The sequence below is a fragment of the Polaribacter sejongensis genome (genome assembly GCF_038024065.1).
Taxonomy (GTDB): Bacteria; Bacteroidota; Bacteroidia; order Flavobacteriales; family Flavobacteriaceae; genus Polaribacter; species Polaribacter sejongensis.
The window spans coordinates 4,383,400-4,498,742 of the sequence record NZ_CP150667.1 but is presented as its reverse complement, the minus strand read 5'-3'; the positions used below and the strand labels follow the sequence as shown (position 1 = coordinate 4,498,742).

Sequence of the window (115,343 nt, the reverse complement as noted above, 5' to 3'; positions counted from 1 at the left end):
CGTATTTTTTTTAATAGTGAATTATCAACGATATATCCAAAAACAGAAATTGATTCTTTCTTTTTTCTATTGATAGAAGCAAAACTGAACCTACAAAGAATTGATACCGTTTTAAAACCAGACTTTTTAATTGATGAAAGTATTTTATCAGAATTAAAAAGTATTGTAAAAAGACTTCAAAAAGAAGAACCTATTCAGTATATTTTGGGTGAAACAGAGTTTTTTAGCCTTCCTTTTTTGGTTGATGAGCATACGTTAATCCCAAGACCAGAAACAGAAGAATTGGTAGAATGGGTAATCAATGAGGTTCAAGAATTGAGAAATAAGAATCAAGATAAAAAACTAACTATTTTAGATATTGGAACAGGTACAGGATGTATTCCTATTTCTTTGGCCAAGAATTTAAATAACGTTTCTATTTCTGCTATTGATGTTTCTTCAGAAGCTTTAAAAAAAGCAAAACAAAATGCTTTATTAAATAAAGTTGACATTACTTTCTTTGAAATAGATATTTTAAAAGCTAAAGAATTACCTAAAAATTATGACTTCATAATTTCTAACCCTCCTTATGTTAGAGAATTAGAAAAAGTAGAAATTAATAATAATATATTACAAAACGAACCACACCTTGCTTTGTTTGTTGATGACGAAAACCCTTTAATTTTCTATAAAAAAATTGCAGATTTAGCTAAAAATCATCTTACTGAAAACGGATTGTTGTTTTTTGAAATCAACCAATATCTTGGAAAAGAGACTGTAGAAATGCTTCAAGAAAAAGGCTTTAAAAACATAGAGTTAAAGAAAGATTTTTCTGGAAATGACAGAATGATAAAAGCTACATATTAAAATCGGTTATCGCCGTCTAATAAATCTCCTATTCCACCTAAAACACTTCCTTCTCCTCGTTTTCCACTTCCTGTTCTTGGTGCCATTGCCAAAACTCGTCCTGCTAATCGACTAAATGGCAAAGATTGAACATACACAGTTCCTGGCCCTTTTAAAGAAGCAAAAAACAATCCTTCACCACCAAAAACGGTATTTTTAATACCACCAACAAACTCAATGTCATAATCTACATCCTGGGTAAAACCAACAATACAACCTGTATCTACTTTTAAAACTTCACCTGGTTGTAGTACTTTTTTTGCCATAGTTCCTCCTGCATGAATAAAACTTAAACCATCTCCTTCTAATTTTTGCATGATAAAACCTTCGCCGCCAAACAAACCTCTCCCTAATTTTTTTGAAAATTCTATTCCGATAGAAACGCCTTTTGCAGCACAAAGAAATGCATCTTTCTGACAGATAAATTTTCCGCCAAACTCTGTTAAATCAATCGGAACAATTTTACCTGGATACGGAGATGCAAATGAAATTTGTTTTTTACCAAATCCATCATTGGTAAAAACAGTCATAAACAGACTTTCACCTGTTAAAATTCTTTTTCCTGCTGAAAAGATCTTTCCTAATAAACCTGTTTCTTGATTAGAACCATCACCTAAAATAGTATTCATTTTAATATTGTCGTCCATCATCATAAAAGTACCTGCTTCAGCAACGACTCCTTCTTGCGGATCTAACTCTATTTCTACAAACTGCATTTCTTCTCCAAAGATTTTGTAATCTATTTCGTGAGCATTTCTATTGTTTGGGTTTTGTGGAATTTTATCTTGAAACATAATTCAATTTTTAAGGTTTATACATTAATTAGAAGCTTTTAAAGGATATTTGTTACACCAAAAAACTATTTTTTAAATTTAGTAAATTTTACTACAATCTAAATAAGTATACTTTTTTAACAAATCACTTCTTATGAAAGGTTTATGTAAAGAACCTTTTAAATTTTTGTTAATAAAGACAAAACAGCCGTTTTCAAATTATTTATGAATAGAAAAAGCCATATTTTTGCAGTGATAAAAAGAAAAACTATATTTAATACACGAATTAAAAAATAAAAAAATTATGAAATATTTATCTCCAGAAATAGAAGCTTTATCTAAAAAGTTTGAAGTAACAAAATCTTTAGCGCGTACAAATGTATCTTGTGGTATTTTTCAAGAATGTGATTATAACGAAGAAAGACCAGAACTATATAAAGGTAAAGAGTAAACTATTTCTTTACCCTTAAACTCCAATGGAATTGAAATCTAGAAACTACTACTCCATCTTTATTTTTTCCTTCGGATATTAAAACAATAACCTGACCTTCTCCTGTTTTAATAGATTCTTGAATTGCTTCTCGAATTTCATTCCCTCCTTTACATGAAAAAAGAATTCTTCCTGTTGCTTTTTTAAAAAACTCAGCTTCTTGCTTAGTTACTAACATCGATACTTTAACTTTAGAATCGTCTATTGCCTTCATTACCAAAACACCTGTTGGCATTTCTGCCGCCATACCTTGTGCTGCCCAAAACATACTTCTAAACGGATTTTGATTCATCCATCTGTATTTTATAGAAACCACCACTTCTGTATCTGTAATAGTGCGCACTCTTACGCCTCCTAAATATGCTAAAGGCAATTTTACCAGGTTAAAAAGGTTGACTTTTCTTGGAGTAAATTTCATTTTATATATTTAATTAATTTTAAAAACTACTATTAAAGTTGACAAGATAGTTAAAATAAATGAAACAAAAACTCAATAATAACAACGGGTACAAGACTTTTTAAGTGCTTTTTATAGTAAAACCTAAAATGTTAAGGAAATGTTAAGGAAATGTTAATTATAGTACTATGCATTGCATAATACCTTTTTAAAGATATATATTTGCATAAGAAAGTATTATATAGTTTACAAAACATGAAACAAAATAACGAAAACACCAATGCCTTTTTAATACATATTTCTGCTTTCGCAGGATTTATATTTCCGTTTGGTAATATAATTACACCATTAATTGCATGGCAAACGCTAAAAGACAGAAGTACCTTTTTAGATGAACATGGCAAAGAGGCAATCAATTTTAATATCAGTTATTCTCTGTATATATTTATTTTGACTTTATCTTTTATTCCGGTTTTTATTGGATCCATTTTTAGAAACTTCGATAATTTTGACAACTTTAATCATATTAATATCAATTTTGAGGCTTCTAATTTATTTGGAGTTTTTGGTATTACATCTCTTGCAGGAATTGTAGGCATTATTAAAATTGCATTGATAATTATAGCTGCATTAAAAGCTAAAGAAGGAGAAAATTATAAATATCCTTTCACTATAAAATTTATTAAATAATCATTTAAAACCACAATAAATGAAAATAGAAAACACAAAAGCACAAATGCGAAAAGGTGTTTTAGAGTATTGCATTTTATCCATTTTAAAAAATGGAGATGCCTATACTTCTGAAATTCTTTCGACATTAAAAAGTGCAGAAATGATTGTGGTTGAAGGCACCATATATCCGTTATTAACACGCTTAAAAAACGCAGGTTTATTAACGTATAGATGGGAAGAATCAACCTCTGGACCACCAAGAAAATATTATGTTTTAACAGAAAACGGCGGCATGTTTATAAAAGAATTAGATAAAACATGGAGTAATTTAGTAAACGCAGTAAACCAAGTAATCAGCAAAAAACCAACTACCAATGAATAAAACTATCAACATAAATTTAGGCGGATTTTTCTTCCACATAGATGAAGTTGCCTATCAGAAATTAAAACGATATCTAGAATCTATTTCTAGATCGTTGAGCGATGATCCGCAAGGAAAAAATGAAATCATTGCAGATATCGAAGCACGTATTAGCGAATTGTTATCAGAAAAAATAACAGATGCAAGACAGGTGATTAATGAAGGTGATATAGAAGATATCATTAAAATTATGGGACAACCAGAAGATTACGCTAGTGCTGAAGAAGAATATAGTGATGCAAACTATTCATATACTAGAAATAACACTACCGGAAAAAAATTATTTAGAGATGGTGACGATAAATTTTTAGGTGGAGTTGCTTCTGGTATTGCCCATTATTTTAATGTAGATACCATCTGGATTCGTCTTGGTTTATTAGCCCTTTTCTTTGGTGCTGGTTTTGGAGTTATCTTATACATTATCCTTTGGATTTTATTGCCAGAAGCTAAAACTACGGCAGAGAAACTACAAATGGAAGGAGAACCGGTTAACATCGATAATATCGAAAAAAAGATTCGTGAAGAGTTTAATAATGTTTCAGAAAATGTAACAGAATTTGCGAACAAAGCATCAGAAAAATTTAAAGATGGAGCAAATGAGTTTTCAGAAAAAATGAATCAGACTTTTTCGGGAAAGCCTCAAAAAAATAATGGATTACAAGATTTCATCAACACCATAGGCAAGATTATTCTTGTATTCTTTAAAGTGGTTGGTAAACTTATTGGAATTCTACTAGTATTTATTGCTGGTGCAGTTATTTTATCACTAATCATTGGTGGGTTTTCAGTAGGAAGTTTAGAGATTTTAAATGTGAATGGAGAATTTTTACAATATCCTCCATTTTTCTATGACGCAATTTTACCTAAGTGGGTATTAACAATTGCAGCATTTTTACTAATTGGTATTCCGTTTTTAATTTTATTTGTTTTAGGCCTACGCATATTATCGAGTAGTGTAAAAAAAATTAGCAAACCCACCTCATTAATACTTTTGGGCGTTTGGGTAATTGCTTTATTAATGATGATTTTTACAGGAATAGAATACGGAACTACTCATGTTAATGACGGTAAGTTTGTAAAGAAAACGGCTTTAAATATTATGGAAAATGATACCATCAATTTAAAAATGATCAATGATGATGAAATCTATTACAGACATAATTTAAGAAGAAGTTATCGCAAGCAGCAAATTGAAATAGATGGAATAAACAAATTATATTCTAATAACATTAGCGTTGATGTTAAAAAAAGTAATTCTAATGAAGCATACATCATTCTTCAAAAAGAATCTTCTGGAAAAACTAGATACAATGCAAACTGGAATGCTGAAAGAATTGAATATAAATATGAAGTTATCAATAATACGATTGTTTTAGATGCTTATTATTTATCAAACTTTAAAAATATATGGAAAGATGAAGAAGTTAATATCACTTTGTATATTCCAGAAAGAAACACCGTTTATTTTGATCATTCAATAAAAAACTTTTTAGACGATGTAAAAAATGAAACTGATATCTATGACAAAGACATGGTTAATCATCATTTTAAAATGACCGATAAAACCTTACAATGTACCGATTGTGAAGTAGAATTAGAAGATACTGAAATTATTGAAGAGGAAGTTAATTAATACAATTCAACCATAAAAAACAACAATTGAGCAACCGTCCTTTGATTTGAAGCGTCTATTAAAAGACATTTACAATATAATTAAAACCAAACTCATGAAAAATTCAGTATCAAAAATTATTGCAATTCTATTTATAACAACTCTTTTTACATCTTGTAATGTAGACATGATGAATAGAATTAACGGAGATAAAAATATAATTACAAAAACTAGAAAAATTGCAGATCAATTTACGGGAATAAAAGTAAGTACAGGTTTAGATGTCTACATAACCCAAGGTTCTAAAAATAAAGTGACCGTAGAAGCTGATGAAAATTTACACGATATTATTATTACGGAAGTTGAAGATGGCATATTAAAAATATATGCTGATAAAGGAATCTGGAGAGCAGCAGCCAAAAAAGTACATGTTACCATTAAAGATTTAACGCTTTTAACAGCCACTAGCGGAAGTGATGTGTACGGAAAAGATGTTATAAATACCGATGAAATTTCTATTTCGGCTACAAGTGGTGCAGACATTAATATTAAAATAAACGCAACAAGTGTAGAAACCAATTCTACAAGTGGTTCTGACATTCATATTTCTGGAAATACAACCAATCATGCTTCTAACGCTACAAGCGGAAGTTCTATAGAAGCTTATGAATTAGAAAGTGAAAACACCATAGCAAAAGTAACTAGTGGAGCTGATATTAATATTTATGCATCAAAAAAATTAGAAGCAAGAGCAACAAGTGGTGGTGATATTGATTTTAAAGGAAACCCAAAATCAATCGATAAAAAAACTACTTCTGGCGGAAGTATTTCTAAGAAATAATCAACTTTAACAAATTAAGCGACCAAACTATGGACTCTTTTTTAGAACCTTTTAGAAAATCAATTTTAATAAAAGTACTTTTATTTTTGGCGATGTTGTTTTACAACTTTGTTTTAAATGCTCAGGTTGATACAAATTCAGCCTTGTTTAAAACATTAAAATCTAAAGACAGTATTATATTTAAAAGAGCGTTTAACAATTGTGAAGTTGAAAAAATAAGCCCAATTATCGCTGATAATTTTGAGTTTTATCATGATGTTGGAGGAATTCAAAACAAGGCAGAATTTATTGATACTATAAAAAAGAACCTATGTACCAACCCAGGAAACAACACCAGACAATTGGTTGCTAATTCTTTAGAAGTATATCAATTAAACAATAATGGCGTTATTTATGGCGCTATTCAAAAAGGAAAACACACGTTTCAACAAAAACAAAAAGGTGTATTAAAACTGTTGGAATTGCAGATTTTACACACCTTTGGATTTTTGAAAATAAGATTTGGAAATTAAAAAGGGTGTTGAGTTACAATCATCAACCTTATTCTGAATAAAAACATATTAGAAAGCTAACTTCTAATATTTATACTAATACTTGGTTTTATTAGTTTACTTGGTAAGCCGTCGTTTTGAAAAAAAACGACGCTTACTTTTTTTTGTAATTTATTTCACTGGTTTTTCGTAAAATGAATCTGCTAACTTTCCTTGGCTAATTAAAGGCATTGTAAAATCTACTATTTTGTTAGTTGGCTCAAGTTTACCATCCTTATCTTTCGAGTACCATGTAATTTGTTTTGGTAAAATAAAACCATTTACATTTTCCCAAGAATTATATTTAATCATCTTATAAGTATCAACTGGAGCTTTAGATCTAAAGGTTACCGTGTAAGCAAGCCATTCCATTTTATATCTTTTAGGATTGTAATACACTATATAATTATCGTCTGGCGAAGTACCTACATTTGCTTTGTAAGAAATTTTATACCCTGGATAATTGGTTCCTTCAAACACCAAATCAGCTACTTTTTCATAGATAATTCCGTCATCTGCCAATACAAAAGGCATTGCATAAAAGTAAAAATACAAGTTGTAATAAAAAGCAGGATCTCTTTTTAAACTGCCTTCTACTTCTTCTAAAGACCAAATATCTCTACCATCAAAACCTAAAGAGTATTCTGGTGTATTCACAACAATCTTACGAGAATGTAAATCTGTAATATGTACTTCTTCTCCTTTATTAAAAGACAATACTTGTCCTTTTCTCCAAGCATCGATTCCTCCATGAGCATCAAAAACTTTGCCTAATTCTGTTGGGAATTTTTCTATTTTAGCTTCAGAAATGGTTTCTTTTTTGACATCTTTTTTAGCTTCGTTTTTACAAGAAGCCGCAATTACTAACAGTAATATTAAAAGTACTTTTTTCATAACTTGATTTCAAGGTTTATTAAACCAATTAATTTCAAATATACTTACTTAACTGGCTTTGCAAAAAATGAATCTGTTAAATTATTTTTACTGATTGATGCATCTGAAAATACCGCAGCAGGTCTTGCTGGTTCAGTTGGCACACCATTTTCATCTTTTTTATACCAAGTAATTTCTGATGGTAAAATCAATCCGTTTACATTATTCCATTTACCATATTTAATGATATTGAATTTATCACTTGGTTTTTTAGACATAAATGTCGCTGTGTACGCTAACCATTCCATTTGATGCGTTTCTGCGTTAAAATATAACTTGTAATTATCATCAGGAGAACTACCAACATTAGATTTAAAAGACATTTTATAACCAGGATAATCTACACCATCAAAAGTTAAAGGTGCAATTTTCTCATACATAATTCCTTCATCCGCTAACACAAAAGGCATTGCATAGAAATAGAAGAATAAATTGTGATAAAAAGCAGGACTCCCTTTAAAAGTTCCTTCTTCTGCTTCGTCTAACCAAACATTTTTTCCGTCGAAACCAACAGCATAATTGGGTGCATTAATTACATTTATACGAGATTGTAAATTGATAGTATGCACTTCTTCTCCTTTTTTAAAGGATAAAACTTCCGCATTTCTCCAAGTGTCAATTCCTCCATGAGCTTTAAAAACTTTTCCTAACTCTTCTGGGAAAGTTTCTTTTTTAACTTCAACTTGTTTTACAGATTCTTTAACATCTTTTTTAGGTTCATTCTTACAAGAAATTGCAATGACTACAATTAACAATAAAAGTACTTTTTTCATAATTCGATTATATATTTAAATTCGATAGTTTAAAAAGTCGTTTTTATTGTATTTCTTTACAAAAGGAGTGAAATTTAAATGTTAAATTAAAAGTTAGACATTATGTACATAAATTATAGTCTATTAGATTTAAGAAAAATGTCTGGTTGAGCGCAGTCGAAACCTATTAGTTCTCGACTGAGCTCGAACAGACAATATAATTTTTATCTACTGCGCCTATATTTTAGATTGATACGTATACAAATCATAATACCTTCCTTGTTTCGCAATCAACTCATCATGCGTGCCTCTTTCTGCAATACTCCCCGCTTCTACCACTAAAATCTGATCTGCTTTTTTAATAGTACTCAACCTGTGAGCAATCACAATCGTTGTTCTATCTTTTACCAATTTAGACAAACTTTTCTGAATTAAAGCTTCACTTTCTGTATCTAAACTAGACGTTGCTTCATCTAAAATAATAATTTTTGGATCTGCTAAAATAGCCCTTGCAATTGCCAATCTTTGACGTTGCCCACCAGAAAGCTTCACGCCTCTTTCTCCAATTAAAGTATCTAAACCATCATCAAAACGATCTGTAAATTCGTTAACATACGCAGCTTTAACAGCATTTTGTAATTCTGCTTCTGTAGCATTTGGTCTTGGAAATAGTATGTTTTGTCTAATCGTTCCTTCAAACAGAAATTCGTCTTGTAAAACAACGCCTAAATATTTACGATAACTAGATAGTTTTACTTTAGACATATCTTGATTATCAATCGTAATTGTACCTGATTTAGGGTTCAAAAACGTTGCTGACAAACCTGCGATAGTAGATTTACCAGAACCAGAACTACCAACCAAAGCCGTTACAGAACCTGCAGGAACTTTAAAGTTGATATTATTAATCACCTTCTTCCCTTCTTCATAAGAGAAAGAAACATCCTCAAAATTAATTTCTCCTTGTAAATCTTCTAAAACAACCGTTCTTTCTTCATCATCTTCTTCCGCAGCCATATTCATTAATTCTTCGGTTCTGTCTAAACCTGCCAACGCTTCGGTTAACTGACTACCAATATTACTCATCTGTACAATTGGTGCCACCATAAATGCTAACAAAAAAGTAAACTGAATAAAATCACCAAAAGTCATAGTACCTTGTATCATATAATAACCTCCAATTCCCATCACTCCAGTAGTTGCCAAACCAATTAAAAGGGTTGATGAACTTGTCATGATAGCAGTTGCCGTCATACTTTTCTTTACATTCTGATAAATATTATCAACACCTTCTTCAAATATTTTACTTTCTTGTTCTTCTGCATTAAAAGCTTTTATCACTCTAATTCCGCCTAAAGTTTCTGTTAAACGTCCCTTTACTTCGGCATTAATTTTTCCTCTTGCTCTAAAAATCGGACGAATGTATTTAAAAGATTTTAAGGCAATAATTCCGAAGATAGATAAAGGCACAAAGGTAAAAACCGTCATCCAAACATTCATTCTTAACAGAATAACCAAGGTTAAAATTGCGGTAAATGATCCACCAATTAATTGTACCAAACCTGTACCAATTAAGTTTCTTACCCCTTCTACATCGCTCATAATTCTAGAAACCAATGCACCTGATTTTGTATTATCGAAAAAACTGATTGGTAAAGACAAAACTTTCTTTTGTACTTGTGATCTTAATTCTGATATCAAATATTGCGCCTGAATACTCAAAACTTTTGTCAATAAAAAAGAAGTTACTGCTTGTACTAAAATAGCCCCAATTACAATAAAAATTAAGTTGTATAACTGACTGTAATCTTTAGTCGGAATTACCTCATCCATCAAAACTTTACTTTGCATGGGTAGTACAAAACCCGATAAACTTCTAATAATTATTAATATCAAACCTAAAAAGACCAAGTTTCTTCTTGGCCAAATAATGGTTTTAAAAGCTTGTTTTAAGGTTACTTTGGGTTTTGATTTATCTTTTTTTGATTCTTTATAATGTTGCATTGTTTATTTTAAAATGTAAGTACAAATGTATTGTCAATTTATATGCCATAGAAAAGAAGTCTGACATATTTGCAAAGTTACAATAAACAAAAAGACCCTTCAGGTTTTAAAAACCTGAAGGGTCTTGAAATTATGATAAATCTTTTTATTTTTTCTCTTTTGTAGTTATTTCAATAACACCGTTTTTACCTTTTTCTCCATATTTTTCGATGGATTTTTCATTTTTTAAAACAGAAACAGATTCTATATCATCTGGAGATAATACTTTTAACTCTTTTTTAGAGGCCACTTTACCATCTATTAAGCAAAGTGGCTCTTTTCTTTCTTTTCTTGCATATTCAATAACGTTAACATCAGAACCTGCATCTTCAATAGCATTAACATCAGAAAAAGACTTGCCAATATTACTAAATTTTTTATTTTCATGTGCTTCTTTACTTGTTATCAAAATAACTCCATTTTTTCCTTTTTCTCCATAAACTACTGTAGCTTTCTCGTCTTTTAAAACCGACATAGAATTTATGTCATCTGAATTTAAATCTTTAATAACTTCTGGGGTAACTTCCTTTCCATCCAAGATATACAATGCACTATTTAATTGATCTTCCGGAATTAAATTTTTCACTTTTTTAGATTCATTATATTCATTAGCTGCTTTTTGAGAAGAGAACCCAGAAACCATTTCTTTATCCGTTTTAGAAAGGTTTCCTATTTTAATACTATTATTTTCTTTATCAAGTAATATCTGTATCACTTTTATCGGCAAAGCAGAAGAGGTCTTAAAACTAGCTTTTGTAGTTTCATTTTTGATGTTTATTGTAATAGCTCTAATTAAACCTCCTTTTGTACGCTTTAAATTACTTATTTTAAGAGTATATCCTTTTTGGGCTAAAAGTTCTTTTAAAACATTAAACTGTTCATCTGGTGTATTATCAGTAATAACAAATTCTTCAACTTTATTAGTTTTTTCTTTTTCCACAAAATGTGTACCTGCGCTTCCATCTTTATTGTAATAAATTATAAATGGTTTAATACCTAATTCATCAAAATGTTTTGCAGTTACAGCTCCATTTCTATCTTCTAGTTTAACTTCAATAGATGTAAGTTTATAATTAGAATCTCTTTTAAGATTCGTGTAAGAAAAATCAACAGCAAACTTTTTTGTAAATGCTTCTTTAGCATTATTTAAATCCTCATCAGAAGTATTTTTGTCAATTATTACCTCTATCCTATCCTTTGTTTCCTTTATACCAGAATCGGAATAATTGACTGATTCTTGAGAAACTTTTTTAACAAACACCTCTTTCTTGTTAAAATTCATTAAAAACAATGCTAGTAATGGGATTACAACAGCAAATTTAAAAAGGTTTATTTTTTTTGATTTCGATTTATTTAACATAATGATTCTATTTTTTATTAATGAGTTATAAAAATTATTGCTTAAAGTCAAATGATTAACGCCAACACTCGCTTTTAATAATGTAGTTTGGTAACTCTTTTTACAATCGATTTTTTCTTGTGTTTTTTTATCAGCAATAAATTCTAAATTTTGCTGAACATCTTTACGATACAACCACATAAACGGATTAAACCAAAGTACAATACAAGAAATTTGATTTAGCAAAACATCTATAGAATGCAATTGACTTGCATGTACTTTTTCATGAATCATAACCTGTTCTAATTCCGATTTTGTAAAATTATTCGGGTTGATAATAATCCAACAAAAAAAAGAAAAAGGCGAACTATTTTTAATCGTATTAATAAATGTAAAACGGCCAACTTTCTCTTTTTTATTTTTAAAAATCACAAAACTTAAAGACATTAACTGAATTAGAAACTTCACCAAAAAAAACAAAACTCCCAAACCATATAGTATAGGCAAATAGTCTAAAATGTTAAATGGTTTGTCAATAATTTCATTCAGAACTACCACATCACTAGAAATATATTCTGAAGTTACAACCGGTGTATACTCAATATAAACAGGAATCACCAACAACGGAATAATAAAAGCAGTTACCAATCCCATCAACAAAAACCATCTATTTTCATTAAAAAAAGTATTTCGTTGTAAAAGCAATTTGTAGCTCAAATAGAAAATAGCAACCACCGCACTCACTTTTAGTAAATAGTCCATAACTAGTTATTTTTTTCAATCAGATCGATAATTTCTTTCAATTCTTTTACGCTAATCTTTTCTTCTTTCGCAAAAAAGGACACCATATTTTTATACGAATTGTTAAAATAATTATCAATTGCCGTATTCATAAACCCACTTCTATATGCCTCTTTCGTTACAATCGGATAATATTGATGCGTTTTTCCGTAGGCATTATACCCCACATATCCTTTGTTTTCTAATTTTCTAATAATCGTAGACAACGTGTTGTAATGCGGTTTATCTTCTTTAATTTCGGCAAGTACATCTTTTACAAAAGCCTTTTCTAACTTCCATAAAACATGCATGATTCCCTCTTCTTTGTTGGTTAATTTTTCCATTATAGACTATTATTTATTAGGGCGTTTCCCAAAAGGGTCGGGCTATTCGTTATACCTGTCTTGAGCGTAGTCGAAAGGCTGCTACCTCTAACGCATTCCAAATATAAACTATAATTTTAGTTATATAACTACAAAAATAGTTGTTTAACTAAAAATTAAGTTTTCAGATAGGTTTTTACTGAATTTCATCAATAATAAGAAGATATTAAAATACACTTTACAACATTGAAAATCGTAAATAACAATCAATACTTTTTCAACAATAACTATATTAAATTAGCAACATTTACATAAACACCTTAAAAAGAAACCTTTAAAAAACATATATTTACAATCATTAAATCATAAAAAAGGATGAAACATGCTTATCAAGTAAAAGTGAACGATACTTTCGATTTTAAAATTGACGAACAAGCTGTAAAAAAACTAGATACTTTACAAGTTTCAGATTCCGAATTTCATGTACTACATAATCATCTATCGTACAAAACTGAAATTACAAACGCCAATTTTAATGAGAAATCGTATTCTGTAAAAGTGAATAACACGGTTTATCATATTAACATTCATCATGAATTAGATATTCTTATCAAAGAAATGGGATTCGAAATTGGCATCACAAAAGAAGTCAACGAAATTAAAGCGCCTATGCCTGGTTTAATATTAGAAATTAATGTTCAAATTGGTTCGGAAGTAAAAGAAGATGACACCCTTTTAATATTAGAAGCCATGAAAATGGAGAACGCTTTAACGTCTCCAAGAGCAGGAATTATAAAAACAATTTCTGTTACAAAAGGAGAAACTGTAGATAAAAATCAACTTTTAATAGAATTTGAATAAGTAAGAAATTTCTTCATGAAAGGTTTTTAAAACCTTGTAGGTATTGACATATCCGTTTACCATCTTTCATAAAACCAATAAATTTTATATGAAAAAACTTTTAATAGCAAACAGAGGAGAAATTGCCATTCGTGTTATGCGAACCGCAAAAAAAATGGGTATAAAAACCGTTGCCGTGTATTCTACTATAGACAGAAATGCACCTCATGTTCGGTTTGCAGACGAAGCTGTTTTAATTGGAGAAGCACCTTCCAATCAATCTTATTTATTAGGTAATAAAATTATTGAAGTTGCTAAAAACCTAAACGCAGATGCCATTCATCCTGGTTATGGATTTCTATCTGAAAATGCCGATTTTGCAGAAGCCTGCGAAAAGAATAACATCATTTTTATTGGTCCGAAATCTAAGGCTATTAAAATAATGGGAAGCAAATTGGCGGCAAAAGAAGCTGTAAAAGCATACAATATTCCAATGGTTCCTGGTACTGAAGAAGCCATTACAGACATTCCAAAAGCAAAAATAATAGCCAAAGAAATAGGGTTTCCTATCCTTATTAAAGCATCCGCAGGTGGCGGAGGAAAAGGAATGCGTATAGTAGAAAACGAAATGGAATTCGAATCGCAAATGCAAAGAGCCATCAGCGAAGCGTTAAATGCTTTTGGTGATGGGTCCGTTTTTATAGAAAAATATGTTACCTCACCAAGACATATCGAAATTCAGATTATGGCAGATGCACACGGAAATGTGGTGCATCTTTTTGAACGTGAATGTAGCATTCAACGTCGTCATCAAAAAGTAATTGAAGAAGCTCCTTCTGCTGTTTTAACTCCAGAATTACGCGCAAAAATGGGAAAAGCCGCCATTAAAGTCGCAAGGTCTTGTGATTACGTTGGTGCTGGTACGGTTGAGTTTTTGTTAGATAATCATCATAATTTCTATTTTCTAGAAATGAATACCCGCTTGCAAGTAGAGCATCCGGTAACGGAACTCATTACAAATACAGATTTAGTAGAATTACAAATTTGTGTGGCTCGTGGTGAAGTATTACCAATCACACAAGAAAACTTAAAAATAAACGGACACGCATTAGAATTACGTGTCTATGCAGAAGATCCTTTAAATGACTTTTTACCAAGTGTGGGGAATTTAGAAGTGTATAAATTACCAATTGGCAACAACATTCGTGTAGATAATGGTTTCGAACAAGGTATGGACATTCCTATTTATTATGACCCAATGTTATCGAAACTCATCACCTACGGAAAAACAAGAGAAGAAGCCATCGAATTAATGCTTACTGCAATTCAGAATTATCAAATTGAAGGAATTGAAACCACGTTACCATTCGGAACTTTTGTGTGTGAACACGATGCTTTTCGTTCTGGAAATTTCAATACACATTTTGTAAAAAAATATTATTCGCCCGAAGCTTTAAAAAAGAAGCAAAAAGAAGAAGCAGAAATTGCCGCACTAATTGCAGTAAAAAAGTATTTAGAAGACAAAAAGTTATTGAGAATACCTGTTTCTAGTAGGCAGTAGTAGTAGTAGTAGTAGTAGTAGTAGTAGTAGTAGTAGTAGTAGTAGTAGTAGTAATAGTAGTAGTAGTAGTAGTAGTAGTAGTAGTAGTAGTAGTAGTAGTAGTAGTAGTAGTAGTAGTAGTAGTAGTATTCAGTCGCAGTCGCAGTATTCAAAAAAATAAAAATTAGACGTGTAAACTATTATTTCACAAAAAAGAAATTCAAAAAAAGTCAACAAACGCACAAAAAAATAACACAAAACTTTGCGTCTTTGAGCCTTAGCGAGAAAACAAACACACAACACAACTAGCCAAACTTTGCGCCTTAGCAACTTTGCGAGAAAACAAACACAATAATGGAATCAAAAATAAAAATCCTTAACGACAAACTTGCTCAAGCCTATTTAGGTGGTGGTCAAGATAAAATTGATAAGCAACATCAAAAGAAAAAATTAACCGCAAGAGAGCGTGTTTTGTATTTATTAGATGAAGGTTCTTTTGAAGAAATTGGCGCTTTAGTTACACACAGAACAAAAGAATTTGGTATGGAATATCAAGTTTATTATGGTGATGGCGTTGTAACTGGTTATGGAACCGTAAACGGAAGGTTAACATACGTTTTTGCTCAAGATTTCACTGTTTTTGGAGGATCATTATCGGAAACTCATGCAGAGAAAATATGTAAGATTATGGACTTGGCACTAAAAGTTGGTGCTCCTTTAATTGGACTAAACGATTCTGGTGGTGCAAGAATTCAAGAAGGTGTGCGTTCTCTTGGCGGTTATGCCGATATTTTTTACAAAAATGTACAATCCTCGGGTATCATTCCGCAGTTATCTGCCATTATGGGACCTTGTGCTGGTGGTGCAGTCTATTCTCCCGCAATGACCGATTTCACCATTATGGTAGAACATACAAGTTATATGTTTGTCACAGGACCGAGTGTAGTAAAAACGGTTACTAATGAAGAAGTAACAAGTGAAGAACTAGGTGGCGCAAGTACACATGCTACAAAATCTGGAGTAGCGCATAAAACCTCATCTAATGACGTAACTTGTTTAGAAGACATTAAAAAACTTTTAAGTTATCTACCTCAAAATAATAAAGAAACTCCTCCCCTTTTACCTTTTAAATTACAAGATGAAATTAGAGAAGAACTTTCTAGCATTGTTCCTTTAGATGCCAACAAACCGTATGATATGCACAAAGTCATATCCGGAATTATAGATGAAGATTCTTTTTATGAAATTCATAAAGATTATGCTGAAAATATTATTGTTGGTTTTGCTAGATTAGGCGGAAGAAGTGTTGGAATTGTAGCCAATCAACCACAGTTTTTAGCAGGTGTTTTAGATGTAAATAGTTCTAAAAAAGGTGCACGTTTTGTGCGTTTTTGCGATGCTTTTAACATTCCACTGTTAGTGCTTGAAGATGTTCCAGGTTTTTTACCAGGAACGGACCAAGAATGGAATGGTATTATTGTACACGGAGCAAAATTATTATATGCTTTTAGCGAAGCTACAGTGCCTAGAGTTACCGTAATTACACGTAAAGCGTATGGTGGCGCGTACGATGTTATGAACTCTAAACATATTGGAGCAGACATGAATTTTGCATGGCCAAGTGCAGAAATTGCAGTTATGGGAGCTAAAGGAGCTGTAGAGATTATTTTTAAAAGAGAAATTAAATCGTCTGAAAAACCAGCAGAAAAATTAAAAGAAAAAGAAGCAGAATATGCAGCACTTTTCACCAATCCATACAGCGCTGCACAACGTGGTTTTATAGATGAAGTAATTATTCCAAAAGATACCCGAAGAAAGTTAATAAAGGCTTTTTCTATGTTAGAAAATAAGGAAATAGTGAGACCAGATCGTAAGCACGGAAACATCCCATTATAACTACAGTCATTTAGCCATATTAAGAGATAACTTTTTTAAAACAAGTCGTTTATTGTAAATTAGAATCATGAACACTATTGCAAAACGTATTTCAGATTTTTTAAAGGACTTCCCTCCTTTTAACATGTTGCCCAAAGATGAATTATTGGCAATCTGTAAGGCTGTGGACATCCTTTATTTAGAAAAAGATACGGATTTATTTATCACAGGAACCCCCATAAAAAATCAATTTTACGTAGTAAAAGATGGTGCAATTGGTTTGTTTGAAGAAGAAACAAATACCTTAGTTGATGAATGTGATGAAGGTGATATTTTTGGTTTGCGAGCTCTTATGCGCAAAGACAGTTACAAATTAACAGCAAAAGCCTTAGAGGAAAGCATTGTCTATAGTTTGTCTGCTGAATTGTTTGAGAATTATATCACCACAAACTCAGAAGCGAGTGCTTTTTTAATGACGAGCTTTGTTTCTAACACACGCTATTCAGAACCAAAACCTCAAAATCAATCTACAGAAAAGACACAAGATTTTTTTGAAGAACAATCAATCGATTTTTCTAAGAACCCAATTAACTGTTCACCAGAAACGAGCATAAAAGCAGCGGCAATTATTATGACGCACAAACGGGTGGGGTCTATCATAATTACAGAAAACAACAAACCTTTAGGTATTATTACCGATAAAGATTTACGGATTAAGATTGCTACAGGAATTATTTCTACTGAAGAACCTGTTACTAAAATAATGTCATCTCCTGTAATTACCTATCCAGAAAATATTACCGTTGCAGAAGCACAGATTGCCATGTTAAAATACAAAATTACGCATTTGTGTATTACCAAAGATGGCACACCAAATTCTGATTTAGCAGGTGTTCTATCCGAACATGATATTATTGTGGTTAGAGAAAATAATGCGTATGCATTGGTAAAAGAAGTAAAACGAACCTCAACTCCCGAACAATTACAACAGGTTAGAAAACGAGCAGAACACCTTTTAAAACGCTATATCAAACAGCAAATTCCTATTGCATTTGCCACTAAAATACTTTCTGCCATTAACGAAAGTATTACGCAAAAAATTATTGATCAAGCTATAAAAGAAATGCCAACTCCACCTCCAACTAATTTTGCTTGGTTAGCCATTGGAAGTCAAGGTAGAGAAGAACAATTGTTACTTACAGACCAAGACAATGCATTTGTTTTTAATAATGTTGATGAAAATGAGTACGAGAAAACACAAGAATATTTTTTAACACTTTCTAAAAAAATCAATCAAAAATTAGAAATTGTTGGTTTTGAATTGTGTCCTGCAGATATGATGGCAAGCAATCCTGCCTGGTGTTTATCGGTTTCTCAATGGGAACAGCAATTTAAAAAATGGATTACAACTCCAGATAAAGACAACTTAATGTTGTGTACTATTTTCTTTGATTTTGAATTTGTTTATGGTGATAAAAGTTTAGTCAGCTCTTTAGCAGAAAGTATTTTTGAGTCTATAGAATCTCGTGATATTTTTTTAACGTATTTAGGTTTAAATGCTTTAAAAAATCCACCTCCGTTAAGTTTCTTTAGACAATTTCTAGTAGAACGAGATGGAGAGCATAAAGATCAGTTTGATATTAAAGCACGTGCAATGATGCCTTTGGTAGATGCTGCTCGTTTATTAATCTTATCAAAAAACATAAAAACACACAACAATACCATTGTTAGATATGAAAAATTAGCTGAATTAGAACCACAAAATAAAGAGGTCTTTTTGGCTTGTTTAGAGGCGTTTAAAAACCTTCTTTACTTTAGAACTCAACAAGGTTTACTACATAATGATTCGGGTAGATTTATAGATTTACAAACATTAAGCAAAGCCAATCGTTTGGAATTAAAAAGCTGTTTTAAAGCAGTAAAAGAGGTGCAAGATTTAATTCAGACTCGATTTAAACTCTCACAATTTTTATAGTATGAGTTGGTTCAGAAAAAAAGTATATCCACCTTTTTGGAAATCCTATAAAGAATGTTTCAGAGGGAAACAAAACTCTGAATTTAAAAACATTCGATTTATAGTTTTTGATACTGAAACAACAGGTTTAGATATCAAAAAAGACAGAATATTATCCATTGGAACCATCGCTGTTATTGATAAAACAATAAAAGTTTCTGACAATTTAGAGTGCTATCTTACACAAGATTTATTCAACACAGAAACTGTAAAGATTCATGGTATTCTAAAGCAAGGAACTATACATAAAGTAACTGAACAAGAAGGAATCATTCAATTTTTGGAGCATATTAAAAATGCTGTTTTAGTAGCACATCATGCCGCTTTTGATGTTGCCATGATAAACCAAGCTTTAAAGCGTTTAAACTTACCCAAACTAAAAAATAAAGTATTAGACACTGGGCATTTATTTGTAAAATCAAAATTAGATACTTCAAAAAAACATTTTAGTTTAGATCAATTATCTCACAGGTTTAACATTCCTCAACACGATAGGCACACCGCTTCTGGAGATGCTTTTATTACTGCAATCTTATTTGTAAAACTACTTTGTATTCTAAAGAAAAAGAACACCGTTATTTCCATAGCTTATTTGCAAAGAAGCAATGAAAGAATTGGACTTTAATAGCGAAAAAAAAACTTTAGTTTTAGTGTAAAATTGAAACAAAAAAGGCAGCTCTAAATCTAATTCAGAGCCACCTACAAAAAAACTAACTTAACAATTCTTAAATTAAATCATATTCCTTTTTCAATTTCTTATAATCATTAAAATGCTCTATAAATAGATTTCTATTTTTTTTATGCTCTTTGTAAAAAAATAAATCACACGCTAAATCAATACACTCCGTTGGATTGTCTAAGACATTTTTATATTCCAAAAGTGTTTGATGTATCATCTTATTATTTTCAAGAATAGCAGTAATTTCCTTACTTAAATGATCTCCTTCAAGACCATTCATTTCAATATCATTACATTCTTGTGAAATTTCATTCAGTTCTAACATCCATCTTTTTACTTCCTTTAGACTTCGTTTTTGAATTATTTGATTTTCAGTTTGCTCATTATCTATTTGCATAATAATTATTTATTTTGTTATACTTTCTGGCTGCATTACTTCTAAAACTTTTAATTCTTTTAGTCCTCCAGGAAAATCCCATAAAATTAAATCGCCTTTGGCATACCCTAAAACCGCGGTACCCATTGGTAATAATAATGATATTCTATTTTGTAAAACGTTTCCTTTAGAAGGCACAACCAACTCAAAAGTTTTCTCCCATAAACCATCTAAAGAACGCACTGTAACTAATGAATTAAGCCTTACAACATCTGCAGGCATTTCTTTTTCCGTTACAACTTTAGTTACATTTCTTAATTCTTCTTGTAGTTTAAAAATATGACTCTTTACCGTTTTTGACTCGACTACCTTATTTAAATTTAAGAGTTTTTCAATTATTAAAAACTCATTTTCTTCTATAATTAACTGACCATACTTCATTTTTTCAAAATTTAATTCTATGGAAAAAACCACATTTTACATACATTCTTTCTAATCCATCTATTGACAAAGCATAAAGCTATCTGCCTACTTTCTGCAAGATTTAATTCCTTAATAAATACTTCTCCCTTTTTATTGTAAAGGCACTAAAAATAACAATCTATAATACCTCCAGAATAATATAAAATACCTGGAGTTATAGCAATACTATTTTTTCTACATCTTTATTGCCCATTCTTAAAGGAAAATGAATTACCTATTAATTATTGGCTACATTAAATATTTCTTAATTAAGCTTTGAATTTACAAACTAATTAGCACTGTCAAACTGCTTAATATATTTTCGATCTAACTTTGTTTAACCAGCTTATTTTTTTACTTCTCTACTAACAATTTTATAATTAAATGATTTCAATTTCTTAGAAATTAAAATCTGATATTGCATTTGTTTCTAATAAATCTTTTTTTTCATATTCACTACAAGCCCAAATAGCATTTTTATTTGATGTTAAACTACAGTCTGTTTTATGAATACAAGTACTACATAAACTATTGTTATTGAAAACCATAATTATCTTTTTAATTACAACTATCTAATAGCAAGTCATATGCCACTTATATCCAAAAAAACAACAATAACAAACAAACAACACTGAATCAACCACTTAACCTAAATCCGGTATTTATTACAAAAAAAAACAGTTGAGGAAATATTCCCCAACTGCTACTTTTTTACTCGTTTTTAAAATGTATTTATTTTAATTTTTCCCGGAGTGTTTTTCTATCAATTTTAAGAATCTCTGCCGCCTTGGTTTTATTATTATTTGTAGCTACTAAAACCTTTAAAATATAGTTTTTTTCAAATTCTTTTAAAGACAACAACTTATCTGTTTTAGAAAAATCGATTTGATATTTTATATGCTCTGGCAAGTGTTCTACATCTACATTTCTATCAGACATAATAATAGCTCTTTGTATTACATTTTCTAATTCCCGAATATTACCTGGCCAATAATAGTTTTTTAGAACCTCTAAAGCTTCAGGTGTAATCTTTAAAAAACGGTCTTTGTATTCTATTCCGTATTTGAATAAAAACTTTTCTACCAATAGCGGAATATCAGAACTCCTTTCTGTTAAAGTTGGTACCTTAATTTCTACAACTGTTAATCGGTAATACAAATCTTCTCTGAAACGCTTTTTTTCAATTAAATCTTTTAGATTGATATTTGTTGCAGCAATTACTCTTACATCCACTTTCTCTGCTTTTTGAGAACCAACTCGTACCACTTCTTTTTCTTGTAAAACGCGCAATAATCTTAATTGAGTTGCTAAAGAAGCGTTGCCAATTTCATCTAAAAAAATAGTTCCATTATTGGCTGCCTGAAAAAAGCCTTTTCTATCTTTTTCCGCACCCGTGAATGCTCCTTTTACATAACCAAATAACTCTGATTCCAATAAATTCTCTGGAATTGCTCCGCAGTTTACGGCAACAAAAGGTGCTGAGGAATATTTACCCATATAGTGAATAGAACGTGCCACCAACTCTTTTCCGGTTCCACTTTCACCATAAATAAAAACTGTTGCTTTGTTATTTTTTAACCGATCTATTACGTCAGTTACTTTTCTCATTGCAGGCGATGCTCCTATCAATTCGCCATACGGTTTATGAGTTTCAGCTACTTTTATCTTAGTAACTCTATCTTCTTTAGACTTTGTTTCTAAAGATTTTAAAACTGCCTTTTTAAGTTCTTCTTTTGTAAAAGGTTTCGTAATATAATCTACTGCTCCAGATTTCATTACTTCTAAAGCTCCTTCGATTGAAGGAAAACCTGTAACTACTAATTTTGGAATTTTAGGATAATGCTCAGACGTATATTTAATTAATTCTAAACCATCCACATCTGGCATTTGCAGGTCTGTAATTAATAAATCTATAGAAGTATCTTTTAAAATTTCTAATGCTTCCTTAACAGATATCGCTTTATAAGTATGATAATTTAAAGATTGTAAATGCCTTTGTATGAGTTCTAAAATAAGAAGGTCATCATCTACAATTAATATATTTTCTTTGTTTAGCATCTTTTAACTTTTGGGAAAACTAACAACAAAAATAGCACCTTTTGGCGAATTTGGTTGATGAATTATAGTCCCTTTATGACTTTTAATAATTCCGTGTACAACACTTAAACCTAAACCAGAACCATCTCCGGTGGGTTTGGTTGTAAAAAAAGGATTAAAAATATTTTCGGAATTAGCTGGTTCTATTCCTGTGCCTTCATCAGAAATTCTAATTTGTACATTTTTAGTTTTTTCAATAACATTAATATCTATCTTTCCTCTTTCTGGTGAAAAGTAAATAGCATTAATTACCAAATTAAAAATGACTTGGGTTAACTGAATTTTATCAACTTTTAAATAAATTTCATCACTTGAAAAAGTAATATTACAACGTATGTGTTTCTTGTTAAAACTAGGCTTTAACAAACTAATTGCCTCATTAATAATAATATTGATATCTACAGACACCATTTGCTGAGGCATTTCACAAGAAAAAAACATTAATTTTTTAACTACTTCCCTAGAATAGATGGCACTATTTATTATTTTTTTCAAGTCTTCACGCCCAACTTTATCTCCTTTATATTGTTCTTTTAATAATTCTGAAAAACCTAAAATGTTCGCTAAAGGTGTGTTTAATTCATGCGCAATTCCCGCAGTAATTTCTCCTAAAATAGTGAGTCTACCAACTCTTTCAATTTGTCTTTTGGCAATCTCTTCTTTTTCATTGATTTCTTTTCGTTCTAAAAAATCGCCAATTTCTGAAGCAATCTGGTGTAACAATAGCTTTTCTTCTTCTAAAAAAGAGTTTTCAGAAAATTTTTGCTTCGAATAACCTATGGTTACAGATCCTTTAATTTTTCCAAAAGATTTTATAGCAGAAATAATAAAAATAGCATCTTCCCTTTTTTGTCCTTCAACAAAAACAAAATTATCTACTTTAATTTCTACAAATGCTTCTTCAGGAAATCTAACTGCTTCTTTTAGACTTAGGGCTATTTCTTTTAATAATTCTTTTAAATCATTAAAACCGCTATCTTTAATTAAAGAACTAACTCTATACAAACAAGTTAGTTCTTTAATTCTTTCTTTTAATTTATCTTCTAACGTAATCTGATTTTCCATTTACAAATAAAAAATATATCTAATTACTTTCTATTATCAATAATACTTTGCACTATTTCTGGATTTAACAGCGTACTTGTATCTCCTAAATTATCCATTTCGTTACAAGCTATTTTACGTAAAATACGTCTCATAATTTTTCCAGAACGTGTTTTTGGCAATCCTTCTGTAAACTGAATTTTATCTAATTTAGCAATAGGACCAATTCTATCTGTAATTAATTGATTGATTTCTTTTTCTAAATTATCATGATTTCTATATTCTCCAGCATTTTTTAAGGTAATATATCCATACAATGCACTTCCTTTAATATCATGTGGAAAACCAACAATGGCAGATTCTGCAATTGCAGGATGTTCGTTAATAGCATCTTCTATTGGTGCAGTTCCTAAATTGTGTCCAGAAACAATAATTACATCATCTACTCTACCTGTAATTCTATAATACCCAACCTCATCTCTCAGCGCTCCATCACCAGTAAAATACATGTCTTTATAGGCTGAAAAATAAGTCTCTTTATATCGTTGATGATCTCCCCAAATAGTACGTGCAATACTTGGCCAAGGAAACTTGATACACAATCTTCCTTCTACTTGATTTCCTTTTAATTCTCCTCCATTTTCATCCATTATTGCAGGCTGAATTCCTATAAATGGTAAGGTTGCATATGTTGGTTTTGTTGGGGTTACATAAGGAATTGGCGTAATCATAATTCCACCAGTTTCTGTTTGCCACCAAGAATCTATAACAGGACTTTTTCCCTTACCTACATTATCATTGTACCAGTGCCATGCTTCTTCATTAATTGGCTCACCAACAGACCCTAGAACCTTTAAAGATGATAAATCATACTTATCTAATAATTCTGTTCCGTGTTTTGCCAAAGCTCTAATTGCGGTTGGGGCTGTATAAAATTGATTGATTTTATGTTTTTCTATAATATCCCAAAAACGACCAAAATCTGGATAACTTGGTACTCCTTCAAAAAGTACGGTTGTTGCTCCGTTTGCTAAAGGTCCATAAACAATATACGAGTGTCCCGTAATCCAACCAATATCTGCCGTACACCAATAGACATCGTTTTCTCTGTATTGAAATGCATTTTTAAAAGTATATGCCGTGTACACCATATAACCTGCTGTTGTATGCACCATTCCTTTTGGCTTTCCTGTAGAACCAGAAGTGTATAAAATAAACAAAGGATCTTCTGCATCCATTATTTCTGGGCTACATTCTTTAGAAGCGTTGTCTAATAATGGTTGTAACCATTTATCTCTTCCTTCTTTCATATTGATATCTGCCTTGGTTCTTTTTGCAACCAATACATTTTCTACTCCAGGACAATTTTCTAAAGCTTCGTCTACGATTCCTTTTAAGTCGATTGATTTTTTCCCTCTAAAAGAACCATCTGCAGTAATAACAATTTTACAATCAGAATCGTTAATTCTAGTTGCCAAAGCTGTTGATGAAAAACCAGCAAAAACAACAGAATGTATCGCTCCTATTCTTGCACACGCTAACAAAGAAATTGCTAATTCCGGAATCATAGGAACATAAATACAAACCCTATCTCCTTTTTTAATTCCATGCTCTTTTAAAACATTGGCAAATTGATTGACTCTTTCTGATAATTGTTTATAGGTAATATGTTCTGCAGGTTCATTCGGATCATTAGGTTCAAATAAAATTGCAGTTTTGTCTGCTTTTGTAGACAGATGCCTATCAACACAATTTTCTGTGATGTTTAATTTTGCTCCTTCAAACCATTTAATCTCTGGTTTAGAAAAGTCCCAATCTAACACATTGTCCCATTTTTTTCTCCATAAAAAATGCTCTTCTGCTATTTCTTCCCAAAAAACTTCTGGTTCTCTTATAGATTTTCTATAGACTTTAAAATATTCTTCTAAATGTTTTATGTGGTAATTACTCATACTTATATTGGTTTTATTTTTTAAGGCATTTTTATTACGAATGCCAATTTAACAAGTTAGTTTTATATTTTGTTTATTTAATTATTTATAAATTCCTATGTGATTTTTCTGATAAACGCTTTTTATTTCGGCTATAATCGAGATATCATCAATTGTAGACGGAATATTATACTGCAAGTCATCCGCAATATTGCGTAACAATTTACGAAGAATTTTCCCACTTCTCGTTTTTGGCAATCTATTTATAATTAATACATCTCTAAAAGACGCAACAGCACCAATTCCATGACGCACATCTTGTATAATTTCCTTTTGAATTTGTATTTGATTATATCCATCTCCCTTTTTTAAAACGACTAATCCCAAAGGTTTTTGTCCTTTAATTTCACAATGCACGCCAAAAACAGCACATTCTGCAACCGCTTTATGAGATGCTAAAACTTCTTCCATTTCTGCGGTAGACAATCGGTGTCCGGCAACGTTTATAATATCATCTACTCTTCCGGTAATAAAAACATATCCATCTTCGTCTTTGTAGCCGCCATCTCCTGAAAAATAATATCCAGGAAATCGATGTAAGTATCCCATTTGAAAGCGTTCTGGATTGCCCCAAAGATTCATTAAAGTGCCTGGAGGCAAAGGCAGTTTTACTGCAACAAATCCTTCTAAACTAGAAGCGACTTCTTCTCCTTCTTCATTTAATATCTGAATATCATACCCACAAACAGGAAAACTTGCAGATCCTGGTTTTACTTCTTGCAATGCTACACCAACCATATTCGCTACCATTGGCCAACCACTTTCGGTTTGCCACCAATGATCTATAACCGGAACTTTTAAATGTTCTTTTGTCCAAGTTAAGGTAGCTACATCACAACGTTCTCCTGCTAAAAACTGATATTTCAAACTCGATAAATCGTATTTTTTAATCATCCTTCCATTAGGATCTTCTTTTTTGATTGCTCTAATAGCCGTTGGAGCCGTAAACATCACTTTTACTTTATGCTCACTAATTACGCGCCAAAAAGTAGATGCATCTGGCGTTCTAATTGGTTTTCCTTCAAAAAGCACCGTTGTGTTTCGGTTTAATAATGGGGCATATACAATATAACTGTGTCCTACCACCCAACCAACATCACTTGCAGCCCAAAAAACATCTCCTTTATCTACTCCATAAATATATTTCATAGAAAATTTTAAAGCAGTTGCATAACCTCCAGTATCTCTAATAATTCCTTTTGGAGTTCCTGTGGTTCCTGATGTATATAAAATATATGAAGGATGTATAGACGCTACTGAAATAGGTTCTATGGAAGCAGACTTTTCAACTAAATCCGTATAATCTACATCGTAACTTTTCACTGATACTTCTACCCCTAATTTTCTATCGAAAACAATTACTTTTTCTGGCTTATTTACTGATTTCTCAATAGCGGCATCTACATAAGGTTTATACGGAATTATCTTCTCTATTTCTACTCCACTAGAAGCAGTAATAATTGCTTTTGGCTTACAATCATCTATTCTGATAGCCAACTCATGCGGAGCAAAACCTCCAAATACAACCGAATGAATAACGCCAATTCTAACACATGCCAACATTGCATAGATTGCCTGCGGAATCATAGGCATATAAATAATACAAGTATCTCCTTTTTTTAATCCTAATTGTTGTAACCCACCTGCAAGTTTAGATACTTCGTGATGCAATTGATGAAAGGTAATATGCAGTTTTGTATTGGTTACTGGTGAGTCATAAATAATGGCGTTTTGATCTCCAAAACCATCTTTAATATGTTTATCAATACACAAGTAACTTAAATTAAGTTCTCCATCTTCAAACCATTGATAATAGTTCTGTTTGTCTTTTGATAAAATAGTAGTCGGTGTTTTATACCAATCTAATTTATCTGCTTGTTTGCCCCAGAAATCTTCTGGATGAAGAATACTTTTTTGATAAAATTTTCGGTATTTCATGATCTCGCTTTTTTAGAATTAAGCAAGCCAAACCAATTAGGTTTTAATATTTTAAGTTTAATAAGCGCCCAAATAATGGTCACAAAAGAAAGTCCTAAAACTACCGAAAGTATAGGATCTATGTTTCCGTTATCTTCAAACTTAAACCTAAAATACAATGTACTTACTGCATAGATACTGATAAAAATATCTGATGCAAGCGGATTTAGTTGAAATTTCATGTCTTTAAATTTTAATTAAACATTGTTTGTTTGCACACAAAATCAATATTTAATAGCGTTAAAGACTCTCTTTAATGTAAAAGTTCCAATATTTCTGAAACTAGTTTTTTTACTGAAAAAGGTTTTGTTAAATACTTATCTGCTCCAAGTTTTAAACCTTTTTCAACGTCTGAAGCTTTATTTTTTGCCGTTAAAAAGACCACTTTAGTATCTTTTAAACTAACCGTATTTTTTATATGTTGTAAAGTTTGATATCCATCTACGTTTGGCATCATAATATCTAACAAAACAATGTTAGGCGTTTGATGTTTTAATATCTCTAAAGCTTCACTTCCATCTCTTGCAATATACACTTCAAAATCTTGTTTTTTAAAAGCGTATTCTAATGACATTACAATATTTGGCTCGTCATCAACAATTAAAATTTTCTTCTTCATACTTTACGTGAACAATTTACTTAAAAGGGATGGTAAAAACAAATATTGCTCCGTTTTTAACACCTTTTTTTGCCCAAATTTTACCATTATGTTTATCAACAATTTGCTTGGTAATTGCCAACCCCAATCCGCTACCTTGTGGTTTTCTAGTATTTTGATGTTTAGATTGATAAAATTTATCAAAAATAAACTCATGGTCTTCCTCTGGAATTCCTTTACCATTATCAGATACAGAGATTTCTACAACAGCATTTCCTAATTTATAATCTATTTCAATTTTACCGGTTTCTGGTTGACAAAACTTAATGGAATTAGAGATTAAATTGGTTAATACTTGTAAAATCCTATCTTCATCATAATTCACTTTAAAAGAATGTACATTCTTCACCACTATTTTCACTCCCTTTTTTGTGGCAATTTGAGTAGTACTTCCAATTGCTTTGGTAATTGTTTTTTGAATGTCTAGATATTCTAAATCTAAATTTAATCTTCCTGTTTCTAGTTTCTCAAAATCTAGAATATTATGAATTAAACGTCCTAACCTTTCAGAATCCTGTAAAATATTTTTTAAGAATTGTGCTTTCACTTCTTTCGGCATATCATCCTCTTCATCCATCAACAATTCTGTAGCTGCACGAATCCCTGTAATTGGTGTTTTCAATTCATGCGCAACGGTGTCTAAAAATTCGTCTTTTTGCTTGTCTTTACTGATCAACTCTTCATTCGCGTCTTTTAATTGAATTGATAATTGAGATAATTCATTTGACTTTTCTAGTAAAACCTTATTATTTACAATATGTTCTTTAGATTCTTCTAAAATTTTTAACACCTCTACCAAACTAATTTGTTCTTCTTTTACGACACTTGCAATCAATATTTTTGCGGATGCAGAACCAATGCTTCCTGTTAATAATTTTTCTGAAAAATTAATTAACCGTGCATCTCCCAATTGCGTATTTGGTGGTAATTTATATTTGGTGAAAAATATTTTAAGTGCACGAGTAGCACGTTCATCACCTAAAAAACGAACCAATACATTTTTAATATCCGAAACATAAGCCTCTCCTTTCCATACAAAAGCATTCTCTTGAAGTGAGGTAAAACTCTTACTGTCTACAAACATCTCTGCATAATTTCGTTCTCTATAATTTCCTTTAGAAACTAATGAAAAGACTAAATAACTCATCAAGTTAAATGTTAGACTCCAGAAAAACGCATGTGCTGGCGGACTTAAAAAATCGATACCAAATAATGCGTTTGGTTTTAAAGCAGTAATACCAAATAAACCATATTGTATAAAATCAGCCGTACCTGTAATCGTTTGTAAAGTAAAAGGTAAGACCAAGGAATAAGAGGCAATAAAAACCCCTATTATAATTCCGATAATAGCCGCTTTAGAAGAGCCACGATTCCAGAATAGGCCAATAAAAAAAGAAGGTGCTAATTGAGCAATGATTACAAAAGAGATTAACCCTATAGAATATAAGGAAAGTTCTTTTGAAAATAATACATAAAAGAAATAGGCAGAAATAATAATGGTAAAAATGGAAATACGTCGTATATTTTTAATGTATTTAGAATTTCTTTCTGGTTGGTTTTTTATAAATTTATCTAAAAACCCATAAGGGATAATTAAGTTATTACTTACCATGGTTGACAATGCCAACGTAGAAACTACCACCATAGAAATAACTGCAGAAAAACCACCTAAAAAAACAAGCGTAGCTAAAAATGAATTTCCATTTTCTAACGGAAGTAGCAAAGAATAGTACTCTGCATTTTCTATAGAACCAAACGTTAATTTACCAGCCCAAGCTATAAAAATAACGAAGATATTAAACAACAATAAATACAATGGAAATAACCAAATTGCTTTCTTTAAATGTTTTTCTCTATTGTTTTCTAGCACCGAAACTTGAAACTGACGTGGTAATAAAAAGATGGACATAAAAGATAAAGCAATCATAAAAAACCAACTAAAACCTTCTTCTAATCCACTTAAAGTAGTGAGTTCTATAAAATTTTCTGCTTTCGAAATTTTATCATAAATATCCGTTGTACCATCAAACAAGTAAAAAGTAATATACCCACCAGCAATAAAGAAAAAAACCAATTTTAAAACCGATTCAAAAGCAACTGTAGCAACAATACCTTTGTGTTTTTCTGATGCATCCGTATTTTGAGTACCAAAAAAAGCAGCAAAAATGGCTAATAACAAAGCAACGTAAAAAGTAGAATCATCAAATATAGAAGTTGAAACATAACTTGTTTCATCAGACATGATTTCAAAGGTTTCAGAAACTGCTTTTAATTGTAAAGAAATATAAGGCAATGTCCCGAAAAGACATACAACAGTTACCAAAGCTCCTAAAAATCGGTTGTTTCCGTAGCGTAAAGAAATAAAATCTGCAATGGAAGATATTTTATGTTGTTTAGAAATTCTAATAATTTTTCGAAGTACAATAATCCATAAAGGAGCAGCAATTACAGGACCTAAATAAATAGGCAAAAAGTGAATACCAGAAGTAGCTGCAATACCTACGCTCCCGTAATACGTCCAAGCAGAGCAATATACTGCAAGAGACAAAGTATACACATAAGGATTATTTACCCATTTGCTTTGTCGTTTTTTTTCAGCAAAAAAGGCAATGTAAAACAACACTGCTAAGTAGATAATAATGATGGTTATTAAAGTAAAACTATTCATAATGACGATTTAAAACGATATATGAAATTACAATGGATAATAACCAAGCAGAAAATATGGAAAAATAAAAAGTAGGAATACCATAAACCGCTCCTTCAAAATTAAAAATTAGGACAAATGGTATATTAAAAATAAAAAACAATGCAATTGATAATACAATTAACTTCTGCTCGTGTCTTTTTTTCATTGATTTACTTTATTCCTTAAAAATAATAAAAAAATCAGCATTACAAGTTGTAATGCTGATTTCTAACTAACGATTTTACCTTTATTTGTTTATTTTTAAAATAATAGCGCTTAATGACCTGAAGCTTCTCCAGCACCTGAAGGAATTCTTATACTTTCTACCATTTCTTGTACGTCTTGTGGTGGAGCTGCAGTCATTCTAGAAACCACTACTGAAATAACTACATTCACAAACATTGCAATGGTACCAAAACCTTCTGGAGACGTACCAAACCACCAATCTTCTTCTGTACCTCCACCAAACATGTCTAATTTAAATTTCATCATGTAAAAAAGCATCAACACAATTCCAACTACCATCCCTGAGATAGCTCCTTCTTTATTCATTTTTTTATCAAAAATACCTAAAACGATCGCAGGAAAGAAAGAAGCCGCGGCCAAACCAAAGGCTAACGCAACTACCGCGGCGACAAATCCTGGGGGATTTATACCAAAATACCCTGCGATTAAAATTGCTACAAAAATTGCTATTCTTGCAGCCATTAATTCAGCTTTATCTGAAATATCTGGTTTTAATTGTTTTTTGATTAAATCATGAGAAACAGAGGTTGAAATCACTAACAATAAACCTGCTGCTGTAGATAATGCTGCTGCTAAACCACCCGCTGCAACTAAACCAATTACCCAGTTTGGTAATTGTGCTATTTCCGGATTTGCCAATACCATTATATCTCTATCTACATACAATTCATTTTTAGCCTCTAAATTTGCGTTTGAAATTAACCTTTCACCAAACGTGCCTCTATCTTCTGTGTACACTGGTTTTTTTCCGTCTAATGCATTCCCTGCAACATACTGAATTTTACCATCTCCATTTTTATCCGTCCAAGAAATTAAGCCTGTATCTTCCCAATTCTTAAACCAAACAGGAATATCTGAATATTCTTTTTCACTTACTGTTTCAATTAAATTAGTTCTAGAAAAAACGGCAATTGCTGGCGCTGTAGTATATAAAATAGCGATTAAAAGCAACGCATACCCTGCAGATTTACGTGCATCTTTTACTTTAGGTACTGTAAAGAAACGGACAATAACATGTGGTAATCCTGCAGTTCCCGCCATTAAGGCTAACGTAATTGCAAAAACATCCCAAGTAGATTTAGAACCAGAAGTATATTCTTTAAACCCTAATTGTGTATGTAAAGTATCTAATTTATCTAATAGAAAAGTTCCGTCTTCTACAGTGCCTCCCATTCCTATTTGCGGAATTAAATTCCCGGTCATTTGTACTGATATAAAAAATGCAGGTACCATAAAAGCAAAAATCAATACACAATATTGTGCTACTTGCGTATAAGTAATTCCTTTCATTCCGCCTAAAAGGGCAAAAACCAAAACTACCGTCATACCAATTAAAACTCCATACACAATATCAACTTGTAAAAATTGAGAAAAAACAATTCCTACACCTCTCATTTGTCCTGCTACATATGTAAAAGACACAATTAAGGCACAAATTACAGCCACTGTTCTTGCGGTGTTAGAGTAATATCTGTCTCCAATAAAATCGGGTACTGTAAATTTCCCAAACTTACGTAAATAGGGGGCTAATAATAATGCTAACAACACATAACCACCAGTCCATCCCATTAGATAAACAGAGCCATCATACCCTGCAAAGGAAATAATACCTGCCATACTAATAAATGAGGCAGCACTCATCCAATCGGCAGCGGTTGCCATACCATTTGCTAAAGGAGAAACACCTCCACCAGCCACATAAAATTCTTTTGTAGAGCCTGCTCTAGCCCAAATTGCGATTCCAAAATATAGGGTAAAAGAAATCCCTACTAATATCCAGGTCCAAGTTTGTACACTCATAATTTTTTATTTTATATTTAGTTAAGGATTAGGATTACTCGTCGAAACCGTATTTTTTATCTAGTTTATTCATTAATCTTATGTAGACGAAAATTAGAATTACGAACACATAAATAGATCCTTGTTGGGCAAACCAGAATCCTAGTTTAAAACCTCCAAGTCTAATTGTATCTAAGGCTTCTCGGAATAAAATTCCGCACCCGAAGGACACTACAAACCATATTATAAGTAGTATTGTTAAATACTTAATATTCTCTTTCCAATACGCAGAAGCGTTTTCTTGTTTATCACTCATGTTTTTCGTTTTTATAAATAAATCATTGCTTGTAAGGTTACAGCACTTGTTGAAGTACCATAATCTTGATGTTGATACTCTAATGTTAATTTGGAATTATGCCCACTCATAAAAGCGTTCATACCTACACCTAAAACATTTCTATTGCTTGTAGTGGCATCATAACTATTACTTCCATAAGAAAGATAAGGTTGAAATCTTGTTTTAGTTTTATCTCCTGCAAACACATAACCTACATGACTATAAATCATATTTCCGGTACCGTAAGCGCTGTATAGATAATTTTCTCCGTAGTTGTTAGATTGATAGGTTGCATAGGCAGTAAGTGCACTTCCATCATCTCCTAGAGGAGTATCATAAAAAGCATCGATAGCAAAAATGGAGACATCTTCTCCTACAGGATTACCACTTTCTAGTTTTACAGTTCCATTAGGATGCACGAAAAAACCAGCCCCTATATTAAACACTTTTTTTCCTCCAAGATAAGTTCCTACTTTAAAAGGTAAAAAGTTAGATTCTTGATCTAATAGGTTATATTCAAAATATCCTGCAAAAGTTTTTCCTGCATCTTTAGTTCCTAATAAATTTGCGCCTCCATAGACTGTTTGTCCGCTTAGAGCAGGTCTAGCATCTAATCCATTTGTAATGGCATCATTAATAGCGATTCGATATTGTAGTTTACCAAATTTTCCTTTCATAAAAACACCAACATGTCTTGCAAATTGATCTGACAAACCTATAGTAGCCCAAGACTGACGATTATTATCGAGCGTCATCATATTTAAAGTGCTTTGGTTATTCAATCTAGAAATACCGTTAAAATAATGTAAACCTGCTCCAATAGCATGTTCATTACTTAAACTGTATTGCACCCATGCATCGTGTAAAAAAAGTTGAGAACCATCTCCTTTACCTGTAGGTGAAAGTGTACCTGCATTTAAACTGTTTAAACCAAAATGAGTTAAGATTAAAAACTTATCGGTAATTTGAGAGAAAAGCATTATACGTGCTCTTCTTAAATTAAAACTTGTTTTACTGGAAGTTGCAGGTGCATCATTATTATAAGTTGCTTGTACTTGCGCCCAAGAAATTAAACGAAGATATTTTTTACCATCCTCATCAAATTTAATTTTTAGTCCGCCATTATAGTCTGGAGAGCCTTGTGCAACAAGAAACTGAAAAGAGGACAGAAAAAAAACTAGTTGTAGTAATTTTTTGTTTTTCATAAATGTAGTTGTTTAGCTAGTAAATAATTGATTTTGTGTGCACTGCTAAACTCGGAAAAACAATTAATTAACAAAAAACTACTATATTTATTTGTTAATTAGATATACTAATCTTTAAAACGCTCCCATTTAATCAACATAAACTTATCACCTAACTCTGTAACCACAACTCCTGCTCCTTTTATATTTTCTGAATTACTGAAATAAACACCTAGTTCTGTAGCATTTAAAATTTTATAGGTAGAATGATATTTAGAATTATAAGGCCTTTTTATGTTGTATTTTTTTACCCAATTCATAATACTTACATGAGAGACTCCTAAGATGCGTTCTATCTCTCGATAGGTCAATCCTTCTAAATATAGCTGTAAAGATTTGTTTACATAATAATCATCTATTTTCTTACCAATCTTATTTACCGTAAAAAAGTAATTGCATTTTTTACATTTATAACGTTGTCTATTGTTAACAATACCACTTTTAATGTAGCTATCTGAACTGCAATTTGGACATAAATCTATAGTCATATATATTAATTTAGCATAAATATAGTAATTTAGCAATAAAAACTCATTTAACTTGTTAAAAAACAAATAATTACTCATAAAAAAAGCTTTAAAACAGTGAATAACACTAATTTTTAAAGCTTATATTATTAAAATGAAAATCTAAAGACTACTGTATACTGTTGTTAATTTCCAAAAAAGGAGGCTTCCTCTTTCGTGAATAATCTAGAGTGAATAAAAAAACGAAGTCCTAATGGAATTTCTAAAGAAAAACTAGCACCTCTACCTTCCGTTATATCAACTGTTAAATGTGTGTGTTTCCAATATTCAAATTGATCTTGATTCATATAAAAATTCACACCGTTTAGAGTTCCTAAAAGAATATCACTTTCATCTAAATACATGTCTCCTTTTTCAAAAACCATTGGTGCAGAACCATCACAACAACCACCACTTTGATGGAAAATTAATTCGCCATGTTTCTCTTTTAATAGCGCTAAAATCTTAGTCGCCTTTTCTGTAATTGTTACTCTTTCCATAATTTATTGGTATTAAAAAAGACTGAATTAATTTAATAATTCAGTCTTTAAGATTAAAAACTAACTACTAAAAGAATCCTAATTTATTTTTATCATAAGAGATTAACATGTTTTTAGTTTGGCGATAATAATTTAACATCATTACGTGGTTTTCTCTACCAAAACCAGATTTTTTATATCCACCGAAAGGTGCATGTGCAGGATACGCATGGTAACAGTTTACCCAAACTCTACCGGCTTTTATTGCTCTAGGAATTTGATATAATTGATGCGCATCTCGTGTCCAAACGCCAGCTCCTAAACCATAAAGTGTATCATTTGCAATTTCTAAAGCTTCTACTTCGTCTTTAAACTTTGTAACACAAACTACGGGTCCAAAAATTTCTTCTTGAAAAACTCGCATTTTATTATGCCCTTCTAAAATAGTTGGCTTAATGTAGAATCCATTTGCTAAATTACCTTCTAATGCATTCGCAGAACCACCTGTTAAGACTTTTGCTCCTTCTTCTTTACCAATTTCTATGTAGGATTGTATTTTTTCGTATTGATCTTTAGATGCCTGTGCACCAACCATAGTATTTACATTATACGGATTGTCTTGAACAATAGCATTTGTTCTTTCTACAACTCGTTTCATAAACGCGTCGTAAATATCTTCTTGCACTAAAATTCTTGACGGAGCTGTACAAACTTCTCCCTGATTAAAAGCAAATAAAACAGCACCTTCAATTGCTTTGTCTAAATACGCATCATCATGATCCATTACCGAATTAAAAAATACGTTTGGCGATTTACCACCTAATTCCATCGTTACCGGATTTAAGTTTTTAGACGCATATTGCATAATTAATTGTCCGGTTGTAGTTTCTCCTGTAAAAGCTACTTTATCTACTTTAGAACTAGAAGCCAAGGGTTTTCCTGCTTCCGGACCAAAACCGTGAACAATATTGATAACTCCTGGCGGAAAAACATCTGCTATTTTCTCCATTAATAAAGTTGCAGAAGACGGTGTTTGTTCTGCTGGCTTTAAAACCACACAATTACCAGTTACTAGAGCCGGAGGTAATTTCCAAGACAACATTAATAAAGGAAAGTTCCAAGGAATAATTTGCCCAACAACTCCTAAAGGTTCTTTAATTGTTAATGATAAAGTATGCTGATCTAATTCTGACGCGCCTCCTTCTTCCGAACGAATACAAGCTGCAAAGTAACGCCAATGATCTACTGCTAAAGGAATATCTGCATTTAAAGTTTCTCTTATTGGTTTTCCGTTATCACACGTTTCTACCAAAGCAAACTCCTCTAAATTAGCTTCAATAATATCTGCCACTTTGTTTAGCATTGTTGCTCTTTCTGTGGCAGAAGTATTTCCCCAAGCTTCTTTTGCGGCATTGGCTGCATCTAAAGCCAATTCTACATCTTCTTTTTGAGAACGTGGATATTGTGCTATAAAACTATTATCTATTGGTGAAGTATTATCAAAATACTGTCCGCCTATTGGCGCTACAAATTTTCCGTTGATAAAATTGTGATACTTGTCTTTAAACTTAGGTTTAGAATAACTCATAATTTAGTGTTTTTATATATGGTTCAGCCTCTTTATACAAGAGAACTATTAATTAGTATATTGATAATATTAGCGGTTAAATTATAATACATTATCAATTTATGTAAAGTTATTTTATTACATTCACTATAAATTGAACATATTTATTATATTGTAGAACAATTCTATTATTCCGAACAAAACACTGTTAAATTATACCCAACTGTTTATGAGCTACTTATTAGATATTCACAAAAAAAACAGAAAAATAACTACTTTAGTAGAAAATAGAACCACTTATAATACTGACTACGCAGAACTTAACATTTTTGAAACCCATACTTATGCAGAAAAAGTATCATTAACGTTTCAATTCCCAATTATAGCAAGCATGCTTACCGGAAAGAAAATTATGCATATTGATGGCTTTGAAGCCTTTGATTTTTTTCCTGGAGAATCTGTAGTTATGCCTGCCAATAAAGAAATGATTATCGATTTCCCTATCGCTACAAAGAATGATCCAACACAATGTTTGGCTTTAGGTATTGATGCTTTTAAGATTAATGAAGTTGTAGAAAAATTTAATCAGCATGTTGCCATAGAAAACAAAAACAATCAATGGAATTTAGATGAAACCTCTTCACACTTAATAAACAACACAGATGTAAACCATTTGATAAAAAGGCTAACGTATACTTTTACAAACAACAACAAATCTAAAGATGTATTGGTAGATTTAATGATTCAAGAATTAATTGTTAGATTGTTACAAACCAAAGCAAAGTCTTTAATTATTTCTAATGAAAATAATGCTTTTAGCGATACCAGAATTGGAACTGTTATTAAATTTATAAAAGAAAACTTAACCAACAAAGATATTAGTGTAGATGTTTTGGCAAAAAAAGCACACATGAGTAGTTCTCACTTTCACAAACAATTTAAAAACACTTTAGGTATTTCTCCTATTGATTATATAAATTCTGAAAAGATTAAATTTTCTAAGAAGTTAATTAAACAATATAGAAATTTTAGAATGGCAGAAATTGCTTTTAAAGCTGGTTTTAATAACACAAGTTATTTTAACAGACAGTTTAAAAAAATGGAAATGATGACACCTCAACAATTTAAAAAATCTGTTCATTCTTAATTTTTAATCGATTTTTACTTTACCTTTATTTTGTTTTAGAAAACACCTTAAATTTAAAAATTGATTATAGACTTACTGTCCAATTATTGGCATATTATTTTACTTTTCTTTACTGTTGCAATCCTTTATTCTTCCGTTGGTTTTGGCGGAGGTTCTAGTTATTTAGCAATTTTAGCACTAACAGGCATCGTTTTTACCCAAATTAGAGCCACTGCTTTATTGTGTAATATTGTGGTTGTTTCTGGAAATGTATTCTTTTTTCTACAACAGAAAAAATTGAACTTAAAAAAAATAATGCCGGTTGTTTTACTTAGTGTTCCTCTTGCATTTATAGGAGGAAAATTAAAAATAAGTCAGCAATTCTTTTTTATATTATTAGGCGTTACATTACTTTTTGCTGCAATTACTATGTGGATTTCTAAAAGAATAATTTCTTCGGATGAAAAAAACAACAATTCTAAACCGATTAAAAATGGACTTTTTGGCGGAATTATAGGTTTCATTTCCGGAATGGTTGGTATTGGAGGTGGTATTTTTTTAGCGCCTTTATTACACCTTACAAATTGGGACACTCCTAAAAAAATTGCAGCCACAGCAAGTGTTTTTATTCTTGTAAATTCTATTGCTGGTGTATTGGGGCAATACTCTAACCCAGATTTTATAATTGATTGGAGCTTAACTTCAATTTTATTAGTTACTGTTTTTATTGGCGGACAAATAGGAAGCAGAATGAGTAATAATTACTTTACGCCTATTCAGCTAAAAAAAGCGACTTCAATTTTAATTGCTTTTGTGGGTATCAGGATTTTATTAAAATATCTTCCTTTTTAAAAATCATTTGTTCGGGTTTTTAAATATATTTGAATTCTTAAATTAACAAATCAAAAAAAATTAAATGTTAGGAATTATTTTTACCTTATTAATGTTAGTGCTTTTACAAGCCGTTTTAGGATTCGACAACCTACTTTATATTTCGTTAGAATCTAAAAAAGCGCCAGAAGCAGATCAAAAAAGAGTTAGAAAAGTAGGAATTTTAATAGCCATTGTATTAAGAATTGTATTGCTTTTTGTATTGGTTTCTATCATCGACTTTTTTAAAGAACCTTTTTCTTTTTTATCCGGAGGAATAGAAGACATTGTTCATTTTGCTTTTAACGGACATAGTATTATTGTACTTTTAGGTGGTGGTTTTATTATCTATACTGCAATTAAAGAAATTTGGCACATGATTTCTACCAAAGGTTTGGATGTAGATGATATGGCTACAGAAAAAAAATCTAAATCTGCAAATGCAGTTATTACAAGTATTGTAATTATGAACTTAGTTTTTTCTTTCGATTCTATTTTAGCTGCAATTGGTCTTACAAGCGAAATAGAGAACGCTACAACAGCTTTTATTGTAATGGCAATAGCTATTGTAATTAGTGGTTTATTAATGCTTATAATGGCAGATAGAATTTCTACTTTCTTATCTAAAAACAGAATGTATGAAGTACTTGGTCTGTTTATCCTTTTTATAGTTGGAATTATGCTAGTTACAGAAGGCGGACATTTAGCACACATTAAACTTTTTGGAGAAGAAATTGTACCAATGAGTAAAACAACCTTCTATTTTGTATTGGCAATTTTAATTATTGTTGATGTTGTACAAGGAAAATATCAGAAGAACTTATTAGCAAAAGCTAAAAAATAAGTCTTAATTATAGAGTTTAAAAAAGTCGTTGTATGTATTTACAACGACTTTTTTTTATGTCTTTATTTAATTTCTGTACTAAATTATCTACTTTCTCTCCAAACCATATCTATTGTTATTGCACTAGCTAGAATTACTATTTTATTGGATTCATCAGTAAAACCTGCATTTAAATCTACTTTATATTTGTCTGCTGTGGTAAAAACTTCTTTTAAAGCTCCATTCCATTTTTTAGTTATGGTTCCTATTTCTTTATCAGAAGCATCATTTATTTGAAAGTTCCAAGCTTTCATATCTCCAGTAATTACAGCTACAAGTTCTTCGGATTTGTTATAAATTTTAAAAGTTGGTTTTAATAATTTAAATTTTTGTTTTATGCTACCAATAGTATTGCCTTTTGCATCATCAATACGAATTGTTGACATAAAGAAAGTCCAACCTCTAGATATAGATGCTTGTAAATTTCCTGATGCATCTTTTATCTCCAGCTGAAAAGGTAACATCGTTTTGTTTAATATGAATCTAATCGCTTTTTGTCCTGAAGTTAGTGTTTGATTTACAGAACCAACCTCATTTCCTTTATCATTAAATACTTTATAACAATTTTTAAACTTAAAAATATTGACTTTTTCGTCAATAAAATAAGTCTTTAAATCAAAAAAACTTGAATTCATTTATTATCTAATTTTTATTAATTGATATAATACTCTTTTTCCCTTTTGATATATTACCCAATGTTTATTTTTAATCGATTAATCGTTTTTTCTTTAAACTCCTTTTGCCATTCTTCAAGTTTAAAATTGTTTCTCTCTTGAAAAGAAGACGTTTCCCAATACATTTTTAAGCCATAATTTTGTTCCATTATTAATGCTTTGTTAATGTCTCCATTTAAGTTTAGTTCTTCTATGATTTCTCGAATTACTAAATAGTCTTTATTCTCTTTTTGACCTCCAAAGTTAAATTCAAGATTCTTTCTATTTTTAATTAATGGATGGTTTTTTAATTCCTCAATGGGGTTTAAATTCTTAAACATTCTTATCGCATTTTGAGAAGGAAAATCAATTGCCCAATTTGAAATAATTGAATTAATTATACTTTTTTGAAACTCTAATTCATTCCCAACTCTTTTATATTGAGAAGCCAATTTAAACCAGTTTTCACTTAGCTCTCCAAAACTCTCGGTACTTTCTTTATAAAATTCAATTGCTTTTTTAGGTTCATTTTGTTTCAAATATTCATTTCCTTTATGTAATAAACTAAAAACAAATTTCTCATCCTCAATTTCTTCTTCTCCCCAATCATAATCATTTAACGTATACCACTCTAAAAACTTATTAAGATTAGAAAACCTCGGAACAATAATTCCTTCATCATGAATCATTTCACAAATTATAGGTTCTTTATTTTCTTTACCAAACTCCCAATAGAAACCAAAATTATCTCCATTTCCTAAACTTGCTTCTGTAAATTGAAGAAATCCATTTGGAGGATATACACCAATCTCTACCTCTGAATATATTGATACTTCTTTTATTTTTTCAGGTAATGTCATTTTTTAGAATATTAAGCAATTTTTCATATAAAAACATGTAGTACATAACGTGTTTTGAGTAAAATTAGGCTGTTCTTTTTTCGATGTTATTATATTCAATCCAAGATTTTAATCTACCAACATAGAACATTTTTAGATAATTTTCAGATAAAAAGATATTAGACCAATCAAACCTTTTTGCTTGTACACCAAGATAAAAAACAAAAACAGCTAAACCAGCTTTAGGAATCATTTTCATTTCTTTTTCAGATAATTGTCTTATACTTTGGTAGCCATCTAAAAAATATTTCTTTTTTATTCCGTACTCTTTCTTATCGGTTTCAATATGAAATAACTGGTTACAAAAATAGCCAACATCTAAAATTGGTTCTCCATTTCCACAAAAATCAAAATCATAAATAGTAATTTTTTCTTCATCAGACACCGCCATATTATCGTACCAAATATCTAAATGAACAACTCCTTTTTTACAATTTTCAAAATCGGTTTTCTCAAAGAATCCATCAATTCCTTTTATAAATTCCATTTCTGGTAATTCTTCCGAAAAGAATTCTTTTAAATATGTATACGGTAATTCTAACAATGATTTTTTATCATAAGAAATTCGATCTATAATTTTGTTAGCTGTAAGATTATGAATTTTAGCCATTAATTCTCCAATTAATGAACATGTTTCAGTATCTAAAAATCTAACCTTATTCCCTTTTGCAAACGAAAAAAGAACTACATATCTAATTCCTTCTGGTGCTTTTATTTCTTGAATAAAATCTCCATTTATATCTTTAATAGGAAAAGAAACCCCTAAATTATTTTCACTTAATAAATTTAAAAGTTCAATTTCTTCATTAATTTCAGATTTTGACCTCCAATTATGACTATAAACTCTTAACACATACTTTGTTTCGTTATCTGAAAGGAAATACGTGTGATTCATTCCTGTTCTAAATAATTTGCAATCGAAGTTTTTATGTAGTCCATATTTTTCTTTTGCAAACTCACCCAATTCTTTTGCTGAAATTGTTGAAGCTATTACTGGAAATTCTGTCATTTTTATTTAGTTGTGGTTGAGATCCTTTGTGTTCTAAGAAATTGCGTTTAAATATAATAACCTATCGCCTCTATAATATTTGATAAGATATAAACCGCATTAGACTCAAAAAATTAGTTAAAACAATTATTAATGTTGATAAATGATATAGTCCCTCACTATAATAATGTAATTTTCATCCTATTCATCAATCGCCAAGTATCTCGTATTTTGTAAGTTTTCCTTATAACTATTAGAAATTTTTTATCATTGCTTTTGCATACCAAAGTAATATCTCCTCTCTCTATTTCTAAACTTGGGTCTGGGTTGGCATCATAGCGCACTTTCTGTAAAATAATATCTTTCCATTCAATTCCAAAATCATTACCTTTTTTAATTACTTTTTTAAAATTTTCAGAGGCATCTGTTTTAAAGTTTGAAATTATGGTATTTACATCAGGAATCTCTTTGTCCGGTTGCGTAGCGTGTCCTATCGGAATGAGGTAAGTAATTTCATCTTTAGTAGGCAAACTCTTTAAAAATATTTTTACTTTCTGCTTTTTTAGCGCTTTAAAGACATTGGTTACAATCTTTGTTTTTTCGAAGTTCTCTTGCCCAAAAGAAGTTTGACAGACAAGAAAGGAAGTTATAAAAAATAGGAAGTATATAGGACTTTTCATTTATGAAGTGTTTCGTGTTTTTTAATTTTTACTTTACTCGTTTTCAAATTCACTTTTTCAAAGAATGCATAAATTACTGAATGAATAAAAACAATAATAAGATTTAAACAGTGTTGGTAGTCGTTATTTTTTTAACGTTATATGATACATTTTTTCAAAATCTTTTAAGATAATTGTGTCCTTGCTTTCATATAAAATATTTACACCATTTCCGTTGTTTGCATTTTTTGCTTTAAACTTTGTTATTTCGTTATGCAATGAAAGTGCTACATAATTGTAGCCATAAGAAGTATAACCACCTACATAATGATTTCCTGAAAATGAATTCCCTAAAACAACTTTATCAAATGATTTTGGACTTTTTTCTAAATTCCATATAGGTTTTAATCCATTAAGGCGTGTTTTTTCTAACTCGTCTTTAAATTCACTCGTATGATCGTATCTTGTATATAATGCGAATTCTTTCTCCTTGAATTTTAAAACACTTACTGAATTTGATAATGGATAAATTGAAACTAGATTTGGTTTTAGTTTTTTTAATTTATCAGAAGTTAAATTATTTTCTTTTTGATAAATAACGTGAACTAAACTATCTATATCACTCTTAATTTTAATATTGTCTTTATCGTTTATTTTACGCTTATAAACTACATTTAAAGAATCTCTTATTGTAAATGGTTCTCTAGAATTGATGATTAAATTCTTTAATTTTTCTTTTTTGAAATTATTTTCAATAGACATTTTATAAACATCAATTAACTCAGGTTTTTCATTAGGTTGCATAAAATAAATAGTTCCATCTTTACTAATGTAATTATTAGGGACGTTTAATTCTTTTATTTTATTAAATTTTCTGTCTAAAATTATCAAAGAACCATTTTCATTATTAGCAAATAAATTTTTCTCATTGTACTTAATATCTATTAAATTAGTGTTGAATTGTTTTATAGATATCTTATTGTTGGTATGCTCTGGGAAAACTGGAATTTCGGGATGTTTATCTTCCTCCGTTTTTTGATATCCACAAGAAATAAATATCAGAATAAATAATAGAGATGTTATTTTTAGGGCGTAATTCATTTGGTAATTATTGTTAATGTGTTTAAGCTTCTGAAAGTTGTATTTTTTGTACTTCGAGTTAAATCTAATTATTTTACGTTTTGTTCAAACTTAAATGACTCTTTTCCATTTGTTACTACAATTTCATAAATTCCTTTTTTTAAACCTAGATTACAGTTTTGCTTTTTTTCATGCATTTCAGTTATATCAACCGGAACAGCTACATCTATATTTTCTCCTTTCTTAAAAGCTAAAACCATCACAGGAAATTCAATTTTTATCTCTGTTAAATCAATTGAAACATTTTCATTGCCATTTTTAAATAACCAACCAGGTCTATTATCAATGTATTCTGTATTCGGATGAAAAATAGCGATATCAGTCCACGTTTCTCTACGTTCATATCTAAACGGATTATTATCTTTATCAATTAAAACGGAGGATTCTTTTATATTTAAAGCCTTTAACAAAGGATTATTAAACTCCCATTTACTTTTCTCACTATAAACCACTTGATTAATCGTTAAAGGATTTATGTTTGTGTATTCTGTAAATCTTCCTGCCATCGCTTTCTCCCAATAGCTATGAATTCCTTCTGAAGCATGATCAAAACCACAATGAATTAAAAATTTCTCATTCGGCTTCGCATTTATTACTTTTTCAATATTTTTTGCTTGCTCAATTTCTCTAAGCTTTCCATTTACCTCCTCTACACTTTCATATGCGAATAAATTATATCCAATCTCTAAAGCATCTCTTACTAAATTCCCAAATTGTGGATCTTTAATATAATGACCTGTCTTAAGAATAGGGTATTTTCTATTATTAAGTAATGTATCTAAATATTTTGCATTTCCTAATGCCTCTAAACCTAAATTTTTATATCCATTATCATATAGTCCCTGAAGAAGTGATTTTGTAAATACGCGATGATAAGAATTATGATGCGCTTCATTTATAATTATCACTTGATTTTTCTTTGCAAGTTCAAAAATAAAATCAGTTGCTTTAACTTTGGAATATTTTTGATTTATAGAATCTACTTGATTTTCTGTAAATTTTCGATCCTTTGTCCCCATTGCCAAATCCCATTGGATTAAAGCATTTTTGTAATCTCCTTTTGTTGCAAAATCTGAAGCCGAAATTTGATATTTCCAAGCTATAGTGTCTTTTGCTACTTTAGCGTCTATTTCATTAGAAAATTTATATTCTGTTGTAAAATCAATTTGCTCAATCGTTCTTTTTTCTTTTTTACAAGAACTGACTAAAAGAATCAGTGTTATTATGTATAATGCTTTATTCATAATTATTGCTAATGTGTTTATGTTCTTGGAGATTACGTGTGTTATCTGAACCTCTTTTTTGAAGAAAAATCGAAGCAACAAAAAACATAACACACTGTAGTTTAGTCGTTTTCACTTAAATGTGTTCTTTAATTCAGAATCATGAATTTCAAATTTTATATTGAATTGACTAATTATCTTCTCAATATTTTTTTTATGCCACTCTTGACATTCTGGATGATAAATAATTTCAAAAGGTAGTTTCTTGAAATTATTAAATTTTAAATATTTTACTTTTATTTCATTAAAATTATTTAATTTATCTACATCTTCGTCTAACAATACTCCTCGATTCTCTAAATATTTTTTTTCAGAATCTTTATTTTCAACCATTATTCGAAATTCTCTTTCGTGATCAAAACTTGAATCTTTAATAAAACCTTGAATGTCAGTTTCTATATTATTCTTTTCAACGTTAGCTATATTTTTAAATCTATGATAAGAAATGGCACCGAATTTTAATTTTTCATATTTACCATTAATTTCAAAATTCCCCTCCAATAATTCTTTATTTAAAACCTTATAAGGAATTTTTATAGCGACACTATCAGGTTTTGAATATAATTGCCACATTGCAACAGACTCATAATTATCAATATACCAACAACTTGCGTAGTTCGTGTCTTGAAAAAGTTCTCTTTGTCGACTTCGTTTATTCCTTTCTGTTGGATTAACCGTTAGAGAAATACTAGCAAAAGTTCCACCTTGTTTTTGCATATCTTTTTTAGCGAGTTCACTAAAATGATTTAAGCGCAAATGTTTTAAAGAACTACCTTCTAATTTATCATCAAACAGATTAAGTCTAACAAGAGAAATTCTTTCACTCAATAGTAAGTCTAATAGTTTGTCAATTGTTAAATATCTGTATAAGAAGGAATTTTCATTAGGTTGATTATAATATGGTTCAATTTTCAATTCATTCATTTTATACGGTTTTCATAAATTACATATAACTCCCAATACCTCTATTTTCAACTAGGTTTTTTTAATACTATTAAACACCTATATTAATTCCAAAATACTATCCTTTAATCTTTGTGTAACAATCTGCAAAATTCTCCTATTAATTTCTGATGCATTATCAGCATAAAAAGTAAATTCATCCGAAGAAAAATGACCAATAATTATCCCTAAAGTAAAGTTCTTATAATTATTATCCGTTTTAAAAACAGCAGTAATTTTACTTCTTCTTTTCTTATCCGTTAAATCTGTAAAATCTACTTTTCTTTTTATAAGATGGTGCTTAAATGAGCTAATTAACAAACTGTGCTGCATTTTTATTACAGGTCTTAATACTTCATTCTGAAATTTCTCCATTTCAGAAGTGCCTTCATTCACTAAATCCGTTAATATTGGTCTCTCTTTTCTATTCATCTAATAATTCGTCTAATTCTAGTTGATAATCGTATTGTAAATCTTCGTGTAACGTAGCAATTGCTTTTTTAATTAAAACCACTTGCCTATCAAAAGTTGCTACTAACCTTACACTCCCTTTTATAGATGGTTTAAATTCTTTTAAACAACGACAAAAATGGAGCAATAAAGCTACTTCTGTTTCTTTCTTTTTAGAATACCGAATAAATTTTTTATTGAGTGTTAAAATCTTTCGAACACTTTTTCTAATGTAGAAATAACTCTTTGTGTTAATCTCAGAAAACAATACTTCGTTTTGATCTTTTACACTTTGTATGTATTGTTCTTCATCATGAGATTCGAATAACAAATACGTTAGTAATTCTTTATTCTCTTTTTTAAATTTTGATAAATGCAAACACAACTCTTTCAACTCATTGGCAGATTTATGAGAAAGTTCGTCTTTTAATTGTTTTACAGTTACTGCTTTCATCAACTTTAATTTTTTACAAGATAAAAAAAACCTCACAATAGTTGCCGAAATAAATGCAGCATTAACTGTGAGGTTTGTATTTAAGTTTCCGCTATCGCGGGATAATAATCTTACTGAATACTTGGTACGTTTACTACTTCATTTACATCAGCTTCATAATCTACACCAGCTACTTTAAAACCAAAAAGGTTGTAAAAATCGTTGCTATACCCTTCTAAATCTCCAATTTCAGATAAGTTTTCTGTAGTCGCAGTTTCCCAAAGTTTATTCACTTCTGCTTGTACATCTTCTCTCATTTCCCAATCGTCAACTCTAATTCTTCCTTTTTCATCCAAAGCTAAATCGCCTCCAAATAAACGCTCGCTGTACAAACGCTGAATTTGCTCAATACAACCTTCATGAATTCCTTTTGCCTTCATCACTTTATATAATAAAGAAATGTACAATGGAATTACAGGAATTGCAGAACTCGCTTGTGTAACTAAGGCTTTATTTACAGAAACATACGCTTTTCCTCCAATCGATTTTAAATCGTCTGTAATTGTAAAAGCAGTTGCTTCTAAATGATCTTTTGCAGCTCCAATAGTTCCGTTTCTATATACTGGCTTTGTTACTTCTGGGCCAATATAAGAATAAGCAACTGTGGTAGCGCCTTCTGCTAATAAGTTTTCAGATTGTAATGCGTCCATCCACATTTTCCAATCTTCACCACCCATTACATTTATCGTATTTTCTACATCTTCTCCTTCTGCAGGATTGATAGAAATTTCTGAAACTTTACCAGTATGGAAATCTACTGTTTTATTAGAAAAAACATCTCCAATTGGTTTTAAAACAGATTTATATCTTGTTCCTGTTGTTGGATGTGTTCTTACTGGTGATGCTAAACTGTAAATTACTAAATCAATCTGACCTAAATCTTCTTTGATTAAGTTTACAACTTGTTCTTTTATTTCATTAGAAAATGCATCTCCATTAATACTTTTTGCATATAAACCAGCAGCAGTTGCTTGTTTTTCAAAAGCGGCTGTATTGTAAAAACCTGGCGAACCTGGTCTTCCTTCTGTTGCTGGTTTGTCAAAGAAAACACCAATTGTAGCAGCATCAGAACCAAATGCGCTAGATATTCTTGAAGCCAATCCGAATCCTGTAGAAGCACCAATTACTAGTACTTTTTTAGCTCCGTCTATTTTTCCTTTCGATTTTACATATTCTATTTGATTGATCACGTTTTGCTCACAACCCGTTGGGTGCGATGTTAAACAGATAAATCCTCTTGTTCTTGGTTCTATAATCATGGTTGTTGGTTTTTTACTACTAATAAAGACCTCACAGGTTTTAAAACCTGTGAGGTCTAATCTAATTAGTTTATTTTTATTTCTGTGCTAAAAAAGAATTTACATTCTCCTCAATTCTATTTAATACATTCTCTGTGGAAGCTTTTATAAAAGTTTCTCCAGTAATTTGTTCATATAATTCTATATATCTGTTAGAGATTTCGATGACTTTATCATCTGTCATTGCAGGTATTGCTTGTCCGTCTTTTCCTTGAAAACCGTTTTCAATTAACCATTGACGTACAAACTCTTTAGACAATTGTTTTTGAGCTTCTCCTTTATCTTGTCTTTCTTGATATCCATCCGCATAAAAATAACGAGAAGAATCTGGTGTATGAATTTCATCAATCAATACAATTTTTCCTTCTTTCGTCTTACCGAATTCGTATTTAGTATCTACCAAAATTAAACCACGTTTTGCAGCTATTTCTGTTCCTCTAGCAAATAAAGCTCTTGTATAATTTTCTAAAACGATGTAATCTTCTTCGGATACAATTCCTTTAGATAAAATATCTTCACGAGAAATATCTTCATCATGTTCTCCATTGTCTGCTTTTGTAGATGGCGTAATTAAAGCTTCCGGAAATTTATCATTTTCCTTTAAACCTTCTGCCATTTCTACTCCGCACAAAGTTCTTTTACCTAATTTATACTCACGAGCTGCATGACCAGACATATAACCTCTAATTACCATTTCTACCTTAAAAGGATCACATAAATGACCTACGGCAACGTTTTCATCTGGATTTGCAAGTAACCAATTCGGAACAATATCTGCGGTATCATTCATCATTTTTGTTGCAATCTGATTTAAAATCTGGCCTTTAAACGGAATTTGACGTGGTAAAACAACGTCGAAAGCAGACAATCTATCTGTTGCAATCATCACCAAAACAGCGTCATTTATATTATAAACTTCTCTTACTTTACCTATATAAACAGACTTCTGGTTAGGAAATTTAAAATTAGTATTGTTAATTGTATTCATTATATGTTATGTTGTTGTGGGCGCAAAAATAAGCTAAAGACTAGTTATTAACAACTAAAGTTTTATTCTGTTTCTATACTCTTATATGCACTGATAATTTTTCTAACCAATCGGTGTCTTACCACATCTTTATCATCTAAATATACCTGAGCAATTCCTTCAATATCTTTTAATGCTAATAACGATTCTTTTAAGCCAGAAACTTGCTTTCTAGGTAAATCTATCTGACCAGGATCTCCTGTAATAATAAACTTTGCACTTTTACCCATTCTGGTTAAAAACATCTTCATTTGATTATGAGTCGTATTCTGCGCTTCATCTAAAATTACAAATGCATTGTCTAATGTTCTACCACGCATAAATGCCAAAGGAGCAATTTGTATAACGCCTTTTTCTATATAAGATTCTAAACGCTCATGCGGAATCATATCTCTTAATGCATCATACAAAGGTTGCATATAAGGATCTAATTTTTCTTTTAAATCTCCAGGAAGAAACCCTAAATTTTCACCAGATTCTACAGCCGGTCTTGTTAAAATAATTTTTCTTACCTCTTTTTCTTTTAAAGCTTTTACCGCCAAAGCAACCGCTGTATAGGTTTTTCCTGTTCCGGCAGGACCAACAGCAAATAACATATCATTCTTTGCCATTAAAGTAACCATTTTACGCTGGTTTTCGGTTTGTGGTTTTATCAACCTTCCGCTAACTCCATGTACCAAAACTTCTTTAGCATTTTTAGCCGCAGTTGTTTTTTCTTCATTTCCGTTAGATGTTAAAATCTGTTCAATGCTGTTTTCATCTAACTTATTGTACTTATTATAATACTTTATCAATCGCTCTAAACGAGTTTCAAACTCATCTAAAATTTCCGGTTCTCCATAAATTTTTAATTTAGAGCCCCTAGCAACGATTTTAATTTTTGGAAAGTATCTCTTTAATTGTTCAATAGTACTGTTTTGTGCTCCGAAAAAATCTTTAGGACTAATTTCTGTAAGCTCTATAGTGCGTTCGTTCAAATGATTAATTTTTATTAATAAATTACATTTATATTTCAACTAAAAATAACCAATAAATTTTTTAAAATGATTAGATTTGCGTAAAATAATTAACAACTTTTACACAATTAATTAACAGCCCATTTTTTAATGTCTATAATCACTTTAACAACAGACTTTGGCACAAAAGACCACTTTGTTGGCGCTGTAAAAGGAGCTATTTATTCTGAATTGCCAGATGCTAAAATTGTAGATATTACACATGAAGTATCTCCTTTTAGTATTACCGAAACGGCTTATATTTTAAAAAATTCTTACAAAAGTTTCCCTAAAGGAACCATACACATTGTTGGTGTAGACTCGGAATTAAGTGATGATAACAAACACATTGCTATAGAATTAGATGGTCATTTTTTTGTATGCCCAGATAACGGCTTAATCTCTATGATTGCTTCGGAAATTCAGCCAAGTAAAATTGTAGAAATCAATATTCATGATAGAATAGAAAGTAGTTTTCCTGTTTTAGATGTATTTGTACAAGTAGCATGTTTTATTGCTAGAGGAGGAAACTTAACGGTTATTGGTAAAGAAATTCCTGAATTTAAAAAGATTGTTGAAATTCAGCCAAAGACAAATCAACAGCAAAATCAAATTTCTGGAGGTATTATTTATATTGACAATTACGGAAATGTAATTACCAATATCAGTAAAAAAATGTTTAAAGAAATTGGCAAAGGAAGAAATTATATTGTGCATGCAAGAAAACATTCTTTTACAAAAATATTTAGTAAATATAATGAAGTAGTGAGCAATGAATCTTACAGCAACCAGCAATATGAAGGTCATAAATTGGCTATTTTTAATTCTGCTGGTTATTTAGAAATTGCAATTTACCGAAGTAATCTAGACACCGTTGGTGGCGCATCTACCCTGCTAGGTTTAGGCTATAGAGATGCTATAATTATCGATTTTATCGACGACATAAAACCAGATTTCACTCACTTAACCTAAGAACATGTTTGTTAGAATTGTAAAATTAAGTTTTCATACCAAACACATCGAAGAGTTTTTATTAATGTTTGAAGAAAAAAAAGCATTCATTAGAGCTTCTAAAGGTTGTAACTTATTAGAATTATATCAAGACAAAACAAATCCCGAAATCTTTTTCACATACTCTTATTGGGAACAAGAAGAAGATTTAGAAAATTACAGAAACTCAGCTCTTTTTAAAGATGTTTGGGCAAAAACAAAGGTGTTTTTTAACGATAAACCACTTGCATGGAGCGTTGATAAAAAAGTGAGCTTACAATAAAAAATTAAGACAAATATAAATAAATAATGGATTTCGATTTTACTACTTTTCCTGTTTTAGAAACAGACAGATTAACATTAAGAGCAATAAACTTAGAAGATGCTAAAGCAGTTTTTGGTTTAAGAGCAAACAAAGAAGTTAACAAATATATACAACGTGAGTCTCTTAAAAATCTTTCTGAAGCTAGAGCTTTTATAGACCAAGCCACTAATTTAGTAGCAGACAACAAAGGGATTTTTTGGGTTATTGAATCTAAAAACAGTGCAGAATTATTAGGTACAATTGGTTTACGTAATTTTGATGTTGCAGAGAATTATGCAGAAATTGGATACGAAATTCACCCAGACTACCAAGAAAGAGGTTATATGACTGAAGCTTTTGAAGAAGTATTAGAGTATGCTTTTGAAAAAATGGAATTAAAAACTATAGAAGCTTTTACGCACAAAAATAATCTTGCTTCTATTACGTTGTTACATAAACTAGATTTTGATTTGCAAGTAGACAGAACAGATGAAGGTTTTGAAGACAATAGAATCTATAAGTTAGAAAAATAGAAACTAGAAATCAAAATAAAGAGGCTTCGACAAGCTCAGACTGACATCAGAAATATTAATTGGTTATTGAAATTAATTTAGTAACATCTTAAAAACTAAGAACAATTAAAAAAGCAATGTCACACTGAACTTGTCGAGGTGCTTTTGATAAATACAATTAGTCTGCTACAAGCTTAGACTGATATTTTATAGATTCATTGTCATTTCGAATTAACATAATTAGAAATAAAAAGAACCAAGTAAACGCATAAACATTTTACATTGATAGCGATCTTAAAGAAGGAATTCAACTCATTTTTTGCAAGCCCAATTGCCTATTTAGTTATTGGTGTTTTCTTATTGTTAAACGGTTTGTTTCTGTGGGTTTTTAAAGGCGATTTTAATATTTTAAACGCAGGTTTTGCAGATTTAACTTCGTTTTTCTTTTTGGCTCCTTGGGTGTTTTTATTTTTGATTCCGGCAATTACCATGAAAAGTTTTGCTGATGAGTTTAGCAACGGAACCATAGAACTCTTAAAAACAAAACCAATTTCCGATTGGCAAATTGTACTTGGTAAATTCTCGGCTTCCCTCCTATTAGTTATTGTTGCCTTAATACCAACACTAACTTACATTTACACGATTTATCAATTAGGAAATCCCGCCGGAAACATCGATTTTGGTAGTACAATTGGCTCTTACCTTGGCTTATTATTCTTAGCCGCAACGTATACTGCTATTGGTTTATTTACATCTACACTTTCTAAAAACCAAATAGTAGCCTTTATTTTAGGTGTTTTTATCACCTTCTTTTTATTTTACGGATTTGATGTAATTTCCGATTCTATCGGTAATAATTTAACTCTTAAAAAATTGGGATTAAACGAACATTTTAAAAGTATTTCTAGAGGTGTAATTGACACACGAGATATTCTGTACTTTTTAAGTGTAACTGTATTCTTTTTATTCATCACTAAAACACGTTTAGATAATGAATAAAAATATAAAAAATAGCATCCTTATAATTGTTGGATTGATTCTCTTAAATGTGATCAACCAATCATTTTACAAACGTTTTGATTTAACCGCAGATAATCGTTACACACTTTCCGAAACCACAAAAAACATACTTTCTAAAGTAGACAATCCTTTATTTGTTACCGTTTATTTAGAAGGAGATTTTCCGTCAGAATTTAAAAGGTTACAAGCAGAAACACGACAGTATTTAGAAGAGTTAGCCACTACTAATTCTAACATAAGAATTAATTTTGAAAACCCAGATAATCAACGAGAAGAATTGATTAAAAGAGGCATGCTACCTAGCCAGTTAACCGTTGAAGAAGATGGTAAATTATCTGAAGCTATTATTTTTCCGTTTGCAGAAGTAGCATACGGTAAAAAATCTACCGTTGTTTCTTTATTGCCAAATGCTATTGTAGCATCTCAAGACGAACAACTGCAAAAAGCCATTGAAAACTTGGAATATAGTTTTTCTAATGCGATTAATTCTGTTACCCAAAATAAACAAAAAAGTGTGGCTGTAATTAATGGAAACGGAGAATTACAAGACATTTATCAATATAGTTTTTTAAGTGAAGTTGCTAAGAAATATAAATTAGCAAAATTTACATTAGACTCTGTAGAAATCAACCCACAGCAAACTCTTAAAGATTTAACTTCTTTAGATTTGGCTATTATTGCAAAACCAACTGAGAAATTTACAGAGAAAGAAAAACTGACTTTAGATCAATTCATCGCCAATGGCGGAAAAACATTGTGGATGCTAGATAATGTGCAAGCAGATCAAGATAGTTTGTTCAATTCTGGAAAAATGTTAGCGTATCCAAGAGATTTAAACTTAACAGACCTATTATTTTCTTACGGAATTAGAATTAACACCACTCTGATTAAAGACTTATTTGCTGCTCAAATCCCTTTAGCAACGGGTAAAGTTGGGAATCAAACGCAGTTTAAAAATTTAGATTGGTTTTTCCATCCTTTGGTTGGCGGAAATCCAAATCATCCAATTACAAAAAATGTTTCTCCTGTTAGATTGCAATTTGCAAACCAAATAGATACGTTAAAAAACAACATTAAAAAAACACCTTTATTATTAAGCTCTACTTTAACGAAAAGAATTGGAACACCTAGTTTTATTGAGCTACAATCTATTGCCGATGAAGTAATTGAAGATGAATACAGAGGCGGAAATCAGTTAGTTGCAGTTTTACTAGAAGGTAATTTTAAATCGGCTTATAAAGACAGAGTAAAACCATTTGAAACTCCGCTTTTTAAAGAGCATGCAACCAACAATAAAATGGTTGTAATTTCTGATGGTGATATTGGAAAAAATCAGATTTTAAAAAAGCAACCGTTCGATTTAAATAGAGATAAATGGACGAATCAACAGTTTGGTAATAAAGATTTTCTTTTAAATACTGTTGATTATTTATTAGATGATGCAGGCTTAATTCAGCTTAGAAACAAAACTTTACAAATTAGAACATTAGACAAACAAAAAGCGTTTAAAGAACGTACTTTTTGGCAGTTTTTGAATGTTATTCTACCATTGATCCTTTTATTTGCCTTCGGATTTGTTTTTAATTATTTGAGAAAGAGGAAGTATAGTAGATTGTAACACGGAGATTCACAGAGGGAAAACGCAGAGATTCGCTGAGTTTTTTTGTACACCGGAATACTTACTTCTATAACGACTGTCATTTCGAAATGAGCTTTTTAGCCTTTCGAATTAACTCAAGATAAACTAAAAGAGAAACCTCGTAAAGTTGTTCTACTTTGCCTTATAACTCTTATGTGACTTCTCATTACTTCGAAGTGACAATTTGAACTCACACTTAGCTGATCTAAAAAGTTTTTAATATCGTCTATCAAAAAAATCACCCCCCCCACAAACGCACTGTCATTTAGAACGAAGAATGAGGAGAAATCTCACAACAATTAGCTAATTAAAAAGACTTCTCAATTGTAAATAAAGTATTTAAAAATGACACTAAACTCTTAAATATCTAACAAATCATCATGAATAAAAGTATAACCTAAAACTTCTTGTACTTTTTTAGAACTGATAATTTTCCATTCATAGACTTCATTATCTTCAAATTCTGGCATTTCAAAATCGTTGCTTAATTTTGCCAATGTATAAAATTCTCTTCTTGTTGGATGATGGTTAGAACACGCGTTAAAAGTTTCGTCCCAACAATCTTGTGCTATGATTTCTTGAATAATTTCAATACAATCGTCTTTATGAATCATATTTACAAACCCTTTTGGCTGCGGAATTTTTCGTCCATTTTTAAACCAATTATAAGGTTGTCTAACATCACCAAATAAACCAGCAAAACGAATTATTGTGGTTTCAAAAAAAGTGTTTTCTCTAAATAAATTTTCAATTTCAGTTAAAGGCATATTTAAAACGGCATCCTCTTCTGTCATTACTTTATTCAATCTTCCATACACAGAAGTAGAACTAATAAAGATTACTTTTTGAATCGGAGAATTTTCTATTTGAGAGATTAAGTTTTCAAAACCATCCACATCTTTAGAAGTTATAGCGATGATTAAAATATCTGTATGCAAGAAATCATCAAACTCTTCAAATTCAGAAATATTTACAATATAAGGTTCTATATGATTCATTTCTAAAAGCTCTAGCTTCTCTTCGTTCGTGGTAGAACCTTTTACAGCATACCCTTCATCTAACAAAGAAATCGCTAAAGATTTCCCTAACCAACCACAACCTAAAACACTTACATTTCTCATAAAAAACTACTTTTAACGCTATAATAATAACAAAGATACAATCCCTTTTTAAGGTTTTGTTAACAATTCTATTTATTTGAAGTTGTAATTTTGAGTATCAATAAAATCACTAAAAAATTATTAATTATGAATAGAATTATTTTATCATTATTTGTCGCAGTGTTTACATTAACTGTAAACGCACAAATTACTACACCGCAACCAAGCCCATTACAAAAAATTGAACAAATTGTTGGTTTAACAGATATTACTGTAGAATACTCTAGACCAGGAGTTAAAGGGAGAACAATTTTTGGAGATTTAGTGCCATTTAATGAAATTTGGAGAACTGGAGCAAATGGTAATACAAAAATTACATTTTCTACTGATGTTACTATTGATGGGAATAAAATAGAAAAAGGAAGCTATACTATTTTTTCAGTACCTACAGAAAAATCTTGGGATATCGTAATCTATGAAGAAACAAAAAGCGGAACTCCAAAAAAATTAGATGAAACCAAAATTGTTGCTAAAATGAATGTTCCAACACAAAATATACCAATGGTAATTGAAACTTTTACAATTAGTTTTGATGATATGACTACCAATACTGCTATTTTAGGAATTATGTGGGAAAACACTTATGTAGGTTTTAAAATTGAAACACCAGTAGAAGAAATCGTTACAAAACAAATTACAACTGTTATGAACGGACCTTCTGCTAACGATTATTATGCTGCAGCCGTTTATTATTTAGAAAATGGAAAAGACATTAAAAAAGCACAAACATGGATTGATAAATCGGTAGAAATGATGTCTGATTCACCTAAATTTTGGGTATTAAGAAGACAAGCATTAATTCATGCAAAAGCAGGAGATAAAAAAGGAGCTATTAAAGCAGCAAAAGAATCTTTAAAACTTGCTGAAAAAGCAGAAAATGCTGGTTACATTAAAATGAATACAGAGTCTTTAAAAGAATGGGGAGCAATGTAAATTGTTTTTCTTTTTAATAAAACTTAAAATCTCAAGCTTTCACTTGAGATTTTTTGTTTCCATACTATTTTCATCTAATTTCGCCACCTATTTTTATACCTACAAATCGATACTCAAAATGAAAATTAAGAGAAAATTAATTTCATATTCTAACCTACTAGACCAACCCATAAAATTTAATCCATTTGTTTTTAATCGTACCTTTTTACTTTGGGCACTCGTAGGATTGATTGGTGGTGTAATTGCAGGAACCTATTGGGTTGTTTTAGAGTTTTTAATTCATAAAATAGCTTTTTTTGATGGTTGGTTGGTAATTCCTACCATGGCTATTTGTGGTTTGTTAGCAGGATTAGTCATACATTTTATTGGAGACCCAGGAGAAATTGACTTAATTGTAGATAATATTCGTTTTAACAAAGGAAAATTAACTCCTAAAAACAATCCTTCAATGGTACTTTCCTCTCTACTTTGTGTAGCTTCTGGAGGAAGTCTTGGACCGGAAGCACCTTTAGTACAAGTAACAGGTTCTACAGGTACATGGTTAGGAAAAATATTTAGATTAAAAGGAGAAGAACTACGCTCATTAAGTATTGCTGGTATGGCTTCTGGTTTTACCGCTTTGTTTGGAGCGCCTTTAGGAGGAAGTTTATTTTCTTTAGAAATATTACATCACAAACATGCAGTAGAATATTACAAAGCAATTATGCCTGCTTTGGTTGCTAGTTGTTTTAGTTATATTGTTTTTTCATTAATTATACATTTAGGTCTAGGTGCCACTTGGACTTTGCCTACTTATCAATTTTCTGGAGCCTTTGATTTTGGTATTGCCGTTTTATTAGCAATCATTGCAACAATTGTAGGTTGGATTTTTATCTATTGTACAAAGTTTTTAAAATCTGTTTTCAAAAAAATCAAAACAGCTATTTATATTAAAACCTTAATTGGAGGGATACTACTTGGTCTAATATCTTATTATTATCCTTTAACAAGATATTTTGGACATGAAGAAATTAACTCTTTGTTAAACAACGACTTCTCTATTAATGCTTTATTTTTAATACTAATTTTTAAAATTTTAGCTATTTCTGTAACCGTTACTTCTGGTTGGCGAGGTGGTTTTATAATACCATTATTCTTTGTAGGCACAACATTAGGTTTGATAATTCACCATTTTTTTCCATCTATAAATGTTTCCTTAGCAATTATTTGTTGCATGGCAGGTATAAATGCTTGCGTAACAAGAACACCAATGAGTACCACAATATTACTTGCTACATTAACAGGTTTCTCTTATTTTATACCTATTCTATTTGCTAGTTTAACAGGTTATTTTCTAGCACCAAGAACTGCATTTATTGGTTCTCAAATGGACAAAAAAGCATAGTATTTAAAGATTAGTAATAAACCGACGAGAACGTTTTATTTTTTTCAAAAAATAAACGTGTTACCTATAAATTGACAATTAAAATCTATTTAAGTATCATTCTTTTTGGTTATTCGTAAATATTTTAATCAACTTTATTATCCACTCTTTTTGCCATAACTTCGTCCGCTATTTATCTACAAAACTGAAAAGAAAAAATAGATGGTACAAAAAAAAATAAAAAGAACGTACAGGCTTACTAAATATATAATCTACAAAGAAACTTTGATAGATTATAAAGAGAAATTTTGGTCGTTTGTTGGTGCCTTTATTGGTATCGGAATAATTGCTTTTATACAATCTCTATCATTCACCAAAGTAGAGAACATCTTTTTAATTGGTTCATTTGGTGCATCAAGTGTATTAATTTATGGGGCAATACAGAGTCCTTATTCACAACCTAGAAATCTTATCGGTGGACATCTATTATCTGCCTTTGTTGGTATTAGCGTTTTAAAATTTTGTCCTGATATTATTTGGATCTCCGCTCCGTTGGCTGTTTCAACTTCTATCATACTAATGCAGTACACAAAAACATTGCATCCTCCAGGAGGAGCCACTGCTTTAATACCAATTATAGGAACAGAAAAAATTACTTCTTTAGGATATTTTTATCTGCTATCACCTGTTTTAACCGGTGTTTTAATACTATTGATTACAGCTTTAATTTTTAACAACATGACTAAAAACAGAAGCTACCCAACAAATAGAATGTCTACACGAATATTTAAAACAAAAAAACGTTTGACAAAAATACTTCCCAAGTTTGTGGGAAAGTAAATTAAACTGATATCTTTTATTTTTCTAAATGCTCTTCAATATCTTCTATATGATGTTGCAGTGCTTGTATAGAAATCTGTAATTCCTTTATCAATAACCCAAGAGAAATAATTAATAAAATCAATGCAAATCCAAATACCCAAGCTGCCACTATACTTAAACCTATGTATATTAAAAACATAGTTACCACGCAAAATAACAAACTAGAAATCCCGAATATTTGCATCCATCTTGTTAAGTTTAAACGCAACTTTAAATTCTTAATTTGCCTTAATAATGAAGTATCTTTCTTCTCTAAATAAATATCATGTAAATTCCTTATCACCGCTGCATATGCCAAAAATCGATTTGTATACGCAAGCATGATTAAAGATATTGCAGAAAATAAAAGCGCCGGTGTTGTTAAAGTTAGTTCTTCCATATAGCTAACAAATTTAAGAAATAATGAACATCTAATAAAAAATGAAGCACTATTTTATTACTAAAACAGGTATTTAAAAATCCAACAAAAATAGTACATTTGCGGCATGCGTATAGATATTATTTCAGTAGCCCCAAATTTATTAGAAAGTCCGTTTAATCACTCAATTATTAAACGTGCAAAAGACAAAGGTTTGGCAGAAATTATAATTCACGATTTACGTGAATATGGTTTGGGAAATTACAAACAAATAGACGACACCCAATTTGGTGGTGGCGCTGGTATGGTTATGATGATTGAACCGATTGCAAATTGTATTAAAAAATTGCAAGCAGAAAGAGCGTACGATGAAGTGATTTATATGACTCCAGATGCAAAAACATTAAATCAATCTACCGCAAATACACTTTCTTTAAAAGAGAATATACTTATTTTAACAGGTCATTATAAAGGTGTAGATCAAAGAATTCGGGATAAATACATTACCAAAGAAATTTCTATTGGAGATTATGTCTTAACAGGAGGTGAATTAGCCGCTGCTGTACTAGTAGATGCTGTTGTTCGTTTAATTCCTGGTGTTATTGGAGATGAGCAATCTGCACTTACAGATTCTTTTCAAGACAATTTATTATCGCCACCAGTATATACAAGACCTTCGGAATTTGAAGGGATGAAGGTTCCTGAAGTTTTATTGTCTGGAAATTTCCCTAAAATTGATGACTGGAGAAGCGACCAGGCTTATAAAAGAACAGAAGAAATAAGACCAGATTTACTTGATGAAACCTCTTAAAGAAGTATTATCAAAAGAATGTTTAGCCATAAAAACTACAATCTCTTATTAAAATTAATAACGGAGCGTCTATAATTTTTTAGCTTTACTATTGTGCTAATTATCAGGTTAAAAAATAATTAGTTTTTATTTTCTGAACAAAAAATAATGACTACTTTTGCAACCGCTAAATTAACCTCTGACGAAAAAATCGTGAACGTTGTTTTACAAAACCAATTAAATTAAAAGATATGGAATCTTTAGTAAAATTTGTACAAGACGAATTTGTAGCAAGAAAAGAATTTGCAGAATTTGCAGCAGGTGATACAATCACTGTTTATTACGAAATTAAAGAGGGAGAAAAAGTACGTACTCAGTTTTTTAGAGGTGTAGTTATTCAAAGAAAAGGAGTTGCAGCTTCTGAAACATTTACAATCAGAAAAATGTCTGGTACTATAGGTGTAGAAAGAATTTTTCCTGTAAACTTACCTTCTATTCAAAAAATTGAAGTTAACAAAAGAGGTAAAGTACGTAGAGCTCGTATTTTCTACTTTAGAGGTCTTACTGGTAAAAAAGCTAGAATTACTGAAAAAAGAAGAAAATAATCTCTTTTTACTTAGATTTAAAAAAAGCGTTGTGAGAAATCACAACGCTTTTTTAGTACACAATTGTTAACAACTATGGTTAATAGATTGTTAACAACAAAAATGTTAAAAAAGAAATATATCTATAAATAAATCGTATATTTATGATATAATTTACAAGTTAATTATTAAATAACGTGTAAATACATAAAGTAACGTTCTTTATAAAACATTATTAATCAGAAAAACTAAATTGAAACTTCTATTTATTTGAAAGAATAAAAAGAAACGTAAACTAGATTTATTCATTTTATTCATTGTGTAAATAGTTCTTAAATCTAAAAAGATTTATTTTTGATGGTTACAATTGAAACATTAATAAAAATTTTAAAAAAGTAGAATGCTTGATTAAAATTAAGGATGTTTCAAAAACTGAAATAGCAGTAGGTAATCTCTTTTCTATAGAGATATAAAAGGAAACTTTTATTTGATATTGTAGTAATACAGACAGTACTAAAACACTATTTCGAAGAAGCCATATCATAACAAGAAATTGTATGATATGGCTTTTATTTTGTTTTAAACCCACATTCTTACCAATAGCCTTAATTTATTATTAAAAACACACAAAAACAACATAATTAATAATAATTAATCAACAAAAGTATCATTATTAATTCATAAATTTGTTCCACTTTTTTTTACGAAATGCATTTCGTAGAAAACAAAATAACATATAAAAACATATCTCAATATGAGTAAAATAGCTAAAATTGTTTACACAAAAACTGATGAAGCTCCCGCTTTAGCAACACGTTCATTCTTACCTATCGTAAAAGCTTTTACAAAATCTTCTAATATAGAAATTGAAGTAAAAGATATCTCTTTATCTTCAAGGATACTTGCTAATTTCTCAGATTATTTAAAACCAGACCAACAAGTAGAAGATGCTTTAGCTTTTTTAGGTGATTTTGCAAAAAATCCAGAAGCTAACATTATTAAATTACCAAATATTAGTGCCTCTGTACCTCAATTAAAAGAAGCAATCTCTGAGTTACAAGAAAAAGGTTTTGCCCTTCCTAATTATCCAGATGAAATTAAAACAGACGAAGACAAAGCTGTTTTAGCATTATATAATAAAGTAAAAGGTTCTGCTGTAAACCCAGTTTTACGTGAAGGAAACTCAGATAGAAGAGCTCCTAAAGCAATAAAAAATTACGCTCGTAAGAATCCACATTCTATGGGTGCATGGTCTTCAGATTCTAAAACGCATGTTGCAACAATGACTGAAGGTGATTTTGCAAATAATGAAAAATCTTTAACTGTAAAAGATGCAACATCAGTAAGTATTGTTCATACCTCAGAAAAAGGAGCTAAAACTATTTTAAAAGAAAATTTAGACCTTTTAGATGGTGAAATTATAGATGCTACTATAATGAGTAAAAAAGCATTAATTTCTTTTTTAGAAGAGCAGTATGAAGATTCTTTAGACAAAAACGTATTGTTTTCTTTACATATGAAAGCAACGATGATGAAGGTGAGTGATCCTATCATTTTTGGTCATGCAGTTCGTGTTTATTTTTCAGATTTATTTAAAAAGCATGGAAAAACGTTTAAGAAGATTGGTGCAGATGTAAACAACGGATTAGGAAATTTACTTTCTAAACTAAGTGAATTACCAAAAGAAAAACGTGATGAAATTAGACAAGAAATAAGATACGCTATAGATCATGGTCCGGAATTAGCAATGGTAAACTCTGACAAAGGAGTTACAAACTTACATGTACCTTCTGATGTTATTATAGATGCTTCTATGCCAGCTATGATTAGAACTTCTGGACGTATGTGGAATGCTGATGGAAAATTACAAGATACGAAAGCAATTATTCCTGATAGTGCTTATGCAGGTATTTACTCTGCAACAATAGATTTCTGTAAAAAACATGGTGCTTTCGACCCTACAACTATGGGAACTGTTCCTAACGTTGGTTTAATGGCTCAAAAAGCAGAAGAATATGGTTCTCATGATAAAACTTTTGAAATTGCTGCTGCAGGTAAAGTAGCTATAATTGATGCTTCTGGAAAAAAACTTTTAGAGCATAAAGTTGAAGAAGGTGATATCTGGAGAATGTGTCAAGCAAAAGATTTACCAATTCAAGATTGGATTAAATTAGCAGTAACAAGAGCAAGAGCTTCTGAAACTCCTGCTGTTTTTTGGTTAGACAAAAACAGAGCTCATGATGCAGAAATTATTAAAAAAGTAAAAAAATATTTACCAGAACATAACACTGAAGGTTTAGATATTAGAATTTTATCACCAATAAAAGCAACTGAATTTACTTGCGAAAGACTTATAAAAGGAGAAGATACTATTTCTGTTTCTGGTAACGTTTTACGTGATTATTTAACAGATTTATTTCCAATTTTAGAAGTTGGTACTTCTGCTAAAATGTTATCTATTGTTCCATTAATGAATGGTGGTGGATTGTTTGAAACTGGTGCTGGTGGTTCTGCTCCAAAACATGTTCAGCAATTTGTTGAAGAAAACCACTTACGTTGGGATTCTTTAGGTGAATTTTTAGCTTTAGCAGTTTCTTTAGAACATTTAGGAACAGCAAACAACAACTCTAAAGCCTTAATTTTAGCTGAAACGTTAGATGAAGCTACAGATAAATTCTTAGAGAATGATAAATCTCCTTCTAGAAAGGTTGGTGAAATAGACAACAGAGGAAGTCATTTTTACCTAGCTTATTACTGGGCACAAGGTTTAGCGGCACAAGATAAAGATGCTGAATTAAAAGCTGCTTTTACTAAAGTTGCTGCAGAATTAAAAGACAATGAGTCTAAAATTGTTGCTGAATTAAACGAGATTCAAGGAAACGCTGTAGAAATGGGTGGTTATTATTTACCAAACGAAAATTTAGCAGATGCTGCAATGAGACCTAATGCTACTTTAAATATTATTTTAAACGCTATTTAGATTTCTAAATAACATATTTTTAAACAAAAGCCGATGTAAAACATCGGCTTTTGTTGTTTATAATTCTTATATAAAAAAAATAATTTTTACATTTTATTAAAAATTAGATTTGTATTTTTGTTTATAATTTAAATTAAATCATTAAACAAAATGTTTCATTTAAAAAAAATAATCTTTCTTATACTCTTAGTAAGTTTTACAGCTTTTAGTCAAGAAAGACATACCGTTAGTGGTACTATTTATGATAATAGCAATAACGAGACTTTAATAGGAGTTTCTGTATATTTTCCAGAATTAAATTCTGGTACTACCACCAATCAATATGGATTCTACTCCATTACGCTTCCAGAAGGCAGTTACAAAATACAAGTCAGTTACTTAGGGTATGCTACCACTATTGAAACCGTTGACCTCAATGAAAAAATGACAAAGAACTTCAAACTAAAAGAAGAATCAGAAAGTTTAGATGAGATTATTATAGAAGGAAATGTAGAAAACCTAAATATTAAAACGCCTCAAATGAGCGTTAACAGACTTACATCTGCTACTATTAAACAAATACCGGTAGTCTTAGGAGAAGCAGATATTATAAAATCATTAATCTTATTACCCGGAGTTACAAGTGCAGGAGAAGGCGCATCTGGCTTTAACGTGAGAGGTGGCGCTGCAGATCAAAACTTAATTTTGTTAGATGAAGCGATCGTTTTTAATTCGTCGCATTTATTCGGATTCTTTTCGGTGTTTAATCCCGATGTTATAAAAGACGTCAAATTATACAAAGGAGGAATTCCTGCAAATTACGGAGGTAGATTATCCTCTGTTTTAGATATTTATCAAAAGGAAGGAAATAGTAAAGAATTTAAAGTTACCGGAGGAATTGGTTTGGTTTCGTCTCGATTATTAATTGAAGGTCCAATCAAAAAAGAAAAAATATCTTTCTTAGTTGGCGGTAGATCTTCTTATGCACATTTGTTCTTGCCATTATTTGATATGGATAACACCGCATATTTTTATGATTTAAACACCAAAGTAAATTATAGAATTGATGACAGAAATAGCGTATTCTTTTCTGGTTATTTTGGAAAAGACGTGTTTGGAATTAGAGATAGTTTTGTAAACACTTATGGAAATAAAGTTGCCAATTTACGTTGGAATCATCTTTTTTCTGACAAACTCTTCTCTAACCTATCTGTTATTTATTCTGATTACTTTTACGGGTTAACCTTAGATTTTGTTGGTTTCGAATGGGATTCTGGTATTACAAACTATAATCTTAAATATGATTTTAACCATTACATCAATAATAAATTTAAGTTGAGCTATGGTATCAACAACATTTACAACAAATTTAATCCAGGTGAAATTAAACCAAATAGAGAAGATTCAGGAATTTTAGCAGAAAAATTAATTGATAAGTATGCAAACGAATTTGCTGTCTATATAGATGCTGAACATAAAGTTAGTGAGAAGTTAAGATTGCAATACGGACTTCGTTTCAGCAACTTTACAAGATTAGGTCAAGATGAACTAAATGTTTACACCAATAACCAACCTGTACTTTATAATAGTGAGTTTAAAAAATATGAATCTGCAGATGCAATTGCTACAGAATCATTTAAAAGAAGTGATGTAATAAGCAGTTTCAATAACTTTGAACCAAGAGTTTCTATGTCTTATATTTTAGACGATAATACTTCTATAAAAGGTAGCTATAATAGAATGGCACAATACTTACATTTATTATCTAACACCTCTTCTCCTACTCCATTAGATGTTTGGGCACCTAGTGGAAAATATATAAAACCACAACTTTTAGATCAATATGCTGTTGGGTATTTTAAATCTTTAAAAAATGGTGATTACTCGATAGAAACAGAAGTTTTTTATAAAGACATTCAAAATAGAATCGATTATATAAATGGTGCAAATTTAGTTGCCAATAATGAAATTGAAACAGTCATTTTAAATGGAAAAGCAAGAGCTTACGGTTTAGAATTGTTACTTAAAAAAAACGCAGGTAAATTTAAAGGTTGGTTTTCTTACACCTTATCTAAATCTGAACAACAAACACCAGGTAGAACGGCTGCAGAACCTGGTATTAATAGCGGAGAATGGTACAATACTGCTTATGATAAAACCCACGATTTTTCTATAAACGGAAGTTACGACTTTAACGAAAAATGGAAATTCAATGCAAATTTTGTTTTTCAAACAGGACAGCCTACAAATTACCCCGTTGGTCAATACGAATATCAAGGTTTAAATGTGCCAATTTATGATGATAACAGAAGAAACGCAGATAGATTACCAGCGTATCACAGACTAGATATTTCTGCTACTTTAACTCCAGAAAAAAACAAGTTTAGAAAATGGCAAGGAGAATGGGTTTTTGGGATATATAATGTTTATGGACGCCAAAATGCAGCTTCTATTAACTTTACACAGAATAGTGAAACCTACAGAAACGAAGCGATACAAACGTCTATTTTTGGCTTAGTGCCTTCTGTAACTTATAATTTTAAATTCTAAACCTTCTTAAAGGTTGTTAAGTATTATTCTTATGAAAAATATAAAAATTATTATCGTTCTAATCATCATCTTTTTTGCAAGTTGCGAGAAAGTTGTAGATATTGATGTACCGTCTATTGAACCAAAATTAATTATTGATGCATCTTTTGAAGTCCTTTTTGATGAAAGTCCTGTTGTGGCAAATACCACTGTAAAACTTAGTTTATCTGCAGATTATTTTGATGATGAAATTCCGGCAGTTACAAATGCAGTTGTTACTCTAACCAACTTATTAGACAATATTGTAATTCCTTTTGAAGATGTTAATTCCGATGGGAATTTTACACCCATAAATTCTTTTATTCCTGCCGATGACACTGAATATCAATTAACCGTAATCTATGATAACGATATTTACCAAGGGAAAGCTACTAAGGTAAAATCTACCGTTATCAATAGTGTTACACAAGGTGATGAAACGCTGTTTTCGGATGATCAAATTGAATTGAAGATTTTATTTTCGGATGATGAAAACGAAGAGAACTATTACGTTTTTAATATTGACACCTACAACTTTGTGAATATAGAAGACACTTATTTTAATGGATCAGATTATAATTTCTCCTATTTCTATGAGGACGAAAATATTGAACTTCCTAAAGAAATAGCTATTAAATTATCTGGAGTCTCTAAAGATTACTACACTTATTTTACAATATTATCGAGTCAGAGTGGAGAAAGTGGCGGTGGTCCTTTTCAGTCTATTCCATCATCTCTATTAGGTAATATTGTAAATACTACTGACGATGCTAATTTTCCGTTAGGCTATTTTCATATTTCAGAAACAGATACGTACAACATAAATTTAGTTGAAAAAGAGTAATTTATTAGTATTGTTCTTGGCACTGAGTTAGGAATTGAAGCCTTTCGACTTCCCTCAAGACAAGCTCTATCCTTTTTTATTTTTTATAAAAAAGATATAGCAGAAAGCCCGTTAAAACACCCAAAAAACAAATAAGAATAGACAAGAATTCTGTACTTTTGGACCATGAATTTTATTAAAACAACAGAGCAAGATTCTAACTACAATCATCTAGAAAAGATGTCTGTAAAAGAACTATTAAGCAACATAAATAACGAAGATAAAACGGTGCCTTTAGCTGTAGAAAAGGCTTTACCGCAAATAGAAAGTTTAACGACACAAATTGTAACTAAATTACAAGATGGTGGAAGACTTTTCTATTTAGGGGCAGGTACATCGGGCAGATTAGGTGTTTTAGACGCTTCTGAATGTCCACCTACTTTTGGAGTTTCGTCAGAAATGGTTGTTGGTATTATTGCCGGTGGAGATATTGCTATTAGAAACGCTGTGGAGTTTGCAGAAGATTCAAAAAATCAAGGTTGGTTAGATTTGCAAGAACACCAAGTTTCTAGTAAAGATGTGGTTGTTGGTATTGCTGCTTCTGGCACAACGCCTTATGTAATTTCTGCTTTAGAAGCGTGTAATAAAAACAATATTGTTACAGGTTGCATTGCTTGTAATGAAAATAGTCCTTTAGGTATTGTTGCTCAATTTCCTATTGAAGTTGTTGTGGGACCTGAGTTTGTAACAGGAAGCTCTAGAATGAAAGCCGGAACTGCTCAGAAATTAGTACTGAACATGCTTTCTACAGCAACCATGATTCAATTAGGGAAAGTTAAGGGAAATAAAATGGTTGATATGCAACTTTCTAATAAAAAATTGGTAGAAAGAGGTCAAAAAATGTTAGCTTTAGAACTAAATATAGACCAAACCGAGGCAAGTGCATTACTACTTAAATATGGTAATGTTAGAAATGCCCTTAAAAACTATAAAAATGAGCACTAATTATAACTTATTAGGTAAAGGTTTAAGGAATTTAAGTATTTTACTTATTCTTTTTATAGCTTCACCAATATCGCTTACAATGGGCTTTAAAGCATTAAAAAAGTTTGATAATACTCCGCAAGAATACATTTCTTATCTTATTTTAATTGTTGCAGCAATAATAATTATATTTACAATGTACTTTGCTTTTAAAACTTTTAATGTTCTGCTAAAAGCAATTTTTAATAATTAATGAGCATAGACAAAACTAACGGAATTATAGTAATTCTCTCTTACCCAGACACCGTTGTAAGACCTGCCTATTGGGAACCTTTTAGTAAGGTTTGGCCTCTAATTGGTATTGGTAGTAAACATGGGGTTCAAGCTGGTCATGCTGCTTTATTATTGATTAAAAAAAACGAAACTGAAATTAATTATTTTGATTTTGGGAGGTATATTACAAGTTACAGCAACGGGCGTGTTCGATCTAAAGAAACAGACCCAGAACTTAAGGTTTCTATAAATGCTGAATTTGAAAACTCAAAATTAATAAACATAAAAGAAGTTTTACTTTGGATAGAAAAGCATCCTGAAAAAACACATGGAGACGGCAGATTGGTTGCAAGTATTCATAATGAGATTGATTTTGAAAAAGCACATAATTTTATTCATCAATTAATAAATGAAAAAGAAATTCCTTACGGTGCTTTTATAAAAAATGGGTCTAATTGTGCACGTTTTGTTACAGATACAATTATTGCATCTTCATCAAATAAAAAAATTGGTGAGCAATTAAAAAGATCTAATTTACTAACACCAAGTCCTATTGGAAACGTAATTAAAGCAAGTACGAATAACGTTATTCATAGTATTTACAAACAAAGAATTGAGGATTACAAGAATAGATCGATTCTTAAGGAGTATAAAACTTCTTTTTTTAATAAATTTGATATTGAACCGAATTTAATTGGAACAGAACTACCAAATAAAACGATTTTTGAACTAAAAAACGGTACTTGGTTAGGCGGAATTGGAAGTGGCGCCTGGTTTAAAATTGAAGCACAAATTGATACTGAAACTTATAGTATATCTAGATTTGATTCTAAAGGAACAAAAGATTTTTATGCTGATTTTAGCATTGATAAAAAATGTTTTAATTACTTAGAAGAGCATCAATTTATATATCCTACAAATTGTAAAGAAGCCATTATTATGCAAAACAACAAGTTGTATATTTTACAAAATAACTCGTAAAATACATTCTAACTTCTTTCTATACTTACTTTTGGCGTAGTTGGGTTAAACCCAAAATCTGCGTCTGGTAATTCTATTCCTAATTGATAAATAATATAACCTATACTTGCAAAATGATGAATTGCATGACTGTGTGCTTGCATTAGTATAGCCGCCAAAGTATAATTTACAGATTTTACTCCTAAGCCTAAATCATCTGTAACAAGCATTGTATTTTCTAAACTTGAAGTATTAATTTCTTTTAATTTTTGAATTGTTTCATTAAAATATTCAATTCCTAATTGCGTATGTAATTCTAATAATTCGTTTCTATTTCTTTTATTTAAATAAATAGATTTTGTTTCTATCCCTTCGAAAACACAAGAAAATACATCTAAGATATGGCGCATATGGCAACCTATGCTAGAGAAATAAGGAGCTACAGAGCTGTCTGAATATTGTTCATTAGAAATTGTATTTAATAAACATATTCCCCTTTGTAAGTTTTTCTCTATAGCCTCAATCATAAAAAATAATTTTCTTTTTTGTCGTTAAAATTTTTATGAATTTACGAGTTCTTATCTATATTTTCTAATAAAAAATAAACATAGATTTAAAACGCTCAAAAACAACTACTTAACACTCAGCAAATGAAATATAATTAAGATCATTAAATCACTAATTCTTTTTTTGGCACGTTCTTTGAAAATATGATAATCAAATACGGAAGCTGAAAAGTAAATTAGAGTAGGCAAAACCCTAAAACCATAATTATGAAAAAAGGTATACTTATATTAATGGGAATGTTCTTTCTTATTTCAACTACTAAAGCCGAAAATAATAAAGAAATCCTGAACAATTTTGGGTTTAATTACTCATATGAAAATACCATAAATTTTGTAGAGCGAGATGTTGAGTTCTTTATTTTTACCAATGGTGAATTTGATTTTAACACTCATTATTACGACAATGGAAATCAAAGAGGCATATATATAGCTAGAGATTATAGAGGTAGAATTGAAAGAATAGGAAACTCTTTTATAAACTATGATAGATCTGGAAATGTAACCAGAATTGGAAACGTTTTTATGAAGTACTATAGAGGACAATTAACCGATGTAGGTAATTTAAAAATAAGATATGATCATTGGGGAAATCCAAAATTTTACGGAAATGTAAAAGATAATTACTATCATCATAATGGTTTAAGAATTAATTTAAATATTGGAAATATATTTGAATACAATAATTCTTATTTCTCTCACAGAGATTTTTCTAGACAATATAGTAAAATTAGAGAAGACCATAATTACTATTACTATAGAGCAAATCCGAATGCTAAAATTGGTAAAAAAAGTAAAATTTTAAGAAGAAGAAAACCAGTACCAGTTACAAGAAGGAGCAATACTACTTATAGAAGACCTACTACAATAAATAACAATGGAAGAACAGTGGTAGATAAAAGAACTAATACAACAACGAGAAGACCTACTACTGTAAACACACAAAAAAGAGGAACCATTGATCGAAGAAATAGCAGCACCACTTCTAGAAGACCAACAACTGTAACTAGAGAAACGTCTACCTCTGTTAAAAGAAGTGATAACAGTTCTAGTAGAAGATCTTCTGTGGATAGTAGAAAATCTGAAAATACAAGAAAACAGAATTCTACAACAAAAAACGAAAATAACAGAAAAAGAAGAAGTTAAAAAACAGGTATTTATACGTAATTTTTAATTAACCTATTTTTATAAATTTACAGTGTAATTATTTGAATACCAAATCAGTTAACTAATTTCCAATTAGTTCTGATAAGAAAATTAAAAGTTAAAAGCTTCATTTCCTAAAAGAAATGAGGCTTTTATAATTAAATGTTTGTTTTAAATCTACAAATAGGAATAAAGTATCTCTAAATAAGTCCTAAATCTTTAGCAATTGCTACTAAATGCGTAGGATTATTGGCATTAAAATGTTCTTTTAAAATTCTTAACCTTTTTTCTATTGCGCTAATACTAGAAGGTGATATCCCTTTTTCTTTTAATTCTTTACTAATAGCTTCTTGCAGCAACCCTTTAGACAAATATTCTATTAAAAGAATGTCTGAGTCTGTAATTTCAATCGTTTTTTTTGGGTGAATTGCAGTGCTTAAATCCGGAGAAATATAAAACTGATCTGATGTAGAAACAACATCAATTGCTTTTCTTAAATCTTTTAATCCATTTCTACTTTTCCAAACATACCCTTGAATTTTTAGACTTTTGTATAAATTTTGAATTCTATATGATTTATCTTCTACTGAAAAAACAATAATTTTCAAATCAGAAAATTCTTGTCTAATTTTTTCTATAAGTTCATCACCCGATTTTAATTCTTGTGGAGTTCCATCACTTTCAAAAGATAAATCAGAAATAATTAATTGATAAGGTACTCCTTCTAAAAAAGCTTTTTTAATTTTAAGAAAAGCTTCGTCACAATAAGAAATATAATCTACTTCTTCTATGTTTAACCCCTCTAGCGCCATTTTTATTCCGCTATTAATTACATCAAAATCTTCTACAACTAAAACTTTTTTAAACATTCTTAATTTTTAAAATGGATATACACTTTTAAACCTTTGTTCGGCTTATTTTCAAATTTAATAGTTCCATTAATAGTTTTTATACGGGTTTCCATATTTTTAAGTCCATTTTTAAAAATAATAGTATCATCCTTAAATCCTACACCATTATCTGCATAACTTATTTCTAAATTATGATTTGTTTTCTTGCATGCTAAAACGACTAAGCTCGCTTTACTATGCTTTTTCATATTTACAAACAACTCATTAAAAACCCGATACATAACAATCTGTTTCTCTTTGGTTAAATTATTTAAATCTAAAGAAGACAAATCTTTTAATATAATTTTACAAGTATCAGAATTATAACTTGCTACTAGATTTCTAAAATAATTTTCAAAATTAGATCCCGTTTCAATAGAGTCATTTTCGTGAGAAATAGCTCGTGTTTGTAAATAGATTTTATCTAAATCGTTTATAATTTCTTCGGTATTAATTTTAGTATTTTGAACTTTTGTGAGGGTATTAAAAATATCATTCCCTAATTCATCATGTAATTTTTTCGCAATCCTTGTTTCAGTATTATAATTCTCTTGTAAGATTCGTTTTTTGTGCTGTTCTTTTCTTCTATAAATCAAAAATAATAAACTAGAAATTGATAAAAAACCAATAATTAAAACATTTTTCTTCTGACTTTTTTCTTTTTCAGCAACTAAAATGTTTTCTGTTGCTAATGTTTGAAACTTGAGTTTTTGTTTCTCTTCTTCTTCATAATTGTATTTAATAGTAGCAAACTTGTATTGATGTTTAGACTCTACTTCTTGTAAACTGTCTCTTAAACGAATACTTTCTTTATAATAATTAATGGCTTTTTGAGCTGTTTGAAGTCCTATAATTTTATCTATAGCTTCTATTTGATCTTGCGGACTTTTTTCTTTTTTTGATACTTCATACATTTTATCAGCATAAAATAATGATTTGCTTCTATTCTTTTTATAAAAAAAATCTGACAAATGGCTATAACTTGCAATTAATCCGTAAGTATCTTTTTCCTTAACTCTGATAGATTTTGCCAGTAATAAATCTTTTAAGATATTTATATTTGGATTATTTAACCATTTAATATGAGCTAAATTATCAATAATTCTTGCTTTAGTTTTTTGACTAGTAATGTCACCTTTTAATAATTCTTCTAAAATTGAAATTGATTTAGAATACTCTTTTTGCTCTTTATATACATTAGCCATATTATTTTTAATTACAATATTGCCACTTGTACTTGAAATAAAAGTTAATGCTTGCTTATAATTATAAATAGCTTGTTTAAATAAATTTTGTTTTTTAGAATTTATTGCTAAAGTATTGTAAATGGAGGCTATAGCACTTGCACTCCTCCCCTTTAAATATTCTAATCCATTAATTGCAGATATGTTACTATTAATATAATTACCGTAAGAAGATTCTATAATAGCTATGTCTCGTAAACATCTTGCTATTTGAATACTATCATTTTGTTGACGGTATAATTCTTTAGATTTATTATAAAAATAGAAAGCGCTATCATTAGCTCTTAATTTTCTTTGAAATTGTGCAATTCTATAGTACGATTCTGCTTTTTGTTTTTCATTTTTATTATTTAATGATTTTTGAAGCATTTTTTTAGAATAAAATAATGCCTTCTCATTATCTCTTTGTTTACTATAAAAAACAACCGTTTTAGCAATACTATCGTAAGTAATATTGGTTGATTTTTCTTGAAAAGAAAACAATTTATTATTAAACAAAAAGGTAAAAAGTAGGAGGAACAAAACATTAAATTTCATTCCTCTAAAATACTATAATTCTTGATTTAAAAAATTTTAATTACCTGTTTCATAATCATCACCTGGTAAATATTCATCTTCACCTCCAGTTGCAGAAACCTCTAATTTTACAGGTTCCCTTTCTAAGTTTTCATCTAAATCTGTACAAGATGTAAAAACAAAGTTTGTAAATAATATTACACATAAATCTACTTGATAATAAAGCTAAAAAACCATTACAAATAAAAAAAAGCAGCTAATAAAAATTAGCTGCTTTTTTGTAAAATATAATTTCTAGAAAATTATCTAATTAACTTTCTGTATTTAATTCGTTTTGGCATTAAATCTCCACCCAAACGTTTCTTTTTGTTTTCTTCATATTCAGAGAAACCACCTTCAAAGAAATACACTTCACTATTCCCTTCAAAAGCTAAAATATGTGTACAAACTCTATCTAAAAACCATCTATCGTGACTAATTACAACCGCACAACCAGCAAAGTTATCTAAACCTTCTTCTAATGCTCTTAATGTATTTACATCTAAATCGTTGGTAGGCTCATCTAATAATAAAACGTTTCCTTCTTCTTTTAACGTCATTGCTAAATGCAAACGGTTACGCTCTCCACCAGAAAGTGTATTTACTTTTTTGTTTTGCTCACTACCAGAGAAATTAAAACGACTTAAATAAGCTCTAGAATTAACTTGCTTACCTCCCATCATTACTAAATCTTGTCCGTCAGAAAAGTTTTCCCAAATTGTTTTTTCTGGGTCAATGTCTGAATGGGCTTGATCTACATATGCAATTTTTGCAGTTTCACCTACAGAAAAACTTCCTCCATCAGGTTTTTCTTCTCCCATAATCATTTTAAAAATAGTAGTCTTACCAGCTCCATTGGGACCAATAATACCTACAATTCCTGCCTGCGGAAGATTAAACTCTAAATTATCATATAATAATTTTTCTCCAAATGCTTTAGAAACACCTGTTGCTTCTATAACATTGGTACCTAAACGTGGTCCATTAGGAATGTAGATTTCTAATTTTTCGTCTGTTTGCTTTTGATCTTGACTCATTAACTTGTCATAATTCTTCAAACGAGCTTTTTGCTTTGTTTGACGACCTTTTGCTCCTTGACGAACCCAATCTAATTCTCTTTCTAATGTTTTTTGATGTTTTGAAGCTGTTTTACTTTCTTGTGCCATTCTCTTAGACTTTTGGTCTAACCATTCAGCATAATTTCCTTTCCAAGGAATTCCTTCACCTCTATCCAATTCAAGAATCCAACCAGCAACATTATCTAAGAAATATCTATCATGCGTTACAGCAATAACAGTTCCTTTATATTGTGCTAAATGGTGCTCTAACCAATGTACAGATTCTGCATCCAAGTGATTGGTAGGCTCATCTAATAATAAAATTTCTGGTTCTTGTAATAATAATCTACATAAAGCAACACGTCTTTTTTCACCTCCAGAAAGTACTCCGATTTTCTTATCAGAATCTGGCGTTCTTAACGCATCCATTGCAATTTCTAATTTGGTATCTAATTCCCAAGCATTAGCAGCGTCAATTTTATCTTGTAAAACTGCTTGTTGTGCCATTAGTTTATCCATCTTATCTGCATCAGAATAGACTTCTTCTAAACCAAACATGTCGTTTATTTTATTGTACTCTTCTAAAATTGCAACTGTTTCTGCAACTCCTTCTTTTACAACTTCTAAAACTGTTTTTTCTGGATCTAATTGTGGCTCTTGTTCTAAATACCCAACCTTATAACCTGGAGCAAAAGTAACATCTCCTTGAAAATTCTTTTCTACTCCTGCAATAATTTTTAATAAAGTTGATTTTCCTGATCCATTTAAACCAAGAATACCAATTTTTGCTCCATAAAAGAAGCTTAAATAAATATCTTTTAAAACTTGTTTCCCTGTTGATTTATAAGTTTTAGACAACTTATTCATCGAAAAGATTACTTTCTTATCGTCGCTCATTTGTTTGTTTTTTTTAATTTAATTTGAAAATTGCTACTGTGAAAACTGTAGACTTTTATACTCTTCCTTTTAATGCATTAAAAACCCATGCAATACAAAAGAAACCAAAACCAACTGCCGCAAATCCCCATCCGGCAACTTCATTATATCTAAAAGCCCCTAAAGCTATTAAACCTAAGCCAACAAGTATCATAATAAGCGTAGCAAAGCCTAATACTGTATTTTTATTCATTCCCATAATTCGTAATTAGTTCGTTTGATTGGCAAATATCGGTAATTATTTGGTATTGCCCAATAATAGGCTTCAGTAAAAGCCTTTAAAAATTAGAGTTTCAGTAAGTAGTAATTAATAAAAACCTAGCTTCTACCAAGTTTACGCAGAGCTACCCATTGTTTCATTTTTTCTCTAGAATCACAAGCAGGATAACCAACTACAGATTTACCAGCTGCAATATCTGCAATAACACCAGAACCAGCACCTACTTTTGCCCCAGAATGTATGGTAACATGGTCTTTTATAGAAGCACTTCCTCCAATAATTACACCATCTCCTAAAGTTACAGAACCTGCTAAACCACTGTGTCCTGCCATAATACAACATCTTCCTAAAACAGAATTATGCCCTATTTGTACCAAATTATCAATCTTACAGCCATCTCCTAAAATAGTAGAACTAAATTTACCACGATCAACACATGAATTTGCTCCAATTTCAACAGCATTTCCGATAACTACATTTCCTATATGAATAATTTTCACTAACCCTCTTCCATCAGGACTTGGTCTATAGCCAAAGCCATCAGCTCCAATACTCACATTTACATGAAAAATACAATGACTACCAATTTTAGTACGTTCTCTAATAACGGTTCCAGACCAAATTACAGTCTCGTTGCCAATTGTAGTATCATCAAAAATGGATACATTAGGATAAATGGTTACATTATCTCCCAGTACTACATTTTTACCAACATAAGAATTTGCACCTACTTTACAACCTTTTCCTAATGTTACTGTTTTATCTATTACTGCCGTCGGATGAATATCCGTTTCAAAATAAGGCGACTCTGGCTCAAAAGCTTCTAATAAAACTGCCATCGCCAAATCTGGATTCTTAACTTTGATAAACGCTTTACCTTCTTCTGGTAAAATTGTTATTCCTTCATAAACAATTGCAACACTAGCGTTAGAATTCTCCCATAATTTTGCATATTTAGAGTTACCTATAAAAGTAACATTCCCTTTTGTAGCATTTTCAATTTGTTCTGGCGCATATATTATATCTTTACAAAGCCCAATTTGTTCACCTTTTAAAAGTGATGTTATTTCTTCTACAGAAAATGATTTCATAGATTATTTTTAATTTTTTCTAAATGTACTATAATATTTACTAACACAAAAAAATCCTATAAACATAGGATTTAATTCAATTATTGTCTTCTCATTCCGCTACCTCTACTAGGTCTAGAATTTTGATTATTGTTTTCTGCTTTTTTAGGCTGTAAACTTTCTATGATGCTCTTTTGATATTTTAACCACTTCTTGTCTTGTTTTTCTGATAAAACACCTCTTAGAATTTCATTGAGCTCTTTTTCATGTTCATTAACATTCTCTTTAATTGGTCTAGTGACTTCTCTTACCTTTTCTCTTATGTTTTTATTACTTTCACTATCTCTTTCATTAGACATTGTGTTCATTAAAAGATCTAAATCCGTAAATTTTTCAGCATTTAAGAATAAAATTTCTTTTACTTTAAAATTATAATTTCTTAATGCTTTGGTTACTGAATATTTTTTGTCATCATCTTTAATCTTAACTTTCTTTATCACCTCATCAACATCATAATAAAAAATACCCGCAATTTCTTTTGCACTCAGTTTTTTAACCTCTTTTGTTTGATTCAATTCAGGGTTCTGTGATTGTTGTCTTCCGCCACCTCCACCTCTAGAACGCTGTGCTGCTATATTAAAGGTTAAAAAAAGGATTGCAATAAAAAGTATTTTCTTCATTATCAAATTTGTATTTATTATTTAGGTGCAAGCTACTAAAAAAACTGCTACTTCTATTTTTTGAAAATATAATAATTTATTAAAATAGTATTTAATTTAAAGATCTGCCGCCAATCGTGCACCTTGATTAATAGCTCTTTTTGCATCTAATTCACTTGCAAAATCGGCACCACCAATAACATGTACTTTTTTACCAGCATCTAACAAAGGTTGATACAATTCTTTAAAAGGAACTTGACCTGCACAAATAACAATGTTATCTACCTTTAAAATTTTAGCTTCTTCATTCTGAACATAATGCAACCCTTCATCATCAATTTTCGTATAAGAAACCTCACCAATAAACTGCACTTTCTTCTTTTTTAAAGTAGATCTATGAATCCACCCAGTTGTTTTACCTAAATTCCCACCAAATTTCCCTTTGCTTCTTTTAAACATAAACACTTCTCTTGGTGAAGGTTCAAATGCTGGTTTTACATTTTCAATTCCGGCTCTAGCCTCTAAGTTTTTATCGATTCCCCATTCTTTTAACCAAGCATTAATATTTAAGGATGTAGATGCTCCTTCATGTGTTAAATATTCTGAAACGTCAAAACCAATTCCACCTGCACCAATTACTGCAACTCGTTTTCCTACCGGTTTTTTCAATTTTAAAACATCAATATAACTCAAAACTTTTGGGTGATTGATGCCTTCTATTTTTAATGCTCTTGGTTTAATTCCTGTTGCAATTATAATTTCTTCAAATTCTGAAGATTTTAAATCTTCTACAGAAACTTTAGTATTTAATTTTACAGTTACATTGTGTAGCTCTATTTGTTTGTTGAAATAACGCAAGGTTTCATAAAACTCTTCTTTACCCGGAATTTGTTTTGCAATATTAAACTGACCTCCAATTTCTTTATCAGCATCAAACAACGTTACAAAATGACCTCTTTCTGCCGCAATTGTAGCTGCTGCTAATCCTGCAGGTCCTGCACCTACAACTGCAATTTTCTTTTTAAGTACGGTTTCATAATAATTCAATTCCGTTTCATGACAAGCTCTAGGGTTTACCAAGCAACTTGCTACTTTCTGTTGAAATACATGATCTAAGCAAGCTTGATTACAACCAATACACGTATTAATTTCATCTGCTTTTTCTTCTGCTGCTTTATTTACCCATTCTGAATCTGCTAAAAAAGGACGCGCCATAGAAATCATATCTGCATCCCCTTCTGCCAATATTTTTTCTGCCGTTTCAGGCATATTTATTCTGTTAGAAGTGATTAAAGGAATCGATAATTCTTCTTTCATTTTTTTAGTAACCCAAGTAAAAGCTGCTCTAGGAACTGATGTTGAAATAGTTGGTATTCTAGCTTCGTGCCAACCAATTCCTGTATTTATTATCGTTGCTCCTGCTTTTTCTATTTCTTTACCTAATTGTACAACTTCTTCCCAGGATGAGCCATTTTCTACCAAATCTAACATCGATAATCTGTAGATAATAATAAACTCTAACCCGACAGCTTCTCGTGTTTGTTTTACCAGTTCAATAGGCAAACGCATTCTGTTTTCATAACTTCCACCATACTCATCGCTTCTTTTATTGGTTCTTTTTACAATAAATTGATTGATTAAATAACCTTCAGATCCCATAATTTCTACACCATCATAACCTGCTTCTTTAGATAATTTGGCAGAATTCACAAAATCTCTAATAGTTCTATTAATTCCCGATTGTGTTAACTTAAAAGGTTTAAATGGTGTTATTGGTGATTTTATTTTGGAAGGCGCAACATTAAACGGATGATAGCCATAACGACCTGAATGTAGTATTTGCATGCAAATTTTACCACCTTCTTTGTGGACTGCTGCTGTTATTTTCTGATGTTTTTTTGCGTGTTTTTTGGTAGACATTCTTGCTGATAATGGAGCTGTCCAACCTTGTATATTTGGGGCAATCCCTCCGGTAACAATTAATCCAACTCCACCTCTTGCTCGCTCTGCATAATAAGCCGCGATTCTTTCTAAACCGTTTCTTTCCTCCTCTAAACCTGTATGCATAGAACCCATTAAAATTCTATTTTTTAAAGTTGTAAAACCTAAATCTAATGGTTCAAAAATGTGTTTATATTTCATATTCTTGGAATTAATTTTATTATGCACGCATAACACTTTGCAAGATATGTTTATTTTTTGAAAAGAAAAAACCTCAAAGAAATGATTCCTTGAGGTCCGATTTTTTTATACTGAATTTAACTTACATGGGTACTTCTATCAATAATAATTCAGAATTAGATAGGCTTTTAATCACAAAACTATCTGTTTCATAAATACCTACAGCGTCTCGACTACCTAGTTTTGTTGAATCAATCTCAAAATCGCCAGAAATATTCATTACATATACTCCACGGTTCTTACTTTTTAACTGATAGTTAAAATCTTGATTTTTATCTAAATCAATCCTATAAACCTGGGCGTCTTGGTGTATTTTTAAGCTATCATCATCAGAATTAAAAGAATTTACCAATAACTGCAATTTATTTTTTCTGTCTTTTATATCAAATCCCTTTTGGTCATATCTTGGAGTAACTTCATTTTTTTCCGGCATTATCCAGATTTGAAATAAACCTAAATGTTCATTTGCAGAACCATTTATTTCTGAATGATACACTCCTTTTCCGGCAGACATTACTTGTACTTCACCTGGCAAGACGGGAATCCAATCATTTGCCATATTGTCTTTATGTTTTAAAACACCTTTTAATGGAATTGTAATAATCTCCATGTTTTTATGAGGATGTGTGCCAAACCCCATGCTTGGTGCAATTAAATCGTCATTTAAAACTCTTAATGCTCCAAATTGTATTCTCTTTGCATCATAAAAATTAGCAAAACTAAATGAATGATTTGCTTCTAACCATCCATGATTTGCGTGCCCTCTTGTGGATGCAGTATGAATTATTTTTTTCATAATTATCTCATTTTATCTAATAAATCACTTAAAGTTGTCGCCTCTTCTTCTGTTAACTTTTCTAGAAACAAAAGGTTGTTATTATCGTCTATATTAGATAATAATTCTAAACCTTTTTCATTAATTTTCACAAATACAACCCTTCTATCATGTTCACAACGCTCTCTTTCAATTAAGTTTTTTTCGCATAATTTGTCCATTAAGCGGGTTGCATTAGGTGCTCTTTCTATCATTCTATCTTTTACAACTTGCACCTTAATTTGACCTTTTGATCCTCGTAAAATTCTTAAAATATTATACTGTTGTGGCGAAATTCCGTAAGGTTTAAAAAACTCATTTTCTTTACTACTTAACCAATTTGCAGTGTATTTTATGTTGATTAAAGCCTTTAATTTATTGCTTACAAATTTAGATTTTATGTCTTTAGAAATGTCTCCCATGTATTCAGTATTCAGTATTCAGTATTCAGTATTCAGTATTCAGTATTCAGTATTCAGTATTCAGTATTCAGTATTCAGTATTCAGTATTCAGTATTCAGTATTCGAAAATTAAAAATTTCAATTGATGGACTTACTTTAAAACTTATTAACTTTTGAAAAAATTTAATCTTTCTGTTGATTCTATTAAATGGACTTCGACAAGCTCAGTCTGACATGCCTAGTTTTAATTGGACTCTTGAAATTTATAACTATATTATATCTTTTTATTCTTGATTCTAAAGATTAAAAAATTCAACACATAGGAACATAGAAAACATAGATTTAGTCTTATGTCTTATATCTTTTTTTTAGTCCTAAGTCCAGCCACTTTCGTCTTGTCTCTTGTCTCTTGTCTCTTGTCTCTTGTCTCTTGTCTCTAAAATAAAAAACTACGCCCTTAAACTTAAATCTTGCATAATCTTATTAAACTCTTCTGTAGTTGGAGTTAAATAAATTTTATCATCTACAAACAATGTTGGATATTTTGCTACGCCACCATACAATTCTTTACTATGTTCTCTTGCTTCTGCATCTTTAGAAATATCTTTATAGATATAAGGAACATCTGTTGAATTTAGAAAATTTTTAAATGCTACTGTATAAGCGTGTCCTGCTCTTCCGTATAAAACTATTTTCATTCTTTATTGATTTACAGCATTTTCAAATGTATTCACTTGTTCTTTTAAGGATGCTAATAATTCGGTATTTACAATTGTACCTTCTTTAAAATTATCGTAAAAACTTGGCAAAGAAAAAGAGATTAATTCTTTTGCGCCTTGCCATGAAAATCGAGAAAGTGCAGTTTCTAATACAGATTGACCTCCTCTTGCTCCTGGTGAAGTTGCCATTAATAATAAGGGTTTGTCTCTAAAAACTTGTGCTTCTATTCTAGAACTCCAATCAAAAATATTTTTGAAAGCTGCTGCATAAGAACCGTTATGCTCTGCCAAAGACAGAATAAAACCATCGTAATTATCTAGTAAATCAGAAAACTTTTGTGCATCTTCTGGAAAACCATTTTTTTCTTCGTCTTCACTAAAAATTGGTAATGAAAAGTCTCTTAAATCGACTACGTCAAAAGAAGTATTTTCTAAATTTTCTGCTGCAAATGTTGCTAATTGTTTATTGATAGAAGTAGAACTTGTACTACCTGCAAATGCTAATATTTTTTTCATATTTTTATTTTTTTTACTGTAAACTGTGCCTGCTTACTGCAAACTAGTTTTACTGAATTGTAGTTATAATTTTAGTTTCTCCTTTCACCATTTTTGCAACCGGACATTTACCGGCAAAAACTAACAACTTCTTTCTTTGTTCTGCTGTTATTTCTTTTTCAAAGGATATTTCTTCTGTTAAATAAGTGCCGTTTTCATCTTTCAGCTGAGAAACATTTACTGATATTTCACCTATATCCCAACCTCTTCTTTCGGCATAGGTTCTTAATGTCATTGAAACACAACCACCGATTGCAGTTAATAGATATTCAACCGGAGTTGCACCAGTATCTCCTCCTCCAGCAGCAACAGATTGATCCATCGTTAAATAATGATTTCTCGTTTTTGCTTCTGCAAGAAAATTCTTGTTTGTTAAAACAACTTCAGATTTTTTAACTTCTGACATTTGTTATTTTTTTGTTCGTAATATAAGAAGTGATTAAAAACACCATCGCTGCAATTGAAGCTCCTTGTTCTCCGTCTCCAATCATTACGTGTGCAAAAAAGGCAAAAATAAATGCGAAGAAGAAACCTGCATATGCCCATTCTTTTATTGTTTTATTTGATAAAAACCATAAAGCCACTAAACCTAATAATTTTGCAATTGCATAGGGATAAATGATGTAAGTAGGATAACCAAAATTGGTAAACAATGCTGCTACTGCTTCATGATTAAATATATACATACCCGCAGAAAAAAGCATGATTACAGTTAATAATGCAGTAGAAATATAATATATAATTTTTGTAGTCTTCATCTTGAATGGTTTTTAAATTCTTGACAAAACTACAAAATAAATATTTATTTACCAAGGAAAATAAATCCAAGGGAATATATTTAAATAAAACAACACTTTTTAATATCTAAATAATTTAATCATTACCATATACAAGATCTACAAATTCTGAGTTTTCTAATATCCCGAAATAATCAGCAACAGTTATTTGATCTAACTTCTTACTGATTTCATTTTTATCGTAAGGAACACCAATTAATAAATTTTCAAGGTCTGTGACAGGTTGCCTACCAAAAAAGTCACCATAAATTTTAAAGTCAGAAATATGTCCCTTTTCAACAAAAATACGCAGATCTATTTCTCCTATTGGAAATCGTTTATTGCGTTGAATGTTAAACTTCGGTGAATTTCCAAAATTCCAATCCCACAAATCATATTTTGCTGCTTTTAATTCTTTTACAGCTTTCCACTCTACTTCGGTTAATTTATGAATTTCAAATGCTTCCTTCGCTTCAAACAAACCAGTAAGTAATTGTTTTTTAAACTGATCCATTGTTATGGGGTCTTTTAAAAACTCACTAATATTTGCAACACGACTTCTAACCGATTTATGTCCTTTAGATTGAATTTTACTCATTTTTACTTGAAGCGCTTTCCCTACTTCACTCATATCTGTATCGAACAATAAAGTACCATGACTAATCATTCTTTTTCCGGTAGAAAACTGAGCTGTTCCAGAGATTTTCTTTTCATCAACCAAAATATCGTTTCTACCTTTTAACTCGGCATTTACGCCTAATTCGTTTAAAACACGAATTACAGGTTCTGTAAACTTTTTAAAATTACTAATACTTTTACCGTCGTGATTGGTGATAAAACTGAAATTTAAATTTCCTAAATCATGATAAACGGCTCCTCCGCCAGAAATACGCCTAACTACTTTTATACCCTTTTTATCGATATATTCTTGGTTAATTTCTTCTAAAGTATTTTGATTACGACCAATTATAATAGAAGGTGCATTAATATAAAATAATAAATAATCTGTTGAAGCATCAAAGTTTCTTAACGCGTATTCTTCTAATGCTAAGTTTAGTTTAGGATCTGTACAGCCCTCATTATCAATAAAAATCATAGGTTTTATTTATTATACCAATTTAACTATTTAAAGCCGCTTTAAAATACTTTTTTATTTTTTAACTTCTACAGTTATAAAAAAAACTTGTCTGTCTAAGCACTACTAATTTGTTCAGTACAAGCTTATTCGAATACTTTATTTTACTTATTGAATGTCCTTCGACAAGCTCAGGAAGACATTTAGATTCTCAATTGATTTAGCGACGTAATAAAATTAATTTAGTATTAATTATAGCTAACAAATATAACGATTTTCTAAAGTTTTTTTTAAGTATCTAAACCTAAAATAACACAGGCAAAAGGAATTTTAGAACCCCAAAAAAAACCAACTTAAAAAAACAAAATTGACTGTTTTATATAAGTTGGCAAATATGTTTAGCCCCGATTGAGCCTTTCGACAAGCTCAAAACATGTTCATTTTTTAAGCTCTTTTTTGTTTTTTTTAACAAAAAAAGCAAGTAATGAAAGCGCGAAACAGCTACAAAAACTACTGATTCTCTTTAATAGAATCTATTTTTCTCTGAAGCTTTTCTATTTCTGTAAGCTTTTTATCTTGTGCAGAAAGTAGCTTAATAGAATCTAATATTTGCTGATTTTTATCTAGGTTAGAAATTAATTTTATAGAATCTAAAACTTGTTTGTTCTGCTCTAAAATTGTTTTTTGCTTTTCGAAATACAAATTACTTCCTTCACTAGTTTTCCAAGCTTCATTTAATTGGTTGTAAACTTCCTCATTCCAAGTACTTGGTTTTTTAGCATTTATCCAAACTACATCTCTATATTCACTGTCTATCAAGGCTAAATCTGGCGTTGCAGAACCATCAAATTGTTCTGGATTGTCTGAACTTATTGTAGAAACTGTTCCTAGAAAAAACATTCTTTTTCTACCTGCAATATTCTTAATATAAGGTCTAAATTCTACGGGAGTATTTGAGTTCCAATCGTACTCTTTTTTAGATTCTTTTACTTTTAAAGGCATTGCAGAAACTCCTGCATATCCTTGTTTTTTTGATGCATGATCGTAAAAATAAAACTTATCTGTACCGTCTGCTGGGATAAATACACTGTAACTTAAACTGGTTCTTTCATTACCTACTGGTTCTAAACCAAACCAATGATATAAGCCGCTAAAAGCATCTGTTTTACTGTCTGAAAAATCGAAATCGGTTACATAAGGTTGTGCATTTTGATCTTTTGGTACGGTAGGAATTTTTACAGCACTTTCCATGTTCCAAGGTAATGGATCTGAAAATCCTGCTAAAAACTTTAAACTTTCTGCTTGCAAACGAGATACGCGCTCTGATAATGTGTTCTGCTTGGTTAAATAAGCATGATTTTTCATTTCATCTGGCGAAATATAGGTTCCTTTACCAATGGTAATTCTTTCTAAATAATCTGTAATATCATGTTCTCCATTTTCAATAACCATGACACCTCCAAAACTTGGATATGGAAAAAAGAAGCCTTTCCATTTTATTAAACTTACAACCTCAACCCAAGCACCTTTATCATTTTTCATGTAATACGTATCGCTTGGTTCGTAGTTAAAAAGCATCCAAGGATTTAAACGTTGCACTACCGCATTGTAAGTATTTCTACTAAATTTTAAAGATTCTCCGATAGAAAATGTTACCGAGATTCTATTTTCTGATGAAAAACGAGGAAAAGGTGTTGTACTAGACACAGAAAAAACCTCTTCTGTATTGTCTTTTAATCCTTGCCAATAGTATTTTTCTGTAGGCTGAATTGCCATCGTCCATTGATTATTTCCATCCACTCTAACCAAATGTGGCAACGAAACATCTTTAGTTTCACCAACAGATTCATTTGCCATAGAAAAAATGTTTCTTAATGGCTGAATTCTTTCATTTTGAGTTAATGGCAACTCATGAATTTCTATCTTATTTAAATCGTTAAATACATTATAGGTTTTCATATAATCGTAGAATTGTAAATTCCAACCTACATAATATAAGATTCCAAAAAATGCTGATAAGAAAAATAAAATTCCGATTCTTTTACCTACACCTACCGCTTTTCTAAAACCTCGTAAACCTAGAAACAGCAGTGAAAAACACAATAAAATTATGAAAATAAATTTTCTGAAAAATATTAATACTGGTTGATAATCGTCTCTAAAAAAGAATAATAATGCCAATAATATTATTAAAAACAGTATGACTCTTTTCTTTTGCTTTGCTCCTTTACTCCAATAATTCTTTAACATAATTACAAGTTTGAAGTATGAAGTTTGAAACTAGAGGTTTCTTACTCATACTTACTATTTTATTCTAATTAATTTTTTTACTCTTTTTTTGATTAGTGCCACTGAAAACTGAATACTTATAAAAGTCCTTTATCTTTTAAGCGTTCTCTTGCACTTTTCTCTTCTACTTTAGGCACTTCTTTTGTTACGTCAACTTCCTTATTATCTTTTTCGTTAAAATCGTCTACAAAATCTTTTCCTTTTTCTATGATTTCTTCTAATCTGTCCTCGAAAGCCTCAGTCCGTTCTTCAATAATTTCTGAAGATTTAAAAATGGCTCCTGCAATATAAGTCCCAATCAAAGTTCCGAAAATCATGGATGCAAACAATGAAATTGTTGCATAATTTATGGGAATTAAAAATTGCACAATTAAAATTCCTACTAGAAATAAAACAGCAATGTAAACAAACCTTAAAACAAAATTCTGCTGAAACACAAACCCTTTTGTATCGGTATCTTTCATCTGCAACTCTTCCGAATTCATTAATTTATTGAAAAATAAATACATTTTATTCCCTCTTGATTCCCTCCAATAAATAACAATTCCGAATAAAATTGCTGCAATAAATATGATGATTTCTATGGTCATGTTTTTTTAAAGTTTGAAGTACTATATAAAATTAGTCTATTTTTTCTAAAAATTGTTACAAATTGTTTCAATTACCCAGTCTTGTGTTGAATCTTCTAAATTTTTAAAAAGTTTGTAAAACTGTTCCTTGTCATACCAATATATAAATAACACATCTTTAGGCGCAATGTTTACTAATAAACTCCAAATTAAATCTTGATGATTTGGTAATAATGAAGAATGTGGTTTGTGCAGTGATACATACATTTCTTCATCAATAAAATCTTTCGGATTTATATTTTTAGAAACCTTCTTTTTTTCTAAAAAGAGCTCTAAACCCATTATTTTTTTTCTTGATAAAATATCAATTTTGTTTAAATAGCTTTTAAATAAAATACCTTCTTCTAAAATATCTTTTATAGAGTGTGATGTTTCCTTTAAATAAGATGAAAACATAAATTTCTGAATCCTCTTGTACCTTTTTTGAGTAGTTTCTTCTTCTAAATCTAATTCCAGAACATTATAACTTATTAATTTCTCAATCATTTCTTTATGAGAAATATGATACATTAAAACATCATACGTTGTATCTTTTATAGCTTCTTTATAAGTTACTTCATTTTGAAAAACAAGAACTGGAGTTACTAAATCTCGTAATAAGAAAACACCTCCAAAAGCCTTTGTATAAAAAGAATCTGTTGTAAAAGTTATTTCTTCTATACTTAGATTTCTTTCTCTTAAATCTCCATATTTCTTTGCTGATGATATCAATTTCTTGTGAATATCTTCGTTTATAAAATTGTTATCAGCGTTAAATAATTCAATTAATTGTAATTGCTCTTCTTTGGCTTCAAATAAATTATCAATTAAATGAAACTTAATCGTAATGTCTTTGTACCTTAAAACATCTAAAGATTCATAAAAAACATCTATTTTTTGATCAAACTCAATGCAAACAGCAGAATCTCTTGTAATATCATTAATCGTTTTTTCATGTTTTTTAAACACCATTTTCATCAATTCTCTATCAAAAGAATTAAACGGATTATAAACAGGTAATCCTTTTTGTCTTGGAGTAATAATTATAGCGTAGGTATTTGCTTCACCGTTATTAAGGTAAAAAGACACTCCTTTTTCCTTTGCTATTTCCGGACTCCAACCTACTCCATCAATCGAGAATGACGTTAATTTTGTTTTTGTGAAACCAAGTTTTACGAGACATTTATTATAACGTTCTACCAGTTTTCCGCTAACGTTAATGGACTCGCTTCTGTATAAATTAGCTTTTATTAGTTTTTGCATTGTTTAATTGTTACGCAGAGTTTCACTGAGAATTCACAGAGATACACGGAGTTTTTTTATTTTTTTACTCTTAATAGTTTTTTTAATTTATCAATTTATGAATAATCGCATATTGCAACAACACAATGGTTCTTGTATCTACTATTTCACCTTCATTTAGCATTCTTACAGCTTCCGTAAACGGGATTTCTAAAACCTCAATATCTTCAGTTTCACTCTCTAAACCTCCACCTTCACTCACCTTCATATCGTCTGTATATTCACCAACAAAAAAGTGCATTTTTTCTGTTAATACGCCTGGTGATGAATATCCTTCATAAACTTTTTTAACAGATTTTAAACGAATACCAACTTCTTCTTCCGTTTCTCTTATGACACATTGCTCAGAATTGTCTAAATCTAATAAACCCGCAGGTATTTCAATTAAAAAACCGTCTTTGTTATCATGTAAAAAAGTAGGCAATCTGAATTGCTTGATTAAAACCACCGTTTTTTTTGTGGTATTGTACAACAAAATTCCTGCTCCATGTCCACGTTCATAGACTTCTCTCATTTGATGCACCCAACTTCCGTCGGACATTTGATAATCAAAATTGAATTTATTTAAAGTGTAATAATTATCTGATAATAACGTCTTTTTACTATTTTTAATTCTGATGTTACTCATTTTCAAATGTTTTTCTTGCTTGTAAATCGATGTTCATTTGGTTGACTCTAGCATCTACTTTTCTCTTAAAATCTGTATCTGCAATCGTGGCAACATTGTCTAAATAACGCACCACTTCTTGTCTTCTAATTTCAGAAAAATTAAGTCCTTTCATATTGCTTTTCATTAATTCTTGCAACATATTAAACTTGGTTTCATATTTCTGTTTGAAGTAAATCTCAGGATTTTCAAACCAATCTGGTTCTAAATCGAAATCTGTTAATCGCAATGAAATTGCAGATTGAATATTACGCACATCTCTCGATGAAAAGAATGGAAATATTTTCTGAATTTCCTTATACAAAATGGCAAAAAACAAATGCTCATTCGATCTATGGTTTTTTTCTGCTCTGTCATATGCTTCCATAACTCTTTGTTCGGATGGTTTTTCTACAGAACCTAAAATTTCGCCCATACTTTTGGTCAAACCTTGGTCTTTTAAAAACTCATAATTAGACGGATCTTGCATATTCACAAAATCTGGCATTGTTTTTTCAAATTTCTTCCACCAAATATAATCTTGATCTAAAAAGTCGTGTTCTGTTCTTGCTCCGTCAATTTTAAATCTACCTTGGACACGAGAAATTACCGCTTTGTCTAACATTTCTGGTAAATTGGTAAATAATCCGATAGACGAATTTCCATAATTCACCGCATAAGCACCTTCTGTATAGCGTAAGAAAACTCCGATTACTTCTTTTACTCCAGCAGAAACTCCCTGTGTAGTTCTTTCTTGTAAATTATTCTCAGCATCATCAATTGGTGCAAAAATTAATTTTGTTGGATCTTGCATTGGCTTCATCCATTCTACCATTTTTTCTGCAGATCCTCCTTGAAAAGTAGAAATCAACGTGTCTGGCATTGGATGAAATAAAAACGGAATGTCTAAATTATCTGAATGTTCTTTTAGTCGTGTTGCTATTGCCGCAATTAACATGGATTTTCCCGTTCCTGGAATCCCGTATCCCATAAAAACAGGCATAAAACCACCCAATTCTTGAAACGGATTTTTCTTTGCATCAAAATCGTAACTCAACATTCTTTCTGTTAATCTACGTGCAAAATGTTTGGCATCTTTATTTCCTACAATTTGCTCAAACTGAATTTTATTAAACTCGATACTTTTTGCTGTTCCAGAAAAAACATTATCCCAACCAGAAACGGCAAAATCAGAATTTTCTAATTTATACGTTCTGTCTATAATGGTTTCTGTGTATTCTAAACTGCTTTTTCTAAGTTGAATTTCATCAATTAAAGCCTCGTAAAAAACCACCGTAAAATCAATGACATCCTTGTCCGATTTTACAATCTCTGGATGTCCTAAATATTTATCAAAATAAAACAAAGAACACGCTATTCCTTTTAAAGGTGATAAAAGCGAAACTTCTGGAATACCCGCAAACTTTTGCTTCATCACAGATAAATCATCTGAAGCATGTGGTTTTAAATCGTGTAAAATTTTATAGGAAGTCGCAAATAACTGAAACGCTGTTGCTGTTTGCATCTTACTTTCAAATTCTCTTTTTCCTTGAGAATCTAAAGCCGATTTTCGTTCGTGCAAACTTGACAAACCAGACGAATCGTAATAATTATCTTTAATCCAAATACCTAAAGTGAGTCCTTCTTGCACTGCATACAACGTCTGATTTAAATACACAGGTATTGCAATAGAATCTGGCAATAAACGCTTTTTTAACGCTAAAATAGTTTTAGAAACAGAGGTAACTTCTACATTGCTTCCAGAATTAGCTCTCGATAAATACAATAAAATAGATTCGTCTTTTGCGTCCTTATCTTTATTTTTTGCTCTGTCACTTTGTTCCCATTGAATACTTTTTAAATAACCAGAAGCTTCATCGCGAAGCATGTCTAATTCGTTTTGTTTTATAGGAAAAGTTGAATTATGATTCATTTTTTTTAGTCTTCAGTAGGCAGTCTTCAGTAGGCAGCTCAAGCTGCTTTTCATGTACCTCGTTATTTTTTTCTTTTTCTAAATCTTATTTTTCAAACCTCAAAGGTTTTAAAAACCTTTGAGGTTTATTTTTTTTAAATAATTCTATTTCACTTCAATCTTTAAACTAGACAACTCAATTGGTGGTTTCGCTAATTTATCTAAAGTTCTGGGTGTCTGATTATATAATAATTGAATTATCCTATGTGGCGCTAAAACATATTTTTGCTGAATAACTTCACTCCATTTTTGCATGGTTTGTTTCGAGAAAAAACTTCCTTCTGTAAATGTATCTCCAGAAAAAACCTCGTCTATTTTTAACGATAAAGCATACGATTCTAAAGGAATTTCTTTTTTAGCAATTCCGCCTAAAATAGTGTGTGTTATTTCGTTTTCATCTTTTGCAAAAACATTATGAAACGGTCCTAAATCTATTCTTTTGATATGTTTTGGACGAATATCTGATAATTTACGATCAATATTATACGCCATGGTGTCTAAAGACATTTCTCTGTCTGCAGTTTCTTTTAAAACTTCGTAAATTTTTTCTTTAGATATTTTTCCGTCGTAATCAAAATATAAATAACAGATAAAAGGTCGGTTATGACTAACATCATAAAAACTCCAACTGGTCATATATTGATAATTCGATCCTTCTTCTGCCGTTATAATTTTACCTTGTACAAAACGATTAAAAATATATTTTTTTTCTACGGATGTGTAGTAAACAAAAGAAGATGCTTTAAATAAATCTAATCTTCTGATAGGTTGTTTTTTGACTAAAAGTGTATTTAAAAACTCTGCTTTTAGAATCTTCATATCTTTTAAATTATCTACATAATCGTTTTTTAATTCTAAATCGTTGTACAGAAATCTAAATTCTAAATAATTTGGAAAGCCAGAATCTGTTAAATCTACCTTCATATTATCTTCTTCGTCGTACATATATTTTATACGCATGGCTTCGATAGAATATAAAAGTAAATCTGAATATTGCTTAAAAAGTAATAACTCTTGATGTGTACATAATTGTTCTTGCTGTACACTAACAATGAGTTCTTTTAAAACAAAATCTACCATTTTATGGTAAAAAACATATTGTTCTTTTGAGTCTAAAAGTGCAGAATCTAAAGGTGTTGTAATCATTTTTAAAATTTAAGAATATCGTTTAAAGTTTTTTTAATTACCTCAATATCTTTTAATGGAATTTTACCAATTTTTTTATCCAATCTTGTTTTTGAAACAGAACGAACGTGAAACGTTAACACTTCGGAAATAGTAGTCAATCCGTTTATTTCATTTGGGCTGATAATTAAATTTCCTTTATAATTTTTTACACTTGTGGTTAATGGACAAACAATTACAACTTGTAAATGTTTGTTTAACATATTTCCGCTAATAATAACTGCGGGTCTTCTGCCACTTTGCTCACTTCCTTTGACAGGATTTAAATACAGTTCCCAAATCTCTCCTTGCTTCATTTAGTTAGCATCTGTATCGTTAAGTTCTGTAAAATACTCTTGCATTCCTTCTTCTGCAACCTTTAAAATATCTTTATCTGTAGCTGCTTGTTGATACGATTTTATATAACTCGCTTTTTCTACTTGCTCTAAATACAATTCTAAAGCATTTTCTATAAGCCTATTTTTAGGAAGTTGTAACTCTTTTGCTAAAACAGATAATTTTTCTAAAAGACTATCTGGTAAAGAAGATGTGAATGTTGCCATTTTATATTTATTTTTTACAAATATAATTTATATTTATGAATTACATTTATAAATATCGACAAAAATTAAACTTAACCGATTTATTTTCAACACTATAAGAAATTAAAAACCTATTTTATATTCAAATAATTAGCAAGTACACCCGCGTTAAGGATTGAAGCGATATCCTTTTTTCTTTTTCAGAAAAAAGATTTAGCGAAAAGCCTGACCTTCTTTTGCTTTTCTCAAAAGAAGGAAACGCCCAAATTATTTTTCTTAACAACAATTTTCAGGCAAAAGCCAACTACTTACTGCAACTGAAAACTGAATACTTTTTACCCTAACAAATCATCATTAGAAGTATCTGCTTTTGGTTTTGCCGCCGGAGCATCATCGCCTTTTGGAGCATTTGCATCTGCTTTGTAATAGTCTTCGAAAATTTCTTTCATATCTATTCCGTAACGATCTGCAAAGTTCTTTTGAATGTCTACATCTTTTTTACGAATTTCATGCAAAGCCTCTGCATACGTACTATACACACCTGTCATTACTTTTTCGTGCACCGGAATATTGTCCATCATTTCTTGACGTGCTCTGGCACTTGCGGAATGCATAGAAGCTAAAGTTTCTCCGATATGTTCATCGGTTTTAACCCCTAAATGCTCTAAAATTGCAGCAAATTCTTGATCTGTTCTTGCTTTTAATGCAACCACATAACCATCGTAATACTTTAATCTTTCTTCTGTATCACTCTTTAATTTCGCTCTATGTGTCTGTAAATTAGAACGTAAAGAAGTCAATACTTTAATGGTTAAATTATGCTTGTGCACAAAGCTATCTTTACTCGCTGCTAAGGTTGTGTAGGCGTTTTTAAGTCCTTCTAATTCCTCTACTTTTTGCTCAATAGTTGTCATTTTACCAATCGCCTCTGAATATTCCGTAGATTGCTTATCTGCGATTTCTTCTAATTCTTGACGAGATTGCTTTAACAAAGCATATTGTTCTTCTAATTGCCCTTCTACTTCTTTCTTTTTTGCTAACGCTTTCGTATGATTTTTAGAAGCCTCTACAATGGCATCTTTTAACTTTTCTTCTACTTCTTTAATTTCTACTTCTCTATTTTTAAGTCGCGTTACGGCTGCCTGAGATTTATATGAAAGCTCACTTAATAACGTTTGAATATCTGCACTTTCTATACGTTGCTGAAACAATGCTTTTGCCTGATTATCTGCACCTGCACGTAGTTTTTCTGCTGCTGCAAACTCTATTTCTTCTTTTTTAATCTTCGATTTTCTCCCCCATAAATTGTTCCACCAAGTATCTGCTTTATTTTGGGCGTCTTCTAATTCGATTCTTGCTCTTTCTAATCCTTTTTGAGCATCGTCTATTACTTTTTGTTCTGATGGATTTAAAGCCGAAAATTTCTCGAACATAATACCAACTTCGTCTTGGTAATCTGTTAAATCTTTAATAGCATCTAGCAGTGTAGTTCTGTCTTTTTCTGCCATGTGCACAACATCATCTAAGGTTGCATTTAATATTTTCTGACGAGATTCTGGATCGTCTTCTTGCGCCAATTTAGATTTCATGGTGTCAATCGCTTTCCCCCAATTAACATCTACTGTTTCAGTTTTTTTATTGGCACTCGTTTCTAGTAAATCAAAATCATCAGACATAGTATTTTTATTTTTTTTAGTTGAACACATTATTAGACAAGCAATTTCGTTAAAAATTTTCAAATAAAAACAAAATCACTTCTAAAATATAAGTAGCCAAAACTCTTTATTTGTTACAATAAATTTACTTTTTATTATATTTAAATAACTAATCCTCATTGAAAAGCACTATCTATTAAAACTAAATTTACTTAATTCTTCGATTAAAAATCACCTTTTAAAACTTAAATAATACAGATCCTTTTTTATAAAGTATCCGTATTTTTACATCATGGAATTTAAATTGGTATCAGAATTTTCTCCTACGGGAGATCAACCACAAGCAATAAAAGAACTTACACAAAGTGTTAATGATGGCGAAAAATATCAAACGCTTTTAGGTGTAACAGGTTCTGGTAAGACATTTACCGTTGCAAATGTTATAAAAAACGTAGATAAACCTACCTTAGTTTTAGCACACAATAAAACATTGGCAGCACAATTGTATTCTGAATTTAAACAATTCTTTCCTGATAATGCCGTAGAATATTTTGTTTCTTACTACGATTATTATCAACCGGAAGCATACATTCCTGTTACCGGAACTTTTATTGAAAAAGATTTATCTATTAATGATGATATAGAACGTTTGCGTTTAAGCACTACTTCTTCTCTACTTTCTGGTAGACGAGATGTTATTGTAATTGCTTCCGTTTCTTGTTTGTACGGTATCGGAAATCCAGTTGAATTTAAGAAAAACGTCATTCCTATTCACGTAGATCAGCAAATTGCAAGAACAAAGTTTTTGCATCAATTAGTGCAAAGTTTGTATTCTAGAACCGAACACGAAATAAAAAGTGGAACCTTTAAAGTGAAAGGTGATGTAGTAACTATTTATCCGTCTTACGGAGATAATGGGTACAGAGTCCATTTTTTTGGTGATGAAATTGAAGAAATAGAATCCTTCGATTTAGAAAGCAATACCGTTTTAGAAAGTTTTAGTGATTTGACCATTTATCCTGCAAACTTGTTTGTAACGTCTCCAGATATTTTACAAAATGCCATTCATCAAATTCAGGAAGATATGATGAAGCAAGTGGATTATTTTAAAGAAATAGGCAAACATTTAGAAGCTAAACGTTTAAAAGAACGAACAGAATTCGACCTAGAAATGATTCGTGAATTAGGCTATTGTTCTGGTATTGAGAACTATTCTCGTTATTTAGACGGACGAGAACCAGGTACAAGACCGTTCTGTTTGTTAGATTATTTTCCGGATGATTATTTAATGGTCATTGATGAAAGCCACGTAACCGTTCCGCAAACACACGCTATGTATGGTGGCGATAGAAGTAGAAAAGAAAACTTGGTAGAATATGGGTTCCGTTTGCCTGCAGCAATGGACAATCGTCCATTAAAATTTGAGGAGTTTGAAGAAATTCAGAATCAGGTAATTTATGTTTCTGCAACGCCCGCAGATTACGAACTCGAAAAAACAGAAGGCGTTTTTGTAGAGCAAGTAATTAGACCTACTGGTTTGTTAGATCCGGTGATTGAAATTAGACCTAGTTTGAATCAAATTGATGATTTAATTGAAGAAATACAACAAAGAGTAGAAAAAGACGAACGTACTTTGGTAACTACACTTACCAAAAGAATGGCAGAAGAATTGACTAAATATTTAACAAGAGTCGATATTCGTTGCCGTTATATTCATTCTGATGTAGATACTTTAGAGCGTGTAGAAATTATGCAAGATTTGCGTAAAGGTTTGTTTGATGTTCTAATTGGTGTCAACCTTTTGCGTGAAGGTTTAGATTTACCTGAAGTTTCTTTAGTGGCAATTTTAGATGCGGATAAAGAAGGTTTTTTACGTTCGCACCGTTCTATTACGCAAACCGTTGGTAGAGCTGCAAGAAACGTAAATGGTTTGGCAATTTTATATGCTGATAAAATGACCAACAGCATGCAAAAAACCATTGACGAAACCGAACGCAGACGAGAAAAGCAAATTGCTTACAATACCAAACACGGAATCACTCCGACTCAGATTAACAAAAAAATTGATGATACCTTGTCTAAATCTGCCGTTTCTAGTTATCATTATGATAATGCAAAACAGGTTGCCGCAGAACAAGATTTACAATATTTACCAAAAGAAGAAATAGAAAAACGTATACGAGAAAAGCGCAAACACATGGAAGCTGCTGCCAAAGGTTTAGACTTTATTGTTGCCGCTAAACTACGTGATGAAATTGCTCTTTTGAGAGAAAAATTGTGATAAATAATTCCATATTTTTTTTTCACAAAATTGTTTTTTAAAACTTCTTTTGAATAAAATTTAAGTGAAATAAACATTAAGTTAAGTCGAATAAAAAGGTAAAAAAAAAAAACAATTCTTTTAATAAATTTTTTGAGTTATACGTTTAGCTTCTGTTTTATTTGATTTTGATAAACTGGTTTGGCAACTACCATTCTTTCAATTGTTTTATGAAATATACTTTTCTGAAATTGAGATCTATTAATTCTAAAACAAAATTCATCAAAATAAGCTTGAATATGCCATTTACTTACATGAGTTGGTATTGCTCTAAGCCAAGACTTAACTTGCATAATCATGACATGTAATTGTTTAAAGTTAGCACCATTATTACTATAGATTTGCTCAATGTTATAAACTTCTTTCAAAGGTTCATATCCTCTCCATTTATCTGTTATTATTTTAGCAGATTTACTTATGTGTTCTTCAAAAATTGGTGTTAATGATTTTGCAGAATAGTCGTTTATAGATTTAATGTAAACTCTTTTCACCTTATTGTTATCTGTTAATTCTACTGCAATTACGGCTTTTTTCTTTTTTGTATCGTAACTCCTACCTTGTTTTCCTTCTTCTTTTCCTCCAACAGTAAACTCATCAACATGAATTAAGGTTTCTAGAGGATATTTTTGACTACTTTTCATTGCTTTACGAACTTTTTGCATAAAATACCATGCAGTTCCTTGACGAATACTAAAGCGTTTACCCATTTGAATACTTGAAGTACTTTTACTATTTGTACTCATTTCAAAAGCAACACAAAACGCTTTTTGCAATCCAAATTTAACTTTATGAAAAAGTGTATTTGCAGTAGCACTTTCTACATGATGGCAAGCATAACAGTGATAATTATATCCAGCTTTTTCACAACCTTTTGTATGTCCACATTTACTACATTTAAAACCATCCTGCCATTTTATTTTTGATAAATAAGCTTTACAGGCTTCATCATTTGGTAGTTCTTTTATAAAGTTTAGTATATCTTGACCTTCAAAATTATCCATATATCAATGTTTTAAAGCTATAAGACACGGAAACTAAATGACTAACTCAATAAATTTTAATATAGATAATTATCAATAGTTAAGTAAGGTCTTATTTATATTTTCACAACAATAATAAAAACAATGAAAAAGATAATTACTCTTATTATCCTATTTATAGGATTAAATTCAATTGCCCAAAATAAATTTGAAAAAGGTTATTTTACAACTATAGATGGAAACAAAACTGAATGCTTAATTAAAAATGAAGATTGGAGGCAAATTCCATCTCAATTTCAATTTAAATTAACTGATAAATCTGAAGTTAAAAAAATACATTCTAATCAGTTAAACGTATTAGAAATCTATAATAAACTCTTATTTGAAAAACATAAGGTAGACATTAACAAATATTCTAATAATTTAAATAACCTGAGTAATAAAAGGGTCTCAATATTTAAAAATAAAAACTTGTTCTTAAAAGTAATAATAAAAGGAAAAGCAAGTCTATTTAAATATTCAGATAACGGAGTTGATTACTTTTTTTATAGTATAAATTCAAAAATTAAACCTTTAGAGTATAAAAAATATAAGAATAATAAAGGTGGTATTTCTGAAAACTTAAATTACCAAAAAACGTTGAGGGATGAATTAAATTGTAAAAACATTAATTCTAACATTAAATATAGAGAAGATAGTTTTATCAACTTTTTCTCAAAATTCAACTCATGCTCTAATAGTTCAAATAAATTATATATCAAAAAAAACAGAAAAGGTAAATTTAATATTTATGGTAAAATAGGTTTTGGACTATCAGTATTAGATGCTACTTCTACTCCAGCAATTAATTTAGGTTTAGAATTAGAATATATTTTCCCTTTCAATAATAATAAATGGTCTCTATTTACTGAGCCTACTTATCAATCAGCTTTCAAAACAATTAATATAGATGTAGTTACAGGGTATACACTTTATGCACCACCATCAAACCCAAATGCAACGGTTGGCTTACCGATTTATAGTAATGAAAAAGTAAAATACAGCTCTTTAGAAATACCCATTGCAATAAGACATTATCTATTCCTTAAGAATAAAAAAGTTTTATTTATTAATTCGGGTATTAACTTAGACTTTCCTATAAAATTTAATGAAAAGGAAACTAAAATGAATAAAAACATAAGTTTTCTTTTAGGAATTGGATACCACTTTAATAATAAACTCAGTATAGAAGCACGTTATAATGCCCCTAAAAAAATAAATTCAGAAAGTAATATTGAATATCCAAACATTCAAAGTTTCATGATTAAATTAGGATATTCTTTTAATTAAAAAATTACAAACTATACATTAAAAGAACTATGAAAAAAATAATATCAATTCTATTAATACTAATATTGCTTTCATGTTCAAACGATGAGTCTCTTCCTCATCAAAATTCAAATCCTGAAGAAATAAAACTAGAAAAAATTTCTTTTGAAGGAAAAACAGTTACTATAGATTGGAATACTGTTTTAGATGCAGATGATGATCTTATACATTATAGCTTATATATAAATTCTATTTTAGTAGAAAAAACAACTAAATCTATAAGCACATCACTCTTAGAATATAACAATGATTATAGTGGTAGAATTATTGCCACAGATAAAAACGGAGGAGTTTCTGAATTAGAATTCACTTTTGAAAGCCCTAAAAGTAAAATCCTACTTTTTTCAGATTCTTCTCAAAACTTAATAGCATATGATTTAATTACAAATAAGACTTTGTGGGAATCTAACACTTCGTTTATTGAAGCTCATACAGCTTATAAAGACATGATTTTTTCAGGTGTAAAGGGATTAAACGGTATTAACATCCTTACAGGTGAAATTGAATGGACAAGCAGTCCGAGTAGTACTAATTATAATGAATATAGAAACATTATTACAGATAATACTAATGTATATGCTTTTGATGCAAGTAGTAAACTTTATTGTGTAAATATTGAGTCAAAAGAAAAATTATGGGATCGTAGTTTTCTTAATTATTACGCAACACTATCTATCGATGAAACTAGAGTCTTTGTAAGCAGTAGAAATAATGATCATTTATACGCCATAAATAAAGTATCAGGACAAACAGATTGGAGTCTAAGGTTAAACGCAAGCTATAAATTTTTAACCAATCCATTAATTAATAACGACCATATATATATTGGGGATTACTATGGAATATTTTATGCATTGAATAAAAATGACGGAAGTAAAATATGGACTGTCGATATGGGAAGATATAATTCCTTTTTTGCAGCACCCACAATATTCGAAAACACTATAATAACAGGAACCTATAGCACTCTTTATGCTTTGTATGAAAACAACGGCAATATTAAATGGACTTACAAACCTGAAGGAACAATAGAAACTTCTCCTTTTATACACAACAACAATATTTATATTGGTTTATCTAAAAATGGAACAGCAGAATTAGTCTGTTTAAATGCAGAAGACGGCAGTTTTAAATGGAAATATGATTTAAGTTCTAAAACAACTACTTCTCCTATTGTTTACGAAGACATTGTCTATATTGGCGATTGGGATAATAATTTCTATGCAATTAATGCTACTAATGGTAGCTTAAAATGGAAACTACAAACAGATAATCCTATTATAAAGTCTCCAATAATTGTTATTGGAAACAGTAATACCGTAATTTATCCTAGTTCTCACGGCTTAAAAAACTAACACAAATACCCTATAAAAATGATTAAAAAAATCACAATATTAGTATACATAATATTTGCTCTTATAGCATGTTCTAAAGACGATGAACCCGATTTACCAATTGTATTAAACAATCAGAACACCATTAACTCATTTGACCTTACTATTAACGGAGAAATTATAAACGGAACTATAAACCAAATAGACAAAACAATACTATTTAGTTTAGCTGGAGCAGAAATTTCTGCCTTAAAGCCTACAATTGATTATTCTGAAAACGCAAATATATCACCTACTGTAAACGAATCTCAAAATTTTAATAATGAAGTAGCGTACACTGTATATGCAGAGAATGGAGACCCTAATATTTATAGAGTTATTGTTAACAATAGACCACTTAATTCAGAAAGTGAAATACTATCCTTTTCGGTTCTTGTTGATAATAAAACTATTGATGCCAACATTAATAAAGACACAAAAATTATTAATTTTAATATAGGAACATTAGATAAAAGTTCGCTTTTACCTACAATATCAATTTCTGAAAACGCTACAATTTCTCCTGATATTACAATTCCTCAAAACTTTGAAGAATCAGTTAATTATACCGTTACCGCAGAAAACGGAGATAAAACGGAATATACAATAATTGCTAACATGCCCCAAATAGGCAACAATAGTAACTCTTCATCGGCCCACCTTTACTATATTAGAGCCGATATGCGTATTTCAGGTCAATTTTTAGACATGGATAAGCCTGGTGCAGAAATTTATTTATACGATGGTAATAATAAATATGAACTAAATATTTTAAGCCAAAACAGCTATTCTTCTCAAGAAAATATTATTCAATACAATCTAAATACTAAAATTACAGAAAACATACCAACTTACGGTAATTACAAAATAGTATATCAAACAAATTCAATACGTATAGAATCAAGTCAATTTATAGATGTACTTGCTGAAGGTGCTCCCAAATTTATTTCATTAAATCAAGATTCTTATTCTTACAATGATATTTTAAAAATTACTGGAGAGAATATTACAGAAACAATTGCGATACCTTCAAATGGCTCTATATTTCAAATACAAAATTCTTACAACTATGATTATACTGTAAATAGTGATAAAACTCAGGCAACATTAACACTTGATTACTATTATTTGTTTCCGGCATACTTTGGAAATTCTGTAGCGCCAAAGACTATTACTTTTTGGGGACCAGGAAGAAGGATAGGCGAATCATTTACAACTATATTCAATTAAATTCACAAATAATAATAATAATAATAATATAAGAGAATGTAAAAATAAAACTATAGAGTAATACCAAATGAATTTTAAAATGTTTGATGATAAACTTCTTTATTTTTATAAGAGATAGAAAATCTAATCATAGTCTTAGCTACGACTCTATTTCATATTGAATTAGTAAGGAAAAAGAAATAAATTTAATCAGTCATTTTGATGTTTATTTGGTATAAACATCATTGTAAAAAAATATTTCACAACGTTATTCAGAGACAGCAACTTTCTTATATAATGCCAAGTAACGCTAGAATAATGGGAGTAAATATGGCTGTAAACAATCCGTTTAAAATAAGCCCCATACTTGAATATGCTCCAAATCGTTGACTTATAGCCATCGCTTGGGCCGTTCCAAGCCCATGACTTGCGGTACCCATTGAAAGACTTTTAGACATTGGATTACTTACTTTAAATAGTTGTAAAATTTTAAAACCTGCTACCGAACCAAAAATTCCTACCATAACAACCATTGATGCAGTAAGAGATGGAATCCCCCCTATTGACTGGGAAATATCAATAGCAAGCGGAGTCGTAACAGACTTAGGTGCTATCGAAATTATTACATCATTTGAAGCTCCTAACCACTTAGCAATAAGAACCCCCGAAATTATCCCTACTATAGAACCTACTAATTGTGAAATAAAAATAGGGATTACTTGTTTTTTAATTTTGCTTATTTGAAGATATAGCGGTACTCCTAATGCTACAATTGAAGGTTTTAGAAAAAACTCAATAAACTTACCTGCCTCATGATAAGTTTCATAAGAAATACCAGCTAATTTTAAAGTGCCTATTACAGCAATTATTGTTATTAATATAGGATTTAGAAGAACTGAGTTGGTTTTATTTTGAAGATATTTTGTCAACCAATAAATACCTACAGTTATGGTTAATAACATATAAGGTTCTGAAATCAGTTTCATTTTTTATCTTTTGTTAGTTTCTTCAATCTTATTTTTCTCAACACTTGATGTGTAAAACTAGTGCTTAGTAAAACTAAAACAGTACTCCCCAGAATTGCTGCTAGTATTGGTACTAATTCTTTTGAAATTAAATCTAGATAACACATAATAGCTACGCCAGGTGGTATAAAAAAGAAGACCATGTTATCTAAAAGAAAATCAGCAACCTCTTGTATCCATTTAAGTTTAATGATTTTAAAATGAAGTCCTGCTGTTAATAACAACATACCTATGATACTTGAGGGGATTTTAATTCCGATGAAATAAACGATTATCTCACCTAGAGCAAGACACATGAGTATTATGAATAATTGTCTAATCATACTATTATTTTTCTACTACAAAAGTAGTGTTCTATCAATAGATAGAGCTGATAATTCTCATGAAACAACAATATTATCTTCTATAATATTTAGATAAAAAAGAAAGATTCACTAATAGAATTTAAGGGTAAAAAAATGGTTTTAAAAGAAAAACAGAACCTTATAAAAATCAAAATAATCCACTGTACAACTAGTCAATACTTTTTTCAAAAAGCAAAATACCTTTATCAATTTCTTTTAGAATAAGACATATGTCTATTAAGACTCACTGCGAAAATTTTTAGATTATTTTATAAATAAACATAAACACCCTTGACAAAAATTCAAAGCTTATCATAGTTGCTAAACTCGCTGTTTTGAGAAAGAATTTATGGGCTTTTAGTTGTAAAAAAAGAATGTTTCAACTCTTGATTTTTCGCCTCTAAAAAACTAATTTAGCGAACTATGAATTTAAAACAATAAAATGTTTGATATTCATTTATAGCTATTCACATTACAAAGATTCGTTGATTTATATGAAAGAAAACCTAGTGAAACACCTTAACAATTACATCAAATTATCTAAAGAACATACTGAATTCATAATTAAAAATACGGAAGTAAAAAACTATAAAGCTTCCGATTTTTTTCTTGAGAGTGGAGATAAATGTGACCAAATAGCGTTTCTAATAAATGGCGTATTTCGATTTTGTTTTTATGATAATAAAGGAAATGAAGTAACGTCTTTCTTTATGAAAGAGCATGATTTTGTTTGTAACATCACTAGCTTTTTTGAATTTTCTGTAAGTTCTGGTTCTATACAAGCAGAAACAAATTGTGAGGTTGTTCAGTTTTCAAGGGCATCTTGGGATTTGTTTTGTACTACTATCCCAGAATGGGAAAGTTCATTTCAAAAAATCATTAATGAAACATTAATAAATAAAATCAATTTTCAAAGAAGCCTATTAAATCTTAACGCAAAGGAATCTTACTTAAAGTTTTTAAAAACCCATCCCTCTATTTTACAAAGAGTCCCTTTAAATCATATTGCTTCATTTTTAGGAATAACTCCTTTTTCATTGAGTAGAATACGAAAATCAACATCAACCTTGTAGCATTAATTGCCAAACGACAAGTCCGTTAACTTAAAAAAAAGTTTTCTTTGCAAATGAATAAATACAAAAATATATGGAAGCAATAGAACTACAGAGAATATATAGAATTAAGGCAATGATGCACCGTTTCTTTTCATTGTATGAAAACAAGAACACAAATTTTTCTTTGGTACATGAATTACTTTATAAAGATGGGGTTGAATGGTTAAGTCCTAGTGGAAATCTTATTGGAATTGAAGCTTTCGAAAATAGTTTTAATGAGCTAAATAAAGAATGGGGACATTCTCACCGACCTTTTGAAATGACCGTTAACCTAATTGATGATAAAAAAGCTTCATTAAGTTTCAATTATATCTATCAACACGTACAAGACGGCAACATCGTTTTACATGCAAAAGGACATTATGAAATTGAGTGCGTAGACAATGGCGAAAAATATCCAAGAATTCAAAAATGCAACCTTACATTATTAAAAATGATTGAAGTTAGTCGGTTTATGGACATGTTAGAAATGAACAAAACTTTATATTTGGACTACCTACTGAAATCAGAACAAATAATAAAGATATAAATTTTGAAAAAAAAACCTCTAATGATAGAATTAATGCTTGATTTTTTGAACAGTGAAAAAACACTATTCCTTTCTGCAGGAATCATCGGTGTTGTTTCCGTTATAGTGGGTTTACTCTTTCTACTATTTTCTAATCATACTAGTTTTGCTTCAACTATGATTGTAATTGGCATTTTAGAAATGGTGATAATGTTTCCGACGTATCTTAAATACCAGCAAAAAGTTGATGATAAAATTTCAGTTTATGGAAACAATACGTCCGATTTTATAAAAACAGAAACCATAGCTACCGAAAAAGCATTGAAGTCCTTCTTTTGGTTAAAATTAACCTACGGAATTTTGATTGTTGTTCTTATTTTAGGAATGTCATTTTTAAATCCAAGATCTGTACTTTTCGGAATCTTTATGGCACTTATATTACATTTCGCTCTTGCTATTACAATTGATAATTTCGGGGAAATATATACTAAAAAGTACCTGAACGAATTAACAACCATAGAACAATAAGCTAGTACAAAACCTCACGTTATTTATCACTAAAAATCAAGTATTTACAAAAAAGTTATATTCAGTTTTTATTTACTAAATTACCTACTGAAGCACCTAGCAATTAAAAATGACAAAAAAAGAATCTTTAACTGAACAAACAGCATCAGAAGAAACGATATACATTGCAGGCGGCTGCCTTTGGGGAGTACAAGAATTTTTAAAGTACATACCTGGTGTACTTGAAACTGAAGCCGGAAGAGCTAATGGACTTACCAAATCTACTAAAACAGCCTATGATGGTTTTGCAGAATGTGTTAAAACAGTTTTTGATCCTAAGGTAATTTCAGTTGAAGATTTAATTCATCACTTAATAGAAATTATTAACCCTTATAGCATCAACCAACAAGGAAATGATATCGGAGAAAAATATCGCACAGGTATTTACAGTGATAATCAAAGTCACTTGTTAAAGGCAAAAAATTGCATTCAAAAAATAGAAAAGATATTAAACCATCAAAATAAAAGCACAAAAAAAATAGTGATTGAAGTGCTTCCTTTAACCAATTTCATCTCAAGTGACGAAGAGCATCAACATAGATTAACTTTGCATCCGAATGACCATTCTTATTGCCACATTCCTTTAGAGGTACTGCATAAGTATAAAAAAATAGCAACTAATAGTTAGCTAGAGTTCTGTCAATACTGTAATTTAAACGAAGTATAGAAAAGAGAACCTTAATCAGCCTTTATACTTTTAATTAATAAGGATTTAGAGCGATTTCTTTTATTGAGGTATTCATTAAGCGCAAGAGAAGCGAAAATAAGACTTCCACCAATTAAAATCTTTTGAATATCTGCCTCTTTATTCCAAATAACAAGATTGACAATTAAACCTATTGGAACTAATGCATTATTCATAATTGCTAACGAGCCTGCATTTACCATAACAACACCTTTGTTCCAAAAAAAATAACCTACACCAGAAGCCACAGCTCCCAAATATATTAGTATTCCCCACTGAACGAATGTAGTTGGCAGCTTTTCTGTTGAACCAAAAATGAAAAAAGCAATAAGCGCTACTATAAACGCACCAATAAAAAACAATCCAAAAATAGTATGCTTTGGGGTACTTTCTAATTCAGGCGTAGCTTTTAATAAATGCTTGTAAGCAACTTGACCAACAGCAAAGCAAAGATTAGCTCCCTGCGTAATCATAAAACCTAAAAACACATTTTCGTTAATACTTGAGTATTGAATATAAGCTGCTCCTAAAACAGCTATTAAAGCAGTAAGTAAATGTCTTTTATGAAACCGCTTACTTAAAATATCATTTAATAAAGTAATGTAAATTGGTGTCAGCACACTAAAAAGTAATACTTCTGGCACCGTAAGAAATTGAAACGATTGAAAGTAAAAACAATACATTAACCCTAATTGAACCGATCCAATTGCGATAAGTTTTAAAATTGTTGAAGCTTTAATTTCTTTCAGTCTTAAAAAAGGCAAAAATATGATGGTAGCAATCCCTATACGCATCAATACAGAAAACCATGCATCTACATACCCAGAAAGATATACACCAATTAAGCTAAACGAAAAAGCCCAAATCATAGTAACACCAAATAAATACTTCATATAAAAAAAAACGAGATAAACAATAAATTAATCAGACATTACTTTAAACTACTCAATACTTTTTTCAAACAGCAAACCACCTTTATACATTCCTTTTAAAACAGGACGAATATCGATTCCTAATTGTGTTAAGCTATACGCTACTCTAGGCGGAACTTCAGGAAAAACCGTTCTAATAACTAAACCATCATGCTCTAACTCTTTTAACTGTTTAGACATCATGCGTTCGCTAATATCCGGCATAAGCCGAACCAATTCACTATACCGTTTATCACCCTGAAAAAGATGTAAAATAATGGTGCCTTTTCTTTTTCCTTTAATGGTATTTATAAAAGTATCTATAGGGCAATAACTTTTTTTCATTTTTTTTTTAGGCTTACACACTTTATAAACAGACAAAACAGCACAAAATGTTCGTTAGGGTACAATTTGTAAGTTCTTGTTTATCAGTTTAATTTAAGCGAACTTTGATGTAAAAATAAGAATAATACACAAAAGAACAATATGGATAATCAATCGAATTACAAAGCTTTTAGAGTTGAAGAGAAAGATGGAAACTTTATTTCTTCTGTGAAACAAATTCCTTTTACAAAATTAGAACAAGGAGAAGTACTAATAAAAGTGCACTACAGTTCTTTAAATTATAAAGATGCATTGTCTAGCAACGGAAATAAAGGTGTAACTAGAAATTACCCACATACCCCAGGAATTGATGCTGCCGGAACAGTAGTTTCTTCAGAATCTACTAAATTTAAAGAATCGGACAATGTTATTGTCACTAGTTACGATTTAGGAATGAATACAGACGGAGGCTTTGCGGAATACGTTAAAGTGCCCGCAGATTGGGTAGTGAAGTTACCTGAAAATCTTTCTATGAAGGAAGCAATGACTATTGGAACTGCAGGATTAACCGCAGGTATGTCTGTATTAAAATTAACTGCATTGGTAAAACCAGCAGATGGCGCTATTGTTGTTTCTGGAGCTACAGGTGGAGTTGGATCTACAAGTATTGCTATCTTAAAAAAACTAGGTTACAAAACAATTGCCATTACAGGAAAAGAATCTGAAATTGACTTTTTAAAGAATCTTGGTGCTGATGAGATTATGATGCGAAAAGATGTTGAAGAAATGGCAAAAAGACCTCTTTTAAAACCTCTTTTTGCAGGAGGAATTGATACTGTTGGAGGCGTGATTCTTGAAAATATTATTAAAGCAACAGCGCCAATGGGTGTGATAACTTGTTGCGGAAATGTAGCTTCTCCAAAACTAGATTTAACTGTATTTCCTTTTATTTTAAGAGGAATTACATTGATAGGTATTGATTCTCAGAATTACCCAATGTCCTACAGAGAAAAAGTATGGAACAAACTAGCTAATGAGTGGAAAAATGACGGTTTAACCGAGGCTTCTGCAGAAATTTCTTTAGATGAATTAAGTGATAAAATAGATTTAATGTTGCAAGGAAAACTGAAAGGAAGAACCTTGGTGAATTTAGATTTGTAAATGATATAAAGTTCCCCCAATGCAAAATTTAGAATAGGTTATTTACTTTTATACTATAACCTTTAAGTTTTCTAGAACTAAGAATGCCTCTTAAATGTGAGGCATTTTTAGTTTATTTCAATTGATCACAAAATAAAGATTGTTAATTTAATACATATCGATCCCAAAATTTAGAATTGCTATCCGACTTTGTACCTAAATTAAAAATCCACCAATTTTCTACACAGTCAGAATAATCGACACCATCATTATGAATGTAAGACCATTCATGCGGAAATCCATTAGGAAACATTTTTGTAATTACTGCATCCGCCTCTACCCATAATTTTCTTGCTTTTTTGTTAGGTGATGTTTTTGCCAACTTTATCCACTTAGCTTCTTTAGCTCTATACGCTGGAGTTTTATAAGGGCCTCGATTTCCCCACGCTTCTTCTTTATCAGCGTTTCCGTCATCCAAAGCAAAATAAGTCGATTTCTCTTTTACATACTGTAAATCCGAAGCTTCTGTATGGTCTTCATTCCATTTGCTATGCTGCACCACAATTACATTCGCTTTTACAATTTCTTCAGAAACCGTTTTAAGCAATTCAGCTATCCAATCTGCCGTAATATTTGATTGTCCTGCTTCTTGTACCCAAACTTTACCTCCTTTATTTAAAACTGCAATCGCTTTTTTGGTTACCTTTTTTACAGAACCCTCCCAGTCTGTATGTGCATTTGTCCATTTTCTACCAAATACCATCTTAAATAATTTATCTGAAGGAATAAATTTTCCTTTCTGAATTCCGACAGCTCCGGCAACGGCATAATATTTAACACCTTTAAGATCTTTATGCAACAATAAACTCCCTAAAGCTGCTTGCGCATGAATGTCATCTGGATCTGGTTTGCTATCAAACTGAGCAATCAAAAGGTCTTTATTTTTATCGAAAAACGGACGTTCAGTTGCTGTAATCAAACTAGAAAATGCTATAAATAGGATACCTAATATTGTTTTTAAACTCATAATTATTTAAATATAAATTCTAAAATGTTCATCATTTTATTTGCTTTCATAAAGATAGTTTGAACCGACTAATAAAACAAATCCTTCAACTCAAGAAATTTCTATAAATAGTTTTTCCATCAACTTTAATAAAAATAATTTTGGTGGATAAACTATTAATCGTAATATTGCAATGAATAAATAAAGAAACAAAATGGGATTAGCAAAAACAGAAATGTTTACCGACCAACAAAATGAAATTGCCTTGTTTGCAAAAGTTTTTGGTCATCCAGCAAGAGTGACTATTTTACAACATTTGTTTAAAATTGATTCCTGTGTGTGTGGAGATTTAGTAAGCGAAATCGGATTGGCGCAACCTACCATTTCTCAACATTTAAAAGAATTAAAACATTTAGGGTTGATAAAAGGAAACGTTGAAGGAACCCGCGTTTGTTACTGTATTCACAAAGAAAACTGGACAGCAATGAAAACAGTAATGTCAGAGTTTTTAGATCAAGATTTAACGAATAACAACAGTTGTTGCTAAAAAAAATTACCAATATTAATCGCAAAATTGCAATAAACAAATATAACAATATGAAACTATCAGAAGTAAAAGTAGCTTTAAAAGCTTTAAAAACAATTGGTTTTAAATTACCAAACGGAGAATTAGTACCAAATCATTTTCATGTAACAGAAGTAGGGAAAATTACCAAAAATTTTATTGATTGTGGCGGAACCGTAAGAAATGAAGAAGTAGTAAATTTTCAACTTTGGAATGCAGATGATTATGATCACAGATTGCATCCAGAAAAACTATTAAATATTATAGAGCTTTCTGAAAAGGTTTTAAAAATTGAAAATTTAGAAATTGAAGTAGAATACCAAGCAGAAACCATTGGTAAATTCGGATTGGATTTTGATGGAACAAACTTCTTATTGACTTCTAAACAAACAGATTGTTTAGCTAAAGACAATTGCGGAATTCCGGAAGAAAAACCAAAATTACAATTTTCAGACATACCAGTTGCAAACACTTGTACACCTGGAGGCGGCTGTTGTTAAACTAAAAAAAAAAATCAACTTTAAGAAATAATGATCACAACACAAACTAGTCTATTTTCAGAAATAGAAAACGTAATTAAAGGTTTAAACTTTGCAAGTATTACAGAAGAACGTAAAACTGTTTTACAACCGTTAGCAGATTTTATTCAAACTAAAGTTTCTAATCAACAAGAAATTAGAATCAACTTTATTTGCACGCATAATTCTAGAAGAAGCCATTTATCACAAGTTTGGGCTCAAGCAATGGCTAGCTATTTTAACGTTAAAAATGTATTTTGCTATTCTGGAGGAACAGAAGCTACTGCTCTTTTCCCGATGGCTGCAGAAACGTTGAAAAATCAAGGTTTTCAGATTAAAACAATTTCAGAGGGTAAAAACCCTGTTCATAGCATAAAATACGGAGAGAATGCACATCCTATTATTGGGTTTTCTAAAAAGCTAGATGACGATTTTAATCCGAAATCAGGGTTTGCAGCAATTATGACGTGCTCGCAAGCAGATGGTGGTTGTCCGTTTATTGCAGGTGCAGAAAAACGTATTCCAATTACTTTTGAAGATCCAAAAGCATTTGATAATACACCTCAACAGGCTGAAAAATATCAGGAAAGAAGTTTGCAAATTGCAGCGGAATTATTTTACGTTTTCTCACAAGTAAATTTATAAAAATGGCTTCAAAAAAATTAAGTTTTCTAGATAGTTATTTAACTTTATGGATATTTGTTGCCATGGCAATTGGAGTGAGTTTAGGGTATTTTATTCCAACTTTTCCAAACATTATAAATTCATTTAGCAGCGGAACTACTAATATTCCTATCGCAATTGGATTGATATTAATGATGTATCCGCCTTTGGCGAAAGTAAACTACGCACTTTTACCTAAGGTTTTTAAAAATACCAAAATCTTATCCATTTCACTGATTTTAAACTGGATTATTGGTCCTGTTTTAATGTTTGTTTTGGCAATTACATTTTTACGTGACTATCCAGAATACATGGTCGGACTTATTTTAATTGGTTTAGCTCGTTGTATTGCAATGGTTTTAGTTTGGAATGATTTAGCAGAAGGAAGTGCTGAGTACGGAGCTGGATTAGTAGCGTTAAACAGTATCTTTCAAGTTTTTGCATACAGTTTTTATGCGTGGCTATTTATCACCGTGCTTCCACCCTATTTTGGTTTTGAAGGTGCAATTGTAGATATTTCTGTTGCAACCATTGCAGAAAGTGTGGCTATTTACTTAGGTGTTCCGTTTCTATTAGGAATTTTAAGTAGATTGATTTTAGTGAAATTAAAAGGAGAAGAATGGTACACAAATAAATTTATTCCAACTATTTCTCCGTTAACCTTGATTGCACTGTTATTCACCATTGTAGTCATGTTTTCTTTAAAAGGAGAATTAATTGTAGAAATACCGATGGATGTATTAATCATCGCTGTTCCTTTATTAATTTACTTTACATTGATGTTCATTATCGGGTTTTTCTTTACCAAAGCATCAGGGGCCGAATATGATAAAACTGCAGCCGTAGCATTTACAGCAGCGGGTAATAATTTTGAATTAGCAATAGCAGTTGCCATTGCTGTTTTCGGTTTAAACTCCGGACAAGCTTTTGCAGGTGTAATTGGTCCATTGGTTGAAGTACCTGCTTTAATTCTATTAGTACGTGTTTCTTTTTGGTTGAAGAAAAAATATTACAATAAAGCCTAGTTTTGTAAACATTTTACTATATAATGAGTTAAATTTGTGTAAAACCACCTTAAGAAATTACATAAATGAATTTAACCATTGAAAACATACTATTAGTAGGATCTATACTCCTTTTTATAAGTATTATTGTTGGTAAAACTTCCTATAAATTTGGAGTACCAACTTTAATACTTTTTTTAGCTATCGGGATGATGGCAGGATCAGAAGGGATTGGCGGTATTAATTTCGATGATCCAAAAATGGCACAATTTATAGGGATCGTTTCACTTAACTTTATTTTGTTTTCTGGTGGTTTAGACACCAATTTTAAAGCAATAAAACCAATTCTTAAAGAAGGTCTTGTTTTATCTACCGTAGGTGTTTTACTTACAGCACTTTCCTTAGGTACTTTTGTTTGGTTTGTTACAGATTTTACGATATACGAAAGTTTGCTTTTAGGCTCTATTGTTTCCTCTACAGATGCAGCAGCGGTTTTTTCTATTTTAAGATCTAAAAATTTAGCTTTAAAAAATAACTTAAGACAAACTTTAGAGTTAGAAAGTGGTAGTAACGACCCAATGGCTTATGTATTAACCTTGGCTTTTTTAACTTTAGTAATCAACCAAGATTTAAGTATTGCTTCTATAATTCCAACATTTTTTCAACAAATGATTTTTGGTGGAATTGCAGGTTTTGGTTTTGGTAAATTAAGCGTATTTATCATCAATAAAATAAAACTAGACTTCGAAGGTTTGTATCCTGTTTTAGTCATTGCCCTTATGTTTATTACTTTTTCGGCTACAGGTGCTTTGGGCGGAAACGGTTTTTTAGCAATTTACATTTGTGCTGTTTATTTAGGAAATCATGATTTAATACATAAATCTACCATTCTAAAAATGTTTGATGGTATGGCGTGGCTTATGCAAATTGTATTGTTCCTTACCTTAGGATTGCTTGTTTTTCCTTCAGAAATAATCCCTTATATGGGCGTTGGAATCTTAATTTCTATCTTTTTAATTTTAATTGCGAGACCAATAAGCGTCTTTATCAGTTTACTATTTTTTAAAATGAAACTTCGTAGGCGTCTCTACATTTCTTGGGTTGGTTTACGTGGCGCTGTACCTATTGTGTTTGCTACCTATCCGCTTTTAGCGGGAATAGACAAAGCAAATGTTATTTTTAATATTGTCTTTTTTATCTCGGTAACATCTGTATTAATACAAGGTACCACATTATCTCTTTTTTCTAAATGGTTAAATGTTGCTCTGCCAGAAAAATTAAGTCCTGTTGCAGAAAATGATCGTTATATTTTGAATTTACCAAAATCTGCTATGAAAGAATTAAAAATTCCAGCAAACAGTACCGCTGTTAATAAACGAATTGTAGATTTACACTTTCCAACTTGTGCATTTATAAGTATGATAAAAAGAGACGGTAAATTTGTTCGCCCAGGAGGTGCAACTGTTATTGAAGCAAACGATACGCTTGTGATATTATTAGACAATGATCACAGTATAAAAGAAGTTTGTGACGTATTCAATAAATACGGAATGAGTTATAGTGAAAATGTAACCGAGTAAAAAAAAGTAGCCATATTTATATAAACAACCTTAACTCTTTCTAAAAATTCTGATATTAACGGAATAAGAACCAACCTTTTTTAGTCTTATAAAATTGAAAAACACTGATATCTTACACCAATTTAAAAGATATTGAATTCGACCATCAGTTTGCAATACCATTGCAACAATAAGTTCCTATATTTGCATCAATGAAATTTTTTATATTTTTATTAGCTATTTATATTTTTGCACTCAACTTAACACCTTGTGCAGATTTTATTGTGCCTAATGATCATGTACAAACCGAAATTTCACAAATTACCGACAACCATCAACATCAAGAATCAGATTTATGTTCGCCTTTTTGTATTTGTCAATGTTGCCACGTAAACGCAACAGATCTTCAATTAACTTTTATTAAAATTGAAGTTTCTGAAATTTCGACACAAGATTTTTTCTTTTTAAACGGCTCAGAAAAAGAGTATACTTCTTCAATTTTACAGCCTCCAATAGCATAATTTAATTCTTTTACAGGATACTTATATCCCATTTTGAATCTTTTAGGTTCTTTTTATTTCGAATGATTCTATTATTAAAATTGAATTATATCGAGATGTTTCACTGAATTAAATCTTTTTTTATGATTAATAAAATCATTGATTTCTCAATCAATAACAAGTTTATTATTGGTTTGCTTACGCTTACCATAATTGCAGCAGGTATTTGGAGTATGACCAAAGTACCTATAGATGCTGTGCCAGATATTACCAACAACCAAGTACAAGTAATTACCCAAGCGCCAAACTTGGGCACAGAAGATATTGAGCAGATAGTAACCTACCCTGTAGAAATTGCCATGAGCAATCTACCTAATGTTCAAGAAATTCGTTCTATTTCTCGCTTCGGATTGTCTGTGGTTACAGTTGTTTTTAATGACGATATGGGTACGTATTTACCACGTCAATTAGTAGCAGAAAAACTAAACGATATTAAAGCTCAAATTCCCGAAGGATTTGGAGAACCATCTATGGGACCAATATCTTCTGGATTAGGAGAAATTTATCAATATACCTTAAAAGTAAAGCCAGCATTTAAAGACAAATACTCAATTACCGA

The 115,343-nt window shown here is 30.5% G+C and carries 116 protein-coding genes (2 of these 116 only partly in view); 48 read left to right on the top strand and 68 right to left on the bottom strand.

Annotation, left to right across the window (positions count from 1 at the left end):
• Positions 1 to 846, top strand: partial view of a peptide chain release factor N(5)-glutamine methyltransferase gene (gene prmC / locus WHD08_RS18570; protein ID WP_208889739.1) — the 3' portion only. The gene continues 18 nt to the left of window position 1, outside the view; only the last 846 of its 864 coding nucleotides appear in the window; its start codon lies beyond the left edge, outside the window; the stop codon is at positions 844 to 846.
• On the opposite strand, the gene WHD08_RS18565 is transcribed toward prmC, so the two are convergent.
• Positions 843 to 1,679 (bottom strand): TIGR00266 family protein, encoded by an 837-nt coding sequence (locus tag WHD08_RS18565; protein WP_208889740.1) that lies wholly within the window; start codon positions 1,677 to 1,679, stop codon positions 843 to 845. The genes prmC and WHD08_RS18565 overlap by 4 nt on opposite strands.
• A gap of 283 nt (positions 1,680 to 1,962) precedes the next feature.
• Here WHD08_RS18565 and WHD08_RS18560 point away from each other — a divergent pair, with 283 nt between their 5' ends.
• The gene (locus WHD08_RS18560; protein ID WP_165733542.1) at positions 1,963 to 2,109 is read left to right on the top strand and encodes a hypothetical protein; all 147 of its coding nucleotides are present in this window, start codon (positions 1,963 to 1,965) and stop codon (positions 2,107 to 2,109) included.
• A 1-nt stretch (position 2,110) separates the two neighbouring features.
• Here WHD08_RS18560 and WHD08_RS18555 read toward each other — a convergent pair whose 3' ends face one another.
• Complete coding sequence (locus WHD08_RS18555; RefSeq protein ID WP_208889741.1) at positions 2,111 to 2,566, bottom strand: DUF4442 domain-containing protein; 456 nt, start codon at positions 2,564 to 2,566, stop codon at positions 2,111 to 2,113.
• Positions 2,567 to 2,800: 234 nt separating this feature from the next.
• Between WHD08_RS18555 and WHD08_RS18550 the strand changes: the two genes are divergently transcribed.
• From WHD08_RS18550 to WHD08_RS18530, 5 genes are all read left to right on the top strand, one after another.
• Positions 2,801 to 3,235, top strand: a complete 435-nt coding sequence (locus WHD08_RS18550) for a DUF4870 domain-containing protein (RefSeq protein WP_208889742.1) — start codon at positions 2,801 to 2,803, stop codon at positions 3,233 to 3,235.
• Positions 3,236 to 3,254: 19 nt separating this feature from the next.
• A complete protein-coding gene (locus WHD08_RS18545) occupies positions 3,255 to 3,599 on the top strand; it encodes a PadR family transcriptional regulator (RefSeq protein ID WP_165733545.1) in 345 nt (114 codons plus the stop codon).
• A complete protein-coding gene (locus tag WHD08_RS18540) occupies positions 3,592 to 5,271 on the top strand; it encodes a PspC domain-containing protein (RefSeq protein WP_208889743.1) in 1,680 nt (559 codons plus the stop codon). Before WHD08_RS18545 ends, WHD08_RS18540 begins: the two co-directional genes overlap by 8 nt.
• 94 nt (positions 5,272 to 5,365) lie before the next feature.
• Entirely contained in the window at positions 5,366 to 6,091 is a 726-nt protein-coding gene (locus tag WHD08_RS18535; RefSeq protein WP_208889744.1) for a head GIN domain-containing protein, read from the top strand.
• A gap of 29 nt (positions 6,092 to 6,120) precedes the next feature.
• Positions 6,121 to 6,603, top strand: a complete 483-nt coding sequence (locus WHD08_RS18530; RefSeq protein WP_208889745.1) for a nuclear transport factor 2 family protein — start codon at positions 6,121 to 6,123, stop codon at positions 6,601 to 6,603.
• A 150-nt stretch (positions 6,604 to 6,753) separates the two neighbouring features.
• Here the strand turns inward: WHD08_RS18530 and WHD08_RS18525 are convergent, their stop codons facing one another.
• The 5 genes from WHD08_RS18525 to WHD08_RS18505 form a co-directional block, all read right to left on the bottom strand.
• Entirely contained in the window at positions 6,754 to 7,515 is a 762-nt protein-coding gene (locus WHD08_RS18525; protein ID WP_208889746.1) for a DUF6503 family protein, read from the bottom strand.
• Between the two features lie 44 nt (positions 7,516 to 7,559).
• Positions 7,560 to 8,327, bottom strand: coding sequence for a DUF6503 family protein (locus WHD08_RS18520; protein ID WP_208889747.1), 768 nt, complete (start codon positions 8,325 to 8,327; stop codon positions 7,560 to 7,562).
• Between the two features lie 216 nt (positions 8,328 to 8,543).
• Positions 8,544 to 10,310: an ABC transporter ATP-binding protein gene (locus WHD08_RS18515; protein ID WP_208889748.1), complete on the bottom strand. Its 1,767-nt coding sequence runs from the start codon at positions 10,308 to 10,310 to the stop codon at positions 8,544 to 8,546.
• A 145-nt stretch (positions 10,311 to 10,455) separates the two neighbouring features.
• Positions 10,456 to 12,450: a M56 family metallopeptidase gene (locus tag WHD08_RS18510; protein ID WP_208889749.1), complete on the bottom strand. Its 1,995-nt coding sequence runs from the start codon at positions 12,448 to 12,450 to the stop codon at positions 10,456 to 10,458.
• A 2-nt stretch (positions 12,451 to 12,452) separates the two neighbouring features.
• A complete protein-coding gene (locus tag WHD08_RS18505; RefSeq protein ID WP_208889750.1) occupies positions 12,453 to 12,812 on the bottom strand; it encodes a BlaI/MecI/CopY family transcriptional regulator in 360 nt (119 codons plus the stop codon).
• A 354-nt stretch (positions 12,813 to 13,166) separates the two neighbouring features.
• Between WHD08_RS18505 and WHD08_RS18500 the strand changes: the two genes are divergently transcribed.
• The 5 genes from WHD08_RS18500 to WHD08_RS18480 all read left to right on the top strand — a co-directional run bounded on the left by WHD08_RS18500 (position 13,167) and on the right by WHD08_RS18480 (position 19,685).
• A complete protein-coding gene (locus WHD08_RS18500) occupies positions 13,167 to 13,652 on the top strand; it encodes an acetyl-CoA carboxylase biotin carboxyl carrier protein subunit (RefSeq protein WP_208889751.1) in 486 nt (161 codons plus the stop codon).
• Between the two features lie 88 nt (positions 13,653 to 13,740).
• Entirely contained in the window at positions 13,741 to 15,192 is a 1,452-nt protein-coding gene (gene accC / locus WHD08_RS18495; protein ID WP_208889752.1) for an acetyl-CoA carboxylase biotin carboxylase subunit, read from the top strand.
• Between the two features lie 333 nt (positions 15,193 to 15,525).
• Positions 15,526 to 17,067 (top strand): acyl-CoA carboxylase subunit beta, encoded by a 1,542-nt coding sequence (locus WHD08_RS18490; protein ID WP_208889753.1) that lies wholly within the window; start codon positions 15,526 to 15,528, stop codon positions 17,065 to 17,067.
• A 67-nt stretch (positions 17,068 to 17,134) separates the two neighbouring features.
• Positions 17,135 to 19,021 carry a DUF294 nucleotidyltransferase-like domain-containing protein gene (locus WHD08_RS18485; protein WP_244183282.1) on the top strand — a complete coding sequence of 629 codons (1,887 nt, stop codon included), beginning with the start codon at positions 17,135 to 17,137 and terminating at the stop codon, positions 19,019 to 19,021.
• A 1-nt stretch (position 19,022) separates the two neighbouring features.
• Positions 19,023 to 19,685 carry a 3'-5' exonuclease gene (locus WHD08_RS18480; RefSeq protein ID WP_208889754.1) on the top strand — a complete coding sequence of 221 codons (663 nt, stop codon included), beginning with the start codon at positions 19,023 to 19,025 and terminating at the stop codon, positions 19,683 to 19,685.
• A 100-nt stretch (positions 19,686 to 19,785) separates the two neighbouring features.
• Here the strand turns inward: WHD08_RS18480 and WHD08_RS18475 are convergent, their stop codons facing one another.
• The 17 genes from WHD08_RS18475 to WHD08_RS18395 form a co-directional block, all read right to left on the bottom strand.
• Entirely contained in the window at positions 19,786 to 20,136 is a 351-nt protein-coding gene (locus WHD08_RS18475; RefSeq protein ID WP_165733558.1) for a hypothetical protein, read from the bottom strand.
• Between the two features lie 9 nt (positions 20,137 to 20,145).
• Positions 20,146 to 20,556 carry a GreA/GreB family elongation factor gene (locus WHD08_RS18470; RefSeq protein WP_165733559.1) on the bottom strand — a complete coding sequence of 137 codons (411 nt, stop codon included), beginning with the start codon at positions 20,554 to 20,556 and terminating at the stop codon, positions 20,146 to 20,148.
• A gap of 419 nt (positions 20,557 to 20,975) precedes the next feature.
• Positions 20,976 to 21,125, bottom strand: coding sequence for a hypothetical protein (locus WHD08_RS18465; RefSeq protein ID WP_165733560.1), 150 nt, complete (start codon positions 21,123 to 21,125; stop codon positions 20,976 to 20,978).
• Positions 21,126 to 21,309: 184 nt separating this feature from the next.
• Positions 21,310 to 22,635, bottom strand: coding sequence for a sigma-54-dependent transcriptional regulator (locus WHD08_RS18460; RefSeq protein ID WP_208889755.1), 1,326 nt, complete (start codon positions 22,633 to 22,635; stop codon positions 21,310 to 21,312).
• A gap of 3 nt (positions 22,636 to 22,638) precedes the next feature.
• Positions 22,639 to 23,739 (bottom strand): sensor histidine kinase, encoded by a 1,101-nt coding sequence (locus WHD08_RS18455; protein WP_165733562.1) that lies wholly within the window; start codon positions 23,737 to 23,739, stop codon positions 22,639 to 22,641.
• 23 nt (positions 23,740 to 23,762) lie between these two features.
• Positions 23,763 to 25,670 (bottom strand): acetate--CoA ligase, encoded by a 1,908-nt coding sequence (gene acs, locus WHD08_RS18450; protein WP_240915493.1) that lies wholly within the window; start codon positions 25,668 to 25,670, stop codon positions 23,763 to 23,765.
• A gap of 81 nt (positions 25,671 to 25,751) precedes the next feature.
• The gene (locus WHD08_RS18445; protein ID WP_244183283.1) at positions 25,752 to 27,647 is read right to left on the bottom strand and encodes an acetate--CoA ligase; all 1,896 of its coding nucleotides are present in this window, start codon (positions 27,645 to 27,647) and stop codon (positions 25,752 to 25,754) included.
• Positions 27,644 to 27,868, bottom strand: a complete 225-nt coding sequence (locus tag WHD08_RS18440) for a hypothetical protein (protein ID WP_208889756.1) — start codon at positions 27,866 to 27,868, stop codon at positions 27,644 to 27,646. The genes WHD08_RS18445 and WHD08_RS18440 overlap by 4 nt, the downstream gene beginning before the upstream one ends.
• A gap of 71 nt (positions 27,869 to 27,939) precedes the next feature.
• On the bottom strand, positions 27,940 to 28,305 hold the full coding sequence (locus tag WHD08_RS18435; protein ID WP_165733564.1) for a response regulator transcription factor: 366 nt from the start codon (positions 28,303 to 28,305) through the stop codon (positions 27,940 to 27,942).
• Positions 28,306 to 28,321: 16 nt separating this feature from the next.
• On the bottom strand, positions 28,322 to 31,012 hold the full coding sequence (locus WHD08_RS18430) for a sensor histidine kinase (RefSeq protein ID WP_165733565.1): 2,691 nt from the start codon (positions 31,010 to 31,012) through the stop codon (positions 28,322 to 28,324).
• A complete protein-coding gene (locus WHD08_RS18425; RefSeq protein ID WP_165733566.1) occupies positions 31,005 to 31,199 on the bottom strand; it encodes a hypothetical protein in 195 nt (64 codons plus the stop codon). Before WHD08_RS18425 ends, WHD08_RS18430 begins: the two co-directional genes overlap by 8 nt.
• A 110-nt stretch (positions 31,200 to 31,309) precedes the next feature.
• Entirely contained in the window at positions 31,310 to 33,079 is a 1,770-nt protein-coding gene (locus tag WHD08_RS18420; protein ID WP_165733567.1) for a sodium:solute symporter family protein, read from the bottom strand.
• A gap of 34 nt (positions 33,080 to 33,113) precedes the next feature.
• Positions 33,114 to 33,374 carry a DUF4212 domain-containing protein gene (locus WHD08_RS18415; protein WP_165733568.1) on the bottom strand — a complete coding sequence of 87 codons (261 nt, stop codon included), beginning with the start codon at positions 33,372 to 33,374 and terminating at the stop codon, positions 33,114 to 33,116.
• An 11-nt stretch (positions 33,375 to 33,385) separates the two neighbouring features.
• The gene (locus tag WHD08_RS18410) at positions 33,386 to 34,600 is read right to left on the bottom strand and encodes a hypothetical protein (protein WP_208889757.1); all 1,215 of its coding nucleotides are present in this window, start codon (positions 34,598 to 34,600) and stop codon (positions 33,386 to 33,388) included.
• 107 nt (positions 34,601 to 34,707) lie between these two features.
• Entirely contained in the window at positions 34,708 to 35,127 is a 420-nt protein-coding gene (locus WHD08_RS18405; RefSeq protein WP_165733570.1) for a transposase-like zinc-binding domain-containing protein, read from the bottom strand.
• Positions 35,128 to 35,291: 164 nt separating this feature from the next.
• A complete protein-coding gene (locus tag WHD08_RS18400) occupies positions 35,292 to 35,645 on the bottom strand; it encodes a DUF779 domain-containing protein (RefSeq protein WP_208889758.1) in 354 nt (117 codons plus the stop codon).
• A gap of 67 nt (positions 35,646 to 35,712) precedes the next feature.
• Positions 35,713 to 37,212 carry an aldehyde dehydrogenase family protein gene (locus WHD08_RS18395; protein WP_208889759.1) on the bottom strand — a complete coding sequence of 500 codons (1,500 nt, stop codon included), beginning with the start codon at positions 37,210 to 37,212 and terminating at the stop codon, positions 35,713 to 35,715.
• A gap of 208 nt (positions 37,213 to 37,420) precedes the next feature.
• Here WHD08_RS18395 and WHD08_RS18390 point away from each other — a divergent pair, with 208 nt between their 5' ends.
• From WHD08_RS18390 to WHD08_RS18380, 3 genes are all read left to right on the top strand, one after another.
• On the top strand, positions 37,421 to 38,338 hold the full coding sequence (locus WHD08_RS18390) for an AraC family transcriptional regulator (RefSeq protein WP_208889760.1): 918 nt from the start codon (positions 37,421 to 37,423) through the stop codon (positions 38,336 to 38,338).
• Positions 38,339 to 38,398: 60 nt separating this feature from the next.
• Positions 38,399 to 39,169 carry a sulfite exporter TauE/SafE family protein gene (locus WHD08_RS18385; protein ID WP_208889761.1) on the top strand — a complete coding sequence of 257 codons (771 nt, stop codon included), beginning with the start codon at positions 38,399 to 38,401 and terminating at the stop codon, positions 39,167 to 39,169.
• A gap of 64 nt (positions 39,170 to 39,233) precedes the next feature.
• The gene (locus tag WHD08_RS18380; RefSeq protein ID WP_165733575.1) at positions 39,234 to 40,031 is read left to right on the top strand and encodes a TerC family protein; all 798 of its coding nucleotides are present in this window, start codon (positions 39,234 to 39,236) and stop codon (positions 40,029 to 40,031) included.
• A gap of 83 nt (positions 40,032 to 40,114) precedes the next feature.
• Here WHD08_RS18380 and WHD08_RS18375 read toward each other — a convergent pair whose 3' ends face one another.
• The 12 genes from WHD08_RS18375 to WHD08_RS18320 all read right to left on the bottom strand — a co-directional run bounded on the left by WHD08_RS18375 (position 40,115) and on the right by WHD08_RS18320 (position 50,879).
• Complete coding sequence (locus WHD08_RS18375) at positions 40,115 to 40,705, bottom strand: phospholipid scramblase-related protein (protein WP_208889762.1); 591 nt, start codon at positions 40,703 to 40,705, stop codon at positions 40,115 to 40,117.
• A gap of 53 nt (positions 40,706 to 40,758) precedes the next feature.
• Positions 40,759 to 41,583, bottom strand: a complete 825-nt coding sequence (locus tag WHD08_RS18370) for a hypothetical protein (protein ID WP_208889763.1) — start codon at positions 41,581 to 41,583, stop codon at positions 40,759 to 40,761.
• Between the two features lie 64 nt (positions 41,584 to 41,647).
• Positions 41,648 to 42,631, bottom strand: a complete 984-nt coding sequence (locus WHD08_RS18365; RefSeq protein ID WP_208889764.1) for a phosphotransferase — start codon at positions 42,629 to 42,631, stop codon at positions 41,648 to 41,650.
• 158 nt (positions 42,632 to 42,789) lie between these two features.
• Positions 42,790 to 43,290 carry a hypothetical protein gene (locus tag WHD08_RS18360; protein WP_208889765.1) on the bottom strand — a complete coding sequence of 167 codons (501 nt, stop codon included), beginning with the start codon at positions 43,288 to 43,290 and terminating at the stop codon, positions 42,790 to 42,792.
• Between the two features lie 123 nt (positions 43,291 to 43,413).
• Complete coding sequence (locus WHD08_RS18355; protein ID WP_208889766.1) at positions 43,414 to 44,370, bottom strand: hypothetical protein; 957 nt, start codon at positions 44,368 to 44,370, stop codon at positions 43,414 to 43,416.
• Between the two features lie 68 nt (positions 44,371 to 44,438).
• Positions 44,439 to 45,653, bottom strand: coding sequence for a hypothetical protein (locus WHD08_RS18350; RefSeq protein WP_208889767.1), 1,215 nt, complete (start codon positions 45,651 to 45,653; stop codon positions 44,439 to 44,441).
• A gap of 111 nt (positions 45,654 to 45,764) precedes the next feature.
• Positions 45,765 to 46,616, bottom strand: coding sequence for a DUF2971 domain-containing protein (locus WHD08_RS18345; RefSeq protein ID WP_208889768.1), 852 nt, complete (start codon positions 46,614 to 46,616; stop codon positions 45,765 to 45,767).
• 78 nt (positions 46,617 to 46,694) lie between these two features.
• The gene (locus tag WHD08_RS18340) at positions 46,695 to 47,066 is read right to left on the bottom strand and encodes a glyoxalase (protein ID WP_208889769.1); all 372 of its coding nucleotides are present in this window, start codon (positions 47,064 to 47,066) and stop codon (positions 46,695 to 46,697) included.
• Entirely contained in the window at positions 47,059 to 47,538 is a 480-nt protein-coding gene (locus WHD08_RS18335; RefSeq protein WP_166383103.1) for a hypothetical protein, read from the bottom strand. Before WHD08_RS18335 ends, WHD08_RS18340 begins: the two co-directional genes overlap by 8 nt.
• A 110-nt stretch (positions 47,539 to 47,648) precedes the next feature.
• On the bottom strand, positions 47,649 to 48,836 hold the full coding sequence (fabV, locus tag WHD08_RS18330) for an enoyl-ACP reductase FabV (protein ID WP_165733585.1): 1,188 nt from the start codon (positions 48,834 to 48,836) through the stop codon (positions 47,649 to 47,651).
• Positions 48,837 to 48,912: 76 nt separating this feature from the next.
• Positions 48,913 to 49,863, bottom strand: coding sequence for a phosphoribosylaminoimidazolesuccinocarboxamide synthase (locus WHD08_RS18325; RefSeq protein WP_208889770.1), 951 nt, complete (start codon positions 49,861 to 49,863; stop codon positions 48,913 to 48,915).
• Between the two features lie 62 nt (positions 49,864 to 49,925).
• Positions 49,926 to 50,879, bottom strand: a complete 954-nt coding sequence (locus WHD08_RS18320) for a PhoH family protein (RefSeq protein ID WP_165733587.1) — start codon at positions 50,877 to 50,879, stop codon at positions 49,926 to 49,928.
• Between the two features lie 129 nt (positions 50,880 to 51,008).
• On the opposite strand from WHD08_RS18320, the gene WHD08_RS18315 reads away from it, so the two are divergent.
• The 5 genes from WHD08_RS18315 to gldG all read left to right on the top strand — a co-directional run bounded on the left by WHD08_RS18315 (position 51,009) and on the right by gldG (position 55,341).
• Positions 51,009 to 51,869, top strand: a complete 861-nt coding sequence (locus WHD08_RS18315; protein ID WP_208889771.1) for an SAM hydrolase/SAM-dependent halogenase family protein — start codon at positions 51,009 to 51,011, stop codon at positions 51,867 to 51,869.
• Between the two features lie 4 nt (positions 51,870 to 51,873).
• The gene (locus tag WHD08_RS18310) at positions 51,874 to 52,170 is read left to right on the top strand and encodes a putative quinol monooxygenase (RefSeq protein WP_166383095.1); all 297 of its coding nucleotides are present in this window, start codon (positions 51,874 to 51,876) and stop codon (positions 52,168 to 52,170) included.
• 26 nt (positions 52,171 to 52,196) lie between these two features.
• Positions 52,197 to 52,724, top strand: coding sequence for a GNAT family N-acetyltransferase (locus tag WHD08_RS18305; RefSeq protein WP_165733590.1), 528 nt, complete (start codon positions 52,197 to 52,199; stop codon positions 52,722 to 52,724).
• Positions 52,725 to 52,985: 261 nt separating this feature from the next.
• A complete protein-coding gene (gene gldF, locus WHD08_RS18300; protein ID WP_165733591.1) occupies positions 52,986 to 53,702 on the top strand; it encodes a gliding motility-associated ABC transporter permease subunit GldF in 717 nt (238 codons plus the stop codon).
• On the top strand, positions 53,695 to 55,341 hold the full coding sequence (gene gldG, locus WHD08_RS18295; RefSeq protein ID WP_208889772.1) for a gliding motility-associated ABC transporter substrate-binding protein GldG: 1,647 nt from the start codon (positions 53,695 to 53,697) through the stop codon (positions 55,339 to 55,341). Before gldF ends, gldG begins: the two co-directional genes overlap by 8 nt.
• 380 nt (positions 55,342 to 55,721) lie before the next feature.
• Here gldG and WHD08_RS18290 read toward each other — a convergent pair whose 3' ends face one another.
• Positions 55,722 to 56,483 carry an NAD(P)-binding domain-containing protein gene (locus WHD08_RS18290; RefSeq protein ID WP_208889773.1) on the bottom strand — a complete coding sequence of 254 codons (762 nt, stop codon included), beginning with the start codon at positions 56,481 to 56,483 and terminating at the stop codon, positions 55,722 to 55,724.
• A 126-nt stretch (positions 56,484 to 56,609) separates the two neighbouring features.
• Here WHD08_RS18290 and WHD08_RS18285 point away from each other — a divergent pair, with 126 nt between their 5' ends.
• The 3 genes from WHD08_RS18285 (at position 56,610) to WHD08_RS18275 (ending at position 59,658) form a co-directional block, all read left to right on the top strand.
• Positions 56,610 to 57,455: a DUF2911 domain-containing protein gene (locus WHD08_RS18285; RefSeq protein WP_208889774.1), complete on the top strand. Its 846-nt coding sequence runs from the start codon at positions 56,610 to 56,612 to the stop codon at positions 57,453 to 57,455.
• A gap of 118 nt (positions 57,456 to 57,573) precedes the next feature.
• A complete protein-coding gene (locus tag WHD08_RS18280) occupies positions 57,574 to 58,839 on the top strand; it encodes a chloride channel protein (RefSeq protein WP_208889775.1) in 1,266 nt (421 codons plus the stop codon).
• 201 nt (positions 58,840 to 59,040) lie between these two features.
• Positions 59,041 to 59,658 carry an HPP family protein gene (locus tag WHD08_RS18275; protein WP_208889776.1) on the top strand — a complete coding sequence of 206 codons (618 nt, stop codon included), beginning with the start codon at positions 59,041 to 59,043 and terminating at the stop codon, positions 59,656 to 59,658.
• Between the two features lie 16 nt (positions 59,659 to 59,674).
• Here the strand turns inward: WHD08_RS18275 and WHD08_RS18270 are convergent, their stop codons facing one another.
• The gene (locus WHD08_RS18270) at positions 59,675 to 60,079 is read right to left on the bottom strand and encodes a DUF2721 domain-containing protein (protein WP_165733597.1); all 405 of its coding nucleotides are present in this window, start codon (positions 60,077 to 60,079) and stop codon (positions 59,675 to 59,677) included.
• A 106-nt stretch (positions 60,080 to 60,185) separates the two neighbouring features.
• Here WHD08_RS18270 and trmD point away from each other — a divergent pair, with 106 nt between their 5' ends.
• The 8 genes from trmD (at position 60,186) to WHD08_RS18230 (ending at position 70,020) form a co-directional block, all read left to right on the top strand.
• Positions 60,186 to 60,869 (top strand): tRNA (guanosine(37)-N1)-methyltransferase TrmD, encoded by a 684-nt coding sequence (trmD, locus tag WHD08_RS18265; protein WP_208889777.1) that lies wholly within the window; start codon positions 60,186 to 60,188, stop codon positions 60,867 to 60,869.
• A 230-nt stretch (positions 60,870 to 61,099) separates the two neighbouring features.
• Positions 61,100 to 61,453: a 50S ribosomal protein L19 gene (rplS, locus tag WHD08_RS18260; protein ID WP_068450019.1), complete on the top strand. Its 354-nt coding sequence runs from the start codon at positions 61,100 to 61,102 to the stop codon at positions 61,451 to 61,453.
• 733 nt (positions 61,454 to 62,186) lie between these two features.
• Positions 62,187 to 64,412, top strand: coding sequence for an NADP-dependent isocitrate dehydrogenase (locus tag WHD08_RS18255; protein WP_165733599.1), 2,226 nt, complete (start codon positions 62,187 to 62,189; stop codon positions 64,410 to 64,412).
• Positions 64,413 to 64,562: 150 nt separating this feature from the next.
• Positions 64,563 to 66,941 (top strand): TonB-dependent receptor, encoded by a 2,379-nt coding sequence (locus WHD08_RS18250; RefSeq protein WP_208889778.1) that lies wholly within the window; start codon positions 64,563 to 64,565, stop codon positions 66,939 to 66,941.
• A gap of 31 nt (positions 66,942 to 66,972) precedes the next feature.
• Positions 66,973 to 67,803, top strand: a complete 831-nt coding sequence (locus WHD08_RS18245; RefSeq protein WP_208889779.1) for a DUF4249 family protein — start codon at positions 66,973 to 66,975, stop codon at positions 67,801 to 67,803.
• Between the two features lie 165 nt (positions 67,804 to 67,968).
• Positions 67,969 to 68,787, top strand: a complete 819-nt coding sequence (gene murQ, locus WHD08_RS18240; protein ID WP_208889780.1) for an N-acetylmuramic acid 6-phosphate etherase — start codon at positions 67,969 to 67,971, stop codon at positions 68,785 to 68,787.
• Positions 68,777 to 69,019, top strand: a complete 243-nt coding sequence (locus tag WHD08_RS18235) for a DUF6095 family protein (RefSeq protein ID WP_165733603.1) — start codon at positions 68,777 to 68,779, stop codon at positions 69,017 to 69,019. The genes murQ and WHD08_RS18235 overlap by 11 nt, the downstream gene beginning before the upstream one ends.
• Positions 69,019 to 70,020, top strand: coding sequence for a DUF6695 family protein (locus tag WHD08_RS18230; RefSeq protein ID WP_208889781.1), 1,002 nt, complete (start codon positions 69,019 to 69,021; stop codon positions 70,018 to 70,020). Before WHD08_RS18235 ends, WHD08_RS18230 begins: the two co-directional genes overlap by 1 nt.
• 8 nt (positions 70,021 to 70,028) lie before the next feature.
• Here the strand turns inward: WHD08_RS18230 and WHD08_RS18225 are convergent, their stop codons facing one another.
• Positions 70,029 to 70,526 carry a DinB family protein gene (locus WHD08_RS18225; protein ID WP_208889782.1) on the bottom strand — a complete coding sequence of 166 codons (498 nt, stop codon included), beginning with the start codon at positions 70,524 to 70,526 and terminating at the stop codon, positions 70,029 to 70,031.
• Positions 70,527 to 70,772: 246 nt separating this feature from the next.
• On the opposite strand from WHD08_RS18225, the gene WHD08_RS18220 reads away from it, so the two are divergent.
• Entirely contained in the window at positions 70,773 to 71,708 is a 936-nt protein-coding gene (locus tag WHD08_RS18220) for a hypothetical protein (RefSeq protein ID WP_208889783.1), read from the top strand.
• A 200-nt stretch (positions 71,709 to 71,908) separates the two neighbouring features.
• Here the strand turns inward: WHD08_RS18220 and WHD08_RS18215 are convergent, their stop codons facing one another.
• The 23 genes from WHD08_RS18215 to WHD08_RS18105 all read right to left on the bottom strand — a co-directional run bounded on the left by WHD08_RS18215 (position 71,909) and on the right by WHD08_RS18105 (position 95,061).
• Positions 71,909 to 72,577 carry a DNA-binding response regulator gene (locus WHD08_RS18215; protein WP_165733607.1) on the bottom strand — a complete coding sequence of 223 codons (669 nt, stop codon included), beginning with the start codon at positions 72,575 to 72,577 and terminating at the stop codon, positions 71,909 to 71,911.
• A 2-nt stretch (positions 72,578 to 72,579) separates the two neighbouring features.
• Complete coding sequence (locus WHD08_RS18210; protein WP_208889784.1) at positions 72,580 to 74,340, bottom strand: sensor histidine kinase; 1,761 nt, start codon at positions 74,338 to 74,340, stop codon at positions 72,580 to 72,582.
• Between the two features lie 320 nt (positions 74,341 to 74,660).
• A complete protein-coding gene (gene ettA / locus WHD08_RS18205) occupies positions 74,661 to 76,352 on the bottom strand; it encodes an energy-dependent translational throttle protein EttA (protein ID WP_165733609.1) in 1,692 nt (563 codons plus the stop codon).
• Between the two features lie 55 nt (positions 76,353 to 76,407).
• The gene (locus WHD08_RS18200; RefSeq protein WP_240914557.1) at positions 76,408 to 76,584 is read right to left on the bottom strand and encodes a CAL67264 family membrane protein; all 177 of its coding nucleotides are present in this window, start codon (positions 76,582 to 76,584) and stop codon (positions 76,408 to 76,410) included.
• 125 nt (positions 76,585 to 76,709) lie between these two features.
• Positions 76,710 to 77,702 (bottom strand): UDP-3-O-(3-hydroxymyristoyl)glucosamine N-acyltransferase, encoded by a 993-nt coding sequence (gene lpxD, locus WHD08_RS18195; protein WP_165733611.1) that lies wholly within the window; start codon positions 77,700 to 77,702, stop codon positions 76,710 to 76,712.
• Between the two features lie 80 nt (positions 77,703 to 77,782).
• Positions 77,783 to 78,361 (bottom strand): hypothetical protein, encoded by a 579-nt coding sequence (locus tag WHD08_RS18190; RefSeq protein ID WP_208889785.1) that lies wholly within the window; start codon positions 78,359 to 78,361, stop codon positions 77,783 to 77,785.
• 96 nt (positions 78,362 to 78,457) lie between these two features.
• The gene (locus tag WHD08_RS18185) at positions 78,458 to 80,482 is read right to left on the bottom strand and encodes an NADPH-dependent 2,4-dienoyl-CoA reductase (RefSeq protein ID WP_208889786.1); all 2,025 of its coding nucleotides are present in this window, start codon (positions 80,480 to 80,482) and stop codon (positions 78,458 to 78,460) included.
• A 121-nt stretch (positions 80,483 to 80,603) separates the two neighbouring features.
• Positions 80,604 to 81,317, bottom strand: coding sequence for a pirin family protein (locus tag WHD08_RS18180; protein WP_208889787.1), 714 nt, complete (start codon positions 81,315 to 81,317; stop codon positions 80,604 to 80,606).
• Between the two features lie 2 nt (positions 81,318 to 81,319).
• A complete protein-coding gene (locus tag WHD08_RS18175; protein WP_165733615.1) occupies positions 81,320 to 81,757 on the bottom strand; it encodes a MarR family winged helix-turn-helix transcriptional regulator in 438 nt (145 codons plus the stop codon).
• A gap of 429 nt (positions 81,758 to 82,186) precedes the next feature.
• Positions 82,187 to 82,435 (bottom strand): glutaredoxin family protein, encoded by a 249-nt coding sequence (locus tag WHD08_RS18170; RefSeq protein WP_165733616.1) that lies wholly within the window; start codon positions 82,433 to 82,435, stop codon positions 82,187 to 82,189.
• A gap of 3 nt (positions 82,436 to 82,438) precedes the next feature.
• Positions 82,439 to 82,972 (bottom strand): NADPH-dependent FMN reductase, encoded by a 534-nt coding sequence (locus tag WHD08_RS18165; RefSeq protein ID WP_208889788.1) that lies wholly within the window; start codon positions 82,970 to 82,972, stop codon positions 82,439 to 82,441.
• 49 nt (positions 82,973 to 83,021) lie between these two features.
• Positions 83,022 to 83,417: an OsmC family protein gene (locus WHD08_RS18160; protein ID WP_165733618.1), complete on the bottom strand. Its 396-nt coding sequence runs from the start codon at positions 83,415 to 83,417 to the stop codon at positions 83,022 to 83,024.
• Entirely contained in the window at positions 83,404 to 83,769 is a 366-nt protein-coding gene (locus tag WHD08_RS18155; protein ID WP_208889789.1) for a DoxX family protein, read from the bottom strand. Before WHD08_RS18155 ends, WHD08_RS18160 begins: the two co-directional genes overlap by 14 nt.
• Positions 83,770 to 83,884: 115 nt before the next feature.
• Positions 83,885 to 84,883, bottom strand: a complete 999-nt coding sequence (locus WHD08_RS18150; RefSeq protein ID WP_208889790.1) for a lipoate--protein ligase — start codon at positions 84,881 to 84,883, stop codon at positions 83,885 to 83,887.
• Between the two features lie 489 nt (positions 84,884 to 85,372).
• Positions 85,373 to 87,112, bottom strand: coding sequence for a hypothetical protein (locus tag WHD08_RS18145; protein WP_208889791.1), 1,740 nt, complete (start codon positions 87,110 to 87,112; stop codon positions 85,373 to 85,375).
• A gap of 116 nt (positions 87,113 to 87,228) precedes the next feature.
• On the bottom strand, positions 87,229 to 87,741 hold the full coding sequence (locus tag WHD08_RS18140) for a hypothetical protein (protein ID WP_208889792.1): 513 nt from the start codon (positions 87,739 to 87,741) through the stop codon (positions 87,229 to 87,231).
• Between the two features lie 45 nt (positions 87,742 to 87,786).
• Positions 87,787 to 89,022, bottom strand: a complete 1,236-nt coding sequence (locus tag WHD08_RS18135; protein ID WP_208889793.1) for a DUF6638 family protein — start codon at positions 89,020 to 89,022, stop codon at positions 87,787 to 87,789.
• Positions 89,023 to 89,104: 82 nt separating this feature from the next.
• Entirely contained in the window at positions 89,105 to 89,689 is a 585-nt protein-coding gene (locus tag WHD08_RS18130) for an NUDIX domain-containing protein (RefSeq protein ID WP_208889794.1), read from the bottom strand.
• On the bottom strand, positions 89,682 to 91,640 hold the full coding sequence (locus WHD08_RS18125) for an AAA family ATPase (RefSeq protein ID WP_208889795.1): 1,959 nt from the start codon (positions 91,638 to 91,640) through the stop codon (positions 89,682 to 89,684). The genes WHD08_RS18130 and WHD08_RS18125 overlap by 8 nt, the downstream gene beginning before the upstream one ends.
• 144 nt (positions 91,641 to 91,784) lie before the next feature.
• The gene (locus WHD08_RS18120) at positions 91,785 to 92,825 is read right to left on the bottom strand and encodes a hypothetical protein (RefSeq protein ID WP_208889796.1); all 1,041 of its coding nucleotides are present in this window, start codon (positions 92,823 to 92,825) and stop codon (positions 91,785 to 91,787) included.
• A 2-nt stretch (positions 92,826 to 92,827) separates the two neighbouring features.
• Entirely contained in the window at positions 92,828 to 93,160 is a 333-nt protein-coding gene (locus tag WHD08_RS18115) for a type II toxin-antitoxin system PemK/MazF family toxin (protein WP_208889797.1), read from the bottom strand.
• Entirely contained in the window at positions 93,161 to 93,406 is a 246-nt protein-coding gene (locus WHD08_RS18110) for a ribbon-helix-helix domain-containing protein (RefSeq protein ID WP_165733629.1), read from the bottom strand. It abuts the gene before it with no gap.
• A gap of 314 nt (positions 93,407 to 93,720) precedes the next feature.
• A complete protein-coding gene (locus WHD08_RS18105) occupies positions 93,721 to 95,061 on the bottom strand; it encodes a microtubule-binding protein (RefSeq protein ID WP_208889798.1) in 1,341 nt (446 codons plus the stop codon).
• Between the two features lie 271 nt (positions 95,062 to 95,332).
• Between WHD08_RS18105 and uvrB the strand changes: the two genes are divergently transcribed.
• The gene (gene uvrB / locus WHD08_RS18100) at positions 95,333 to 97,321 is read left to right on the top strand and encodes an excinuclease ABC subunit UvrB (RefSeq protein WP_208889799.1); all 1,989 of its coding nucleotides are present in this window, start codon (positions 95,333 to 95,335) and stop codon (positions 97,319 to 97,321) included.
• 137 nt (positions 97,322 to 97,458) lie between these two features.
• On the opposite strand, the gene WHD08_RS18095 is transcribed toward uvrB, so the two are convergent.
• Positions 97,459 to 98,361 (bottom strand): IS1595 family transposase, encoded by a 903-nt coding sequence (locus tag WHD08_RS18095; protein WP_165734421.1) that lies wholly within the window; start codon positions 98,359 to 98,361, stop codon positions 97,459 to 97,461.
• Between the two features lie 123 nt (positions 98,362 to 98,484).
• Here WHD08_RS18095 and WHD08_RS18090 point away from each other — a divergent pair, with 123 nt between their 5' ends.
• From WHD08_RS18090 to WHD08_RS18080, 3 genes are read left to right on the top strand one after another with little or no spacing between them, the layout of a single operon-like run.
• Positions 98,485 to 99,669, top strand: a complete 1,185-nt coding sequence (locus WHD08_RS18090) for an outer membrane beta-barrel protein (protein WP_208889800.1) — start codon at positions 98,485 to 98,487, stop codon at positions 99,667 to 99,669.
• 29 nt (positions 99,670 to 99,698) lie between these two features.
• Entirely contained in the window at positions 99,699 to 101,063 is a 1,365-nt protein-coding gene (locus WHD08_RS18085) for a PQQ-binding-like beta-propeller repeat protein (protein ID WP_208889801.1), read from the top strand.
• Positions 101,064 to 101,081: 18 nt separating this feature from the next.
• The gene (locus tag WHD08_RS18080; RefSeq protein WP_208889802.1) at positions 101,082 to 102,311 is read left to right on the top strand and encodes a DUF5018 domain-containing protein; all 1,230 of its coding nucleotides are present in this window, start codon (positions 101,082 to 101,084) and stop codon (positions 102,309 to 102,311) included.
• Between the two features lie 269 nt (positions 102,312 to 102,580).
• Here the strand turns inward: WHD08_RS18080 and WHD08_RS18075 are convergent, their stop codons facing one another.
• Both WHD08_RS18075 and WHD08_RS18070 read right to left on the bottom strand, forming a co-directional pair.
• Positions 102,581 to 103,276, bottom strand: coding sequence for an LrgB family protein (locus WHD08_RS18075; RefSeq protein ID WP_208889803.1), 696 nt, complete (start codon positions 103,274 to 103,276; stop codon positions 102,581 to 102,583).
• On the bottom strand, positions 103,273 to 103,638 hold the full coding sequence (locus WHD08_RS18070; protein WP_208889804.1) for a CidA/LrgA family protein: 366 nt from the start codon (positions 103,636 to 103,638) through the stop codon (positions 103,273 to 103,275). Before WHD08_RS18070 ends, WHD08_RS18075 begins: the two co-directional genes overlap by 4 nt.
• Before the next feature lie 515 nt (positions 103,639 to 104,153).
• Here WHD08_RS18070 and WHD08_RS18065 point away from each other — a divergent pair.
• The 4 genes from WHD08_RS18065 (at position 104,154) to WHD08_RS18050 (ending at position 106,477) form a co-directional block, all read left to right on the top strand.
• The gene (locus WHD08_RS18065) at positions 104,154 to 104,732 is read left to right on the top strand and encodes a Crp/Fnr family transcriptional regulator (protein ID WP_208889805.1); all 579 of its coding nucleotides are present in this window, start codon (positions 104,154 to 104,156) and stop codon (positions 104,730 to 104,732) included.
• A gap of 73 nt (positions 104,733 to 104,805) precedes the next feature.
• On the top strand, positions 104,806 to 105,303 hold the full coding sequence (locus WHD08_RS18060) for a nuclear transport factor 2 family protein (protein WP_208889806.1): 498 nt from the start codon (positions 104,806 to 104,808) through the stop codon (positions 105,301 to 105,303).
• A gap of 21 nt (positions 105,304 to 105,324) precedes the next feature.
• The gene (locus WHD08_RS18055; RefSeq protein WP_208889807.1) at positions 105,325 to 105,810 is read left to right on the top strand and encodes a hypothetical protein; all 486 of its coding nucleotides are present in this window, start codon (positions 105,325 to 105,327) and stop codon (positions 105,808 to 105,810) included.
• A 109-nt stretch (positions 105,811 to 105,919) separates the two neighbouring features.
• Positions 105,920 to 106,477, top strand: coding sequence for a peptide-methionine (S)-S-oxide reductase (locus WHD08_RS18050; RefSeq protein ID WP_208889808.1), 558 nt, complete (start codon positions 105,920 to 105,922; stop codon positions 106,475 to 106,477).
• 50 nt (positions 106,478 to 106,527) lie between these two features.
• Here WHD08_RS18050 and WHD08_RS18045 read toward each other — a convergent pair whose 3' ends face one another.
• Positions 106,528 to 107,427, bottom strand: coding sequence for an EamA family transporter (locus WHD08_RS18045; RefSeq protein WP_208889809.1), 900 nt, complete (start codon positions 107,425 to 107,427; stop codon positions 106,528 to 106,530).
• Positions 107,428 to 107,475: 48 nt separating this feature from the next.
• On the bottom strand, positions 107,476 to 107,790 hold the full coding sequence (locus tag WHD08_RS18040) for a winged helix-turn-helix transcriptional regulator (protein WP_208889810.1): 315 nt from the start codon (positions 107,788 to 107,790) through the stop codon (positions 107,476 to 107,478).
• Positions 107,791 to 107,931: 141 nt separating this feature from the next.
• Here WHD08_RS18040 and WHD08_RS18035 point away from each other — a divergent pair, with 141 nt between their 5' ends.
• Positions 107,932 to 108,930, top strand: coding sequence for a YhdH/YhfP family quinone oxidoreductase (locus WHD08_RS18035; RefSeq protein ID WP_208889811.1), 999 nt, complete (start codon positions 107,932 to 107,934; stop codon positions 108,928 to 108,930).
• 142 nt (positions 108,931 to 109,072) lie between these two features.
• Here the strand turns inward: WHD08_RS18035 and WHD08_RS18030 are convergent, their stop codons facing one another.
• Positions 109,073 to 109,936 (bottom strand): hypothetical protein, encoded by an 864-nt coding sequence (locus WHD08_RS18030; protein ID WP_208889812.1) that lies wholly within the window; start codon positions 109,934 to 109,936, stop codon positions 109,073 to 109,075.
• Positions 109,937 to 110,129: 193 nt separating this feature from the next.
• On the opposite strand from WHD08_RS18030, the gene WHD08_RS18025 reads away from it, so the two are divergent.
• From WHD08_RS18025 to WHD08_RS17995, 7 genes are all read left to right on the top strand, one after another.
• Complete coding sequence (locus tag WHD08_RS18025) at positions 110,130 to 110,462, top strand: ArsR/SmtB family transcription factor (RefSeq protein WP_208889813.1); 333 nt, start codon at positions 110,130 to 110,132, stop codon at positions 110,460 to 110,462.
• Positions 110,463 to 110,512: 50 nt separating this feature from the next.
• A complete protein-coding gene (locus WHD08_RS18020) occupies positions 110,513 to 110,980 on the top strand; it encodes a DUF6428 family protein (RefSeq protein ID WP_208889814.1) in 468 nt (155 codons plus the stop codon).
• 30 nt (positions 110,981 to 111,010) lie between these two features.
• Positions 111,011 to 111,643: a low molecular weight phosphatase family protein gene (locus WHD08_RS18015; RefSeq protein ID WP_208889815.1), complete on the top strand. Its 633-nt coding sequence runs from the start codon at positions 111,011 to 111,013 to the stop codon at positions 111,641 to 111,643.
• Positions 111,644 to 111,645: 2 nt separating this feature from the next.
• Entirely contained in the window at positions 111,646 to 112,686 is a 1,041-nt protein-coding gene (gene arsB, locus WHD08_RS18010; RefSeq protein WP_165733650.1) for an ACR3 family arsenite efflux transporter, read from the top strand.
• Positions 112,687 to 112,751: 65 nt separating this feature from the next.
• A complete protein-coding gene (locus WHD08_RS18005) occupies positions 112,752 to 114,245 on the top strand; it encodes a potassium/proton antiporter (RefSeq protein WP_208889816.1) in 1,494 nt (497 codons plus the stop codon).
• Positions 114,246 to 114,436: 191 nt separating this feature from the next.
• Positions 114,437 to 114,745, top strand: coding sequence for a DUF6660 family protein (locus WHD08_RS18000; RefSeq protein ID WP_208889817.1), 309 nt, complete (start codon positions 114,437 to 114,439; stop codon positions 114,743 to 114,745).
• Between the two features lie 122 nt (positions 114,746 to 114,867).
• A protein-coding gene (locus WHD08_RS17995; RefSeq protein WP_208889818.1) for a CusA/CzcA family heavy metal efflux RND transporter crosses the window boundary here: on the top strand, positions 114,868 to 115,343 show its beginning. Its footprint extends 3,859 nt past the window's final position; the window shows 476 of its 4,335 coding nt (coding positions 1–476); the start codon lies at positions 114,868 to 114,870; its stop codon lies off the right edge, out of view.

What these genes read in the sequence shown, in the direction of transcription:
- WHD08_RS18475 (WP_165733558.1), bottom strand. Translation starts at nt 20,136, where the DNA reads ATGCAAATAGATAATGAGCAAACTGAAAATCAAATAATTCAAAAACGA.
- WHD08_RS18455 (WP_165733562.1), bottom strand. Translation starts at nt 23,739, where the DNA reads ATGGAAAATCAGATTACGTTAGAAGATAAATTAAAAGAAAGAATTAAA.
- WHD08_RS18445 (WP_244183283.1), bottom strand. Translation starts at nt 27,647, where the DNA reads ATGAAATACCGAAAATTTTATCAAAAAAGTATTCTTCATCCAGAAGAT.
- WHD08_RS18075 (WP_208889803.1), bottom strand. Translation starts at nt 103,276, where the DNA reads ATGAAACTGATTTCAGAACCTTATATGTTATTAACCATAACTGTAGGT.
- uvrB (WP_208889799.1), top strand. Translation starts at nt 95,333, where the DNA reads ATGGAATTTAAATTGGTATCAGAATTTTCTCCTACGGGAGATCAACCA.
- WHD08_RS18085 (WP_208889801.1), top strand. Translation starts at nt 99,699, where the DNA reads ATGAAAAAAATAATATCAATTCTATTAATACTAATATTGCTTTCATGT.
- WHD08_RS18060 (WP_208889806.1), top strand. Translation starts at nt 104,806, where the DNA reads ATGGAAGCAATAGAACTACAGAGAATATATAGAATTAAGGCAATGATG.
- WHD08_RS18545 (WP_165733545.1), top strand. Translation starts at nt 3,255, where the DNA reads ATGAAAATAGAAAACACAAAAGCACAAATGCGAAAAGGTGTTTTAGAG.
- WHD08_RS18355 (WP_208889766.1), bottom strand. Translation starts at nt 44,370, where the DNA reads ATGAATTACGCCCTAAAAATAACATCTCTATTATTTATTCTGATATTT.
- WHD08_RS18405 (WP_165733570.1), bottom strand. Translation starts at nt 35,127, where the DNA reads ATGACTATAGATTTATGTCCAAATTGCAGTTCAGATAGCTACATTAAA.
- WHD08_RS18460 (WP_208889755.1), bottom strand. Translation starts at nt 22,635, where the DNA reads ATGCTAAACAAAGAAAATATATTAATTGTAGATGATGACCTTCTTATT.
- WHD08_RS18525 (WP_208889746.1), bottom strand. Translation starts at nt 7,515, where the DNA reads ATGAAAAAAGTACTTTTAATATTACTGTTAGTAATTGCGGCTTCTTGT.
- WHD08_RS18015 (WP_208889815.1), top strand. Translation starts at nt 111,011, where the DNA reads ATGATCACAACACAAACTAGTCTATTTTCAGAAATAGAAAACGTAATT.
- WHD08_RS18560 (WP_165733542.1), top strand. Translation starts at nt 1,963, where the DNA reads ATGAAATATTTATCTCCAGAAATAGAAGCTTTATCTAAAAAGTTTGAA.
- WHD08_RS18425 (WP_165733566.1), bottom strand. Translation starts at nt 31,199, where the DNA reads ATGAAAAAAAGACACGAGCAGAAGTTAATTGTATTATCAATTGCATTG.
- WHD08_RS18135 (WP_208889793.1), bottom strand. Translation starts at nt 89,022, where the DNA reads ATGCAAAAACTAATAAAAGCTAATTTATACAGAAGCGAGTCCATTAAC.
- trmD (WP_208889777.1), top strand. Translation starts at nt 60,186, where the DNA reads ATGCGTATAGATATTATTTCAGTAGCCCCAAATTTATTAGAAAGTCCG.
- WHD08_RS18360 (WP_208889765.1), bottom strand. Translation starts at nt 43,290, where the DNA reads ATGAAAAGTCCTATATACTTCCTATTTTTTATAACTTCCTTTCTTGTC.
- WHD08_RS18340 (WP_208889769.1), bottom strand. Translation starts at nt 47,066, where the DNA reads ATGAATAGAAAAGAGAGACCAATATTAACGGATTTAGTGAATGAAGGC.
- murQ (WP_208889780.1), top strand. Translation starts at nt 67,969, where the DNA reads ATGAATTTTATTAAAACAACAGAGCAAGATTCTAACTACAATCATCTA.
- WHD08_RS18220 (WP_208889783.1), top strand. Translation starts at nt 70,773, where the DNA reads ATGAAAAAAGGTATACTTATATTAATGGGAATGTTCTTTCTTATTTCA.
- WHD08_RS18275 (WP_208889776.1), top strand. Translation starts at nt 59,041, where the DNA reads ATGGTACAAAAAAAAATAAAAAGAACGTACAGGCTTACTAAATATATA.
- WHD08_RS18070 (WP_208889804.1), bottom strand. Translation starts at nt 103,638, where the DNA reads ATGATTAGACAATTATTCATAATACTCATGTGTCTTGCTCTAGGTGAG.
- WHD08_RS18180 (WP_208889787.1), bottom strand. Translation starts at nt 81,317, where the DNA reads ATGAAAAAAATAATTCATACTGCATCCACAAGAGGGCACGCAAATCAT.
- WHD08_RS18550 (WP_208889742.1), top strand. Translation starts at nt 2,801, where the DNA reads ATGAAACAAAATAACGAAAACACCAATGCCTTTTTAATACATATTTCT.
- WHD08_RS18435 (WP_165733564.1), bottom strand. Translation starts at nt 28,305, where the DNA reads ATGAAGAAGAAAATTTTAATTGTTGATGACGAGCCAAATATTGTAATG.
- WHD08_RS18520 (WP_208889747.1), bottom strand. Translation starts at nt 8,327, where the DNA reads ATGAAAAAAGTACTTTTATTGTTAATTGTAGTCATTGCAATTTCTTGT.
- WHD08_RS18120 (WP_208889796.1), bottom strand. Translation starts at nt 92,825, where the DNA reads ATGATTACAACACCTTTAGATTCTGCACTTTTAGACTCAAAAGAACAA.
- gldG (WP_208889772.1), top strand. Translation starts at nt 53,695, where the DNA reads ATGAATAAAAATATAAAAAATAGCATCCTTATAATTGTTGGATTGATT.
- WHD08_RS18215 (WP_165733607.1), bottom strand. Translation starts at nt 72,577, where the DNA reads ATGTTTAAAAAAGTTTTAGTTGTAGAAGATTTTGATGTAATTAATAGC.
- WHD08_RS18465 (WP_165733560.1), bottom strand. Translation starts at nt 21,125, where the DNA reads ATGGTTTTCAATAACAATAGTTTATGTAGTACTTGTATTCATAAAACA.
- WHD08_RS18530 (WP_208889745.1), top strand. Translation starts at nt 6,121, where the DNA reads ATGGACTCTTTTTTAGAACCTTTTAGAAAATCAATTTTAATAAAAGTA.
- lpxD (WP_165733611.1), bottom strand. Translation starts at nt 77,702, where the DNA reads ATGAAATCATTTTCTGTAGAAGAAATAACATCACTTTTAAAAGGTGAA.
- WHD08_RS18170 (WP_165733616.1), bottom strand. Translation starts at nt 82,435, where the DNA reads ATGAAAATAGTTTTATACGGAAGAGCAGGACACGCTTATACAGTAGCA.
- WHD08_RS18325 (WP_208889770.1), bottom strand. Translation starts at nt 49,863, where the DNA reads ATGAATACAATTAACAATACTAATTTTAAATTTCCTAACCAGAAGTCT.
- WHD08_RS18025 (WP_208889813.1), top strand. Translation starts at nt 110,130, where the DNA reads ATGGGATTAGCAAAAACAGAAATGTTTACCGACCAACAAAATGAAATT.
- WHD08_RS18030 (WP_208889812.1), bottom strand. Translation starts at nt 109,936, where the DNA reads ATGAGTTTAAAAACAATATTAGGTATCCTATTTATAGCATTTTCTAGT.
- WHD08_RS18410 (WP_208889757.1), bottom strand. Translation starts at nt 34,600, where the DNA reads ATGAAAAACAAAAAATTACTACAACTAGTTTTTTTTCTGTCCTCTTTT.
- WHD08_RS18400 (WP_208889758.1), bottom strand. Translation starts at nt 35,645, where the DNA reads ATGGAAAGAGTAACAATTACAGAAAAGGCGACTAAGATTTTAGCGCTA.
- WHD08_RS18225 (WP_208889782.1), bottom strand. Translation starts at nt 70,526, where the DNA reads ATGATTGAGGCTATAGAGAAAAACTTACAAAGGGGAATATGTTTATTA.
- WHD08_RS18160 (WP_165733618.1), bottom strand. Translation starts at nt 83,417, where the DNA reads ATGTCAGAAGTTAAAAAATCTGAAGTTGTTTTAACAAACAAGAATTTT.
- WHD08_RS18125 (WP_208889795.1), bottom strand. Translation starts at nt 91,640, where the DNA reads ATGAATCATAATTCAACTTTTCCTATAAAACAAAACGAATTAGACATG.
- WHD08_RS18365 (WP_208889764.1), bottom strand. Translation starts at nt 42,631, where the DNA reads ATGACAGAATTTCCAGTAATAGCTTCAACAATTTCAGCAAAAGAATTG.
- WHD08_RS18540 (WP_208889743.1), top strand. Translation starts at nt 3,592, where the DNA reads ATGAATAAAACTATCAACATAAATTTAGGCGGATTTTTCTTCCACATA.
- WHD08_RS18130 (WP_208889794.1), bottom strand. Translation starts at nt 89,689, where the DNA reads ATGAGTAACATCAGAATTAAAAATAGTAAAAAGACGTTATTATCAGAT.
- WHD08_RS18000 (WP_208889817.1), top strand. Translation starts at nt 114,437, where the DNA reads ATGAAATTTTTTATATTTTTATTAGCTATTTATATTTTTGCACTCAAC.
- WHD08_RS18280 (WP_208889775.1), top strand. Translation starts at nt 57,574, where the DNA reads ATGAAAATTAAGAGAAAATTAATTTCATATTCTAACCTACTAGACCAA.
- WHD08_RS18470 (WP_165733559.1), bottom strand. Translation starts at nt 20,556, where the DNA reads ATGAAGTATGGTCAGTTAATTATAGAAGAAAATGAGTTTTTAATAATT.
- WHD08_RS18065 (WP_208889805.1), top strand. Translation starts at nt 104,154, where the DNA reads ATGAAAGAAAACCTAGTGAAACACCTTAACAATTACATCAAATTATCT.
- WHD08_RS18515 (WP_208889748.1), bottom strand. Translation starts at nt 10,310, where the DNA reads ATGCAACATTATAAAGAATCAAAAAAAGATAAATCAAAACCCAAAGTA.
- WHD08_RS18485 (WP_244183282.1), top strand. Translation starts at nt 17,135, where the DNA reads ATGAACACTATTGCAAAACGTATTTCAGATTTTTTAAAGGACTTCCCT.
- WHD08_RS18255 (WP_165733599.1), top strand. Translation starts at nt 62,187, where the DNA reads ATGAGTAAAATAGCTAAAATTGTTTACACAAAAACTGATGAAGCTCCC.
- fabV (WP_165733585.1), bottom strand. Translation starts at nt 48,836, where the DNA reads ATGATTATAGAACCAAGAACAAGAGGATTTATCTGTTTAACATCGCAC.
- WHD08_RS18040 (WP_208889810.1), bottom strand. Translation starts at nt 107,790, where the DNA reads ATGAAAAAAAGTTATTGCCCTATAGATACTTTTATAAATACCATTAAA.
- WHD08_RS18500 (WP_208889751.1), top strand. Translation starts at nt 13,167, where the DNA reads ATGAAACATGCTTATCAAGTAAAAGTGAACGATACTTTCGATTTTAAA.
- WHD08_RS18080 (WP_208889802.1), top strand. Translation starts at nt 101,082, where the DNA reads ATGATTAAAAAAATCACAATATTAGTATACATAATATTTGCTCTTATA.
- WHD08_RS18185 (WP_208889786.1), bottom strand. Translation starts at nt 80,482, where the DNA reads ATGAAATATAAACACATTTTTGAACCATTAGATTTAGGTTTTACAACT.
- WHD08_RS18235 (WP_165733603.1), top strand. Translation starts at nt 68,777, where the DNA reads ATGAGCACTAATTATAACTTATTAGGTAAAGGTTTAAGGAATTTAAGT.
- WHD08_RS18245 (WP_208889779.1), top strand. Translation starts at nt 66,973, where the DNA reads ATGAAAAATATAAAAATTATTATCGTTCTAATCATCATCTTTTTTGCA.
- WHD08_RS18315 (WP_208889771.1), top strand. Translation starts at nt 51,009, where the DNA reads ATGTCTATAATCACTTTAACAACAGACTTTGGCACAAAAGACCACTTT.
- WHD08_RS18480 (WP_208889754.1), top strand. Translation starts at nt 19,023, where the DNA reads ATGAGTTGGTTCAGAAAAAAAGTATATCCACCTTTTTGGAAATCCTAT.
- WHD08_RS18105 (WP_208889798.1), bottom strand. Translation starts at nt 95,061, where the DNA reads ATGTCTGATGATTTTGATTTACTAGAAACGAGTGCCAATAAAAAAACT.
- WHD08_RS18140 (WP_208889792.1), bottom strand. Translation starts at nt 87,741, where the DNA reads ATGACCATAGAAATCATCATATTTATTGCAGCAATTTTATTCGGAATT.
- WHD08_RS18510 (WP_208889749.1), bottom strand. Translation starts at nt 12,450, where the DNA reads ATGGACTATTTACTAAAAGTGAGTGCGGTGGTTGCTATTTTCTATTTG.
- WHD08_RS18345 (WP_208889768.1), bottom strand. Translation starts at nt 46,616, where the DNA reads ATGAATGAATTGAAAATTGAACCATATTATAATCAACCTAATGAAAAT.
- WHD08_RS18145 (WP_208889791.1), bottom strand. Translation starts at nt 87,112, where the DNA reads ATGTTAAAGAATTATTGGAGTAAAGGAGCAAAGCAAAAGAAAAGAGTC.
- WHD08_RS18035 (WP_208889811.1), top strand. Translation starts at nt 107,932, where the DNA reads ATGGATAATCAATCGAATTACAAAGCTTTTAGAGTTGAAGAGAAAGAT.
- WHD08_RS18110 (WP_165733629.1), bottom strand. Translation starts at nt 93,406, where the DNA reads ATGGCAACATTCACATCTTCTTTACCAGATAGTCTTTTAGAAAAATTA.
- WHD08_RS18190 (WP_208889785.1), bottom strand. Translation starts at nt 78,361, where the DNA reads ATGAAGAAAATACTTTTTATTGCAATCCTTTTTTTAACCTTTAATATA.
- WHD08_RS18430 (WP_165733565.1), bottom strand. Translation starts at nt 31,012, where the DNA reads ATGAATAGTTTTACTTTAATAACCATCATTATTATCTACTTAGCAGTG.
- WHD08_RS18270 (WP_165733597.1), bottom strand. Translation starts at nt 60,079, where the DNA reads ATGGAAGAACTAACTTTAACAACACCGGCGCTTTTATTTTCTGCAATA.
- WHD08_RS18250 (WP_208889778.1), top strand. Translation starts at nt 64,563, where the DNA reads ATGTTTCATTTAAAAAAAATAATCTTTCTTATACTCTTAGTAAGTTTT.
- WHD08_RS18095 (WP_165734421.1), bottom strand. Translation starts at nt 98,361, where the DNA reads ATGGATAATTTTGAAGGTCAAGATATACTAAACTTTATAAAAGAACTA.
- WHD08_RS18380 (WP_165733575.1), top strand. Translation starts at nt 39,234, where the DNA reads ATGTTAGGAATTATTTTTACCTTATTAATGTTAGTGCTTTTACAAGCC.
- rplS (WP_068450019.1), top strand. Translation starts at nt 61,100, where the DNA reads ATGGAATCTTTAGTAAAATTTGTACAAGACGAATTTGTAGCAAGAAAA.
- WHD08_RS18150 (WP_208889790.1), bottom strand. Translation starts at nt 84,883, where the DNA reads ATGATTTTTATTGATAATGAGGGCTGTACAGATCCTAAACTAAACTTA.
- WHD08_RS18350 (WP_208889767.1), bottom strand. Translation starts at nt 45,653, where the DNA reads ATGAATAAAGCATTATACATAATAACACTGATTCTTTTAGTCAGTTCT.
- WHD08_RS18565 (WP_208889740.1), bottom strand. Translation starts at nt 1,679, where the DNA reads ATGTTTCAAGATAAAATTCCACAAAACCCAAACAATAGAAATGCTCAC.
- WHD08_RS18230 (WP_208889781.1), top strand. Translation starts at nt 69,019, where the DNA reads ATGAGCATAGACAAAACTAACGGAATTATAGTAATTCTCTCTTACCCA.
- acs (WP_240915493.1), bottom strand. Translation starts at nt 25,670, where the DNA reads ATGAGTAATTACCACATAAAACATTTAGAAGAATATTTTAAAGTCTAT.
- WHD08_RS18305 (WP_165733590.1), top strand. Translation starts at nt 52,197, where the DNA reads ATGGATTTCGATTTTACTACTTTTCCTGTTTTAGAAACAGACAGATTA.
- WHD08_RS18505 (WP_208889750.1), bottom strand. Translation starts at nt 12,812, where the DNA reads ATGGAAAAATTAACCAACAAAGAAGAGGGAATCATGCATGTTTTATGG.
- WHD08_RS18375 (WP_208889762.1), bottom strand. Translation starts at nt 40,705, where the DNA reads ATGAATTCAAGTTTTTTTGATTTAAAGACTTATTTTATTGACGAAAAA.
- WHD08_RS18370 (WP_208889763.1), bottom strand. Translation starts at nt 41,583, where the DNA reads ATGACATTACCTGAAAAAATAAAAGAAGTATCAATATATTCAGAGGTA.
- WHD08_RS18020 (WP_208889814.1), top strand. Translation starts at nt 110,513, where the DNA reads ATGAAACTATCAGAAGTAAAAGTAGCTTTAAAAGCTTTAAAAACAATT.
- WHD08_RS18055 (WP_208889807.1), top strand. Translation starts at nt 105,325, where the DNA reads ATGATAGAATTAATGCTTGATTTTTTGAACAGTGAAAAAACACTATTC.
- accC (WP_208889752.1), top strand. Translation starts at nt 13,741, where the DNA reads ATGAAAAAACTTTTAATAGCAAACAGAGGAGAAATTGCCATTCGTGTT.
- WHD08_RS18155 (WP_208889789.1), bottom strand. Translation starts at nt 83,769, where the DNA reads ATGAAGACTACAAAAATTATATATTATATTTCTACTGCATTATTAACT.
- WHD08_RS18200 (WP_240914557.1), bottom strand. Translation starts at nt 76,584, where the DNA reads ATGAATAAAAATACAGTATTAGGCTTTGCTACGCTTATTATGATACTT.
- WHD08_RS18535 (WP_208889744.1), top strand. Translation starts at nt 5,366, where the DNA reads ATGAAAAATTCAGTATCAAAAATTATTGCAATTCTATTTATAACAACT.
- ettA (WP_165733609.1), bottom strand. Translation starts at nt 76,352, where the DNA reads ATGAGCGACGATAAGAAAGTAATCTTTTCGATGAATAAGTTGTCTAAA.
- WHD08_RS18490 (WP_208889753.1), top strand. Translation starts at nt 15,526, where the DNA reads ATGGAATCAAAAATAAAAATCCTTAACGACAAACTTGCTCAAGCCTAT.
- WHD08_RS18090 (WP_208889800.1), top strand. Translation starts at nt 98,485, where the DNA reads ATGAAAAAGATAATTACTCTTATTATCCTATTTATAGGATTAAATTCA.
- WHD08_RS18310 (WP_166383095.1), top strand. Translation starts at nt 51,874, where the DNA reads ATGTTTGTTAGAATTGTAAAATTAAGTTTTCATACCAAACACATCGAA.
- arsB (WP_165733650.1), top strand. Translation starts at nt 111,646, where the DNA reads ATGGCTTCAAAAAAATTAAGTTTTCTAGATAGTTATTTAACTTTATGG.
- WHD08_RS18115 (WP_208889797.1), bottom strand. Translation starts at nt 93,160, where the DNA reads ATGAAGCAAGGAGAGATTTGGGAACTGTATTTAAATCCTGTCAAAGGA.
- WHD08_RS18390 (WP_208889760.1), top strand. Translation starts at nt 37,421, where the DNA reads ATGAGCTACTTATTAGATATTCACAAAAAAAACAGAAAAATAACTACT.
- WHD08_RS18285 (WP_208889774.1), top strand. Translation starts at nt 56,610, where the DNA reads ATGAATAGAATTATTTTATCATTATTTGTCGCAGTGTTTACATTAACT.
- WHD08_RS18175 (WP_165733615.1), bottom strand. Translation starts at nt 81,757, where the DNA reads ATGGGAGACATTTCTAAAGACATAAAATCTAAATTTGTAAGCAATAAA.
- WHD08_RS18440 (WP_208889756.1), bottom strand. Translation starts at nt 27,868, where the DNA reads ATGAAATTTCAACTAAATCCGCTTGCATCAGATATTTTTATCAGTATC.
- WHD08_RS18005 (WP_208889816.1), top strand. Translation starts at nt 112,752, where the DNA reads ATGAATTTAACCATTGAAAACATACTATTAGTAGGATCTATACTCCTT.
- WHD08_RS18045 (WP_208889809.1), bottom strand. Translation starts at nt 107,427, where the DNA reads ATGAAGTATTTATTTGGTGTTACTATGATTTGGGCTTTTTCGTTTAGC.
- WHD08_RS18395 (WP_208889759.1), bottom strand. Translation starts at nt 37,212, where the DNA reads ATGAGTTATTCTAAACCTAAGTTTAAAGACAAGTATCACAATTTTATC.
- WHD08_RS18555 (WP_208889741.1), bottom strand. Translation starts at nt 2,566, where the DNA reads ATGAAATTTACTCCAAGAAAAGTCAACCTTTTTAACCTGGTAAAATTG.
- WHD08_RS18050 (WP_208889808.1), top strand. Translation starts at nt 105,920, where the DNA reads ATGACAAAAAAAGAATCTTTAACTGAACAAACAGCATCAGAAGAAACG.
- WHD08_RS18415 (WP_165733568.1), bottom strand. Translation starts at nt 33,374, where the DNA reads ATGAGTGATAAACAAGAAAACGCTTCTGCGTATTGGAAAGAGAATATT.
- WHD08_RS18290 (WP_208889773.1), bottom strand. Translation starts at nt 56,483, where the DNA reads ATGAGAAATGTAAGTGTTTTAGGTTGTGGTTGGTTAGGGAAATCTTTA.
- WHD08_RS18165 (WP_208889788.1), bottom strand. Translation starts at nt 82,972, where the DNA reads ATGAAAAAAATATTAGCATTTGCAGGTAGTACAAGTTCTACTTCTATC.
- WHD08_RS18335 (WP_166383103.1), bottom strand. Translation starts at nt 47,538, where the DNA reads ATGAAAGCAGTAACTGTAAAACAATTAAAAGACGAACTTTCTCATAAA.
- WHD08_RS18420 (WP_165733567.1), bottom strand. Translation starts at nt 33,079, where the DNA reads ATGAGTGTACAAACTTGGACCTGGATATTAGTAGGGATTTCTTTTACC.